Source organism: Psychrobacter sp. DWR1-2-3, from assembly GCF_049896465.1.
Classification (GTDB): domain Bacteria; phylum Pseudomonadota; class Gammaproteobacteria; order Pseudomonadales; family Moraxellaceae; genus Psychrobacter; species Psychrobacter maritimus.
Map to the genome: position 1 here is coordinate 37,500 of NZ_JAFCUJ010000001.1, position 115,343 is coordinate 152,842.

88 protein-coding genes, 2 tRNA genes, 1 other RNA gene and 1 pseudogene (1 of these 92 only partly in view) are annotated in these 115,343 nt (G+C 43.0%); 48 read left to right on the forward strand and 44 right to left on the reverse strand.

The window, feature by feature from the left end:
* The 6 genes from ACP7AA_RS00155 to ACP7AA_RS00180 all read right to left on the reverse strand — a co-directional run.
* Positions 1 to 2,485: hypothetical protein (locus tag ACP7AA_RS00155; protein ID WP_426222292.1), on the reverse strand; the 2,485-nt coding region annotated here is incomplete at its 3' end.
* A gap of 789 nt (positions 2,486 to 3,274) precedes the next feature.
* Positions 3,275 to 5,557 carry a transferrin-binding protein-like solute binding protein gene (locus ACP7AA_RS00160; protein ID WP_426222293.1) on the reverse strand — a complete coding sequence of 761 codons (2,283 nt, stop codon included), beginning with the start codon at positions 5,555 to 5,557 and terminating at the stop codon, positions 3,275 to 3,277.
* A 289-nt stretch (positions 5,558 to 5,846) separates the two neighbouring features.
* The gene (locus ACP7AA_RS00165; RefSeq protein ID WP_426222294.1) at positions 5,847 to 7,199 is read right to left on the reverse strand and encodes an OmpP1/FadL family transporter; all 1,353 of its coding nucleotides are present in this window, start codon (positions 7,197 to 7,199) and stop codon (positions 5,847 to 5,849) included.
* A gap of 481 nt (positions 7,200 to 7,680) precedes the next feature.
* A complete protein-coding gene (locus ACP7AA_RS00170) occupies positions 7,681 to 8,994 on the reverse strand; it encodes an OmpP1/FadL family transporter (RefSeq protein WP_426222295.1) in 1,314 nt (437 codons plus the stop codon).
* A gap of 395 nt (positions 8,995 to 9,389) precedes the next feature.
* Positions 9,390 to 10,790, reverse strand: coding sequence for a hypothetical protein (locus tag ACP7AA_RS00175; protein ID WP_426222296.1), 1,401 nt, complete (start codon positions 10,788 to 10,790; stop codon positions 9,390 to 9,392).
* A gap of 232 nt (positions 10,791 to 11,022) precedes the next feature.
* A complete protein-coding gene (locus ACP7AA_RS00180) occupies positions 11,023 to 11,334 on the reverse strand; it encodes a SlyX family protein (protein WP_227671066.1) in 312 nt (103 codons plus the stop codon).
* Between the two features lie 159 nt (positions 11,335 to 11,493).
* On the opposite strand from ACP7AA_RS00180, the gene ACP7AA_RS00185 reads away from it, so the two are divergent.
* The 6 genes from ACP7AA_RS00185 (at position 11,494) to ACP7AA_RS00210 (ending at position 17,900) form a co-directional block, all read left to right on the forward strand.
* The gene (locus ACP7AA_RS00185) at positions 11,494 to 13,443 is read left to right on the forward strand and encodes an ATP-binding cassette domain-containing protein (RefSeq protein WP_201564747.1); all 1,950 of its coding nucleotides are present in this window, start codon (positions 11,494 to 11,496) and stop codon (positions 13,441 to 13,443) included.
* A 549-nt stretch (positions 13,444 to 13,992) separates the two neighbouring features.
* Positions 13,993 to 14,577, forward strand: coding sequence for a ubiquinol-cytochrome c reductase iron-sulfur subunit (petA, locus tag ACP7AA_RS00190; protein WP_201564749.1), 585 nt, complete (start codon positions 13,993 to 13,995; stop codon positions 14,575 to 14,577).
* A 22-nt stretch (positions 14,578 to 14,599) separates the two neighbouring features.
* Complete coding sequence (locus ACP7AA_RS00195) at positions 14,600 to 15,805, forward strand: cytochrome b (protein WP_201564808.1); 1,206 nt, start codon at positions 14,600 to 14,602, stop codon at positions 15,803 to 15,805.
* Positions 15,805 to 16,518: a cytochrome c1 gene (locus ACP7AA_RS00200; RefSeq protein WP_201625718.1), complete on the forward strand. Its 714-nt coding sequence runs from the start codon at positions 15,805 to 15,807 to the stop codon at positions 16,516 to 16,518. The genes ACP7AA_RS00195 and ACP7AA_RS00200 overlap by 1 nt, the downstream gene beginning before the upstream one ends.
* Positions 16,519 to 16,713: 195 nt before the next feature.
* Complete coding sequence (locus tag ACP7AA_RS00205) at positions 16,714 to 17,328, forward strand: glutathione S-transferase N-terminal domain-containing protein (RefSeq protein WP_201564753.1); 615 nt, start codon at positions 16,714 to 16,716, stop codon at positions 17,326 to 17,328.
* Positions 17,329 to 17,456: 128 nt separating this feature from the next.
* Positions 17,457 to 17,900, forward strand: coding sequence for a ClpXP protease specificity-enhancing factor (locus tag ACP7AA_RS00210; protein ID WP_426222297.1), 444 nt, complete (start codon positions 17,457 to 17,459; stop codon positions 17,898 to 17,900).
* A 134-nt stretch (positions 17,901 to 18,034) separates the two neighbouring features.
* Here the strand turns inward: ACP7AA_RS00210 and dcd are convergent, their stop codons facing one another.
* The 8 genes from dcd to ACP7AA_RS00250 form a co-directional block, all read right to left on the reverse strand.
* A complete protein-coding gene (gene dcd / locus ACP7AA_RS00215) occupies positions 18,035 to 18,610 on the reverse strand; it encodes a dCTP deaminase (RefSeq protein ID WP_149489812.1) in 576 nt (191 codons plus the stop codon).
* A gap of 188 nt (positions 18,611 to 18,798) precedes the next feature.
* Positions 18,799 to 19,929: a DUF2804 domain-containing protein gene (locus tag ACP7AA_RS00220; RefSeq protein WP_426222298.1), complete on the reverse strand. Its 1,131-nt coding sequence runs from the start codon at positions 19,927 to 19,929 to the stop codon at positions 18,799 to 18,801.
* Positions 19,930 to 19,952: 23 nt separating this feature from the next.
* Entirely contained in the window at positions 19,953 to 20,378 is a 426-nt protein-coding gene (locus ACP7AA_RS00225) for a hypothetical protein (RefSeq protein ID WP_426222299.1), read from the reverse strand.
* A gap of 104 nt (positions 20,379 to 20,482) precedes the next feature.
* Entirely contained in the window at positions 20,483 to 21,703 is a 1,221-nt protein-coding gene (apbC, locus tag ACP7AA_RS00230; RefSeq protein ID WP_426222300.1) for an iron-sulfur cluster carrier protein ApbC, read from the reverse strand.
* A 247-nt stretch (positions 21,704 to 21,950) separates the two neighbouring features.
* Entirely contained in the window at positions 21,951 to 23,300 is a 1,350-nt protein-coding gene (gene mgtE, locus ACP7AA_RS00235; protein ID WP_201564769.1) for a magnesium transporter, read from the reverse strand.
* A 172-nt stretch (positions 23,301 to 23,472) separates the two neighbouring features.
* Positions 23,473 to 24,273: a 3-hydroxybutyrate dehydrogenase gene (locus tag ACP7AA_RS00240; RefSeq protein ID WP_426222301.1), complete on the reverse strand. Its 801-nt coding sequence runs from the start codon at positions 24,271 to 24,273 to the stop codon at positions 23,473 to 23,475.
* Between the two features lie 65 nt (positions 24,274 to 24,338).
* Complete coding sequence (locus ACP7AA_RS00245; RefSeq protein WP_201619466.1) at positions 24,339 to 24,968, reverse strand: CoA transferase subunit B; 630 nt, start codon at positions 24,966 to 24,968, stop codon at positions 24,339 to 24,341.
* Positions 24,969 to 25,046: 78 nt separating this feature from the next.
* Positions 25,047 to 25,760 (reverse strand): CoA transferase subunit A, encoded by a 714-nt coding sequence (locus tag ACP7AA_RS00250; RefSeq protein WP_426222302.1) that lies wholly within the window; start codon positions 25,758 to 25,760, stop codon positions 25,047 to 25,049.
* A 332-nt stretch (positions 25,761 to 26,092) separates the two neighbouring features.
* Here ACP7AA_RS00250 and ACP7AA_RS00255 point away from each other — a divergent pair, with 332 nt between their 5' ends.
* Together ACP7AA_RS00255 and metG are read left to right on the forward strand one after the other, a co-directional pair.
* Positions 26,093 to 27,508: a GntP family permease gene (locus ACP7AA_RS00255; protein ID WP_426222303.1), complete on the forward strand. Its 1,416-nt coding sequence runs from the start codon at positions 26,093 to 26,095 to the stop codon at positions 27,506 to 27,508.
* A gap of 392 nt (positions 27,509 to 27,900) precedes the next feature.
* Entirely contained in the window at positions 27,901 to 30,018 is a 2,118-nt protein-coding gene (gene metG / locus ACP7AA_RS00260) for a methionine--tRNA ligase (RefSeq protein WP_426222304.1), read from the forward strand.
* 98 nt (positions 30,019 to 30,116) lie between these two features.
* Here the strand turns inward: metG and ACP7AA_RS00265 are convergent, their stop codons facing one another.
* Entirely contained in the window at positions 30,117 to 30,494 is a 378-nt protein-coding gene (locus ACP7AA_RS00265; protein ID WP_426222305.1) for a hypothetical protein, read from the reverse strand.
* 506 nt (positions 30,495 to 31,000) lie between these two features.
* On the opposite strand from ACP7AA_RS00265, the gene ACP7AA_RS00270 reads away from it, so the two are divergent.
* From ACP7AA_RS00270 to ACP7AA_RS00285, 4 genes are all read left to right on the forward strand, one after another.
* The gene (locus tag ACP7AA_RS00270) at positions 31,001 to 32,050 is read left to right on the forward strand and encodes an ABC transporter substrate-binding protein (protein WP_201629942.1); all 1,050 of its coding nucleotides are present in this window, start codon (positions 31,001 to 31,003) and stop codon (positions 32,048 to 32,050) included.
* A 122-nt stretch (positions 32,051 to 32,172) separates the two neighbouring features.
* A complete protein-coding gene (locus ACP7AA_RS00275; RefSeq protein WP_201625707.1) occupies positions 32,173 to 33,201 on the forward strand; it encodes an ABC transporter substrate-binding protein in 1,029 nt (342 codons plus the stop codon).
* Positions 33,202 to 33,565: 364 nt separating this feature from the next.
* Positions 33,566 to 34,465: an ABC transporter permease gene (locus ACP7AA_RS00280; RefSeq protein ID WP_183620874.1), complete on the forward strand. Its 900-nt coding sequence runs from the start codon at positions 33,566 to 33,568 to the stop codon at positions 34,463 to 34,465.
* A 31-nt stretch (positions 34,466 to 34,496) separates the two neighbouring features.
* Positions 34,497 to 35,291, forward strand: a complete 795-nt coding sequence (locus ACP7AA_RS00285) for an ABC transporter ATP-binding protein (protein WP_183620875.1) — start codon at positions 34,497 to 34,499, stop codon at positions 35,289 to 35,291.
* A gap of 82 nt (positions 35,292 to 35,373) precedes the next feature.
* On the opposite strand, the gene ACP7AA_RS00290 is transcribed toward ACP7AA_RS00285, so the two are convergent.
* Positions 35,374 to 36,027, reverse strand: a complete 654-nt coding sequence (locus tag ACP7AA_RS00290) for a response regulator transcription factor (protein ID WP_426222306.1) — start codon at positions 36,025 to 36,027, stop codon at positions 35,374 to 35,376.
* Positions 36,028 to 36,132: 105 nt separating this feature from the next.
* Positions 36,133 to 38,355 carry a sensor histidine kinase gene (locus tag ACP7AA_RS00295; protein WP_426222307.1) on the reverse strand — a complete coding sequence of 741 codons (2,223 nt, stop codon included), beginning with the start codon at positions 38,353 to 38,355 and terminating at the stop codon, positions 36,133 to 36,135.
* A gap of 247 nt (positions 38,356 to 38,602) precedes the next feature.
* On the opposite strand from ACP7AA_RS00295, the gene ACP7AA_RS00300 reads away from it, so the two are divergent.
* The 8 genes from ACP7AA_RS00300 (at position 38,603) to ACP7AA_RS00335 (ending at position 47,885) form a co-directional block, all read left to right on the forward strand.
* Positions 38,603 to 39,979, forward strand: a complete 1,377-nt coding sequence (locus tag ACP7AA_RS00300; RefSeq protein WP_372829963.1) for a cytochrome c — start codon at positions 38,603 to 38,605, stop codon at positions 39,977 to 39,979.
* Positions 39,979 to 40,947 carry a c-type cytochrome gene (locus ACP7AA_RS00305; protein ID WP_265088601.1) on the forward strand — a complete coding sequence of 323 codons (969 nt, stop codon included), beginning with the start codon at positions 39,979 to 39,981 and terminating at the stop codon, positions 40,945 to 40,947. The genes ACP7AA_RS00300 and ACP7AA_RS00305 overlap by 1 nt, the downstream gene beginning before the upstream one ends.
* A 215-nt stretch (positions 40,948 to 41,162) precedes the next feature.
* Complete coding sequence (locus tag ACP7AA_RS00310) at positions 41,163 to 43,541, forward strand: FdhF/YdeP family oxidoreductase (RefSeq protein ID WP_426222308.1); 2,379 nt, start codon at positions 41,163 to 41,165, stop codon at positions 43,539 to 43,541.
* 39 nt (positions 43,542 to 43,580) lie between these two features.
* Complete coding sequence (locus ACP7AA_RS00315; protein ID WP_426222309.1) at positions 43,581 to 44,621, forward strand: formate dehydrogenase accessory sulfurtransferase FdhD; 1,041 nt, start codon at positions 43,581 to 43,583, stop codon at positions 44,619 to 44,621.
* Between the two features lie 877 nt (positions 44,622 to 45,498).
* On the forward strand, positions 45,499 to 47,145 hold the full coding sequence (locus ACP7AA_RS00320; RefSeq protein ID WP_426222626.1) for a sodium:solute symporter family protein: 1,647 nt from the start codon (positions 45,499 to 45,501) through the stop codon (positions 47,143 to 47,145).
* Positions 47,146 to 47,271: 126 nt separating this feature from the next.
* The gene (locus ACP7AA_RS00325) at positions 47,272 to 47,406 is read left to right on the forward strand and encodes a putative transporter small subunit (protein ID WP_227670443.1); all 135 of its coding nucleotides are present in this window, start codon (positions 47,272 to 47,274) and stop codon (positions 47,404 to 47,406) included.
* A 194-nt stretch (positions 47,407 to 47,600) separates the two neighbouring features.
* A tRNA-Cys gene (locus ACP7AA_RS00330) sits at positions 47,601 to 47,674 on the forward strand.
* A 124-nt stretch (positions 47,675 to 47,798) separates the two neighbouring features.
* A tRNA-Leu gene (locus tag ACP7AA_RS00335) sits at positions 47,799 to 47,885 on the forward strand.
* 420 nt (positions 47,886 to 48,305) lie between these two features.
* Here ACP7AA_RS00335 and ACP7AA_RS00340 read toward each other — a convergent pair.
* The 4 genes from ACP7AA_RS00340 to ACP7AA_RS00355 form a co-directional block, all read right to left on the reverse strand.
* A complete protein-coding gene (locus tag ACP7AA_RS00340) occupies positions 48,306 to 48,551 on the reverse strand; it encodes a hypothetical protein (RefSeq protein WP_201564792.1) in 246 nt (81 codons plus the stop codon).
* Positions 48,552 to 48,817: 266 nt separating this feature from the next.
* Positions 48,818 to 49,069, reverse strand: a complete 252-nt coding sequence (locus tag ACP7AA_RS00345; protein ID WP_426222310.1) for a hypothetical protein — start codon at positions 49,067 to 49,069, stop codon at positions 48,818 to 48,820.
* 929 nt (positions 49,070 to 49,998) lie between these two features.
* The gene (locus ACP7AA_RS00350) at positions 49,999 to 50,421 is read right to left on the reverse strand and encodes a hypothetical protein (RefSeq protein WP_426222311.1); all 423 of its coding nucleotides are present in this window, start codon (positions 50,419 to 50,421) and stop codon (positions 49,999 to 50,001) included.
* A gap of 13 nt (positions 50,422 to 50,434) precedes the next feature.
* Positions 50,435 to 50,854, reverse strand: coding sequence for a hypothetical protein (locus ACP7AA_RS00355; protein ID WP_426222312.1), 420 nt, complete (start codon positions 50,852 to 50,854; stop codon positions 50,435 to 50,437).
* A 152-nt stretch (positions 50,855 to 51,006) separates the two neighbouring features.
* On the opposite strand from ACP7AA_RS00355, the gene ACP7AA_RS00360 reads away from it, so the two are divergent.
* Positions 51,007 to 51,363 (forward strand): IS630 transposase-related protein, encoded by a 357-nt coding sequence (locus ACP7AA_RS00360; protein ID WP_426222313.1) that lies wholly within the window; start codon positions 51,007 to 51,009, stop codon positions 51,361 to 51,363.
* The gene (locus ACP7AA_RS00365) at positions 51,332 to 51,850 is read left to right on the forward strand and encodes an IS630 family transposase (RefSeq protein ID WP_426222627.1); all 519 of its coding nucleotides are present in this window, start codon (positions 51,332 to 51,334) and stop codon (positions 51,848 to 51,850) included. Before ACP7AA_RS00360 ends, ACP7AA_RS00365 begins: the two co-directional genes overlap by 32 nt.
* A 65-nt stretch (positions 51,851 to 51,915) precedes the next feature.
* Here the strand turns inward: ACP7AA_RS00365 and ACP7AA_RS00370 are convergent, their stop codons facing one another.
* The 13 genes from ACP7AA_RS00370 to ACP7AA_RS00430 form a co-directional block, all read right to left on the reverse strand.
* The gene (locus tag ACP7AA_RS00370) at positions 51,916 to 52,347 is read right to left on the reverse strand and encodes a hypothetical protein (protein WP_426222314.1); all 432 of its coding nucleotides are present in this window, start codon (positions 52,345 to 52,347) and stop codon (positions 51,916 to 51,918) included.
* Positions 52,348 to 52,399: 52 nt separating this feature from the next.
* The gene (locus ACP7AA_RS00375) at positions 52,400 to 53,461 is read right to left on the reverse strand and encodes a polymorphic toxin type 44 domain-containing protein (protein ID WP_426222315.1); all 1,062 of its coding nucleotides are present in this window, start codon (positions 53,459 to 53,461) and stop codon (positions 52,400 to 52,402) included.
* Positions 53,454 to 56,306 (reverse strand): type VI secretion system Vgr family protein, encoded by a 2,853-nt coding sequence (locus tag ACP7AA_RS00380; protein ID WP_426222316.1) that lies wholly within the window; start codon positions 56,304 to 56,306, stop codon positions 53,454 to 53,456. The genes ACP7AA_RS00375 and ACP7AA_RS00380 overlap by 8 nt, the downstream gene beginning before the upstream one ends.
* A gap of 115 nt (positions 56,307 to 56,421) precedes the next feature.
* Positions 56,422 to 57,576, reverse strand: coding sequence for a type VI secretion system protein TssA (gene tssA / locus ACP7AA_RS00385; protein WP_426222317.1), 1,155 nt, complete (start codon positions 57,574 to 57,576; stop codon positions 56,422 to 56,424).
* Positions 57,576 to 60,500 (reverse strand): type VI secretion system ATPase TssH, encoded by a 2,925-nt coding sequence (gene tssH / locus ACP7AA_RS00390; RefSeq protein WP_426222318.1) that lies wholly within the window; start codon positions 60,498 to 60,500, stop codon positions 57,576 to 57,578. Before tssH ends, tssA begins: the two co-directional genes overlap by 1 nt.
* Before the next feature lie 147 nt (positions 60,501 to 60,647).
* Entirely contained in the window at positions 60,648 to 61,673 is a 1,026-nt protein-coding gene (gene tssG / locus ACP7AA_RS00395) for a type VI secretion system baseplate subunit TssG (protein ID WP_426222319.1), read from the reverse strand.
* Positions 61,637 to 63,460 carry a type VI secretion system baseplate subunit TssF gene (gene tssF / locus ACP7AA_RS00400; RefSeq protein ID WP_426222320.1) on the reverse strand — a complete coding sequence of 608 codons (1,824 nt, stop codon included), beginning with the start codon at positions 63,458 to 63,460 and terminating at the stop codon, positions 61,637 to 61,639. The genes tssG and tssF overlap by 37 nt, the downstream gene beginning before the upstream one ends.
* Positions 63,461 to 63,537: 77 nt before the next feature.
* Positions 63,538 to 64,029: a type VI secretion system baseplate subunit TssE gene (gene tssE, locus ACP7AA_RS00405; protein ID WP_426222321.1), complete on the reverse strand. Its 492-nt coding sequence runs from the start codon at positions 64,027 to 64,029 to the stop codon at positions 63,538 to 63,540.
* A 103-nt stretch (positions 64,030 to 64,132) separates the two neighbouring features.
* Entirely contained in the window at positions 64,133 to 64,636 is a 504-nt protein-coding gene (locus ACP7AA_RS00410) for an Hcp family type VI secretion system effector (protein ID WP_025651832.1), read from the reverse strand.
* Between the two features lie 53 nt (positions 64,637 to 64,689).
* Positions 64,690 to 66,171, reverse strand: coding sequence for a type VI secretion system contractile sheath large subunit (tssC, locus tag ACP7AA_RS00415; RefSeq protein ID WP_426222322.1), 1,482 nt, complete (start codon positions 66,169 to 66,171; stop codon positions 64,690 to 64,692).
* 3 nt (positions 66,172 to 66,174) lie between these two features.
* A complete protein-coding gene (tssB, locus tag ACP7AA_RS00420) occupies positions 66,175 to 66,684 on the reverse strand; it encodes a type VI secretion system contractile sheath small subunit (RefSeq protein WP_200662664.1) in 510 nt (169 codons plus the stop codon).
* A 59-nt stretch (positions 66,685 to 66,743) separates the two neighbouring features.
* Complete coding sequence (locus tag ACP7AA_RS00425; RefSeq protein WP_426222323.1) at positions 66,744 to 67,472, reverse strand: hypothetical protein; 729 nt, start codon at positions 67,470 to 67,472, stop codon at positions 66,744 to 66,746.
* Positions 67,473 to 67,531: 59 nt separating this feature from the next.
* The gene (locus tag ACP7AA_RS00430) at positions 67,532 to 68,002 is read right to left on the reverse strand and encodes a hypothetical protein (RefSeq protein ID WP_426222324.1); all 471 of its coding nucleotides are present in this window, start codon (positions 68,000 to 68,002) and stop codon (positions 67,532 to 67,534) included.
* A 224-nt stretch (positions 68,003 to 68,226) separates the two neighbouring features.
* Here ACP7AA_RS00430 and ACP7AA_RS00435 point away from each other — a divergent pair, with 224 nt between their 5' ends.
* The 5 genes from ACP7AA_RS00435 (at position 68,227) to ACP7AA_RS00455 (ending at position 75,820) form a co-directional block, all read left to right on the forward strand.
* The gene (locus ACP7AA_RS00435) at positions 68,227 to 71,226 is read left to right on the forward strand and encodes a DUF2345 domain-containing protein (RefSeq protein WP_426222325.1); all 3,000 of its coding nucleotides are present in this window, start codon (positions 68,227 to 68,229) and stop codon (positions 71,224 to 71,226) included.
* On the forward strand, positions 71,210 to 71,752 hold the full coding sequence (locus ACP7AA_RS00440) for a hypothetical protein (protein ID WP_426222326.1): 543 nt from the start codon (positions 71,210 to 71,212) through the stop codon (positions 71,750 to 71,752). Before ACP7AA_RS00435 ends, ACP7AA_RS00440 begins: the two co-directional genes overlap by 17 nt.
* Positions 71,753 to 71,796: 44 nt before the next feature.
* On the forward strand, positions 71,797 to 74,172 hold the full coding sequence (locus ACP7AA_RS00445; RefSeq protein WP_426222327.1) for a hypothetical protein: 2,376 nt from the start codon (positions 71,797 to 71,799) through the stop codon (positions 74,170 to 74,172).
* 14 nt (positions 74,173 to 74,186) lie between these two features.
* Positions 74,187 to 74,981 (forward strand): hypothetical protein, encoded by a 795-nt coding sequence (locus ACP7AA_RS00450; RefSeq protein WP_426222328.1) that lies wholly within the window; start codon positions 74,187 to 74,189, stop codon positions 74,979 to 74,981.
* A gap of 107 nt (positions 74,982 to 75,088) precedes the next feature.
* Entirely contained in the window at positions 75,089 to 75,820 is a 732-nt protein-coding gene (locus tag ACP7AA_RS00455) for a hypothetical protein (RefSeq protein WP_426222329.1), read from the forward strand.
* A 137-nt stretch (positions 75,821 to 75,957) separates the two neighbouring features.
* Here ACP7AA_RS00455 and ssrA read toward each other — a convergent pair.
* The 4 genes from ssrA to prmB form a co-directional block, all read right to left on the reverse strand.
* Positions 75,958 to 76,316: a transfer-messenger RNA gene (ssrA, locus tag ACP7AA_RS00460) on the reverse strand.
* 85 nt (positions 76,317 to 76,401) lie between these two features.
* Positions 76,402 to 77,073, reverse strand: a complete 672-nt coding sequence (locus ACP7AA_RS00465; RefSeq protein ID WP_201619449.1) for an alpha/beta hydrolase — start codon at positions 77,071 to 77,073, stop codon at positions 76,402 to 76,404.
* A 189-nt stretch (positions 77,074 to 77,262) separates the two neighbouring features.
* On the reverse strand, positions 77,263 to 78,366 hold the full coding sequence (gene aroC, locus ACP7AA_RS00470) for a chorismate synthase (protein ID WP_426222330.1): 1,104 nt from the start codon (positions 78,364 to 78,366) through the stop codon (positions 77,263 to 77,265).
* A 72-nt stretch (positions 78,367 to 78,438) separates the two neighbouring features.
* Positions 78,439 to 79,611, reverse strand: a complete 1,173-nt coding sequence (gene prmB, locus ACP7AA_RS00475; RefSeq protein ID WP_426222331.1) for a 50S ribosomal protein L3 N(5)-glutamine methyltransferase — start codon at positions 79,609 to 79,611, stop codon at positions 78,439 to 78,441.
* A gap of 389 nt (positions 79,612 to 80,000) precedes the next feature.
* On the opposite strand from prmB, the gene ACP7AA_RS00480 reads away from it, so the two are divergent.
* Positions 80,001 to 81,437, forward strand: coding sequence for a L,D-transpeptidase family protein (locus ACP7AA_RS00480; protein ID WP_426222332.1), 1,437 nt, complete (start codon positions 80,001 to 80,003; stop codon positions 81,435 to 81,437).
* Positions 81,438 to 81,651: 214 nt separating this feature from the next.
* Here ACP7AA_RS00480 and ACP7AA_RS00485 read toward each other — a convergent pair whose 3' ends face one another.
* Positions 81,652 to 81,864, reverse strand: coding sequence for a hypothetical protein (locus ACP7AA_RS00485; RefSeq protein WP_201619445.1), 213 nt, complete (start codon positions 81,862 to 81,864; stop codon positions 81,652 to 81,654).
* Positions 81,865 to 82,219: 355 nt separating this feature from the next.
* Here ACP7AA_RS00485 and ACP7AA_RS00490 point away from each other — a divergent pair, with 355 nt between their 5' ends.
* From ACP7AA_RS00490 to ACP7AA_RS00510, 5 genes and pseudogenes are all read left to right on the forward strand, one after another.
* On the forward strand, positions 82,220 to 83,995 hold the full coding sequence (locus ACP7AA_RS00490) for a TIGR00341 family protein (protein ID WP_426222333.1): 1,776 nt from the start codon (positions 82,220 to 82,222) through the stop codon (positions 83,993 to 83,995).
* A 301-nt stretch (positions 83,996 to 84,296) separates the two neighbouring features.
* A complete protein-coding gene (gene alaS, locus ACP7AA_RS00495; RefSeq protein WP_426222334.1) occupies positions 84,297 to 86,969 on the forward strand; it encodes an alanine--tRNA ligase in 2,673 nt (890 codons plus the stop codon).
* Between the two features lie 323 nt (positions 86,970 to 87,292).
* Positions 87,293 to 88,579: an aspartate kinase gene (locus ACP7AA_RS00500; RefSeq protein ID WP_426222335.1), complete on the forward strand. Its 1,287-nt coding sequence runs from the start codon at positions 87,293 to 87,295 to the stop codon at positions 88,577 to 88,579.
* 394 nt (positions 88,580 to 88,973) lie between these two features.
* Positions 88,974 to 89,141 (forward strand): annotated as a pseudogene (csrA, locus tag ACP7AA_RS00505) (carbon storage regulator CsrA); the annotation flags it as partial.
* Between the two features lie 170 nt (positions 89,142 to 89,311).
* Positions 89,312 to 89,686, forward strand: a complete 375-nt coding sequence (locus ACP7AA_RS00510; RefSeq protein ID WP_426222336.1) for a HopJ type III effector protein — start codon at positions 89,312 to 89,314, stop codon at positions 89,684 to 89,686.
* Between the two features lie 109 nt (positions 89,687 to 89,795).
* Here the strand turns inward: ACP7AA_RS00510 and ACP7AA_RS00515 are convergent, their stop codons facing one another.
* Both ACP7AA_RS00515 and ACP7AA_RS00520 read right to left on the reverse strand, forming a co-directional pair.
* The gene (locus ACP7AA_RS00515; RefSeq protein WP_201619441.1) at positions 89,796 to 90,107 is read right to left on the reverse strand and encodes a YeaC family protein; all 312 of its coding nucleotides are present in this window, start codon (positions 90,105 to 90,107) and stop codon (positions 89,796 to 89,798) included.
* Between the two features lie 70 nt (positions 90,108 to 90,177).
* Positions 90,178 to 91,179, reverse strand: a complete 1,002-nt coding sequence (locus ACP7AA_RS00520) for an NAD(+) kinase (RefSeq protein ID WP_227670440.1) — start codon at positions 91,177 to 91,179, stop codon at positions 90,178 to 90,180.
* Between the two features lie 310 nt (positions 91,180 to 91,489).
* On the opposite strand from ACP7AA_RS00520, the gene ACP7AA_RS00525 reads away from it, so the two are divergent.
* On the forward strand, positions 91,490 to 92,212 hold the full coding sequence (locus ACP7AA_RS00525; RefSeq protein ID WP_011280732.1) for a Bax inhibitor-1/YccA family protein: 723 nt from the start codon (positions 91,490 to 91,492) through the stop codon (positions 92,210 to 92,212).
* 109 nt (positions 92,213 to 92,321) lie between these two features.
* On the opposite strand, the gene ACP7AA_RS00530 is transcribed toward ACP7AA_RS00525, so the two are convergent.
* Entirely contained in the window at positions 92,322 to 95,150 is a 2,829-nt protein-coding gene (locus tag ACP7AA_RS00530; protein WP_426222337.1) for a heavy metal translocating P-type ATPase, read from the reverse strand.
* A 771-nt stretch (positions 95,151 to 95,921) separates the two neighbouring features.
* Between ACP7AA_RS00530 and mrcB the strand changes: the two genes are divergently transcribed.
* From mrcB to purH, 6 genes are all read left to right on the forward strand, one after another.
* On the forward strand, positions 95,922 to 98,420 hold the full coding sequence (gene mrcB / locus ACP7AA_RS00535) for a penicillin-binding protein 1B (RefSeq protein ID WP_281491187.1): 2,499 nt from the start codon (positions 95,922 to 95,924) through the stop codon (positions 98,418 to 98,420).
* Between the two features lie 30 nt (positions 98,421 to 98,450).
* The gene (locus ACP7AA_RS00540; RefSeq protein ID WP_426222338.1) at positions 98,451 to 99,314 is read left to right on the forward strand and encodes a tetratricopeptide repeat protein; all 864 of its coding nucleotides are present in this window, start codon (positions 98,451 to 98,453) and stop codon (positions 99,312 to 99,314) included.
* Positions 99,315 to 99,466: 152 nt separating this feature from the next.
* Positions 99,467 to 100,393, forward strand: coding sequence for a 50S ribosomal protein L11 methyltransferase (prmA, locus tag ACP7AA_RS00545; protein WP_426222339.1), 927 nt, complete (start codon positions 99,467 to 99,469; stop codon positions 100,391 to 100,393).
* Positions 100,394 to 100,599: 206 nt separating this feature from the next.
* Positions 100,600 to 101,913 carry a DUF3426 domain-containing protein gene (locus tag ACP7AA_RS00550; protein WP_426222340.1) on the forward strand — a complete coding sequence of 438 codons (1,314 nt, stop codon included), beginning with the start codon at positions 100,600 to 100,602 and terminating at the stop codon, positions 101,911 to 101,913.
* Between the two features lie 312 nt (positions 101,914 to 102,225).
* Positions 102,226 to 102,585, forward strand: a complete 360-nt coding sequence (fis, locus tag ACP7AA_RS00555; RefSeq protein ID WP_201565963.1) for a DNA-binding transcriptional regulator Fis — start codon at positions 102,226 to 102,228, stop codon at positions 102,583 to 102,585.
* A 305-nt stretch (positions 102,586 to 102,890) separates the two neighbouring features.
* The gene (gene purH / locus ACP7AA_RS00560) at positions 102,891 to 104,471 is read left to right on the forward strand and encodes a bifunctional phosphoribosylaminoimidazolecarboxamide formyltransferase/IMP cyclohydrolase (RefSeq protein WP_426222341.1); all 1,581 of its coding nucleotides are present in this window, start codon (positions 102,891 to 102,893) and stop codon (positions 104,469 to 104,471) included.
* A gap of 154 nt (positions 104,472 to 104,625) precedes the next feature.
* Here purH and ACP7AA_RS00565 read toward each other — a convergent pair whose 3' ends face one another.
* Entirely contained in the window at positions 104,626 to 106,500 is a 1,875-nt protein-coding gene (locus tag ACP7AA_RS00565; protein WP_426222342.1) for a SurA N-terminal domain-containing protein, read from the reverse strand.
* 480 nt (positions 106,501 to 106,980) lie between these two features.
* Complete coding sequence (locus ACP7AA_RS00570; protein WP_068404475.1) at positions 106,981 to 107,253, reverse strand: HU family DNA-binding protein; 273 nt, start codon at positions 107,251 to 107,253, stop codon at positions 106,981 to 106,983.
* Positions 107,254 to 107,893: 640 nt separating this feature from the next.
* Here ACP7AA_RS00570 and ACP7AA_RS00575 point away from each other — a divergent pair.
* The 8 genes from ACP7AA_RS00575 to fdx form a co-directional block, all read left to right on the forward strand.
* Positions 107,894 to 108,541, forward strand: coding sequence for a hypothetical protein (locus tag ACP7AA_RS00575; RefSeq protein ID WP_426222343.1), 648 nt, complete (start codon positions 107,894 to 107,896; stop codon positions 108,539 to 108,541).
* A 587-nt stretch (positions 108,542 to 109,128) separates the two neighbouring features.
* Positions 109,129 to 109,641 (forward strand): Rrf2 family transcriptional regulator, encoded by a 513-nt coding sequence (locus tag ACP7AA_RS00580; protein WP_201565956.1) that lies wholly within the window; start codon positions 109,129 to 109,131, stop codon positions 109,639 to 109,641.
* The gene (locus ACP7AA_RS00585; protein WP_201565954.1) at positions 109,638 to 110,864 is read left to right on the forward strand and encodes an IscS subfamily cysteine desulfurase; all 1,227 of its coding nucleotides are present in this window, start codon (positions 109,638 to 109,640) and stop codon (positions 110,862 to 110,864) included. The genes ACP7AA_RS00580 and ACP7AA_RS00585 overlap by 4 nt, the downstream gene beginning before the upstream one ends.
* Positions 110,865 to 111,094: 230 nt before the next feature.
* A complete protein-coding gene (gene iscU, locus ACP7AA_RS00590; RefSeq protein ID WP_426222344.1) occupies positions 111,095 to 111,505 on the forward strand; it encodes a Fe-S cluster assembly scaffold IscU in 411 nt (136 codons plus the stop codon).
* 269 nt (positions 111,506 to 111,774) lie between these two features.
* Positions 111,775 to 112,095, forward strand: a complete 321-nt coding sequence (gene iscA, locus ACP7AA_RS00595; RefSeq protein WP_149489769.1) for an iron-sulfur cluster assembly protein IscA — start codon at positions 111,775 to 111,777, stop codon at positions 112,093 to 112,095.
* A 176-nt stretch (positions 112,096 to 112,271) separates the two neighbouring features.
* Positions 112,272 to 112,865 carry a Fe-S protein assembly co-chaperone HscB gene (gene hscB, locus ACP7AA_RS00600; protein ID WP_426222345.1) on the forward strand — a complete coding sequence of 198 codons (594 nt, stop codon included), beginning with the start codon at positions 112,272 to 112,274 and terminating at the stop codon, positions 112,863 to 112,865.
* A gap of 309 nt (positions 112,866 to 113,174) precedes the next feature.
* Entirely contained in the window at positions 113,175 to 115,052 is a 1,878-nt protein-coding gene (gene hscA, locus ACP7AA_RS00605; protein WP_426222346.1) for a Fe-S protein assembly chaperone HscA, read from the forward strand.
* A gap of 103 nt (positions 115,053 to 115,155) precedes the next feature.
* Positions 115,156 to 115,343, forward strand: partial view of an ISC system 2Fe-2S type ferredoxin gene (gene fdx / locus ACP7AA_RS00610; protein ID WP_201565424.1) — the 5' portion only. It continues 151 nt past the right edge of the window; the window shows 188 of its 339 coding nt (coding positions 1-188); the start codon lies at positions 115,156 to 115,158; its stop codon lies off the right edge, out of view.

Consider the following 115,343-nt stretch of genomic DNA (forward strand, 5'->3'; position numbering starts at 1 on the left):
TCTCTGCAGCGGCTAACTTATCTTGTGCGGTGATTAACTCACCTTTGGCTTTATCCGCTTCTGCTTGCGCAGTGGCCGCTTTTTGTTTCTCAAGCTCTGCTTGCGCTTTGGCGGCTGTGGCTTGCTGATTGGCTGTGTCAGCGTTGGCATTGGCCGCAGCGATTGCGGTTGCAGCGTCAGCTTTGGCTTTTACTGCTTCCGCTTTGGCTTTATCTTCTGCAGCTTTAGCGGTGGCAGCGTCAGCTTCCGCTTTAGCCGCTTCGGCTTTAGCATCAGCCGCTTGTTGATTGGCGGCAGCTACTTTCTTGTCGGCTTCAACTTTAGCGTCACCAATGGCTTTGTCGGCAGCTACTTGCGCTGCAGTGGCTGCATTTTCTGCGGCGGTTTTGGCTAACAATGCAGCCGCTTCAGCAGCTTTTGCAGTCGCTGCGGCGGCTTCTGCTGCAGCTTGAGCGGCTTCGGCGGCAGCGGCACGTGCTAAGGCGGCGGCGAGCTGATCTTCGCCATTACCCGCATTTGCTAAGGCGTCTTCTGCTTTTTTCAGGGCCTCTTGGGCTTTAACGGCATCCGCTTGGGCTTTGTCTGCAGCAGCTTGGGCGGCGGCGGCTTGGGCTTGGGCAGTGTCTTTGTCAGCATTGGCTTTGGCGGCATCCGCTTGGGCTTTGGCAGCGGCTTTTTCTGCTGCGCTTTGCTTGTCGCTCTTCGCGCCATAGGTGCCTTGAGCCTCATTACCAGCGTAAACCCCGCCTAGGTATTGAGCGTCCCCACCAAAGAATCCACCTTCAGTGCTGTAACCGGCATTGTCAGCCGCTGCGCCTGAGAATTGGTTGCCATTGATACCAGCGGTTAGACCAATCTTACCGGCGTTAGCAAAGGTTAAGTCCCCTTTCACGTTTTTAGCAACAAAGTCGGCGGTGAATATAGATTTGCCAAACTCGATGTCATTGCCAATACCCAGCTTGCGGTAAGTGGCGTCCCCTGTGTAACCTACGGTGCCCTCTTTCGGCATGTTAGCCGCTTGGGTGGCATTACCGATGACGGCGACACCATTGACGGGTAAGGTTTTGTTCAATAGAGCAACTTCAGCAGAGCCATCAATATGACCGATGCGCATGTCATCGCCAAAGTCTTTATAGGTTGAGGTGTAGGTTAAAGGCAGTGTCTGACCAATGGCGGCAACCACGATGTCTGCTTTGCCTTTATGGGCTTTAAAGCCGTTTGAGTCTGCGACTGCTGTGTCGCCTTCACCAGAGAGGGTGATTGGGACCAGTGGTAGTAAGCCTGGTGTGCCATCTGGATTCTGAGAGGCAATATCAGCACGGGCATCAACGGCAGAGCCGTCTTCATTTACGGCAAAGTCGCGGGTGGTGGTATTAAACAACCCGAGTGAGCCGGCATTAATGTTTAATGATTGAACACCCGATTTCTTCGCTTCGGCAGCGTTCTTGATGGTGGCTGCTGCTAGGGCGTCTTTGGCTGCTTGCGCGGCTTGATTGGCAGCAGCAATTTGAGCTTCTGCTGCGGCAGTCGCTGCAGCTTGCGCTTGCTGGGCAGCGGTGATTTGGGCATTGGCGGCCTCAAGGGCGGCTTTGCGACGATCCACTTCTGCTTGTAGGGCAGCGGTGTCACCACTGCCATTTGCCAATGCGTCTGCTAGGGCTTTCTCTGCAGCGGCTAACTTATCTTGTGCGGTGATTAACTCACCTTTGGCTTTATCCGCTTCTGCTTGCGCAGTGGCCGCTTTTTGTTTCTCAAGCTCTGCTTGCGCTTTGGCGGCTGTGGCAGCTTGTTCTGCTTTTACTTTAGCATCTTTAGCAGCATTTTCTGCTGCTTGCGCCAGCTCCTTGGCTTCTTCTGCTGCCTTTTTAGCCGCTATTTCTGCTTTAAGTGACTCTTCAATTTCTTTAGCTTTGGCCTCTGCTACCGTAGCACGAATATCTGCTGCCTTTGCTCTTTCGTCGGCAGCTTTCATTTTGGCTACCGCATCGGCTGCAGCTTTTTTAGCAGTATCTACTTCTTCTTTAGATGCTTTTGCAGATGCTTCAATTTTTGCTACTGCTTCGACTCTTGCAGCTTCTGCTGCTGCTTTTGCCTGTACTGCTTCTGCTCTTGCTGCATCAATTGCTGTCTTCGATGCTTCTGCTGCTTTCTCTGATTCCTCTCCAAACTTCAATTCTGCTGCTTTAAGCGCTTCTTCTGCTGCCTTGGTTTTGGCTTCTGCTACTTTAAGCGCTTCTTCTGCTACTTTGGTTTTAGCCTCAGCCGCTTTAATAGCTTTTTCAGCCTCAGTTATATTACCAGCTCCACCTCCCGTATCAGTACCTGGCAACACAGGTGTTGGTTTCGGAGTGATAGGATCATCTCCGCCACTAGTCACACATGACGCTAGAATAATAGCACTTAAGAGAACCACACTGGCTTTGAGTGGTGTATTTAGTTTTTTTGCTGCTGTTACAGCTGAGATTGAATGACAGTTAGGCGACATTCGTCTTCCTCCATGAAGAGTTTATGATATTCCGTTACTTCGAATAAGATACAACTTTAATCCAGTTGCACGCATACATAAACAAATTCACTACAGAAAGTCAATTAATATTAATGAAATAATGTTCACTGTAATATTTAGTTACCAATTAATCCTTACAAGCGAATATAATGAGCTATATAGAGAAAATATGTATCAATATACGCACAAAAGAATATAGGATACTCTTGTATTTTCATCGTTATTCAAATTAAAATAATTACGATAATCAATGATGCATTTCCATGTATTGCGTCATTTTTTAGAGAAAGTAAGATAATCATCACTTTTTTAGAGTAAATTGAGTATTTCCTATGTTTTATAAGAATAGTTAGACTAATATAAGGAAGATAATGAAGAATCAGTAGTTATATAAATCCTTTATCAATACAATATTAGAAATATTAATTAGGAAATTTTAAAATAATAAAAAATTCCCCTCATATTAATTTATATACCTTAATACATATAGAGATGTTATTGAGATTAAAGACAGGGATTGAGTCAAATAACAATTTGAAAATTAATTATAAAAATCGAACTATGTTCAATAATATTACATATTAAATAGTAGTCTTAAATTATATTGATATAAAATATACCAATTTTTGTTTTTTATTTTTGCCATTTCTACTTACTAGTTAGTTTCTTCATCATGCTTTATACAAGTTTCGTGAATACAAGAATCTAGAAAACAAAAAAAGCGCCCTAAGGCGCTTTTTTATATTTAAGTCTTTATGGTTAATTTATTTATTGCTTTTCGGCACCAAAGGTTCCTTGGAAAGTTGTACCTTCACCTGGTTGAGCACCCTTACCGCCTTGAGCTAACGCTTCTTGGTAAACCCCGCCTAAGAATTTAGCATCCTCGCCATAGAAACCACCTGCTGTATCAATATTATTTACATTACCAGCAAACGTATTGCCGCTGATATCTGCATTGATATTAATCTTATTGTCAGTAGGCATATATTTATAATCGCCATCTGCAAATGTCAATGTTCCTTCAAGTTTGCTATTAACGAAGTCAACATCGAACTTCGAGGTTCCATTAACGACTGGACCGCCACGCTTGCCCTCTTTTAAATGTAGGTTTTCCATATAAGTAGCAACACCAGCATACGCTACCATACCATCATTAATATTGTTATCAATATTGTACTTTGCCAAGTCTTTCATGTACTGCATGTCTTTAAGGTTGGTACCGTTACCTTGTACATAGACAGTAGAGACTCGAGCCAAATCACCTAAGAACGACTGATTAGGATCACCGTATACATGACCAATCTGCATTTGTGAATCAAAGTTTTTGTAAACAGATGAATATTTTAAGTCTAACTCTACAGGACCTTGAACTTTAGTAGAATCAGTATGAAGCTTAAAGCCATTACCATAATCTGAATCACTAGCTCCACTTATATTAACAAGAACCTTCTGTTTTACAGAGTCAGGCTTGGTCATATCAGCGCGCGCTAAGAACTTATCATAACTAGTAAAATTATTACCAGCACGATTGTCTACTGGGACTTTAGAGCCGTTTACATCTTGTGTCTCAGTAAAGTCTGATTTGTCATCACGTATTTCCGCATAACCAATCGCATCATCTGTAAAGGTACCCTTTTTACTACTGAGCGTATTGCTTTGGAAGCCAGTAAATTCGCTATCTACTGGATGTTCTAGATTCACTGGAGGTTTTGGAACTTCAGGCGTTGGCGTTGGCGTTGGCGTCGGCGTTGGCGTTGGCGTTGGCGTTGGCGTCGGCGTTGGCGTCGGCGTCGGCGTCGGCGTCGGCGTTGGCGTCGGCGTTGGCGTCGGCGTTGGCGTCGGCGTTGGCGTTGGCGTTGGCGTTGGCGTTGGCGTTGGCGTTGGCGTTGGCGTTGGCGTTGGCGTTGGCGTTGGCGTTGGCGTTGGCGTCGGCGTCGGCGTCGGCGTTGGCGTCGGCGTTGGCGTTGGCGTTGGCGTTGGCGTCGGCGTTGGCGTTGGCGTCGGCGTCGGCGTTGGCGTTGGCGTTGGCGTTGGCGTTGGCGTCGGCGTCGGCGTTGGCGTTGGCGTTGGCGTTGGCGTCGGCGTTGGCGTTGGCGTTGGCGTTGTTACTTGACTGGCACCATATGTGCCTTGAGCTTTTTCGCTTTCGTAGATACCACCTAGATGTTCAGCTTTACCACCGTAAAATCCACCTTCTGTTGCATAGCCTCCATTGTCTTCGGCTTTGCCTGCAAACTTATTGCCATCAATATTTGCTGTTAAGCCGATTTTACCTGCGTTAGCAAATGTAAGATCACCTTTTACGTTTTTAGCAACAAAATCTGCAGTAAATACTGACGTACCATATTCGATGTTTTTATTTGCACCCAATTCGCGGTAGGTTGCATCACCACTATAGCCAACCTTGCCATCCATTGGTAAATTTGTTACTTGAGTTGCATTGCCTATTACTACAACACCATCAACTGGCAATTTTTGCCCTAAAAGTGTTCTTGCATCTGCCTCACCATTGATATGAGCAACACGCATTACATTATCGTAGTCTTTATATACTGAAGTATATTCTAGTGGAATATCGTTACCAGCGGCTATAATCGTTGTACTGTCATCATGTGACTTAAAGCCTTGCTTAGCATCTGCATCACCGTCTCCAGATAAGTTTACTGGTACAGTCGGTAAAAGACTGGTTGCTAAGTCCGCTCTTGCCTCTATTTTTGACTTATCTGCGCTTGCTTCAAATTCACGTGTATCAGCCTTAAACATTCCACCGACATTAATACGTTGAGCTCCTGAAATACCTGCTTCAGGTTCTGTTGGAGTCGGAGTCGGCGTTGGAGTCGGCGTTGGAGTCGGCGTTGGAGTCGGCGTTGGAGTCGGCGTTGGAGTCGGCGTTATTGTTTCAAATACATCGCCAAGATTATAAGAAGGCTCATCAGTCGTATTACAGGCGGCGAGGATCATTGATGTTAAGAGTACTACACTGGCTTTTAGCGGGGTTTTGAATTTTTTAGCTGTCGATACAGCCGTGATTGAATGACGGTTAGGTGACATTCTTCTTCCTCCATGGATGATTAATTGATATTCCTTTATCTACTACTTGTACTACTAGTGTTTAGATAAGAGCTATAGATAACCAAATTTAGTTTACAAAGTCAATTCATAACAGCTGACTGCTGTTGATAAAAAATGACGCAAACGTTCATTTGTGAGAGATTAAACATTTATATGAGTATTAACTCAGTACTCAATAAGATAGATAATAGTCATTAGTGAAGCTTATCTAACTCACTAGATAAGCTTTTTAAGAAATTTATTCAAAATAATACTATCAAATGCAATTTTACTGACTTTGGTAAGAGATTTTTACGCCCGCAATATAACCATCATTGTCTTCAGCCTTACTGACGATACTACCATTAGGTAACTGTCCAGTAGCATCCCCAAACTTAAGATACTTGCCGCCGACAGATACTGCCCACTCTGGTGTGACATTGTATTTAATGCCACCACCAATACTATAAAAACCTTCAATGGTACCAAGTGAACTCACAGGGTCTCCAGCACCAGAATCATAGCCGAGAACAACTGAACCAGCCAATTTTTCATTAAATCGCTTAGCTAAACCAACATCGACCTTCCACTGATCTTTTTCGTAGGATAATAATGGTAAACCTTCTGGTACAGCTGCCTTTGAGAATACATTATATAAAGGCGGAACAATCGAAAAATCACTCCAAGGCACCCAGCGAACATCAAGCGTTCCTAATAATTGATACTTTTCACTCAAACCTGTCTGTATATTTAAGTTTACTGATTCAGGTGTTGTAACTGTCGCCTCAGTTGTCGCATTGGCTTGAATGTCATATCCAGCACTTCCTGGAATCTGAGAAAGAACAAGGTCTTTATATTTACTATCTAAAAGCGGAACTCTCTCAGCGATATCTGTTTTATGCTCAATTTCAGAACGATAAGTTAAAGCGGCATTTAGTGCTATTTCAGGTTTGCTATAAGCAAGACCTGCGACCCAGCCGTAATCAGTATCAGCATTAACGTTAGCATCATAGCCTGTCAAAGGACCATATGCCTTACCTCGTAAATGTACGTCCGCTTTTGCTTTTTGCATCACTGGACCACCAAATACCTGAAAACCGTTAGACTTATAACCAACTAAGCCGGTCCAAGTTTCGGTATGAACACTGACCTTGGTGTTTTTATTATAATCAGGGTCTAGTATTGCAGAGTTAATAATTTCATTTTTATCACCGATTCCATTGAATTTAGGTGTGATAAGCGTTTCTTCACCTACTTTTGATACGAAATTACTATCACCTTTATACTCTACTTCCGCGCCAAATGGCTCATCATAAAAGACACCAATACTTATATTGTCATTGACGTCCGTTTTGACACCATAACGCATAAAGCTATAGGTATCATCAGTAGCATTACCAGTACTCTTACCTTTAACATATTCAGCTTCAGTATTTGTTATACCAAATTTATTGCCCGCATTGTCATGAGCAGATACCTTGGTATCGATATAAGCAAAATCAACTTCTGCATAGGTTCCAGGATTAAAAAAGCCTTTGATATCTTGACCAGAACGATCAAGACCAGCGGCTTGCGTCAATGACGCAGCCGATAAAGCAAAAAGAGCGAGGGTGAGTTTAGAGATAGGGAATTTTTGAGACACTTGATATCCTCCATGAATATAATAACTGGCAAATAGCTTGGTTATGATATGTCTTATATCAGTAACTTCAGCTGATGCTGTGCAATCCTTTGCCAAACGACTTTGAGCTAAATCTTTAGAAGTAAGAATCGATGACTCGATCTTTACATTTCTTAAACATCAGACATTACAGCTATGTAAGATAACGTAACCGACTTAAGTATCATAATTAAAGTTGAGTCTTATAGCAACTCTCTTTTTGAACTTTAAGGAAATAGGCTAAAGCCGATAGAGTCTTTACTGAAAAACAAATATAAATTGGTACGACTCAAACCTATGATATCAGTACATCTTAATCAAAAAATTATGTATTAGACATATTAGTCAGAGGAATTTTTTATATTAATTTCTAAATATATAAGTATAAAAAAAGCAAAGCAGCCATATAGGCTGCTTTGCTTTTACGAACATTAGTACCTCTAATTAGAGATAGAAAACTTAATTACTCGCCTTGGTAAGACAATTTTACGCCAACGATATATCCATCATTGTCTTGGAAATCTCCGACAATTTTACCCGTAGGCAATTGACCTTTAGCATCACCGAACCATAAGTATTTGCCGCCAGCTGATACCGCCCATTCAGGGGTAACGTTGTATTTAGCGCCTAGACCAACACTATAGTAGCCATCGATAGGACCTAATGACGTTGTTACATCACCAGCCCCGCTATCCCAACCGACTGTACCACTAACCGCTAGGGCTGGAGCAATACGCTTGGCAAGACCAAGCTCTACCTGCCATTGGTCATCTTCATATTCTACTAAATCTAAACCATTGGGGCGTGCTGCGCTTGTACTAGCTGCATTATATAAAGGGGGAGTAATTACAAAATCACTCCAAGGTACCCAACGTACTTTTGCCGTAGCTAATGTTGTAGGATTGATACCGGTTTGGAAATCAAAGTTTACTGACTTAGGAGTAGTTAATTCCATAATAGTATTCTGAGTAGATGGAAGTGTACTACCACTTAATAAAGGAGCTAGAGGATAACTCTCATATATATTCATACTATGGTCAATTTCAGACCGATAGGTCAGCGCAGCTTTTAAAGCGATTTCAGGCTTACTATAAGATACACCCGCCAACCAACCATAATCCTGATCTGGGTTAATATTTGAGGTGTAACTAGTAGCGGGACCATAAGCAAGACCGCGTAATTTCACATCAGCTTGTACACGCTGAGCAACTGGACCGCCGTAAATTTGGAAATTTTTATCTGCGCCAAGCTTCATACCAAGAATAGCCGTTAGGTTCTCACTACGAACTTCAACATTAGTACCCTGCCCTGCAGTCGTTGCTTCAGCCCCTATGACTGCATTACCTAGTGATCCGCTAGGATTTTCATCATTTGCAAACTCACCTGCTGATTGGGCAGGATTAGTATTTGCAACGAAGTTGTTATCACCTTCATATTTGGCAGCAGCGCCAAATGGCTCGTCATATAAAACACCAATACTAAAAGTGTCATTGATATCAGTTTTTACACCATAACGGAAGAAATCATAAGATTCGGCGATATCACCCGTAGCATTACCACGTACATAGCTATTATCAAGAGGATTATTATTAGAGCTATCATAACCGCTAACATCAGCGTCGATATAGGTATAGACAGCTTCGGCATAAGTGCCATCTTGTAAGAATGCAGTGATATCTTGACCTGAACGATCAAGACCTGCAGCGTTAGTCATACTGGCTACAGAAAGAGTAGCTATCGCTACAGCAAGAGTTTTTAAATGAAAAGTAGCGCGCATTGTATATCTCCAAACATCCTCGTTGTTTAATCGTTGTAATAATCAACATTTAGCATTGTTACGCAAAATATATGATTATGTAAACGATGTCCTAAAATGAATAGTAATGACTTTCTGACATTAAAACAACAATTAAAACGCTTTATTTCTTGTTAATGACTGAGCGGTACAAAACATTAAATTATTTTAATAAACAATAGTTTATTTAATATACAATCATTAATTTCTAATTAACATTGCTGCCGAACTTAAATCGGTAAAAGTAGGTTTTTATTCTTAAATTAAAAGGTATTGCTTATTGTATTCTGTTTATTATAAACATAAAAAAACGACCCATTTAAGGTCGTTTTTTTATCTATATAATATAACTTATATCAATATTAGTAATTTCCAGTTTACTTAGCTTGGTAAGACAGCTTCATACCAAGGGCAAAACCGTCATTGTCTTCAAAGTTACTAACGACAGCTTTAGTTGGAATTTGACCTTCTGCATCACCGAACCATAGGTATTTACCACCAGCAGAAATAGCCCAGTTCTCGGTTAGGTTGTATTTTGCGCCAAGACCTGCACTATAGTAACCTTCGATAGGTCCTAGAGATGTCACTGGATTACCAGCACCACTATCCCAACCAACGGTACCTGTTACTGCTAATGCTGGTGTTAAACGTTTGGCTAAACCTAACTCTACTAACCATTGATCCTTATCATAGCTCACTAAAGACAAACCTTCAGGGTACTGCGCTTTACTCACTTCGGTATAAACAGGAGGTACGATTGCAAAGTCACTCCATGGTACCCAGCGTACTTTTGCTGTCGCTAAAGTCGTTGGATTGATACCTGTTTGAAAATCAAAGTTTACAGATTTTGGAGTAGTGATATCTATCTCACCAGCTTTTTCAATGCTGGCTGCAGGATAGCTTTCAAATATTGGTAAAGTATGATCAATTTCTGAGCGATAGGTTAACGCAGCTTGTAAAGCAATTTCAGGCTTACTATAAGACACACCTGCTAGCCAGCCATAATCTTGATCTGAGCTAATATGAGCGGTATAGCCAGTCGCAGCGCTATATGCCAGTCCACGTAGTTTTACATCAGCTTGTACTTGTTGAGCAACCGGACCGCCATAAACTTGGAAATTTTTATTTTCGCCAAATTTCATGCCAAGAATTGCCGTAATATTCTCAGTACGAACTTCAACGTTGGTTCCTTCGCCTTTAGTAAACTCTTCTGCATCAGCTGCTTTTTTCGCAGTAAGAACGCCTAGATAATTTGCTCGAGCTTCCTTAAGTTGTTCATCTGTCAAGTTCTTAGGGTTGCCTGGCGCAAGTTGCGCTTGTAGCGTAGGTATTACAACATTATCAATTACTGCTTCACTATATGCTGGATTTCCAGTTACGTTTTTGATAACGGCATCACGATCGCCTTGAGCAACGAAGTTGTTGTCACCACTATAATCGGCAGCAGCACCAAAAGGCTCATCATATAAAACACCAACGCTAAAGGTATCATTGATATCAGCTTTTACGCCATAACGGAAAAAGTCATACGACTCTGCGATATCATCAATTTTCTTACCTTGCTGATAAGTATTTTTATCTGGGCCAACATAAGCATTATCATGACCACTAACATCAGCATCTAGATAAGTATAAACAGTTTCGGCATAGGTACCATCTTGCAAAAACGCGGTGATATCTTGACCTGAACGATCAAGACCTGCCGCACTAGCGATACTAGCTGCAGAAAGAGCAGCCAAAGCTACCGTTAGAGTCTTTAGATTGAAATTTGCGCCCATTGTGTATCTCCAAACATCCACATTGTTTTACCGCTACACCGAACTTTGTTAGGTAGACAGTATCTAAGGTGAAGGATACTAATGTTTTTTTTACATTAAGACAACCTAAAAACACATTATTTCTCTAATATGACTCAATAGTCATCGTAAGGTGTATTTATGCAAAAACGCACATATACGCTTATCATAAACAGCCCATCAGACGGCTTATCAGTAAGAGGTGTTTTTCTACTTAATAGTGTGGCGGTCTATCTGCCACAACATCAAACGGCGCTACACCGCCCTCTCCATCTTGGCTTTCGACTTGTTTATAGATAAACTGCACCTGTCGCTGCAAGGTTTGGATATCTCTGTCTTGACGCGTAATGACCTCATCAAGCCGTTCTACGGTAACCTCAAGGTGAGACAGGTTCATCTGTAATTCAATAACCTGTGCTTGTAAATCCGCTTGGGTATCTGACAGCTTAGCTTGACTATTGGAAGGTTTGCTATCTATCGAATTCAGTTCATTCATATTTTTCTCAATACCAGATAATGTAGTCATGACCTTTGTCAAATCTCACCCATGACCATTTAAAATAACCGTTATAAAATAGTGCTTATAAATGCATTTACGCATACTACAGTTAGGTGGCAGCATGTTATACTGCTAGCAATTTTGCAACAACCCCTACCTCACTATTATATAAGCTTAAGATATTCTATGGCATTGATACATTTAAAAGATATTCACTTAGCCTTTGGCGTCGCTCCTGTTCTTGATGGCATTGATTTTGCGATTAATGCGGGCGAGCGTGTGTGTTTGATTGGCCGCAATGGCGAAGGTAAATCCACCTTATTTAAACTGATTAACGGCTCATTGCAGCCTGATAGCGGTGAGATTATCACCAATAGCAGCATGCGTGTTGCGATGCTAGAGCAAGACGTCCCTGAAACCAGCGGTCGTATCTTGGACATCGTGATGGGCGGTAGCCGCCGTACCGCTGATTTGCTCATTAACTATAATAAGCAAGTCGATATGTGTGCCAACGGCGATATGGACGCTTGCGAGCATATGGCAACCTTGCAGCATGATATCGATGCGGTACATGGCTGGGATTTAGAGCGCGATGCAACCCGTCTGATTACGACGATGGGACTCGATCCTGAAGATGACTTGTCTTCACTTTCTGGTGGTCGTAAACGCCGCGTACTACTTGCACGTGCGCTGGTTACTAAGCCTGACGTGCTATTACTCGATGAGCCAACCAACCATTTAGACGTTGAAAGTATCGAATGGTTAGAGCGTTTTTTATTAGATTGGCAAGGTTTGACTTTATTGTTTGTGACTCACGATAGAGCATTTGTGAATAAGCTTGCTACGCGTATCGTTGAGCTTGACCGTGGTCAGTTAACAAGCTATGACGTCACCCAAGGCGCCAAAGGTTATGCCCGTTATCAAGAATTAAAAGAGCAGCAGCTACTTGCTGAAGAAAAAAATAATGCTAATTTTGATAAGAAACTTGCCCAAGAAGAAGTTTGGATTCGCCAAGGTATCAAAGCGCGTCGTACCCGTAACGAAGGTCGCGTCCGTGAGCTAAAGGCCTTGCGCGAAGAGCGTAGCGGTCGCCGTGAGCAAGTCGGTAACGTCAATATCACCATGGGTGAAGGCGAGAAAAGCGGCAAGCTGGTCTGTAAAGTTAAAAACTTGCATCTGGAATATGATGGCAACGTCTTAGTCGATAACTTTAGCACCATGATTATGCGCGGCGATAAAATTGGTATCGTGGGTCCCAACGGCGCTGGTAAAACCACGCTCATTAAAGCCCTACTCGATATGTCTGACGATGAAGTGACCAAAACAGGTACAGTTGAGCTTGGCACTAATCTGAAAATTGCCTTTTTTGATCAGCTGCGTGATCAGCTAGATTTAGAAGCCAGTGTTGCGCAAAACGTCTCAGAAGGTTCAGACTTTGTCGAAGTTGGCGGGCGCAAGACGCATATCATGAGCTATTTGCAAGACTTCTTATTTGCCCCAGAACGTGCTCGTACGCCAGTCAAAGCCCTATCAGGTGGTGAGCGTAACCGTGTATTACTTGCCAAGCAGCTATTAAAGCCTGCTAACATTCTGGTACTCGATGAGCCAACCAACGATTTGGATATGGCAACCTTAGAGCTATTAGAAGAGTCGGTTAGTAGCTTTAACGGTACTATCTTGCTGATTAGCCATGACCGCTCGTTTATGGACAACGTTGTCACTTCTACTTGGGTGTTTGATACTGATGAAGACGGCAAAGGGGTGGTCAAAGAGTATGTCGGTGGCTATCAAGAATATTTGGTACAAAAAAACCGTGAAGAAGCAGCAAAGGCTAAGAATGCTAAATCGTCTAACGATAATGCCGCCAATAGCAAATCTAGCAATAAAGCTGCGGTAGCCGCAAAGCCTAATACAGCGGCCAAAAAGCTCAACTATAACGAGCAGCGTGAACTTGATAATTTACCGAAAGAAATCGCCGCGCTTGAAGCTGAGCAAACTCAGCTAGAAGAAAAGCTGGCTGACGGCTCATGGTTTACCAAAGATATTGAAGCCGCTACTGCTGCCAGTGAGCGTTTATTGGTCATCGAAGATGAGATGATGACTAAGCTTGAGCGCTGGCATACTCTTGAAAGCTAGTATTTATAGTTAGTACAAAAAATAAAGCACTACAAGCTTAATTTGAATTATGACGCCCTTACCTTTAATGGTTATGCCTTTAATAGCTATCTTATTAATAGATATCTTATTTAAAATGCACTATTAAAGGTAGGGCGATTTATAAGTATTTCATTTTAGTAAGTAGAAATAAATAGCCAACGGCTACTTACACAGTAGTGATGTGCTGAAAGTTAGTGAACATTGTCTGAATTTCAAGTATCATTCGCTATTGCTGAATATCCTTATTAATTATAAGGTCATTATTCCTATAAGCCTTGTTGCATACAGGCATCTGTTAAACATTGATAAGTAAGGTCTTTTAGACCCATTATCTGGTTTAACGTTGTAGCGTGCCCTATCAAGGTTGCTTTATTTTTAACACAATAATTTATTTTATGACCGAAATAGCTTAGAATAGCAACAATTAGCAAAATTAGGCACAGCTAACGTGGCTTGATAATTGTAATTTTTCTAAGCCACAAACCCAGTGTGGGATAATCCCATTTCATTCACCTGGAGGAAGTTTTAATGAGCCATGCCGAAGGCGTTAACGTACAACGTCGTAGAGTTCTTATTGCCTCGACTGCCGTAATTGGTGCAGCTGGGGTAGCTGCTGTGGCAACACCTTTTGTCCGCTCTTGGACCCCAAGCGCTAAAGCTGAGGCTGCTGGTGCGGCAGTGACCCAAGATATTGGTTCTATCGAAGCAGGACAAATGATTGTCGTCAAATACCGTGGTAAACCTATCTTTGTGGTCAAGCGCACTGAAGAGATGCTGACCACGCTTGAATCAGTAAAGCCACTATTATCTGACCCCGATTCTGATGCATCTTTGCAACCTGAATACTGTAAAAATCCTGAACGCTCTATCTCGCCAGAAGTATTGGTGGTAGAAGGCGTCTGTACGCATTTAGGCTGTGCACCAAACTACCGTCCTGATGTTGGCGCAGCCGATTTAGGTGGTAATGATTGGTACGGTGGATTTTTCTGCCCATGTCATGGCTCTAAATATGATTTAGCGGGTCGTGTTTATAGTGGTGTACCTGCACCGCTTAACTTACCCGTCCCAGAGTACAACGTGGATGGTACCATCTTGACGATTGGGGAGGCTTAATATGAGCATGGGTAAAAAGTTAATGCATTGGGTGGACGCGCGTTTTCCTGCGACTGAAACCTATGAATATCATATGTCAAAGTACTATGCACCAAAGAACTTTAACTTTTGGTATTTCTTTGGCGTGTTATCAATGGTGGTACTGGTCAACCAGTTAGTCACTGGTATTTGGCTGACGATGATGTACAACCCAAGTGCCGAAGGGGCATTTGCCTCTGTTGAATACATCATGCGTGATGTTAAAGGTGGCTGGCTCATCCGTTATATGCACTCGACCGGCGCATCAGCGTTCTTCGTCGTGGTATATCTGCATATGTTCCGCGCCTTGCTATACGGTTCATACCAAAAACCACGTGAGCTTATTTGGCTCATCGGTATGGGTATTTACCTAGCATTGATGGCAGAAGGTTTCTTCGGTTACCTACTTCCTTGGGGCAACATGTCATTCTGGGGCGCACAGGTTATCTTAAACCTACCTGCTGCACTGCCTGTGATTGGTGATGGTCTTGCTGAATGGGTACGTGGTGATTATATTATCTCAGGTATCACCCTAAACCGCTTCTTTGCCTTGCATGTGGTTGCGATTCCGCTCGTGCTTGTGGGCTTAGTCTTTATGCATTTAGTGGCTCTGCATCACGTTGGTTCAAACAACCCTGATGGCATCGACATTAAGAAGCTAAAAGATAAGAATGGCGTACCATTAGACGGTATTGAATTCCATCCGTACTACACTGTGCATGATATGGTGGGTATTGTTGTCTTCTTTATCTTGTTCTTTGCAGTGGTGTTCTTCTTCCCAGAAGGCGGCGGTTTCTTCCTTGAGCCACCAAACTTTGAGACAGCGAACTCGCTAAAAACACCTGCGCATATTGCGCCAGTATGGTACTACACACCTTTCTATGCCATCTTACGTGCAGTTCCTGATAAGCTTGGTGGTGTCATTGCGATGGGTGGTGCGATTGCCGTACTGTTTTTAATTCCATGGCTCGATAGATCTCCAGTACGCTCGATACGTTATAAAGGCATCTTGTCTAAGATTGCGCTTACTATCTTTGCGATTAGCTTTGTCGTACTAGGCTACTTGGGTGCAACACCTGCAACCCCAACGGCGACTATCATGTCACGTATATTCACAGTTCTATATTTCTTGTTCTTCTTATTGATGCCGTTTTACACTGCCATTGAGAAGTGTAAACAGCCACCAGAACGCGTTACCGGAGGTCACTAATGAGCACGCTAATTAAATCCCTAGCTGGTCTAGGCTTAGGCGCGGCATTAACCTTGACTGCTGGTAGCGCACTGGCAGCAGGCGGTGGCTGCGGTACTTTCACCAATGCTGACGGTGTGGTAGAACACCTAGCTTGTAGCACAGCCCCTATTGATTTTACCAATAAAGGCTCGCTACAAAACGGCGCGAAAATCTTTATGAACTACTGCGCCGGTTGTCACTCCGCACAGTACGTTCGCCACTCGCGCATTGCTAAAGATTTAGAGATACCACCTGAGCTGGTCGAGAAGTATTTGATGGTCACCACCGATCAAATCGGTGATCATATCAATGCTGAAATTGACCCTGAAGTACAAGCATCATGGTTCGGCGCGGCTCCGCCAGATTTGTCTCTTGAGACACGTCTGCGCGGTGATGACTGGGTATATACGTACCTGTTGTCATTCTATGAAGATCCAAGCCGTCCTTGGGGCGCTAATAACTTAGTGCTTGCCAACGCTGCGATGCCTCACGTCTTGCATAATATGCAAGAAGAGCTGAGTGCCGATGAGTTTGAATCTGAGGTTGGTGACTTGGTCAACTTCATGGCGTGGATGGCTGAGCCTGTTCGTCATGACCGTCAAGTGATTGGTTTCTTTGTGATTTTATTCTTATTAGTATTACTAATTCCAGTTTACTTATTGAACAAAGAGTTCTGGAAAGACGTAAAATAATTTAAGTATTAAACACTAAGACTTCATCATAAAAAAGGCATTACTTCGGTAGTGCCTTTTTTATTCTTTGAGAAGCCGTTAAACACTAAAATATTAGCTGATAGCAAGGCTGCCCCCTACTGTTTACGTACGCTACCTTGATAAACACAGCAACATTGTTTACGATAACAGGCTTTACTAACATATTAGGCTTTCATGATTGATGCGAATGACATTCCAAGTAGTCAGCTGATTTTATACGCTGATGACGGCTACGACAGTCATGTGGTGCGTCTATTACTTGAAGAAAAAAAGCTTGCCTATTATTTATCACGTTTACACTCTGAGCGTCCTGAAGATTTGACAGAGCTCAACCCCTATCATACCCTGCCTGTCTTGCAGCAGCGGGAAATTGCGCTATATGAGATTAACGTCATCTTTGAGTATCTTGAAGAGCGCTACCATGCCAATAAGCTATTGCCTGAGACGCCGCAAGAGCGCGCGCAGTTCCGCCAATTAGCATGGCGTATTCAACGCGATTGGCTGGTACTCGGTAAACGATTATTGATGCATCCAGACAGTTTCAATAAAGCCCAAGCTGCCATGGCCAAAAAACAGCTGAGCGATTCACTCATTACTTTATCACCACTGTTTGCGCATAAGCCTTACTTTATGGCAGATGAATTTGGTTGGTGTGATGTGCTCTTAGCGCCTCTACTATGGCGATTGGAAGAAATGGGCATTGAGCTACCGCGCGCTATCAGTCGTCCTCTATTTGATTATCAAAAACGGGTTTTTGAGCGTGATAGCTTTCAAAAAAGCGTGCGCTAATTAGACAATAGCAAAGTGCTACCTTAAAATAACCAATAATTAAGCATGAACAACTTTTTTATAACGAACACTCTACCGTCAATCCTTTTTTAATTATTATTTCATATCCTCAGTATAGGAAGCCAAAGATGAGCGAAGAAACCACCTCTATTACCCCAACCCGTCCTTATATGGTGCGCGCGATATATCAATGGATAGAAGACAATGCGCTCACGCCGTATCTAATGGTGGACGCCACTGCCGACAACGTACAGATTCCAAGAGAGCATGTACAAGATGGGCGTATTGTGCTCAATATCGCCAGTCGTGCGACCGGTAATATGAATATGGGAAATGACTACATTAACTTTAGTGCGCGCTTTGGTGGGGTATCACAAGAGATTTGGGTGCCGCTTACGGCGGTAATGGGCATCTATGCCAAAGAAAATTCGCAAGGGATGTTTTTTGACCCTAATGAATATGACAATTATGAACCTGAAGAGGACGCTGTGGCGAGTAGCAGCTCTAAAACGAACGTTGCGGCCCCTAAGCCCAAACGTGATAATAAAGCCGGTTTAAAAGTTTTAAAATAATTGACCTTAAAAAAATAATCGACTTTGAAACAGCTGAATTATAAAACAATAAAAAAGCCAGTCATATTAAATATGCTGGCTTTTTTATTGTCAGTCTAAAACACTTAAATTCTTAGCGCTTAAATTCTAGACGCTTAAGTTCTAGGTAAAGTCACGCCACGTTGACCTTGGTATTTACCACCGCGGTCTTTATAACTGGTTTCGCAGACGTCATCAGCATCACTTTGGAAAAATAGCATCTGTGCCACGCCTTCGCCGGCATAAATACGTGCTGGCAAATTGGTGGTATTACTAAATTCTAACGTCACGTGCCCTTCCCACTCAGGCTCAAGCGGCGTGACGTTGACGATGATACCGCAGCGTGCATAGGTTGATTTACCGAGGCAAATGGTCAATACGTCACGTGGAATGCGGAAATATTCCATCGTACGTGCCAATGCAAACGAGTTTGGCGGAATAATACATTCGTCACCGACGATATCGATAAAGCTTTTCTCATCGAAGTTTTTAGGGTCAACGACGACCGAATGCACGTTGGTAAAAACTTTAAACTCAGGGGCACAGCGCACATCATAACCATAGCTTGAGGTGCCATAACTGACCAAACGCTCGCCTGCATCATTAAAGCGTACTTGACCTGGCTCATATGGTTCAATCATGCCATGTTCTTCGGCCATTTTACGAATCCAGCGGTCAGATTTGATAGACATTGTTCTTCCTTAGCAAAAGCAAATATTTAATAGTGGTTATGATACCGTATTTCGATAGCGACGATTATACGGAATTGGCGCCTTAATTTATAGAGCCTCAACGACTTTAAAATAAAGCATGCTATTCAATATCTAATAAATGTCTTACTGATGTCTTGCTGCTGCTACTCAAACCTACGCTCACTACACTACCATTTAGCAAAATGATCTTCTGCTAAGCCCATTACCTTATCAATTTTAATGACCTCGTCTCCTAAGCGAATCTCTCCACTATATAATCCAAGCCATTGCTCAAAGATACTGGCAAGCACACCGAAGTTATCGGTCTTTTTATAGACGGTAATTGGCGTAAAGGTTAAATCAATATCAACCTTGTTCCAGCCGAGGTTTTGATGATAAATACGCCAAGTATTTTGCGCGGGTGTGTCCAAATCTTGGCGTACAAACATCACGGACGGCAGATAAACTATCTGACCATCAAGCCAGCACGCATTTTCACTGGCGCCCGTTTCATTGACGCCCATTGATAAGTTCAAGGTAAAATGTCGACCATCTGGCAAATAGCTATTAATACAGCTCCAAAACCAATTGGTCTTGTGACGCATATAGCCAAGCGTCCAATCTAGATTGGCGTTAGTGGTATCAGTAAAGTCTATTTGCTGAGCTTTAGCATCGGGAGAATTGAGAGAATCGAGGGTATGAGCAGCATCAACGTTAAATTTTGAATTTTCTTTAATGCGTAAATGCCCAGATACAGCGGTTAATGGTTCTTTTTGGGTAAACGTCCATCCGCGCCTGCCCGTTGGCGTACAGATAGCAAGTGGCTGTGATTGCCTTGCTAAGGTTGCATTGAGTGTAAGGTTTTGACTGTCTAGCACAACGTTAATCTGCGAAGGCGTAAAATCTAAATTGACGGTTAGTTTGGCATGAGTAAATGCCATTTGACCTTGATAGCAATCACCTGTCACATGCGTCTGCCGAGTCAAAGGCTGCAAGGCTTCATCAACCTCTAACTCACCAGTCTCATCATTGTAAAGATAGACAAAGGCACTGGTTGCCAGCTTAATCGTCGCCAGTGCTAGACAGATTCGATACGGCGGCTGAATAATTTGAATAAAGCAGAATTGGTTGGCTTTAAGCGCTTTACGCCAGTTGGGCAGTGCTTTTTGCGAGATAAGATGACTGTGATAGTCCAGATAATTGATGCTCTTAACTTTCGCAAATACGCCAAAGGTAGGTTGACCGTTTTGAATAAGCTGGTCAAGTTCAACTGGTCTAAAGTGATTAGCGATAGGTTGGTTATTATCATTTTGCTTCATTTTTACGGCATCCTAGCCAAAATTCATTGCGAGACTACCTGTCCTTGGTAGCTGACTGCGGTACTTATGATTCTTCTTTTTGCCTGTCCTGATGCTGCCCAAACTGCCTCTCTAATGGCTTTAATCTCTATCGTGGTCAACCCATCTGCTAGCGTTTCGGTTACATTCGCTACTGCAAAGCCATTCAATGCAAATGCATGCTTGGGAAACTTAAGCAATAAATCAGTCATGGCTTGTACTGCTTGCGAAAAATCAGCAATCACCATTCGTCGATTACTGAAACCCGCATTAACCTGATGGCGTTTACTACTGCCATCTTTATAGTAACAAACGCCAATCAGTTGATTGTTTGAGAGCTCAATCACGTATATCGGCGGGCGCAATAATTTTAAAAACTTATACTGCTTGGGAACATTGTCTAAATAACGTTGATAAATCGATAAGCTCACAATATTCCCTTTTCTAAAAATTAAAAGCATTCAAGTTTTGCATACTTAGGCTATTTTGCTATCAATAAAAGCCATTATCACTATTAAGAGCCATTATAAAACCATTAGAAAATACGCTTATCATCAACAGGCTTGGCAAATTTACTAATATTAGCTTCGATATTTTTGGCAATACTCAGATAATACGGCGCAAACTCATCATCGGCCAACACGCTCGGCTCCCCTTTATCCACTTGTGCACGAATACCGCTGGCTAATGGCAACTGCCCTAATAGCGGCACCTGATATTGCTCAGCGATAAACTCGCCACCACCCGTACCAAAGATAGCTTCGGTATGATTACAGTTGCTACAAGTATGCAGTGCCATGTTTTCAACCACGCCAAGTACCGGAATATTGGTCTTGTTAAACATCTCGATACCCTTTTGGGCATCGAGTAATGCAATATGCTGCGGCGTCGTGACAATCACCGCACCTGTGACGGGGATACGCTGTGCGAGCGTGAGTTGAATATCGCCCGTACCTGGTGGCATATCAATCACTAGGTAATCTAATTGTGGCCAGTTGGTTTGGTTATAAAGCTGCATCAGTGCACCGGTGGCTTTTGGCCCACGCCACGCGACAGGGGTGTTATCACCGTCGAGCAAGCTACCAATCGATAGCATCGCCATACCATGCGCATCAACTGGAACAAACTGCTCGTTTTCGAGTTGCGGCTTTACATCGGCGACGCCCAGCATGGTTGGCATACTAGGACCATAGATATCAGCATCGAGGACGCCAACACGGTTGCCCAGTTTTTGTAATGCCAAAGCGATATTAACGGTGGTGGTTGATTTACCAACACCGCCTTTACCAGATGCTACGACAATAATATGACGAATACGCGGATGCGCGGCCAATGAAGCTTGCGTTGGCGCTGCCTTAGTAATTGGTGGTTCGCTGTCGCTATTAGACTGTGCGTTAGGCTTAGATTGATTTGCCATGGCATCCGTGGTCTTTGGCATTTGCTTCGGTAAGGTTGAGCCTGCACCCTTACCTGGTGCCGACAGCCGCACATTCATATGAATGGTTTTGATGCCATGCGGGTGCAGCAGTTGCCCAAGCTCTTGCTGAATGGTTTCAGGGCTACTGTCCTCTGGCAGGCGTAAGTCTAAGGTAAGCTCTTCACCGCTGCGCTCCAGTCCCAGCACCATGGTGGCTATGCTAAGCGTGCCTACTTCATAGCCGAGCAGCACCTTATCTACGGCACTGTCACGTTCTGCCCGCTGCTGCGGGGTTTCGGTTTTTGGGGTCGGTTTATTTTTTTTCATAAAGTTAAACATAGCTACCGTTACTGCCTATACAAGTGGGTGGGCATGGTAAAAAACTCAATTCATACTGTGATAAACAGGCTAAATCATACTGCCCATGAGCTTCCTAGCCAAACCTTTTATCGTGACAGTGTAGCTCAATTACAAGGATAAAAAAACCACAACGCCAATAGGATGATGCTTTGTAAAATTCATCTATCCTGCCATCTATTTTCAATGATTGTTATTTCTTTATTACCTTTATTAGCTAATGAATAAATTAAATGGCTAAGAATTTTGAAGCAATAAACAAATAAATCAGCACGCCTGACGCATCACATACCGAGGTAATCAAAGGCGCACTGGCAGTAGCAGGGTCAAAACCTAACTTATTGAGCACAAACGGTAAACTCATGCCAATCACACAGCCAATCATGACCACCGACATCATACTCAGCGCCAGCACTAGCGATACAACTGCATCCCCGCGCACATAACCGATAACTGATATAGCTACCGCCATCGTCGCCCCAAGCATGAGCGCAACCAAGGCTTCACGACCGAGCAATGAAAACCAGTCACGCATGACCACATCGCCAGTGGCTAGCGCACGTACCATCAAGGTTGCGGACTGAGAACCGGCATTACCACCACTATCAACCAGTAGCGGTAAGAAAAACACCAATACCAAATTGGCGGCAATCACATCTTCAAAGTTTGAGATACTAAGCCCTGAGAGCAGATTACCAAAAACTAAAAACACTAGCCAAAACACACGCTTACGATATAAAACCCTGATACTGACGTCTTTTAATCTGCCGACCATGGTCGAGACACCACCCGACTTATGGAAGTCATCGGTGGCCTCATCGCTAGCAACGTCCATCGCATCATCGTGGGTGACGATACCGACTAACGCGCCACTGGCATCAGTAATTGGCAAGGCAATCAAGTCATAGCGCGCGACGGTTTTAGCAACGTCTTCTTGATCGTCGTTTACATCAGAAGATATGACCGAGCGCACCATAATGTCATTAATCAGCTGCTCAGGCGACGCTAAAATAAGTACTCTTAATGACACCACGCCTAGCAGTTTACGCGCATCATCAATCACATAAGCATGATAAATGGTTTCAGCATCAGGTGCTTCTAACCTAAGAGCATCCAGCGCTTCAGCAACCGTCATCTCGGCCGCTAACGTCGCATAGTCAGATGTCATCAACGCGCCAGCGGTGCGCTCTTCATAGGCAGACAGTCGGCGAATATCTTCACGTTTTGCCTGTGCAAGTGCGGGTAGCAACGCATCTCGCTGTTCCTGATTTAGGTGCTTATATAAGTCGGTGCGCTCATCAGATGGCATCTCCCCGACTATCTTTGCTAAGCTTGCGCGCGGAAACTCAAGAGCCATCGCAACCTGAATATCGACGTCTAAATAGGCAAATATCGTCGAGCGATTGGGCAAAACCTCAAGCAGTTGCCACGCAAGTTTGGGTTCAATCAGTGCCAGCACATCAGCAATATCGATAGGACGTAATGCTTGCACCTCATCAATTGCTTGCTCAAACTGCTGCTGCTCGATAGCACGGCTTAGTTTTGCAGCAAGGGTCACCGCTAAGTCTTCATTATTCATTATTTTTACTCCGTGCAGCGCGAAATTATGCAACAGGCGCTCATAAAAAAGAGCCAATATAATTGGCTCAAGTTAACATAAAATCAAATCCTAATGGATTGGTGTTTTATTAGCAAGCTAATGATTTTTAAACCAATCAAACAGCCCGCAAACCTATCCATTAACCACGCCGTTAATTCATAAACCAGCCATGACTGGCAACGATAGACTGACCAGTGAATACATTACTTGGGAATGCTGCTAAAAATAATGCCAATTGAGCAATATCATCAACAGTGGTAAATTCTTTGTCGACGGTATTAACCAGCATAATGTCATTCACCACAGATGCTTCACTGATGCCTTTTTCAGCGGCTTGTTGCGGAATTTGTTTTTCGACCAATGGTGTTTTGACAAACCCCGGGCAAATCACATGCGCGCGCACATTGTGCTCAGCGCCTTCTTTTGCCAACACACGGCACAGTCCAAGCAGTCCATGCTTAGCAGTCACATACGGTGCTTTAAATAATGACGCTTCATGAGAATGTACCGAGCCCATATAAATGACCGTACCGCCTTTGTCAGCTTTATACATATGCTGTACAGCTGCTTTAGTGGTTAAAAACGCCCCATCTAAATGAATAGCAAGCATTTTTTTCCAATCATCAAACGCCATTTTATGAATCGGGTCAATGATTTGAATACCAGCATTAGAGACAAGAATATCAATAGCACCAAAGGTATCAACTAATTGCTGCACGCCAGCGTTTACCGCGTCTTCTGATGTGACATCCATTTCAATTGCCAGTGCGCGTCCGCCAGTAGCTTCGATAGCATCGACCGTTTGCTGTGCTGATTCAAGATTAATATCAGCAATACCAACTGCAGCGCCTGCCTTAGCATAAGTCTCAGCGATATCGCGTCCAATGCCACTTGCAGCACCTGTGACCAATGCTACCTTGCCGGTCAAATCTTGTTGTAATGTGGTCGCCATATTTTATAATCCATTATTAAATAGGTTTTCTGGATGTCTGTGCTAGACATATTTATGCAACAAGCTTATTGAGTAATAGTCACTGGCGTTTTTTCTTGTAGCTCATCGAAGCTAACACCTTCTGCCAACTCAACCAATTTTAGACCATTGTCAGTGACGTCTAATACGGCAAGTTCGGTGATAATACGATCGACCACTCCTTTACCCGTTAATGGCAGCTCGCAATTGGCAAGGATTTTTGGCTCGCCATGTTTATTAACTTGCTCCATCAGCACAATCACCCGTTGCACGCCTGCGACCAAGTCCATCGCGCCGCCCATGCCTTTAACCATTTTTTTGGGAATCATCCAGTTGGCCAAATCGCCTTTTTCTGATACTTCCATCGCGCCCAATATCGCCAGATTGACATGGCCACCACGAATCATCGCAAATGACTCTGAGCTACTAAAATAACTGGCACCCGGTTCTGCGGTTACCGTTTGCTTGCCCGCATTAATCAAATCTGCATCCACGTTCTCTGCCGTTGGAAACTCGCCAATACCTAGCAAGCCGTTTTCAGACTGTAGCCAAACATCCACATCTTCAGGAATATAGTTGGCAACTAGGGTTGGTAGTCCAATACCTAAGTTGACATAATAGCCGTCTTGTAGTTCTTTTGCGGCACGCTGTGCCATCTGCTCTCTTGTCCATGCCATGGTAACTTCCTTATTTTTTACACTGCTCTATTATTAATATAATCATTTAAAAATATTTTTATCAAATCACTGAATAACTTAAGCGCTTTCAACGGCTTTAGTGGTGGTTTTTTCAATACGTTTTTCAGGATTGCTGTTTAAGACGATACGCTGCACAAAGATACCTGGTAGATGCACTTCATCAGGATCAAAGGTGCCGGTTTCTACGATTTCTTCGACTTCGACGATGGTAATTTTGCCTGCCATGGCGCAATCTGGATTAAAGTTACGCGCCGTCTTATTAAAGATTAAATTACCCGCTTTATCTGCTTTTTGCGCTTTGATTAATGCCACATCCGCACGCAATGAATGCTCAAGCACATAAGTACGGCCATCAAAATCACGCGTCTCTTTGCCTTCAGCTACTTGTGTGCCGACGCCCGTCGCCGTATAAAACGCTGGAATACCAGCACCACCTGAACGTAATTTTTCTGCCAATGTCCCTTGCGGCGTTAATTCAACTTCTAACTCACCTGCCAAGTATTGACGCTCAAACTCTTTATTTTCACCGACATAAGATGAAATCATTTTTTTAATTTGACGGGTTTGTAATAGCAAACCTAAACCAAACTCATCGACGCCGGCATTATTACTGATACAGGTCAAATCTTTGACGCCACTATCACGTAACGCTTCGATGAGCGCCTCAGGAATACCACACAGACCAAAACCGCCGATAGCAAGTGTTTGTCCATCACTTACCACACCTTTTAGCGCCTCTTCGGCACTACTATATACTTTTGAGCGACTCATGCTTATCTCCTTGCAAGTCGAGTTTTTGTTATTAACAGTCATCATCAATGATGATTTGCTTTCATTTATAGATTTATAGCAATACATTATCTATCGATATATTAGATACGGCTGTAATGCTAAGTTACCATATTATTGTGTTAGCGAGAAGAGAATAACGGTAAGAACTTACGCGCCAGCGCCGTCATTTAAGACATCCTCATTCACTATGACAGCAGTCTAGATTTATGTTTGATAAAATATTGAATACTGCATATTTTGATTAATTTTATTGACCCATGTCAATATGCCCTGCATACTCGATGCTTGAACTTTGCCAAGGAGGGCGGATCATGATGAGTACATTTGCTATTGTCATCACTTTATTACTATTGATGTTTTTTGCTTATCGCGGTTACTCAGTGCTGATTTTAGCACCGATTATGGCGATATTAGCCGTATTACTTTCAGGTGATTTTTTAAGCAGTATCCCCGCCTATACCGATGTCTTTATGGGGGCGTTAAGTGGATTCTTACTGAAGTTCTTCCCTATTTTCTTATTGGGCGCGCTATTTGGGCGTTTGATGGCAGACTCTGGCGCGGCGACAGCGATTGCCAATACCGTGGTCGAAAAGCTCGGTGCCAGTAAAGCCATTTTAGCGGTCATCTTAGTTTGCGCCATCTTAACCTATGGCGGCGTGTCGTTATTTGTGGTGGCCTTTGCCATCTATCCAATCGCCAAAGACTTGTTTAAAGCCGCTGATATTCCTAAGCGCTTGATTCCGGCAGCGATTGCCTTAGGTTCATTTACCTTTACCATGACAGCATTGCCCGGCACGCCCGCCATTCAGAATGCCATTCCGATTCCTTACTATAATACCAACGTCTTTGCCGCGCCTATCTTGGGTCTTATCGGCGGTAGCATCATGTTTATTTGTGGTTGGTTATGGTTGCAATCTCGTGCTAGAAAAGCCAATGCAGTAGGTGAAGGCTACGGTCAGCATGATGAAGAGGATGTCGGTGGCGTTGGTGCGGCAAAACCAGCATCTGAGACCCTAAGTACGCATCACACCTCGTTTACTGTTGCTATGATTCCGCTGGTGCTGGTCATCGCCCTAAACGCTTTATTAACTTATGCTATTTTCCCGTCGCTCGACTTTAGCGGCTTACAAACTCAATTTCCGGACTTAAATATCGCAGGCTCGCTTGGCTTATGGTCCATCATTATCTCATTGGTGGTTGCTTGTACCGTACTCATTGTGCTGCGTATTGGTCATTGGAACAACCTACAAAAAACCATTAACCGTGGTACTTATGATTCGATGTTGCCGATTTTTAACACCGCCTCAGAAGTGGGTTATGGTGCGGTTATCGCCTCGCTAGCAGGCTTCCTTATCATTCGTGATAGCATCTTAAACCTAAATCCTGACAATCCTTTGATTTCAGAAGCAGTGGCGATGACCACGCTGGCTGGTATTACGGGCTCATCGTCTGGTGGTTTGAGTATTGCCCTATCGACGTTGGGTGAAGATTATTTAAGAATGGCAGTGGCCGCGGGTATTGATCCAGAGCTGATGCACCGTGTTGCTGTGATGGCAGCCGGTGGTTTGGATACGCTACCTCATAGTGGTGCGGTCATCACCTTACTGGCGATTTGTGGCTTGACCCATAAGCAATCCTATCTAAACGTTGCCATGGTGACGATGGTGATTCCACTTATTGCGGTGGTCGCCGTTATCATTTTAGGGACGATGTTTGGCTCATTTTAAAAGAAAGTCGGACGTTGAAAACAGACTTTAACTCGCAAAAATTGCATCTTTTATAAACCCACTTGGCAAATTGCTTAGTGGGTTTTTTATCGCCACTTTATGACGATCCTCTTTAAAAAAATAGCTTATTGATACTTAATAAATGCATAGAAACTTATCGGCATAACAGAGCCAATGACTATGTTGGTTAATGGATTAATTACTGAGGAATGTCACAAAATTGGCTGAATTACGGTATCATAGGCACACTTTTTTAATTTTTCTCTTTTTTGTAAGTTTTTAGACGTTTTTAGCATTGATGATTTAATATTAATCATATCGCGCCTGCTCGTCATAAAGCGCTTGAGACGTTTGATAACCAACCCGTTTATATAAAAATATAGGTGATGAAAGTGCGTGAGATTCTAGTAACCAGTGCGCTGCCCTACGCCAATGGCTATATCCATTTGGGGCATCTTGTAGAGTATATTCAAACCGACATTTGGGTACGTGCGATGAAAGCACAGGGCCATCAAGTCACCTATGTCTGCGCCGATGACGCTCATGGCACCGCCATTATGCTCAAAGCTGAAGCCAATGGCGTCACGCCAGAAGAGCAAATCGCCTCGGTAAAAGCCTCACATGAAGCGGACTTTGCCAAATTTTTGATTAATTTTGATAATTATCATTCAACGCATTCAGAAGAGAATCGAGAATTCTCTGAGCTGATTTATCGCCGCCTTAATAGCGCCGGGCATATCAGCACAAAGGATGTGAAGCAGCTTTTTGACCCTGAAAAACAGCTGTTTTTAGCCGATCGTTTTGTCAAAGGAGAGTGCCCCGAATGCGGCGCGCTTGACCAATATGGCGATAATTGTGAAGTGTGCGGTACCACCTATGATGCGACCGACCTTATCAATCCGCACTCAACGTTATCCAATGCGACGCCAGTACTTAAAACTTCTAAGCATTACTTCTTTGACTTACCAGAATTTGAGCAGTTCTTAAAAGATTGGACCCGTAGCGAAAATCGCTTGCAAACGTCGGTTGCCAATAAACTGCAAGAGTGGTTTGACGCTGGCTTGACCAGCTGGGATATCTCGCGTGATGCACCCTACTTTGGTTTCCAAATTCCAGATACGCCAAGCGATGAGCCAGACAAGTACTTTTATGTGTGGCTAGATGCGCCAGTCGGCTATATGGCAAGCTTTAAAAATCTATGTGACAAGCGCGAAGGTACCGACCAAGCGCTTGATTTTGACCGTTATTGGATGCAAGAAAACGAGCATAAAACCGAGGTTTATCATTTCATCGGTAAAGACATCGTTTACTTCCATGCGCTATTTTGGCCAGCGATGCTTGCCGGTAGTGAGTTCCGTACGCCGACAGGTGTCTTTGCCCACGGTTTCTTGATGGTCAATGGCGAAAAAATGAGTAAGTCACGCGGCACCTTTATCAAAGCCGAAACTTACGCGGAGCATTTGCATCCTGAATACTTGCGTTATTATTTCGCCAGTAAGCTGTCTGACAAAGTTGAGGACATCAACCTTGATTTAGAAGACTTTATGCAAAAGGTCAACTCTGACTTGGTGGGTAAAGTGGTCAATATCGCCAGTCGTAGCGCCGGTTTTATCGTGAAGAAATACGACGGTATGCTGTCTGAGGTTTGCGTAGAGTCTGAATTATTAGAAGATATTACCAAAACCGGTGATGAGATTGCCGCCGCTTATGAAAACCGTGAGTTCTCGCGTGCGATGCGCTTAATCATGCAGTGCGCCGATAAAGCTAATGAATATATCGACGAGAAAAAACCTTGGTCGCTTGCCAAGCAAGAAGGGTCTGAGCAAGAAGTTCAAGACGTCTGCTCGGTGGCGATTAATATCTTCCGCCAATTGATGGTTTATCTGGCGCCAGTATTACCTGAGCTGACGGCCAATGCCAAAGAATTCTTAAATATTGACGATTTAAGCTTTGCTAGCCGTAATGAGTGGTTGCTTGGTCATAAAATCAATAAATTTAAACCTTTAATGCAGCGTATCGAAGAAAAAGACGTTGCGGCAATGGTTGAAGACTCAAAGGCCTCATTGGCGCAAGCAGAAGCCCCTACTACTAGCAGCGATAATAATTCAGATAATAAAACAGCGGCAGTAAACACTCAGCCAGCAGAAAAGGCTGATACTGATACCAATGCTGAACAAGCTGACTATATCGGTATCGAAGACTTTGCCAAAGTTGAGATGAAAGTGGCGCACGTCTTAGCCTGTAATTATGTCGAAGGCGCGGATAAGCTTTTACAATTTACCCTAGACGTTGGCGAAGACAAACCGCGTAATGTCTTTAGCGGTATCCGTAAGTTTTATGAGCCTGAGCAATTACTGGATAAAAAGGTAATTTGCGTCACCAATCTTGCGCCGCGTAAAATGAAATTTGGCATCTCAGAAGGGATGGTGCTATCAACGGGCAATCCAAAAACTCAGTTAACGGTAGTGACATTACCAGACAACTGCGTGATTGGCGATGTGCTGGCTTAAAAACGTTAAATTAAGTAATAATTAAAGAACAAAAAAAACGGTCGAAATAGACCGTTTTTTGTTCTTATGTGAAAAATAATAGAAAGTAAGCTTGCTGTCTATCTAGTTAAAATATCAATAATCTGCAACGTATCATTAATGACCGTCACAATTTTATTTTCTGGCGTGCGAATACGAACGTAGCGGTCATCATAACGGTCTAAAATTACCGAACGATCATAAATATTCCTATCAATCTTGCCGACTACTCTATAACCGTATTGATCAAGATCACGTTTGAATGAGGCATTAGGGCTAGCATTGCGATAAGCGTTGATATTAGGTTGGGCGTTGCTATGATGGTTATAACCTTTATTAATATAAACAGCTTTGCCCTTGGCATTTCCATTTCCATCTTTTGCCGTAGCAGGTAAGCAAATCAATGAGATAGCAGTAATGCCAGCGATGGTCAATAGTTTAAGATTAGAAGTGTTCATAATGTTACCTTAAAATATTCGTTTGAAAAATATTAAGTAGATATTAGAATGGGTTGTACATTCATCAAGTCAGCATAATAGTAATGTGAATTTTATAGTAATGTGAATTTCGGACTCACTATAATTCTCGTATAAAAACTAGCTTATGTTAATTATGAAGGGCGTTCGTAATAGATGCGTTGCTAGCTTGTAAGCTTTTTGATTGTAATTTTACCGAATAAAAAGATGCTTTCGTGGCATCTTTTTTATTGCCCAAAATTCATTGGTAACTATGTATAAAGAATCTGATAACGAAATTATTTATCCAACAAGAATTGATTTAAATCCTCCTTTATAAAGCTAATGACAAACGCGTTTTATTTTCTTATTGCCATAAGTTACATTACTGTCATAATATGGACGTAATGATCAATGGATTGATTACCTTAATGTTCGCCCGTTATCTCAGCATGCACATAACATTGACTCGGGTAACCTGCACCTTTTAACCTATGAGCCAAAATAAAATGACCTTTGCCACTACTTTACGCCTTAGCCTGTGCGGCGCTGCTATTAGCGCGGCGCTTGGATTAACCGCCTGCTCTAATAATGCTACTGACCCTGCGGCCACTGCTGATGACAGCGCAACTAACGATAAGCCTGCCAAAACCTTAGCCATCACTCAGATTGTCGAGCATCCTTCTTTAGATGAGATGCGCCGTGGCATTATTGATGAGCTGGCTGAAAATGGTTATGTAGAAGGTCAAAACCTAAAAGTTAACTTTCAAAGCGCGCAAGGTAATACTGCAACCGCAGGGCAAATTGCCAAACAGTTCGCTGGTGACAATCCAGATGCTATCGTCGCCATCTCAACACCTTCTGCGCAATCAATCGTGGCGTCGACCAAAACCGTTCCCGTTATTTATACTGCCATCTCAGACCCTGTAGCAGCGAAGCTGATTGACGAAAATGATGTGCCTATCCAAACCAACGTGACCGGTCTGTCGAGCGAATTACCCATTGAGCCACAGTTAGACAATATTCAAAAAATTGTCCCAAATGTAAAAACCATTGGTTATGTTTATAGCCCAGGTGAAGCCAACTCTGTGGTGGTCCTTAAGCAACTTGAAAAAGCGGCACCAGCACGTGGGCTTAAGATATTGGGCGTAACTGCTAACCGCCCTACCGATGTTGCAATGGCGACTCGTAGTCTTGCAGGCAAAGTAGAGGTTATTTATACCTCATTGGATAACAACGTGGTCTCGGCTTTTGAAGCCATGGCCAGTGCAGCTAACGAGCTTGATATCCCAGTCATTGCCTCAGATGAATTTAGCGTCAGACGCGGTGCGACTGCGGCACTTGGGGTTAATGATTATGACTTTGGTCGTACTACGGGCAAAATGGTTTATCGGGTATTAAATGGTGAAGCTACCAAAGATATTGCACCGCAAGTGATGAACACCTTGACGCTATATGTCAGCCCAAAACACGCCGCTGAACAAGGTACCAGCCTATCAGCAGATTTACTTAAAAACGCCATCAATGTCGATAAAGAAGCACAAAAGACCAGTAAGTAATCGCTGGCAAAACAGCAGTGAGCATTGAATAGAAAGACCGTGATTAACAAGCAGTCAGCGCTACCTTTTATTTATCTTTTATATAATGTACGGACACATTATTATTTTCAGGAGTCAGACCCATGTTGTATCAAAATCGTTTTGCAAAAGCTTTATTATGGGGCGGTGTTTGCACCGCTATCTTGACCGGCTGTAACCAACCCGCACAAGATGCCAATACCACTGACGGCGCTGCAACAGGTGGCGATGCCAAAGCTGCCATGAAAACGGTCGCTATTACCGCCATCGTTGAGCATCCAGCACTCGATGACGTACGTAAAGGCGTTATCGATGAATTAAATGATGCCGGCTTTAAAGAAGGTGAGAATTTAACCATCAACTTCCAAAGCGCCCAAGGTAATACCGCTACCGCCGGTCAGATTGCTAAGCAATTCGTCGCTGATGCACCAGACGTCATCGTTGCCATTGCAACACCATCAGCTCAGTCTGTGGCTGCCTCTACCAGCACCATTCCCATGGTATTCTCAGCAGTGACTGACCCTGTAGCAGCCAAACTGGTGCCCAAGCTTGATGGTTCTGGCACCAACGTCACGGGCGCCTCTGATGCCCTGCCTTATGCACCGCAAATCGATTTGATGCGTCAAATTATCCCAAGCTTAAAAAACGTCGGCTATGTTTATAGCCCAGGCGAAGTGAACTCAACCATCGTTTTAAAAGCATTGAAAGATAACCTAACGCCACTAGGTATCAACGTACACGAAGCGCCCGCTCAGCGTAGTAACGATATCGCAATGGCTGCCCGTAGCCTTGAGGGTAAAGTTGATATGATTTATACCTCAACCGATAATAACGTCGTTTCAGCGTATGAATCACTGTACCAAATCGCTAAAGAAAGCAAGATTCCACTAATTGCCTCTGATACCAGCTCTGTTGAGCGCGGTGCCGTTGCGGCTTTAGGGGTAAACTATTACGATTTGGGCCGCGAAACTGGTAAAATCGTTACGCGTATTTTAAACGGTGAAAAAGCCGGTGCTATCCCTGTTTATACCCCGCAATCGCTTGATTTATATGTCAGTCCAAAAAATGCGAAAGCCGAAGGCATTACTTTGCCACAAGCCGTTATCGATAAAGCAAAAGTAGTGGTAGAATAACTGCGACTTCTGGTATCGCACTGATAGACGGTAATTTTTATCAATTATTGTCTATGGGCGATACCGCTATTTATTTAGCGCAGACAAAACCCAGCTATCAGTCAGTAGGCTGGGCTTATTTTTTAAAGGCTTTAAATGAGCAGGACTTATGATTATGCGTAATAATGACAAGTCTTGTTTTACCCTAGCTGCAGATAACCCAATCTGTTAAATTCACCGCTTAGTCGTTTAGCTAAAATTCACGTATAGATTTATATATAGATTCATTTATAAATAAAATAGCGCCGCTATATAGCGCTCACTTATTCTATGAATCACTGGAGTGTTATTTGCTAAACGCTTGGTTATGACTTACTGATCTCTTATGTCTTTAATTGCTTTTTTTGGTGCGCTTGAAAGTGGTCTGATTTATGGCCTAGTGGCGCTTGGCGTCCTAATCTCATTTCGTACCCTCGACTTTCCAGATTTGACCGCTGACGGTAGCTTTCCGTTAGGTGGCGCCGTCGCTGGTATTTCTATCATTGCCGGTATCAATCCTTGGCTTGCTTGTGCCTTTGGTATGCTAGCAGGGTCAGTTGCCGGTATTGTCACCGCATGGCTACACGTCAAACTGGGCATTTTGCAGCTGCTTGCCAGTATTCTTGTGATGGTTGCCTTATATTCTGTCAATCTACGGATTATGGGTGCGCCAAACTTGCCACTATTGGGTGAAACCACGGTCTTTAGTACCTTGGTCCATGATGGCAATGGTTACTGGATGCGCTGCTTAATTATTGGTGTTGTCGTGCTACTGGCCATGTTATTTTTAAACTGGTTTTATAGTACCGAGACGGGTTTATCGATGCGTGCGACCGGCTCAAACCTACGTATGGCACAGGCGCAAGGTATCAACACCTCGTGGATGACCATCATCGGTATGGCAATCTCCAACGGTTTGATTGCTCTAGCGGGTGCGCTATTTGTGCAGACGCAAGGTGGCGCAGATATCTCGATCGGTATCGGTACGATTGTCATTGGTCTGGCAGCGGTCATCATCGGTGAGACTATTATTCCTGCCAAGCGGATTTGGCTGATTACCTTTGCTGTGGTTGTCGGTGCGGTATTGTACAAGCTGTTTATTCAGGTTGCCCTATCGAGCGATACGCTACGTAGTATTGGTTTTGGTCCGCAGGATTTAAACTTGATTACAGCGCTGCTCGTGGTATTGGCCTTGGTATTGCCCAAAGCTAAAAATAAATTTTTAAGTCGTAAAGTTCGGGCTTAATGTCAATGTGCAACCATAAGGAATAATTATTATGATGCAAGCTACAGATTTGCGGTTGACCTTTAATCCTGGAACGCCCATTGAAAACCCTGCCCTACGCGGTATCAATCTGAATATCGCTGATGGCGAGTTTGTGACTGTTATCGGTACCAATGGCGCGGGTAAATCGACCTTTTTAAATGCGGTCAGTGGCACCACGCGCGTCGATAGCGGTTCAATCTTGTTAAATGGCATCGATGTCACCAAAAAAACCGCGCACCAACGTGCTCATTGGGTGGCTCGTGTATTCCAAGACCCGATGGCGGGAACTTGTGAGGCACTAACCATCGAAGAAAACATGGCGCTTGCCTATAAGCGCGGCGGCAAACGTGGTTTAAGCTTTGCGCTAAACCAAAATAACCGTGACTTATTTCGCGAGAAACTGTCAGTATTAAAATTGGGTTTAGAGAATCGTTTAACCGACCGTATGGGCCTGTTATCCGGTGGTCAACGTCAAGCAGTTAGCTTGCTGATGGCATCATTGCAGCCATCTAAGATTCTACTGCTTGATGAGCATACGGCTGCCCTTGACCCTAAGACTGCGGCTTTCGTTTTAGAGTTGACCGATAAAATCGTCACGGATAATCAGCTCACGACGATGATGGTTACGCACTCGATGCAGCAGGCATTAGCCCATGGCACGCGTACCGTGATGCTCCATCAAGGACAAGTAGTGCTCGATGTCGCAGGCGATATTCGTAAAGGCATGAATGTGCATGACTTACTCGATATGTTTGAGCAGACTCGCGGTGAAAAAGTCGAAGATGATAGCTTGATATTAAGCTAAATCATTTAGCAAAATATTTTGAATTTAAAAAAATAAAACGCCTGTTTAATAGCAGGCGTTTTTTTTATGACTGTTTTAGTTATTAAGAATCAAGCATGACCAATTTTTGAATCAACTCACTGACATGCTGCGCTTGCATTTTTTTCATCACCTGTGAGCGATGTACCTCTACCGTACGGACCGATATATCTAAATGGTCGGCGATATTTTTATTCAGATTGCCTTGCAGTAACTCATTGGCTACCTGCTTTTCTTTATCGGTCAGCTGCGCATAGAGTTTTTTAATATTATAAAGCTGAGCACGCTTGAGTGTTAAGGCTTGTGCACGCGCAAGCGCTTCTTGTAAACGGTGACTATTAATCGGTTTTTCGAGATAATCAGCGGCACCTTGTTTGAGCATGTTAACCGCATCAGCAATCTCACCCTTGCCAGTTAACGCAATAAACCCTATCGGACTGTCATGTTTATTAAGATACGCTTGTAGTGCCTGACCGCTCATTTCTGGCATCATTAGATCACTGACCACCACTGCTGGGCGATAGATATCGACTTGCTGTAAAAATATCAGAGCACTTGACCATACTTGGGTCGGTAATCCTAAGCTGCTAATCAGAAAATCACAGGATGTACGCACGCGTTCTTCATCGTCGATGATATGAATCAGTAGAGAGTCACTACTGTTATCAACTGGCGTTTGCCATTCTGAGCGCTTATTGAGATGATGCTGAGCATTCATACGCGACCTTATGATTAAGTTAATTTACAAAGTTTATAGGCGCTTGGTTATTCATAGCTCTCTTATGCTTACTTTCTCTTTTGATTGCTTTCGCTTTTGATTGCTTTATTTCTCAGCATTATCAGCCAAATGCAGCGGCAGATAAAAAGACACTTGCGCACCTATCTTGTTTGCTGGCGTGTAAGTGTTTTCAGTGTTCATCAAGCGCACTTTACCATTTAAGTTACGCTTAAAGCGTTGCTGATAACCGTCTAACGCTTGTATGCAATTAAGCTCCTGCTGCACTTCTATATTACTAAGTCGCATCATACCGCCAAGTGACTTGCACAAGCGCTGACATATCATCAGACCCAAACCTAAACCATTGGCTTTGGTTGATTTGGTGGCGTAATGATTAGCTAGACGCTGCTGTGATTTATTATCAACTAGCTGCTTATTACCAGTTAACTGTTTATGGTCAAGCAACTGCGCCTCATCAAAACCGCCTGCATCATCGGTCATATGCAATACTATATAAGATTTTCCATTATAATCTTCTGCCTGACAACGTAACATTATCTGCGTCGCCCCTTGCTGCTCGGCGTTTACCATACTATTCATCAATAACTGGTCAAGAACTAGGCTTGGCAACTGCAACGATGGATAGTCGCTCGTTAGCCAAAAACTCATGGCTGAAGCCTTCTCACCCAATAGCAATATACACTGCTCATAAGTAGTGGCGATATCCACCCTCACTTCATCCGGCTGTGAGCGCCCTGCCCAGCTCCGAATATTACTAATAACAGCCGCGACCCGCTCGGTTTCATTGACAATTTGCTGCAGCGCAGTTTCTGTCACTTGTTTGTCAGTGGCTTGTTTATCAGTTAGCGACTTTTCTACCGCATGCAGACTATTTAAAGAGTTTTTATCCAGCCACGTCCTTTCTTGACTGTTTTGACTGTTTTGACTGCGAATCAGTAATCCTTGGGCATAATTTTGAATGGTCGCCAGCGGCTGATTGATTTCATGGGCGATTGATCCACTCATTTCACCGATGACAGCGAAGCGTTCTGATTGACGTAGCTGCTGGTCATAATCACGAATCAATCGATTTTGTAGGGTTATTTTTTGCCGCCGTCGCCATGCCAGCCAACTCATCCACGCATAATTTACTGTTGATATGAGAATAATTAAAACAATAACCGCCATCCACAATCGATGCGCCTTTACCCATTCAACCATATGCGCGCCCAGCTGCTTTTGGGCGGGATGACGGTTCATATCATAGAGGATACGCTCAGCATTACTACTCGATTCGGGTGGTAGCCAGCCCTGATTTATTCCTAACAACTCCTGCTCTGATTGACTTGTACCAAATAAATTTTGATTAATCTGTCGCACCAAAGCATTTGGCGCTTGCTCGGTCGCCGCCAATGTCCAATTGGGATATATCGGCGTTGAAGATTGACAGCTAGAAGCGGTCGCAACAGGGTGAATAAGACGGTATTGTTTCTCGCTAACTTTCCCTTGCCGCGCCATCTCTTCCATCAAGCAAAGCGGGGCTATTGCTGCATCTACGCTGCCATTCGCTAGTGCATTTAACGTGCGCTCAATAGGATAACCGACGAACTGGGTCTGATAACGGTTGGATGGCACACCATTTTGTTGTAATAAATGCGCGACCAATAGATAGCCACCAAAAGCCTCGGCATCGACGGCAGCAATTTTACGCTGCTGCAAATCTTGCAGCTGATAAATGCCGCTGTCCGCCTTTACCCAAAGTGCACTGGCCACTTCTTCCATAGCGCTAGGTTCTTTTAACGAACCACCCTGACTGAGCTTATTAAATTCATTGGCTAAGCTAACCGTTGCGGAAAACTGCTTATCAGCGGTTTTGGTGTTAAAACCTTTTTCATTAAAGTTTTTACCATTGATATCAGCAGGCGCAGTCAATTTAGTTGGCGCCGTATCCGCTTGCAAGGTCGCAAGCCAGCGCCAATGGGTGGTATTCATTTTAATCAGCTGTACTTGTGGTCCAAGCACTAAGGCAAACTGCTGCGCCTCAATTTCCTGCTGCCAATTCTCTAACGCTAGCGGCACCAAGACCACTGTGTCCTCTTGCAACTGCTCGTTAAGCTGATTGAGCCAAGGTTGCCAGCGTTCTTGCGCAACTGTTTCGCCTTGCGGCGCCAGCACGCCTAAATAATACGTCTGGGCGTTTGCCATCGACATAACCAAGCAAGCATTTAATGCCATCAGAGCCATAAAGGGTATTAACTCTTGCAACACCCTCAAGGCTATGGTTCTAAGCGCAATTTTCGATAAAAAATCAATGGTATTTATAGGCATTATTTGCGACTTAAGACGTCCAAGTTTGTAAAATTTATTAAAACCATATGATTAATGTGGTTTTCCACAATATCAGCATATTACGCCATATTCTATACTACATAGCAAGATTGTATCTTTTAATTGGCTGAGCTTAATGATTGCTATCGAATATAAAAATCAGGCATTACCAATAAGCCTCACAACATAGATAGCGACAGTAAGCGCAGTAATATTTTTACAGACTATTTTTATGGAGGGCAGGCTTATGAAAAAGTGGCCATTAATCATTATTATGGCAGCCATTGTCGGGCTGATTTTAGCGTTTATCATTGGGCAAATACTGCCTAATATGCGCACGAGTAGCAGTGACATCGAGGTCAATATCACCGACCCTGCACTTATTAAACAAGGGGAATACGTCGCGCGTACCGCTGACTGTGTTGCTTGTCATACCACGTTAGATGGCGAGACTTATGCAGGCGGCCTGCCTATGCTGACACCACTGGGTGCGATTTATTCAACCAACATTACCCCTGATAAAGAAACCGGTATTGGTCAGTATACTTTTACTGACTTTAAAAATGCCGTCAAGCATGGCGTGCGTCGTGATAATAAAGCCCTTTACCCTGCGATGCCCTATCCTTCTTATCAGCTTATGCCAGATGAAGATTTGGCCGCGATGTACGCCTTTTTTATGTCAGACGTCAAACCCGTCAAGCAAGCCAATCTAAAAAGCGAGTTACCACCGGTGGCAAACTGGCGTTGGCCCTTAGCATACTGGCAAGCAATGTTTGACCCAAAACGTGACTTTGTCGCTGAAAGTGATGATGCAGTGTTGGCTCGTGGACAATACTTAGTTGAAGGTCCTGGGCACTGCGGCTCTTGTCATACTGGCCGCGGTATTGGCTTCCAAGAAATCGCCTTAAATAATGCCGACTCAGAAGAATATTTGAGCGGTGCGGTTATCGATGGCTGGCGCGCCAAAAGTATTCGCGGTGAACATCGCGGTTTGGGTACGTGGACGGTCGCAGAACTGAATGACTTCTTTAAAACCGGTCGCACTGACACCACAGCTGCCTTTGGCGCCATGGCCGAAGTGGTCGAGCACAGCACGCAATATATGACAGACTATGATATCAACGCCATGTCATCTTATCTAAAGACCTTAACGCCCGCGCCAAATAAAGAAAAAACCTTGCCGGCGAAAAAAGACATTACCACGCAAAAACTGCTTGATGGCAACTATGATTCGCGCGGCTCAATTTTGTACGCCGAGTATTGCCAAGTTTGTCACCGTGCCGATGGTAAAGGCGTGGCGCGTATCTTCCCAGCCCTTGATGGGAATAGTGCGGTATATGCGAAAAATGCCGACTCGGTACTACAAATCACCTTGAGCGGTGGTCGCATGCCAGAAACTCCGCACGACCGCATGGCCTTTACCATGCCTGAATTCACTAACTTAAGTGATGCGGATGTGGCAGAAGTGGTCAACTATGTACGTAATAGCTGGACCAACCAAGCGCCTGAAATTGGTGTCGATGATGTGGTAAAAATGCGCGCTTTCCTCGCTAAAAAACCAAAAACCAGTACCGATATCGCCCCAGATTTAAGTATTGATGCGCAAACAAAAGGAGCAAAATAATGAAAAACTCTCCACACAACCTGCCTGCTATTGTTAGCGTTATCTCTCAGAAAATGAAAATGAGCAAACTGACCACCGCTGTTCTGACTGCCTCAGTGGTTAGTATCGCCGCTATCAGTAGTGGTTGCTCACAGCCAGAGCCTATCGAGCAAAATGCCCCTAAATATGGCTTAGTTACTGCTGATGATGCCAACGAAGATGTCGGTACCTATGTGCTGCCGCAAGATACCTCTATCTTGGATGAGCCAAACGCTGATGAAATCTTTTATGGCAAACGCTTATTAAACGAAACCAAGCGTTTACTGCCCGAGCACGTTGGCGCGCAAATGAACTGTAATAGTTGCCATATCTCGCAAGGTAAAATCCCGCTTGGCGACCCCTATATCAACAGTTATAACTTCTACCCGCGCGTGATGCCTCGTGCTGGTAAAGAAGTTGATTTAACCAAGCGTATTAATGGCTGCTTCCAGCGTTCGATGAATGGCAAACCTTTAAAACCTGAATCACCTGAAATGTTGGCAATGTTGGCCTATATGAAATGGCTATCCCAAAACACGCCGAAAGAACAAAAGGTCGATATCCAAAACGCTGGTAAAGTGGATGAATCTTTGGTTGGCAATCCTGTACGCGGTGAAAAAATCTACCAAGTACAATGCGCGACCTGTCATGGTGATAACGGCGAAGGCATGAAAGACAGTCGCGGCGATATTGTCTTCCCGCCATTATGGGGCGATGAATCCTTTAACATTGGCGCTGGGTTGGCGCGTACTTATAAAGCCGCGGCTTTTGTTAAGTACAATATGCCAATGGGCATTCAAACCAAAGGCTTATGGGGTCATGGTAACGTGCTGAGTGATCAAGACGCGATCGATGTCGCTGAATTTTTCACCCATCAACCGCGTCCTGATTTTGCTGGTAAAGTAAATGACTGGCCAAACGGTAACAAACCTAAAGATGCCCGTTATTAAATGCGCTAGCCTGACAACATATCAGTCATGCTGATTTATAAAATAGAAAAACCTCAAACGCATCATTTGCTTTGAGGTTTTTTGTTATCTATAAGTAATGAAAGTCAACATTTCTTATCAGCCATTATATAGTAGCACTTAATGTAGTAGCACTTAACATAATCACTTTTATTATAGTAGCCCTTACTTATCGCCATTCGCTTATGAGGTCTGTCATGCGCAAAATTCCTGTTTATACCCATCCTGCTGCTGGTTGGCCAGCTTTGGTTGCTTCTACTCGTAAGTTAATGGATTATAAGGCTTTTTTGCGTGGCAGCATAAGTACCTTGCATAGCAACCAGCCCAACGGCGGCTTTGACTGTCCAGGCTGTGCGTGGCCTGACCATAAGACCCATAAAGTTATCGATGTCTGTGAAAACGGTATCAAAGTCATTGCCAGTGAAACCATGAACCAACGTGCAGATGCAGCGTTCTTTGCCAGACATAGCGTGACCGAACTGCAAAGTTGGTCAGGCTATGAGCTTGAGCATAGCGGACGCTTATCAGAGCCGTTATATTATGATGCAGCGCAAGATCGTTACATCGCTATTTCTTGGCAAGCGGCTTATGAGCGTATCGCTGATGTCTTAAAAAATCTTGATTCACCAGATGAAGCCTTATTTTATACTTCAGGACGCGTGACCAACGAGCCAGCTTTTATGTTTCAGCTGTTTGTACGCTGTTTTGGCACCAATAATTTGCCAGATTGCTCAAACATGTGTCATGAGCCAACGTCAGTAATGCTTGGCAAACAATTAGGCGTCGGTAAAGCCACCGTAGTTTTAGAAGATTTTGAGCAAGCAAAGTTGATTATGCTGTTTGGGCAAAACCCTGCCACCAATCATCCACGTATGCTTGAGATGTTGGCGCACGCTCATAAACAAGGCTGCCGTATTATCTCTATCAACCCGATGCGTGAGCAGGGTTTAAGCAAGTTTAGGAATCCACAAAAACCAACCCATATGGCTGCAGGACAAAGCGATGAGATGGTCGATGAGGTCATTCAAATTCAAATCGGTGGTGATGTCGCTTTATTGACTGGTTTGGCTAAATGGCTGGTAGAAAACGATAAGATTGATAGTGAGTTTATTAGCACTCATACTTCAGGATTTGATGATTTAAAACAATGGCTGATCGCCCAATCTTGGACAGATATTGAGCTTGGCTCTGGTATTACGCAAGCAGACATCATCAACCTTGCCAAGCTCGTGGCAGACAGTCCTGCCACTATCTGTACGTGGGGCATGGGCATTACCCAACACGTACAGGGCGAAGATAATGTCGCTATGATTACCAATTTGCTGCTGCTGATGGGTATGATTGGTATCGATGGTGCAGGCGCCTCGCCGGTGCGTGGTCACTCCAATGTGCAGGGCGATCGCACTATGGGTATCCATGAGCGCCCTAAACAAAGCCTACTTGATAGCCTTGAGCGCGTGTTTAAGCGCCCTATGCCGCAAGAAGATGGACTTGATGTCATTGCTGGAGCTAAAGCATTGATGCAAGGTAAACTTAAAGCCTTTATCAGTATGGGCGGTAATTATGCCGTTGCCGCACCCGATAAGAGTGCGATTCAAACCGCCTTAACCACTACTCAGCTTAATGTTTTTGTCGCTACCAAGCTCAATGAAACCATGCTATATCCGGGTGCAAACAACTTAATCTTGCCTTGTATAGGCCGCACCGAACGCGTGATAACGGCTAAAGGCGAGCAGTTTGCAACGATTGAAGATTCTATGTGCCAGATTGTGCCCACACAAGGACGTCTAAAACCGATTAGTGATGATTTAAAGTCTGAAGCGCAAATTGTGGCTGATATGGCAACCCATGTGCTTGGGTCTGATTCGTCAATTCCATGGCAGACCATGGGTAGCGACTTCGATATCATCCGTAATTATATTGCCCGTGCTATTGACGGCTTCGAGAACTTTAATGAGCGTATCCGTGAAAGCGAGCGCGGTTTTCATTTATACCACCCAGCACGTCATCGCGTTTGGAATACCGATAGTGGCAAAGCCCAATTTGAAGTACCGCAATATCCGATTACTTATGTCGCCGCGCAAATGGCACAAACTAGCGCAGACTATCACAGCAATGGCAGGAGCGAAAATTCTAAAGATAGTGATTTTGCAGACAGTAATCTTGAAAATGGCAATGTAGAAAAAAATACTGAGCAAAAAGTATGGCAATTGACTAGCGTCCGTAGTCATGATCAATTTAATACCATGATTTTCGGGTTTAAAGACCGCTATCGCCAAACCAACCGCCGCGATGTGTTATTTATGCATCCTGATGAAATCAAGCGTTTAGGCTGGCAAAAAGGCGATAGCGTCATGGTATCGCGGCAAGACAGCAAGGATGAGCGGCGTACCTTGGGTCCTTTGATACTTACTGAGATGGACATCGCTGCCAACGCGGTGGCGACCTATTATCCTGAATGTAACGACCTTATTGACTTGGACAGTCATGCTCCTGACTCGAGGACACCTGCTTATAAGTCAGTTACTGTTGTTTTACAGCGCGTTAATGAAGGCATGTTGGCAGCTACCGCTTAATAGCGCTTGATGTCCTACAATAATGGTTAAAATAATATAATGGTCAATAAAAATAACTTAGCGACAGTAGATACTTTGGCAACAGATGCTGCTGAGGCGTCAACGCAAAAAGTACCACTATCGCGGCTGCATTTGGCACAAAAACATCGTTATTTATCTACTGAAAACTCTACTCATGCAACCAAAGAAATAGAGATTGATGATAAATCAGCAATGCTAGCAGTAGAGGCAGCCGTTGCAATTGTCATTAATGGTATCCATTATGCGATATTGATGGCAAGCCCCTATCAGCTTGAATATCTTGCCATTGGTTTTTTATATAGTGAAGGGCTGATTCATCATAGTCATGAATTACTAGATTGGGAAGTGACCCAACTGACCGATATCGCAAGTTATCAGAAATTCAGCAATGATTTAACGGATGATTCGGCTACTGCAACGACTACTTTTGAGCAGTTTTCAACGCAGCTGCAAGACTATGACGTGTATGTTGTGGAACTGGTATTAAATCAGCGCTGTCATCAGCGTATTCAAGCGCAAAAGCGGCAGCTAGCAGGACGTACAGGCTGCGGAATGTGTGGTATTACAGGACTGGCGCAAGCACTTCCTGATTTAAGCAGTTATTCAGCGCCAAACTTAGAATCAGGCGAAAAACTATCAGCATCAACTATCCCTACTCTAAATTATTTATTACAAGTACGACAAAATATTAACGCCGCACAACACACGCATCAATTAACCGGTGCGGTACATGCCGCTGCCACCATGCAAGGCGCTGACTTATATCTATTCGAGGACGTCGGACGCCATAATGCCCTCGATAAACTTATCGGTTGGCAATTACGCCACAAAGCAGAGCTGACATGCGTGGTCATGACATCGCGGCTGTCTATTGAGTTGGTGCAAAAAGCCATTCGTAGTCGCCTACCTTGGCTTGTCGGCATGTCTGCACCGACCAGCACTGCGGTACGGGTTGCTGAGCGCTATGGCTTGGGGCTGGCAGGGTTTTTACGCGACGACCGAGTTACTTACTATACCAACACCACACCAACTGTCCAAACGCTTAAAACACCAATCTAGAGCGGATTCTGCTGTTATATCTCTATAACTAAACATGCCATGTCTCACTCCGTTACTATGCACTCCTAATACCCTTCCTGTGCAAGTTTTCACTTATCCATTCGATTAAGCTTTTTTAACTCCATCTTGCTCTAACACTGATTACAGTTATTATTATAAATCTATCTATTAGTTTGCCTTAACCATCCTTGACTCAGAAGTTTGAGGGAAAATTTGAGGTTAGAGATAGAATAGGTTACCCTTACCGCACAAACATGTTACTAATATTTAACATAGCTGTAGTTTTATTTATCAATGATAAGTAAATGAGCACCACAATCCCAATAAGATTTTACTTATCATCACGACAACGGATGATAGCTCACACGCAATAAATTGAGTAAAACGCTACTCTAATTATTGCTTATCACAGCTGATATAAGCTGTCTACATTTAGCACAAGTCATACAGTTTTGGCTTAGTGCTTATCCGTAATTTTGCTATAGACGCTTACCATGTAAGCCTCGTGTAGCCTATCGCTACTATCGATGACGCCGTATTTGACCGCGTAATGGTTTATCCATTAGCAGACGCTAATTGAGAGTTGCCGCTGTTATTTTTCATACAAGATTTTAGTCGATATTTTTTATTAAATATTTTAATAGCCTGTGGCCAATGAAAAATTAATACACCCTCTAACGTTAGCATTTGGTTTTTATAACCATTTATTTTATTGCGTATTGCTCGTTGCTAATTGTACGCACGGGTAAAATTGTATGCGCGTGGCAAATAGGCTGAACGCGCGTTTTTATATTTTCGCCAGTTTGTAAGTTTTACTTTAAAGCGAACTATTATTCTATTAAAACAATTGCGAGGTATGAATTTGAAAACTGAGTCATTGTTCCAATTCTCATCGTTAACCATTCTTTTATTATTACTAGCATTTTATGGTGGCACGTATTTACTGTCTTTATTAATCAAAAAAGACAAGGAGACAACTTCAGGATTTATGGTCGCCGGTCACAGTGTAGGCTTCGGCATGGGCGCAGCCAGTATGACCGCCACATGGATTTGGGCGGCATCGTTTTATGCAGCCGCTACTTCCGGTTATAAATACGGCGTCTCAGGACCGATACATTACGGTTTTTGGGGTGCTTTGATGATTTTATTCATCTACCCTTTTGGTATGCGCTTTCGTGAACTTGCCCCAAATGGTCATACCTTAGGTGAACTCATCCACGCCCGCCACGGCTCATCAAGCCAATTAATTTTAGCCATATCCAATATTATGGGGAGCTTAATTAGCTTGATGGTCAACTTCACCGCTGCTGGTGCCTTGGTCTCCGTACTGTCACCATTGTCGTTTCAGACGGGCGTCATCATCGCAGGCGTTGGGGTGCTCAGCTATACGTTAACCTCGGGATTCCGAGCCTCTGTCTTTACCGACTTTGCCCAACTGGTCGCCTTGATGGCCATTGGTGTCATCATTATCCCAGCGGTACTATTTTCCATGGGTGGTCCGTCAGTCATGGTCAGCGGACTGTCGAATTTAACCTTTGAGCAGCAAGATTTCTTTTCCTCTGAAGCGTTCTTTCAGCAAGGTGCGCCATATTTTGTCGCCGTATTGGCTTATGCCATCGGCAATCAAACCATTACCCAGCGCCTATTTGCCATTGATAAAACCAAAATTAAAGCGACCTTTATCACTGCCACGGTCGGTTATGCCGGTATCGTCATTGGGCTTGGTATGATTGGACTCATGGCGTTAACCATAGGTATCGAGCCACTTGATGGCAATATGAATAACTTAATTCCGCAAATGGTCAGTACTTATTTGCATCCGGTCTTTATCGCATTATTCTTTATTTTAGTGATAGGTTCGCTGTCCTCAACCGCTGACTCAGACTTATCAGCGCTATCAACGATTATGATGGCGGATGTCTATGGCAAAAACCTTGCCAAGGGGCGCGTTAAACCAAAAACTATGATGCTTGTCGGTCGCGGAACCATGATTGTCGCTACGGCAGCAGGATTGATTTTTGCCAGCTTTAAGCTTGATATTTTGGTAATGCTGGTCTTCGTTGGCGCGTTATGGGGTGCTATTGTTTTCCCAGTGATTGCCAGTGTGTTCTGGAATCGCGTCACCAATGTCGCCTTTACCTCAGCGGTCATCGTTGGGCTATTATTGTTCTGCGTTGCGCGCTTTGAGCTGATACCGATTACCGGCTTCACCGCCTTATTCTTTGAGATATTGGCCAGTGTCGGTGCCGCAGTGGTTATTGGACTTATGGTCTTTGGCTTTCTAGGTCGTAAAATCGGCATGGTCGCCGCCGCTATCACGCTGGTGCTGATGTTAATCTTCGCCACTGGCTTCCTACGCCAGTACATGGTTTTACTGGCTTCACTGACCGCTTACGGCGCAAGTACCATCGTCTGTGTGATTGTTAGCCTAATGGGTGACGAGCATTTTGATTTTGACCTCATTAAACAGCGGGTTGGCGACTATGATAAAAAGCCGCCAGTACAACCGCTAGCAAAATCTTAAATAAGATTAATATTATCAAGTGATGGTTGGTCATTAACTGGCTAACCATTATTAGAAGTCATTATTAGAAGCCAGCAAAGTAAAGTGAAAATCAACAGCAACAATTACTAAATATAAGGAGTTATCATGGACAACGTCTTTATCTATGGATTATATATCCTCATTTGGCCGGCAATTACGCTGGGTGTACTGATATTGATTTGTACCGCAACCTATCGTGATATTAAAAAAGCGCAATATAATAATAAAGATATCGTTTAGCACATGATATTAGACGATGTGTTTTACAAAGCCATCACTTAGCAAAGGCTTAGTGATGGCTTCATTTGGTCTAACAATACTTCGAATAAGCGTTAATTTATGGGAAAATAACCACAACTGAGCAGATAAGTAGTATTTAATTAAAAAATGACTTGTAATTTAAATTATTTTTGCTAATATAGGCATCCTTGATTGGCTGGGTGGCAGAGTGGTCATGCAGCGGACTGCAACTCCGTTAACGCCGGTTCGATTCCGACCTCAGCCTCCAATTATTTAGGTTAAAAATATTATAAATATTAGGTTAATTTTAGCTTGCTTTATTAACATAAATGCTTATAATAGCGACCACTATCTAACAAGTAGAAAGCTTACTTTTAGATAATACAATTTTTGCCCGGGTGGTGAAATTGGTAGACACAAGGGATTTAAAATCCCTCGCTAGTAATAGCGTGCCGGTTCAAGTCCGGCTCCGGGTACCATTACATTAAAAGGCTTCCAAGCAATTGGAAGCCTTTTTCTTATGGTGTCGTTTTTTCATTGTATTAATAATCCCCTCATTTATTGCTAGCAAAAATATTCTGAGAAAACAACTGTTTTATAATATTTGTCAGCCTAGACCGGTTAATCGTTGTTTTAATTTAGTTGTAAGCTCATACTTCACACTTGCTAATAAATTGAAGCCAAAAAAATCCGACCTCATGAAGCGATCGGACTTTTAATATTTGGTGGAAATGGCAGAAACTAACTATTAATCTCAAACCATTGATATTAAAATTTTTAAAACATCAATGATATCAACCATCATTCTTTATTATTACTATTTTAAAATACCTAATTAGATTTTTCATTTGTAAGGTGATACATGACCTATGCTTTCGTAAGACGTATAGTTCTGAGAATCAAAAGCCTGCCTCGGCCTGTGTTATCGCTACTATCTTAATTGGTACTGCACACGACCAAGCCATGCCAGCTGTACAATAAAACATACCATCACTAAAAGATACTATACGGGCTGTAAAATCATTATTGGCTAAATAGGCCATAGCATCCTGATCGCAACCATCATCTACCGCACACCAGACCTCTTGATGACCCTCTTCCAACATTACACGAGTTAGTTCACTTCCTGTAATTGCTGCATCCATACCTATAGCTCCTAATCATATTTTACGATTATTAAGCCAAACAAGTGGGTATATAAAAGCTATACCTTGACCATCTCTGAGACTTTCGCATTTATGATTTTGTATTTTTAAATCAAAACGGTACAGTAGACGTGCCTAATACTATTTTTTAATACATAGTATATATCTTTATTCACAATAATGAATATAATTTATAGTCTAATTATCGATTAACCATACTATAAACTAATGTTTATTAAAATAATATTAATTAAATTAGAATTTTCCTATAACCCCACTTCTTCTTGAGTAATTTCAGCCTTTTTAATTGGTATCGCGTATTTCCATCTACCACCCTCTTTACAGAGAAAGTGACCATCCTCAAATGCCACAATATGCATTATAAAGTCACTGCTGACATTGATAATAGTCTCCATAGCATGCTCAGCACTTTTATGACTCACAGCGCACCACACTTGCTCATCACCGCGCTCTAGCATAGCTCTAGTTAAATCACTCCCTGATAGTCTATTATTCATGTCTCAACCTTTATTTCTAACAGTTAATTTCAGCTTCCAATCTTATACTTTAATAATATATTTTTATGTCTACTAATGTTCACGTATTGTATATAGCATATTGCGTTCGGTAAACTGACGTAAAGAGAACTCATAATTCTAGCTAAGAGAACAATTTCGTATTTTGATAACTATAAATCTCATGTATAGCACTATTAACCAACCCGTCATCGAGGTATTTTTTTATTGGCTTATTAATTAGCTTACTGGCAAGCTTTGAGATCTTAAGATGATTGAAGTCCTAGCAATTTTTCTGGTTGAAGTGTTAAAAAATACATACTGATCTGAAAAGCCTCGTTCTTTGATCTCCTCCAATACTTCTATTGCTTGCGGTTCTATAGGCACAATGTGCAAACACCTAGTTTCACCAATACAACCCCATCATAAGCATTGATGTCTTTTAATAGTTTAGGTAATTACTGGCTTGTGATACGGCTATGATTGATGATTCTATGTAGTTTGATTGCTTCGGCTAAATCGGTGGCTGGGTTGTGCGTGGCTAGTCCATTGAACCGCCCTAGGATTATCGGAGACTCAACATTCCGAGAAACACGTCAATCTCAAGGCGGTTTATTATTATCCATATTAACCGGTATTGGCACTGAATAAGGGTGGGCTGGAGCGCCTTGCATTCTGTTAATGCTTTCTTTGTTTAGACCAATAAGCGCCTTAATCGTCCAATTGTCTTCAATGGACTTCTGATCTGAAACACAAGGCCGTAGCGATTGTTCAAACTCTTGCTTGGTCGTCTTATAGTCTGCCCATAACGAGTCTAGTATACCGATATTGCTTTCATCTACACCGATGCCTTGAGTGGCTTCAGCTATGATTTGAGCGTAGCCTTCATGACTTTCTTCATCATGTTCAATGAAGTTAAAACTTCTTTGTTGCTACTGCCCTACTCGCGCAGCTAACCAAATAAACACGCCACTACCTACAAACCAAAAAGACATAAGAACAAAAGTAAAAAACGAACCCAAAAGCAGCTTGTTATGCTTTTGATACATCTTAAGCGCACTCTTGTCATTAATTAAAGGATACCAAGCCAATTGTGGTATTTTAAATGAACCATATTTTTTATATTTTAGGTGGTAGTTCATGTAAATACCTGCCATTGCAATAATAAAAAAATGTATGTCATAACCGTCCAATTTTTTATCGTAATATTTTTTGTCCGAATATAAAATATGAGCAATATCTTTCTTATGTCTTCTAAAATAAATAACGCATAATTGATACGTTATCATCCAAGTAATCATTCCACCTATAAAAATAGTACTACCAATGCCCATTAATAAGTCATAAGTCATCATTTTTAACCCAGCATTATCCTATCCTTGTTGCTAACCAAATAAACACGCCACTACCTACAAACCAAAAAGACATAAGAACAAAAGTAAAAAACGAACCCAAAAGTAGCTTGTTATGCTTTTGATACATCTTAAGCGCACTCTTGTCATTAATTAAAGGATACCAAGCCAATTGTAGTATTTTAAATGAACCATGTTTCTTGTATTTAAGATGATAGTTCATATAAATACCTGCCATTGCAATAATAAAAAAATGTATGTCATAACCGTCCAATTTTTTATCGTAATATTTTTTGTCCGAATATAAAATATGAGCAATATCTTTCTTATGTCTTCTAAAATAAATAACGCATAATTTATACGTTATCATCCAAGTAATCATTCCACCAATACTTACAATGATTGCAACCCATCTTAGTAAATTTTGAGTATCCATTTGGCTCCCTATTCAGAAATTAGGTCAGCTATAGTTTCTTCTCCCTTTTCACCCAAATATCCTCCTGCTGCTCTGAGCCATGCTGACCATATAGTGTATTAAATATAAAAATGTTATAAAATAAAACATCTCAACAAATATACTCATTTATCATGACTTACTCACTAGATTTCCGCAAACAAGTACTAAAAAGTATAAATGATGGTATGTCCTTTGCTGTGGCGGCTGAGTTTTATAATCTCAGCCCAACCACTATACAGAACTGGAAGAGACGTATTCATAGTAAAACAACCAGGCAAACCAAACCCTATAAAATATCCGATGATGCATTACGCAAAGACGTTGAGCGTTATCCTGATGACTATCACTATGAGAGAGCAAGACGGTTCAACTGTACTGCCCCAGCCATTTGTGAGGCGTTAAAACGCCTAGGCATCAGTCAAAAAAAAGAGCTTAGAACATCCAAAAGCGTGTCCAATAAAAAGAGCGGCGTATCAGAGAAAGCTTGATCGCTTTAAACAGCAAGGTTATCCCATTGTCTATATGGATGAGAGCGGCTTTGAGCATGAAACCATTCGCTCTCATGGTTACGCGCCGATCGGTAAGCCTTGTATTGATCGCTGCAACTGGCAAGGTAAAAAGCGAACTAATATTATTGGCGCTCTGTATAACAAGAGGTTGTTTGCGCTTGAGTACGTTGAGACAAACATCAACAGCATCGTCTTCTATCAATGGTGCAAACACAAGCTAATCTCAAGCCTTAAGACCAAATGCGTGATTGTCATGGATAATGCTCGATTTCATAAGAACAAGCGTATTCAAAAACTACTCAATAGACATGGTCATCGCATTCTATGGTTGCCGCCCTATAGCCCTGATCTGAACCCTATCGAGAAAAAATGGGCACAGGTGAAATTTCTACGCCAAGGGTGGATGGAGAATGATCTACCTAAACTGTTTCGTGATATGGGATGTATCTCTTTTATTCTGGATTAACTATAACTAGTAAAACCGACTTCTTTATAGTACTATTCTTCATATTTACATTAAACCTTGTAATTTCAATCGATCATGAGTAGTTTCTTATAACAAATATTAAAATTACTAGTTTCTATGTCAGTATAATTATCATAAACAATAATAGTGTATTTACAGAAACCATTTTCGTCCATAATAAATTTTTCACCGGCAACTTTTTTATTTTTTTCATAAGAGGCATCTACTCTAATATCTTTTTTAGATAAAAGAGAACTCATAGTGATACTATATGAAAGACTACTTTTGGGTTTGATAGCAGCAGTGTTTCTGAACATATCATCTACTTCATTCAAATTAGGATCAGATTTACTACTATCAAACTCCCCTTTAGTTACTCTAATTGCATCACTAGTATTATTGACAAATTTTATATTTGGACTGATGCCATAGGAATAAATTTTGAAAAAAAGCATTGATATTAAGAAAAAAATTAACAAATATTTTAAATGTTTCATTTTATTAATAAACCTTGTTAGATATCTATAATCAAATTTTCAATCATATCGCTCATTCAAAGCAGTAGTGCGTTGTTTTAGAAACTGGAAAACTCCCATCTGACTGCGAATTTATCTTACTTAAAATTATAGATGCTGTAATATCTTTGCTTAAGTTATGTTTTTCATAAAGTTCAATTCCAATGTTTATAGCAGTTTTATCATCAGTAGTATCACCACTTATTTCTCGCTGTACCGCATTACTTACATATTGAGCAATGTTCGAACCTGTGAGCAATTCATTTGCTGTAAACCCAACTGACCTTCCTACATAGCCATAATGAATATTTGACCATATATCTATGTAGTAGTCATATTCTTTATACTTGTGGTAATAAGTTTCAGACCAAGTATCACTTGGAGGCGGTAAGGGTCTATGAACGGCTACAGTTTTAAATTTTTTCCGTATTTTGTTTTTGTGATCCCACGATTTTTCAGTATTTACTTGTCCAATCCAAAGCTCAGCAGCAGTAATTTTTGATCTGCTTCTATGGTTTGCACCTGCTATAGGCTGTCCTGTTTTATTAGATATTTGCATGATTGATGCGTCGGCTTTATCAAAGACCCTTTTAAGTTGGTTAGAGAGTTCACCTGTTAAATGATATCTCATTCTATGTGCAACTAAAGAATTTACATTAGTTTGTATTTCTTTAACAATGTACTGTGCTACTTGAATAGCGCCATCTACATGATTACAATCAGCAATACGCACTTGCCGTTCCATCTCTTTATTTGATTCAGTCAAAGCTATTGTTGATTTAATATAAATTGAATTAGAGTTTTTACCTAGACTATCAATACCTATATTAGAAGCTTTTAGCGAGCCTTGAGCTAAACTAAAACCAGTATTAGAACTAGCTTTTGCTTGATAAGTTATAAGCATATCGTCAATGCTAACTTTGGTGTCATCGTATTGAAACCGAATAGTTTTACTTCCTAATTTTTCGATAGATCCTGTTAATGGTAATTTGGAAGTGATACCAGCATTACTAATATCAATTCGATACTGGCTCTTCGATAAGATTTGTATACTGCCACTGATATATAAATGAATATACCCTATCCTCTTAGCCATTATCCTGTCCCTCCACAACATGTATTTCGATATTTGCTGGTTCTTCGGTTATAAATTGCTCGGTATAGCCTAGATTATCTGTTTTACCTGTTATCAATTCTCCAGTCGTATTGTTATAAGCGATGTAATCTCTATTTTTTAGTAAATTGCCTTGCTTATCCTCAGCTTTGTATCTCAAATAAAACTTCTCACCTTCTATTATTTTTGCTTGTCTGAGAGCAATAGTTTTGGCAATACCCCTACCCCCACTGCCCCAATCCACCTTACTGGCCTTGTAGCCCACTTGACTTGGTGTGATAAAGGTCACATTACCACCCGATATCTCGATACCACTGCCCACCGCTTTTAGGGTTAGCGTATCAGGCGCTATAATCTCAATACTGTCTCGGCTATGGATACGCAGCACTTGCTCACTGTCGAGGCGCATCTCATTCTGGTGCGCTTGAATGGTGACATCACCATGAGCCGCGGTATGGGTTTGCGCTTTGTTTGAGTAGTAATGAATATCGCCTGCGACCAGTTGATTCATCTGGGTTTGGCTATGATGATGAGTGTTATCTGTCGCATGCGCGTGAGTATTCTTAGTACTGGTATGCTGGCTATGTTGCCCGCTTAGTATGGCAAGATGACGTTGAGAGTCGATCAGCAGATGCGCTTGTTGCCATTGTCCTGATTCGCTTAAGGTCGCATCACTGGTGTCTTTACTAAACTCGGCAAATGGGGTTTGATGTTCTGCGGTGTTATTGGCTTTGCTGCTGCCTCCTAGTCCCACTGGTCGATGAGTCTCAGTCAGCTGGGCATAAGCTTGTTGGTGTTGGTTAGCGGTTTGTATCTTACTATGACTGTCATGGCTCATGTGAGGATTTGATGAAGGATCTGACTGTCGACTGCTGATATGAATACCTGTACTACCTTGCACATTAGCGGCGGCTTTGGTCTCTAAACTGATACCTTGTCCACGCGCTTGGCCTCGGGTGTGGTCGCTATGCTGATACAGATGACCGATAGTGAGGCTGGACTGGTAGCTGGTGCTATAGAGGTTGATCTGTGGACTCTCAGGATGGGCATCAAACAACAGCTGGTTATAGCCGTTATTCAAGCTGTCTTTGTTGGCTTCTCCTGTGCGACTATAGTCAATACTTTGAGTTTTGATGCCGTCTATGGGATAGGCATGGCTTTGATTGATGAACCAAGCTGGACTGGTGGCGTCAAGGGTATCGCTGTCACTGACGATGCTATTGTGCTGAGCGTCACTATTACCTTGTCCATTATGAGTGCTACCAATGATAATGGGATGGGTGATGTCGCCACCGATGAAGTCGATGAGGACATGCTGTCCATGACGCAAGGGATGCGTTTGCCCCATGTGGTCGGCAACTAAGTGACTGGCGATGGGTATCCAGTGTGCGCTGTCGCTTCCATTACTGTCATCAGATTGCCAGTGATATCTGATATGTGCACGATGATTACGGTCATGGGTGATAGCACTGCTATTCGTATCAATAACACTGGCGCTCATTAGGCCAGTGAGGCTTGGATGCGGTTGTCCAAGTTTAGCAAGCTGTTCACCATAAGGAATATGATGATGATGCGGAAATGGCAAATAGCAAGCCGTAATTTGATGGACGTTGTTATCATCATTATCGTGGCTCGTATTAGGCTGTAAAGTAATGGGGTCAAAGGGTGACGTACCTAACCAATCGGTGGGCAAATGATTATTTATATGATGGTGAATGGAGACTAGGCTTATAGGCTCAGCCACATAAGGATTGCCCTCAATGTAATGGGCGCATGGCAGATTCAGATGACGAATACTGCCTGTTAGGCTGCCTAGATTGGCAAGCTGCTGCGCGTTCTGTTGGTAGCGGGTGGCAAGCCTATCGAGACCCGCATCATCAAAATAGGTATGACTGTGCAAAAAGCGCTGATGAGTGCTGCTTGATGAGTTAATAGGTTGCTCGCTACTGCTACTGCCTGTATAAGTATCCATCAGACGGTTATCATAGCGACATAGGTTGCTTTGTTGGGTATGCTGAGCAATACGTGGACGAATGGCAGTGATGCGATCTTTTCTATCAGCGAGATTAGCAGGGTTTTGACTTAAGATGCTTTGAATATCGTTTGTGTCTGGGCGTAAGGCTTCAGCGTCGTGTGGCAGTAAAACCAAAATATGCTTATCGCTCTCATGACGGTAGTAGCCAGTGACACCATAGAGGGCAAGGTATTGTGTTAGATAGGCGAAATCGGTTTGATTATACTGAACGCTATGCTGAATATGGTAGTTACTATCATCACTGAGGCGTTCGTCAAGCTCGATGTCCATATTATACGGGCTGATGATTTGGCTAATAAGCTCACTTAGGCTGAGATGATGGTGGCGGCGATTATGACTATTAAGACGTAATTGATTTAAGATAGGCTCGCAAATAATCCGATAGGCAGCCATACCACTGTTACTACCTACGGCAACTGCTTCAGTAATAATGCCGTGGCGAATTTGGCTTGGCAGCATAGGGTCACTAGTGTGCCAGTGTATGGCCATACTTTGCCCTAACCACTCCTTTATATCCAGTCCTACTTGTGGATGCAATAACGTGATACTAATACGGTAGCCGCAATACAGTGCAAGCTGGCGCTGCTGATAAGACTGCGCTCGTTGATCTTGATGGTAAGGACTTGGATAGGCATCAGGCGCTGGCATAAGCGCGGGTTTCTGCCAGACACTGTCTGGCAGCGGCATACCAAGCAAACTTTCGACAATATCTGCCTGTTGAATAAGACTGCTGGCAATATCAGGATGCGCACTACTAATTTGCAGATGGCGATTTTTTTGTGTCCATACCATGATAAGCCCTTCTTTATCAGTCCAAAGATGTAAAGTTTAATATCACAAGATCACACATTCCGCAGAGATTGCCAGTGGAGAAACCGCCCCATCCATCCAACCTTAATGCTCATCATCAATAGCTATCGTCAGACGATTGTCGTTTCGGTTGAATACCAACCATGTCAGAGATCATGGATAATTGATCTTCGTTTTTAATGATATGAGCCAGCCATTGATCCAACGGCATATCGGCCCAATCAATCGCTCGACCCAGCAAAAAAGTCACTGGACTGTGTGGCTCATTGGTCGCAAAATACTCTTGGATTTGAGCCAGCAATTTAAGCGCTTGCCGACGATTGCTTTGATGGTCGCGGTTACTAGGATTAAAATCAGTTAAGGTGACATTTTTTGTGCTAGCTAATGATTTATTACCGTTCGACTTCGTACTTTCATGATCATCTGTACTGTTTACAGTATCGGCTACGCCCTCTTGACTAATATTATTAGTAGTATCGGCATACTCTGGTAGCAGTGGGTGCAAATGTTGCTTCAATGCCATTAACAGATCCGTCACAGGCGCAAATACAGGTGCATCCATACCCATTAGATCATTGAGCTGATCAGTCAGTGCCTGCCACTGCTCAGTAACTTTATTGAGATTGCTCATGAGTGTTTTTTGCCAAGCTTTACTACTGTTCTTTATGGCATGGTTGTAGTCGCTTAATGTTAGTTGATTGGAGGTTTCGCTATCGGGGTTTTGCTGACGCTGCTTATCATGATCACGAGCAGTTAGGTAGTAGTTATAGTTATAGCTTTCTACCTTGGTATCAGCGAGTGATAGTTGCTTGATATCATCAGTGAGCGCTTTGACAAACCATGACAGCAACCCTGCCCTGATATCCATGCTCTCTTCTTCGCCATCTAGTGGCGGATACATGGTCAGCCAATAGTCATCGTTCAGTGTCTGCAATAGACTCAAACCTTGGCTAATACCCGCTAAATGATCGGTATGACTCAATGCATCCACATACCAAAGTGCGAGCTTCATATCTTTACTGGTATGGCTCAGCAACTCGGCACATTGGTTTTTGACAAAATCCCAGTCGGCGACTTTTAGCTCAGTGACCCAGTTTCCTTGCGCCAGTAATGGGTCATCCTCTTGACGAGCGGCCACGATAGCATCGATACGTGGATCAAAGATGAGATCTTCACCGACCCCATGATGGCTGCCATCGATTGGCGCGATAAGGGTGTCAATATTGGTTGCTAAAAAGTTATCGGTATTCATTATAGTGCCTCTTCCTTAACAGCCTTTTTACTGACCGTTTTTTTCACTGGCGGTCTTTTAACGGCAGGATTTTTAGGTGAAGCTGGTTTGCTTGGCGATTTCTCATCTTGATTTTCAGTTTCATCTTCGCTGTATTGCGCTATTTGATTGAGCGCTACAACAGCTTCAGTATCAAGACGATAGGCAAAATTGTCGTCCTTATCGACAAGTACCGTGATATTTTTTAGCACACTTTGACTGTCATCATGGGCAAGCAGTTGACCCGCCAGCTGCGGTAGCAAGGTATGACTGATGATGGCATCGGCGTTACGTGCACCAGAATCGACTTCATGACAACGTGATAAAATCAGCTCAATCACCTCAGGATCAATGACACAAGGAATATCGTAATTATCACGGATACGGCCAGTGATTTTGTCGAGCTTTAAGCGAATAATCTCTGCAAGCGCATCATCAGTCAATGGATAGTAAGGAATAACGGTTAAACGACCCAAAAATGCAGGTTTAAAGACTTTATACAAATGCGGATTGATGACCTGTTTTAAGCTGTCGCTGTCTGGTAAGCTAAAATCAGTGATGGCTGGATCGGTATTGATACACTGCTGCATAATCGCGGAGGAACCAACATTACTGGTCAATAAGATCAGCGTGTTTTTGAAATCAATCAAACGCCCCTCACTGTCTTCCATTACCCCTTTATCAAAGACCTGATAAAACAAATCGAGTACATCTGGATGGGCTTTTTCTACTTCATCGAGTAAGAGCACGCTATAGGGACGACGACGGATAGCCTCCGTCAATACGCCACCCTCACCATAGCCAACATAACCTGGAGGCGAGCCTTTTAAGGAGGCAACGCTATGTGCTTCTTGATATTCTGAAAGATTAATAGTGATAAGATTGCGCTCACCGCCATACAATACCTCTGATAACGCCAATGCGGTTTCTGTTTTACCAACACCACTTGGCCCGACGAGCAAAAAGACACCTTGCGGGCGATTGGGATCATCCAGCCTAGCTTTTGCAGTATGAATCCGCTTCACGATAGCAGCCACAGAATGATCTTGCCCAATGACACGCGCTTGCAAGGTATCAGCCAAATTCAAGATATGGTCTTTTTCATTCCCCGCCATATCGTTGAGTGGAATACCGGTCCAATCCGAGATAATTTGCTTAATAACTTGTCTGTCTAATACAGGATGGATCAGGCGATGTGTCTCTTGTATTTGTTTTAGCGACTGCTCAATGCTTTGATACTCAGCTTGTTTGTCTAACCGCTCTTTTGCACTAAGCGTATTCGTATTAAAGGCATCATCAGCCTTACCATTCAACTGCTGATTGATTGCATCGAGCTGATCATTGAGCTGACGTTGCTGCTGCCAGCGACTTGTCATGTCAGCAATGCTTTGTTTATTGGCCTGACGCTGCTCATCAAGCACAGCAATTTTTTGGCCGATTTTTTCTTTTTCGGCAATGCCGCCGATACGCTCAAGTTGTTGACTGAGGTTATTGATATGCTGCTCTAGTTGCACGCCTTTGGCTTGTAGTCTATCAAGCTGATTGGGCATGGCTGTCTTTGATAAGCTTACTCGTGCCGCTGCCGTATCTAGTACGCTGACCGCTTTATCAGGCAGTTGTCTATCACTGATATAACGTGCTGACAGCTCAACGGCTGCTTGCAGTGCATCATCATCTATCAAAATCCCAAAATGATCCTGCATCTTGACACTCAAACCACGAATCATCGCCACTGCCGTATCGATATCAGGCTCATCGACTTTGACTACCTGAAAGCGACGTGACAACGCTGCATCTTTTTCGAAGTATTTTTTGTACTCCGACCATGTCGTCGCAGCAATGGTTCTAAGCTCACCACGAGCCAGCGCAGGCTTTAATAAATTAGCCGCATCATTCTGACCTGCCTGCCCGCCAGCGCCAATCAAGGTATGCGCTTCATCGATAAACAGGATAATTGGCTGTAGCGAGGCTTGTACTTCTTCAATGACTTGCTTTAGACGGTTCTCAAATTCACCTTTGACACTCGCTCCTGCTTGCAACAAGCCCATATCAAGACAGCGTATCGTCACGTCTTTGAGCTGATCAGGGACTTGACCGGCGACTATTTTTTGCGCCAATCCCTCTACCACAGCTGTTTTACCAACGCCTGCCTCACCTGTCAAAATAGGATTGTTTTGACGACGACGAATCAAGATATCAATCAGCTGATGAATCTCAAACTCACGGCCTATCACTGGATCTATTTGATCGGCACTGGCCTTTGCGGTCAAATCGTAAGTATATTTATCTAGCGCAGGAGTTGGTATTTTGGTGGTCTGGCTTAGTTCTGATTGCGTGTCACTGTTATCAGACCTATCACTATTGGTATTGGCATTCTCACCTAGCGCCACCTTGGCTGATTGGATAGTGCCACTGCCTTCGGTACTGCCAAGACACTGACGCTCATAATCATCTTTTAGGGTAAAACGATCGATATACTGTAGCTGCTCAGGAAGGGTTTTTAATAATGGCTGATAACGCTCATACGCTAATAGCACGAGCAATATATGTCCAGAGCGGATTTCTAGAGGACTGTTATTATCACTTTTATTATATTGGCTACTGGCAAGCTCCCACGCATCTTCTAATAACGCCATCAAGCTTTGACTAAATACAGGCGTTAGACCTGTTGCCTGCCCAAAGGTATTGAGCGAATCTGTTATGTCTGCTAAGAGTGATTGCTGGCTAATCTTGTTAGCTTTGAGTATTTGAGCTACATCATTGTACGGGGTAGCAATCAGTTCGTGTAGCAGATGAACCGTATCAACTTCACGGTGCCCGTTATTGATACAAAGCCTAGCTGCCTGCTGCAAACACTGTCGGCAACTTGGACTCAAGCGGGTAATTACAGCTTTTAACTGGCTCATAAACCTTTTCCTTTGGCATTTTTAATAGACTGCATATCATTTTTGTAAAACTAATTTATGGCTCTTCACAATAGGTAAAACCTACCTATATAAAACTTAGGATTGCTGATAAATAGACAAGCGACCTATCCATTGGCAATAAAATATTTACTGAATAGGCAACGCATAACGAGTGTCATCATGATGCTTCGCCGCAGGCTGCGACACCAAAAACCCGCCCTGACCCAAACCGCCAAAACTATTTTCAGATAATGACAAAGGGGTGATATATTGCTTATCTAACTCCAATTGCATCTCAACTGCCAAGCTCACACCGCACCATTTGCGAATAAAGTCAATAATGACGTGATACATATCGCCCGCTGGTAACAGCCTTAAATAACGCTTGGCATCTAACTGGTGAAATACGATTCTAATTTTGCTATCAAACTGTACGACACGCGCGCCGCAAAATGCAGAGAGCCCAAGTGCGGCGTGCTGCCCACCGAGTGCTGTCTGCTCGCTTGCGGGTAGATCAAACCATTCAGGCACGAACTGCTCGACACTAACGGTACTATCCAAAAAATGCGACAACACATGCGACAATTGATCGGCAGTCAGACGCCCTGGTGCAATCATGCCAGCATAGGCAATCAAGCTATCGATTGCTGTGAGTTTCTTCGGCTGCCGCGCAAGCGCCCGCAAGCACAGTAGATAACTGTCCTTTTTATTATTTATCTCATACTGTAATGGCAAGTTATAAAACCAACTCGCCTGCACATATAAGTCGGTTAAACGATGATTAAACAAATCTAAAAATGCCGGTGCTGCTTTATCTTTTGCATGATTGACTCGCGATGCCAGATGATCGGTATACATCGCTGGCAAGGCCGCCAATGGACCTGTGAGTCCGATAACTGCTGGATAGACCTCTATCTGCCTACTCTTTACTTGATTCGCCTTTACTGAACTAGCACTGCCTTCCATATTTTCTTGAGCAATGAGCGCCATCGACTCAATTTCAGCTTGCGGATACGCCAGTGACAACGAGGCACGGTAGCGCACTTCAATAGGCATATGCCCCATACTGACTTCGCGCTCAATCAAACGCAGCGCTTGCAATAGCTCATAGGTTTGCGGCGCAGCGATTAGATCGGTTAAATAAGAGGACTGAGACCACTGCGTGGTTGACATCTATATATCTCCTCTTTGGTAACAGCGTCGCTTATGGAGACTTCAACAAAGCTATTTAAACTGGCGTGATAACCAAAAACATGCGCCAATAAATGGGCAAACTGGCGGATACTGACCCCAGCAAAACTCTTTTGGTTGATTTGAATATCAATCACCGTACCGCGTACAAACCCCGGTTGCGGCAAACGCTGAATACGTCGAGCTTTAATACTGGTTGCAACAGAGACAATACCTTCAACCAAGAGTTTATTAGAAGCGGATTGGGTAATATCATATAGCGACAGATACTCTTTCATCAGCTCCGCATCTTGAGCAGCCAATGATAAAAAGTTTAGACTAATCAGCGATATCAAGCGCCAACGCTCCTCGCCTGTATATTCAAACCGTGCCGTTCTGGTCGGCTGCTTTAATAACGACAAACTGCTAAAACCTGTCATCCCTTCGCTAAACAAATCGCCGCGGCTTTGACCAAACACCACTTGGGCTGGCAAGTCTCTATTGGTACACAATAAAGAAGCACTCATGCTCACCGCGCCGGATAAATCTTCACGGTTTTTTTCCACGAACATAATCTGATATTCAAAACCTTGCTTGAACTCAGCCATATCCTTATCACGTTTGATATGGTAATAACGACCGTCATCTTGCTGCTCATAATGATTGAGCGCATAAAATGGATGGTATTCACGCTGTATTAAACGATTGTCACTCTGTTTGGATTCTATAACTTTATTAACTTCATAGATTTCATGCTGAAACAATGCACGGGTATCGGGCACCAAATCATAATAGATAGAACGATGAGTGACTTGAATGGGTTTGGCGGCTGCCTTGAATAAGTTGACGACGGGTGTGCAAAATAGCTTGATGCTACTGGCACTCAGTTGCTGTAGATTTTTTAGCCGGATGGTGTTTTTTTTATCAAATTTAAAATAACAGCGAATCTCAAAACCATTGCCATCGATTTTTAAATCAGGACAAATTTTTCCAAGATTTAGACGTAAAAAATTGAACTTTTCAGGAAAATAAAAGTATTCCTTTAATAAGGCAGAGGCCGCATTACTCACTCGATGGCTTGGAAGAATTTTCTGCTCAGGGTCAAAGCCTATTATCTCGAACGGACTACCCGATACCTTGTTGACTTGCTTGCCCTGCAGATGGGTTTGTCTCACATCACACCACAGCAAATCCCAAAGGCTTGTACCTTGACTTGCATCTTCATCTACATATAAATCTAGCGAATGATTTAATAACGCTTGATAATCAAAGCTCGGATTAAGACCTTTAAATTTAATACCAATACAACCGTTAAGCAGTCCATGCTGATTGTCGTACACTTCTTGGTGAGTCTCAAAACTGACGTTATCTATCTGCAGCGGCAGTAAGGTCACATCTTGAGTTGACTGGAACTGACACGGCGTCCCGTTTATTTTTTGTGTGGCAAATGGGCTTTGTTTAGGAACTAAAACTGCCTCACTCATCGCATTGCCCTGTACGCCTAAATTAAACTGCGCAATAGAGACCGATGGAAAAGGTTTGAGGTAATCAGGATAAACCACTTCTAATAAGGATTCGGTAAAGTCAGCGTATGAATCGTCCAGCTTTTTATTGATGCGTGCACTAATCAACGAAAAAGACTGAATAAGGCGCTCAATATGTGGATCATCTACCGTATCGTGCCCCATCAATAGCCGATTGGCTATCTTGGGATATTTCTTGGCAAATTCTTTTGACTGTTTATTAAACAGGCTAAGCTCATGCTCAAAGTAAGGAAGTAAACTGTCCATGATGCCTCAGTATATTGATCACTGCCAACGACATAGATTGAGCGGTGAGAGTATTTATTGCATTAAATAAATAATGATTATTTTATTAAGTAACGCTGAGAGCTTGGCTCAAAGAACGCATCAAAACTGACCAGCTCTTGTGCTGGATAAACTTTTAGTAAAGCTTCAATAGAAAAACACAGCTGATTGACATCGACCGCGCCAATATCTAATGAGACTCGAACGTTTTTTAATCGAGTATCTTGTTGCTCAACCGTTTGAGCAATTTGACGACAGATATAATCACAATCAACAGGATTGGCACTGCTTAATCCAACGAAGTCCAATATGCCAAAGTTTAATATCGATGAGCGCACGTGTTGATAGGCTTGCAGCTTATTTGACACCACACAACGGGTATTTAATAAAGATTCCAAATCTTGGGCGACGGACGATTTCAATTCATCAATATTAAGCCTGCGAACCACGAGTTCATGCGCTAAATGCCGAGGCTGATCATCGAACAGTTGTTCAAACAAGTTTGGGCGAAAACCCACTTCTTTATTAGAGGCTTTAGCAGCGTAATTCATTGATATCATCGTCCCTAATTGAATAAATAAAAAAGAAAGGCCTAAATATAAACCTTTCTTTTCGGCAAGATATATAAATGGATAACACCTAACACTATCTCGCTTAAGCGGTATAAGTAGCAGTGTTATTGGCTAGCGACCACTTCTTAGTCACTGCGCCTTTAGCAGTACCATCGATATCCTGCTGAGTGTACGTCCACTCAACCGCCGCATACTTAATACCGACTTTTTCGATTGGCACACCTTCTGAACGTACCGTAGGCTCAACACTTGCGATAAGTGCATGCTTCAGTTTCACTTCAAGATATTTAACTCGTTTATCACCGTTGGCACGATAAAAATCAATTTGAATCTCATCAAAAGTATAGCCAGCAGAACACGCTTCCCATAGCTTAGGACTGGTCGAGTCCAAATCTTTCATAAATGTCATATCAGCATGTTCACAACGCTCAGAAGTATGACCACCAACGCTACTGGCTGTCGCTGACTTTGGCTGACGAATCAAATGATCCCAAGTATTTACTTCAAGCCAACCTTTATGCTCGCTATCACGAGACTCGCCATCAATTTTATATTTGCCACGGAACTGAATATAAATATCTTTCATATCACACACCTTGTTTGAGAAGTTTAATGTTTACGTTGGATTTTAATAAACGATCAGCTGTTGCTAGACTGCGGCAGTTGAGTAACCAGTCGCAAAGAAACAGACAATTCGTCAAGTTGAAAGTGTGGTCTCAAAAAGACCACTGACTTGTAGACACCAGGCTTACCCGGTACTTCTACAACTTGTACAGAAGCTTCGCGCAGCGGATACTGGGCTTTTGCTTCTTGAGAGGCACCGTCATCTAACAAGACGTAACGTGAAATCCAGTCATTTAAAAACGACTCAACATTACCAGGCGCTAAAAAACTACCAACCTTGTCACGCATCATGGCTTTTAAGTAATGAGCAATGCGTGAGACCGCCATAATGTACTGCAACTGAGTGGATAGCACCGCATTGGCATTGGCATCATCATTCTGATAAGTCTTGGCTTTTTGTACAGACTGCGCACCGAAAAAGGCAGCATAGTTGGTGTTTTTGCAATGCACTAACGGTATAAATCCTAAATCACTTAACTCTTTTTCACGGCGATCGGTAATGGATATCTCCGTTGGGCATTTGAGCGCCAAATCACCTTCATCGGTTTTAAAGGTATGCACAGGCAGGCCTTCAACCAACCCACCTCCTTCAACACCGCGGATGGCGGCGCACCAACGATAATCAGAGAAAGCTGACGTCAAACGTGACGCGAAAGCATAGGCCGCATTGACCCATAAATAATCACTGTGGTCTGTACCAGAAACTTCTTCAACAAAATTAAAACCTTCGACCACTGTGCCATCTTTAGGGTTATAAGGTAGACGGCCTAAGAATCTAGGAACAGTAAGCGCCACATAGCGTGCATCTTCAGACTGCCTAAAAGCACGCCAGCGTATATATTCCGCCGTTTCAAATATCTTTGATAAATCACGAGGGCGTCCAATATCTGTAAAGGACTCAAGCCCAAACATCTCAGCTGAAGCAGCTGATACAAACGGCGCATGCGCAGCAGCTGCCACATGAGACAATTGTTCAAGCAAATACATGTCAGCATTTTGGCGCGTGAACTCAAAATCACCGACAATTGCGGCATACGGTTCGCCACCGAAGCTACCAAACTCTTCTTCATATATTTTTTTAAACAGCGTACTTTGATCAAAGTCGATTGACGACTGAAAATCTTTTGTCAATTCACGCTTAGTGGTATTGAGCATGCGTATTTTTAGCATGGATTTAGAAGGTGTCTGACTGCATAAATAATGCAGACCGCGCCAACTAGACTCCAGCTTTTGGAATTCAGGCGCGTGCATGACCGTGGTCAATTGCTTCGATATCAGCGCATCAATTTGGGCAATACGGGCATCAATCGATGCTGCCAAATTATCCGATAAAGTTACTGTACCTTGCATGACTTCATTAGCAAGCTCTGCAATTTGTGACTTGGCACGGTTTTTTTCATCATCGGATTTAGCAATGTTGCTCTTACTTACGATATCTTCAAGCAAATCAAAGCTTTCTTCTATAATATCTGAACCATACTGGGCTTGAGCGCTCATACCTTATTCCCCATCGCTTAGATTTTGTTCGGCCATTTTTCTGACTTGCTCAGTATTTTTAAGTACCTCGTCCAATAAATCCTCCAACTTTTCGTTGGCTGAGATTTTATTGCGCAAATCAGCCAGTCGATCACGTGCTTGTACCAACTGCTTCAATGGCTCAATTTGCGCGGCTACTGCTTCTGGGCGAAAATCATCAATGCGATTGAATGCCAAGTCAACGGCAAACTCGCCTCCTTTATCACTCAAGTCATTACTAACCCGAAACGTCGCACGCGGTGCTAAACCTGACATCACCTCATCAAAAGTATCTAAGTCCACTTCGACAAACTTTTTATCCTTTAAGCGTGGTTGTTCAAGTACAGAGTCACCAGAGAATTCCCCTAGTACTCCCACCACAAAAGGAATCTCTTTCGTCTCTATCGAGTCGCCCACTTCAACGTCATAAGTAAGATGCACTCGGGGCGCACGTACTTTTGCAAGCTTCTTTTGTACACTGTCTTGATTGGCCATATAAGTCACCTAAGCAATTGCTATTCTGGTTTTATCACACTGGATAAAACGCACCTGTTTTAACGTAAGATCTTGAATGGATCAGCGGTACTTGATTTGCCGCTATTAGATGGCAAGCTTTTAATCGGTTGTTTAGCGGGTAGCACTTTTGGCGCAACTCGTGGCTTCTGTACTACTGTCTTTTTCTTGGCAGTTGTTTTTACTTTTTTCGGTATAGGCGCACGGTGGCGTGAATTTGATGTGCTTTTCATTTGACGCGCTTTCGGTCTTACGATGGGCGCGGGAGGTTTTGGTAAAGACTCATCATAATTAAAGTCGTATATTGAGCCGTATATCTTGCTAAGGGCATTCTGATACTCTTTTATGAAGTCTTCATCTACATCAGTCGATAAGTAATGCCCCTTGAGCTGATTTTGAGCCACCATAGCACTACTGTTGAGCAGGACTTTTTTCAAAGTCGGCGTGCTATAGCCTTTTTCAACAGCTTCACTGGCGGCATAGACAGCATTAGCATGATAACCATTGCTATAGTAAATCTGAGCCAACAGCTCCCATGCTAGGGAATCGGCAGGATTGACAGTAACTCTTTGATTCAATTCTGCAATCAGCTGATGTAGCTCCACAGATGTTTCGTCTGCATTTTTGAGTGCAGCATATCGATTGGTAATACTAGATTCCGGCTCTCTTTCTTGGATTGAAAGCTCACTATGGGCGACACTCATCGCTGAACACATAATAATAAAACCAGCTATAGCCGATTTAGTCACTTTACTGACATTACCTATCATAAGATTACTCACCGCAGACCCAATTCTTTTGATTCATTGACATACCCTAATACCCAAACCTATTCATCTGACGTATTCAGTAACGTCGTCAAATTTTCCAAAGTTGTTTTCAACTCGCTTTTATTACTACTACTTAGCGTCACATCATCTTGATAACTATCAATATTAGTCTCAGTGATTTTGACAGCAGACAACATCGCGAGCTGACGAGCTTCTAGCGACTGCGCGTCAAACTCTAAAGCTTTTGTAGCCGCTCGCAATGAGCGCGCATATTTTTGTGCTTGATAATTACTTTGTGCAATTAGCATCCATTGGGCAGCCGTTACTTGACTCTCATCATCTACTGCGATGACTTCTGGTAAATAAGACCATGATGGCGACTGAAGTTTTTTAGCAATCAGCGGCGGCGATGAAATAGGTTGTGGTGTTTTTTTGGCACCGGCACTACAACCCGTTATTAACACCCCAGTGCTCAACACAATAGACAATAAATTTATAGTAGAAAGCTTAGTAGCATAAATATTATTCATAAGCGAAATGCCATCAATAAGAACGCAAAAATAAGAAAAAACCAGCAATAAAACTGATAAATTATAACTAAAGTTCATCTTTATCATAATTATATTTGAATCGATTATACAGATACTTGACAATATTTCAATAAACTCTATAATTTTCTTAGCAAATAATTTAGCAGTGCTTACCTTTAAGTGACCGGCTGCGCAATATTTTCGCAGTTATCGGAATATCACCTATGCTCTCCAAGACTAATAACATTCATGAAGTATCCATAAATAAAGACTTAGAGGATAATATCGCTCTTAGTTTAACTACCTTCTCTTGGTCAAGTGCCATTAATGAGACATTACCCAATCAGTTACTAGCTTATAGTTACACTTTTTTAAATTCGAACGAATGTTTGTCTTTACTAAATACATCTGTTTGCTTATCCAGTGCTTTAGCCGATTTGGGTGTAACCTACCGTACAGGTCTTATTCAAGCGGTTTATTACCAACATTCTGATGGTGGCGTGCACTTTTATACGTTAGACATTGTTACACCTGATTGGCAATTGACCCAATCTATACATAGCCGCACATTCACACAGCAGTCTACGCTTAGCATTATCACTAGCATTCTTACGCATTATGATTTTGATTGGCAGGTTTCTGATGCGCTGTTGGCATCAGAGCGCTTCAACGCTTCGCTTCCGATGCGCACTCAATCTAACTTGAGTGACTGGGACTTTATAAAAGGCGTATTAACGGATATTGGAGCTTTTGCCCTATGGCAGCCGGGTGATTCGGTAGACAATCTCGGTACTTGGTATTTGGCCAGTCGTTTAGATGAGCTTGAGCAGTCAGTGATGCACTATCGTTATGCTCAGTCTTCTATTCAGTCAGGACAAGATACGATTAATACGCTACAAATGAGTGTCAAACAGCTGGGTAGCGCTACTGTTCAGGTAAAAGCTGATGGATTGGCAACAGATATTATCTATGAGGGTCAGGCAGCTGATGAATCACCGTTAGCATTAGATGACAGCACTATATTATTTGGCTCCCCCTCTCGTATTAATAGCGATGAAGCAGCAGCACAGCTTGCGGCTCAATGGGTTGCTGCTAATAATTGTCAGCGCGAAACCTACCGAGCTATGGGGGCCATGCGAGGAGTCCATACGGGTTCTTCTGTGAGTATCAGTGACTTGCCTGCGATAGGCGGTCTCTCTGCCCATTGTTTAGAAGCTCACGTGATGGGTATCGAGCCGGACAGTGATAGCGTCTCTTATAACAATCGCACTTTTATTCAAGATTGGCTACGTAAGGTTACCCAGCATCGTTTCATCAGTATTCCTGAGCATGGTTATGAGCTTTTATTTGAAACTGGCATATGGGCATCCGCAACCCTTTTACGTGCGACCACACCCTACTGCCCCTATCCCAGCAGCTTATCGTTAGTAAGCAATAGCTATATAGGTCTTACCCAAGCACGGACTGGTGACACTACCACGCCAAGCTATGAATCACACGTCACTGACAACGGTTTACAGCAAACTATCACTACCCCTGTCTGGTCAGGTATCAGCCCTCATGATGACGGTACTACCCCACCGCTACGTTCATTACAACTGTCATCGGGTGCGTCACATGGCTGGCAGTTTTCTCCAAGACTTGGACAATCGGTACTCCTTAACTATTGGTATGGTGATATAGACAGCCCTGTTATTACCCGCTCTATTTATGACGGTATTGGTATGGGCGATGTGGATGACAAAGATATCACTTGTTTGGATGCAGGGCGGTCTAATCGCCATAATTTAAAAAATGGCGCTTCACCTAGATGGCATGGCGGCGCTCTTGGTCATTCACAAATTCAAGAGGATGATAATCATAGTGGTTGGATATCCGGTATTGCGCAATACGGACTCAGCACAGATTCTGAAGTAGCATTTAGCTTTGATGATACGCCAAGCAAAGTCGGTCTGCAGTGGACGGTAAATACTGGGGGGCGCGCCAATATTGAGATGCCAACCATCACAGATCAAGCTATCTTCGCTGCTGATGAGCATGTATTAGAATTAGGCGTACTACGTCATCGCTTTAGTAATCATCAATCAACAGACTGTGGACAAGGGATTAATCTAGCAACCGACCATGGTTTGCAAATCACCGGTGATACCGGTGTACTGCTATCCACCTTTGATATCAGACATAGTCAAAGCGAGCACGAATCGGCTTGGGTCAATGATGCAGGACAACGTCAGTTAAGAATGGGCACTGAGCTGAGTGAAACTTTTAAAGAGGCAAAGCAGGCGCACTTACAATCTACCCAAGCAATGAATATCGCCAACCCATCAATAGATGCCTTTCAAACAGCGGCGCAAGTAATAGACGACACGCTAAATACTGAAATCTTAGGCGCACCTGATGTACTGCTAGTCAGTAAAGACAGTATCCTCGCATCTGCAAGCAATACGCTATGGTCTGCGAAAACCATCGTCAGACAATCAGGCGCTACGCAGTCGGATGTAGTGGCAGGCAATTATATGCTGATGGCAAATACGATTGACTCCCTCTCTGGAGCTGGTGGTCAAGCCGATCTATCAGGGTTACATATCAGCGCCAATACCAAACCTGTAGCCATACAGGCACAAGGCGGTGAGTTGCAATTGCACAGTCAGCAGTCGATGACGATTGGCAGTGAGTCAGGACAGGTGAATCTGTCAAGTCCTAAGCGGATTAAGCTGCAAACGTCAGGTGGGGCTTCAATCACAATCGATGACGGTGGAATTAAGCTTGTGTGTCCGGGGACGATTAAGGTTCTGGCGGTGAAGAAGAGTTTGATGATGGGCGGTAAAGTCAATGCGCCAATAGTAGCTTTGCCAACTTCGGGGCTGTTTAGTCGTCGTTTTGATTTTAATCAGCTATTAGAAGCAGGTCTGTTAACTGCAGGTAGAAAATATAAAGTAATAAATCATACAAAGGGAACTGAATTCTACGGCGTATTACCAGAAGATGGTAGAACGCCTAGAATATATGGTACAGAACAAGATGAGATTGAAGTTATTATGATAGGTCATGAAGATGCAGAAGAACTTCTCATGATAGAGAATATGATTGAAGATATTGTTCATGAACATGAGGAAGAATGCTGCGCTCCTGAAGAAGGTGATGAAAGTGATACAGCTGAATCTGATTCAGAAGCTAACATAAATGACGATTTAGAGGAGGATTATCATGCGTTTGGCAATTAGAGCATTTTGCAAGATTATATTATTACCTGTGCTATTTACTACTGTACTTATAGGCTATGTAAATGCTGAACCTTCACCTAAAACTCCTGTAGTCTCGAAGTCACCTACAGTTTCAAAGGTAACTCAAGATGTAGTTTTAGAGTTTTATACTACTTATGATTCTGATGCTAAGTGTGACCAAAGAAATTTTGGTTTTACGTGGCAGGATGTTAAGAACGATTTAGCTAGGTACGATATAGGTATGAATAAAATTGATTGGTTATTTGCACCTTCAATTTGTACTCAAGTAGTAAATCCAAATTATAACCATGTTGTGATTACTGAGTTTAGAGACAAAAACAGTCCGCTACATGTTTACTACATTCATCATACTAAGAAAGATAAACATATTTTATTGAAAGTTGATCGTGATGACTGGTTGCAACCAATCTCGAATGGAAAATATCAGTATTTTGGAGATATCGATAGTTTTTCTGAAGGTAAATTTGTTTTAGAGCAGTATGTTTATGCTTCTGAATTATATTAAAGAATCGTAAGAATGTTTTCTCAATACCAAGCATAGAGGTATAAATGTCCTATCCAAAACCGAAACCAGTTAAAGATATTCAATTTAACGCCGATAGAAATGGTTTTATGTGTGCTTTGTCTCGTAGAGAATCTTCATCAAACTTAATGTTAGTACACACCGATAGAAACAATATTGTTTCTCAAAGAGTAATAAATCAAATTGGTTACGTTGGATATTTTCAGTTTGGGGAAGACGCTCTTATCGATTGCGGTTACTACAACCCAAGAAAAAATAATTCAGATAAAAGTAAGAAAAATAATTGGATAGGCGGTTGGACAGGTAAGGATAATATTCGTTCTTTAGAAAACTTTAGGTCATCCCCTGAAATACAGGTCAAAACCTTTCAAGAGTGGATAAACATTCTTTGCAATCGAATACGTAATCTTAATATTAACGAATTTTATGGAAAGGTTATTAATGGTACTGAAATCACAGAGTCAGGTTGTATTGCAGGTACTCATTTAAAAGGCGCAGGTCATGTTTTAAGTTTCATTACTTCAAATGGTAAGATTAATGGTACAGATGGAAATAACGTTGGCGTAGGTGAATACATTGATCTACTTGCACTTTATGATCTTGAAACCTGCTGCAACCGCAAAATCTATATAAAAGTTGAGGAAAACGGTGAGCCTGTATCAGATGTCAATGTGAATATCGAATCTGAATACAAAGAAGGTAAATACTATTCAAAAGTAGGTAAAATCAAGAATACTTACACCTCCAATAAAGAAGGTCGGATTCCTGTCGTTATTCGTCATCCTGGCGCTGTAATTAAAGTTACTGTCAATAGCAAATCAAGTGTTATCACTCAAAAAGCAGATAAGATTCAACACTATACTATTGATATAACAGGTAGCATTAAAGCAAACGGCAAATTAGATAAACCAAGTACCCCGGAACCGCGTCCCGTACCAGACAAATCTCCTCAAGATCAACGTAATGAGCAAAATAGCGAACCACAAGCTCAACATCCTTCCTCGTCTAAAGTACCAAAAGAGGTTACCTTTAATATCACTATCGCTGAAGGTGATACTAAAAATCCAATTACCAATATGCGCTACTACCTAATCTATGAAGGCAACTCAAAAGAGCATCGCACTGACGATCAAGGTATAGAATCTAATATCACAGCTGAAGTGGGTCAAGATATAGAAATATGTGTGGCTGGTAAAGGAAAGCTGCATGCGGTATCACATTTCAAAGTTAGTAGCAGTCATGAGGGTAAAACGATAAGAGCTTTGTTACCCGTAGAGTCTTTTAACATAGCGGTAAAGGATAACCATGAAGCGTTAGTCAAAAACACAAAATTCATGATTTTTTATAGAGGTAGAAAAATAGTTAAGCAAACTAATAATCAAGGGCTCATCAATGTCAAAATGCTGGTAGGCTTTGTATATAAATTTGGTTTAACCGATGGCACATCATTAGTGACACTTCGCTGCCTCAAAGGAGCGCTTACTCAACATATTAACATTAACGAGGCAGCAAAAAACAAAGCGCAGGGAGTAATTAGCCCTACGACAACGGCCAATAAAACTCCTAGCTCACCGCCAAAACCAGTTGATAATCCGCCCACTAAACCGACTGTTACTAAACCCAAATCAAATCCTGTAAAAGAAGAGAGTCATACTGAAAAGAACGGTCGCCCTATAACGACTGTTATCACAGATAAAGCAGCAAACGATACAACTCGCTATCATATTTATCACAATGGAAAAATTAAAAGGCAGAACGCAAACGCCACTGGTTATGCTGAGTTCATTTATTATGATGAAAAAGGCAGGAAGCATAATCTAGGTAAGTCTGCTTATATTCGTACTGATAGCCTCAAAAGCGGAAACATCCCAAATGGAGGCTCTGTTTATTTAGTAGATGAAAGAAAACATAATAGCTACATTAGTCCTGATAAGAAGTTGGGTTATAAATGGCATATTCCTGCGTATATAGGTAAAAACCTTAGGGAAAGATATTATTTAAATGGTTTAACTATGGCTGGAACGCTCGGAACATTGATGAAGATGGGGTATCAAGAATATGAAGGTACTGGTTGGAGTAATCATAAGGCTGAATCTAAAGGGAGCTCATCTCATTTTAATGGCCGTGCAGGAGATTTTCGATACTTAGGTAAGAACAATGCCCATAGAAACGGCCCTGTACATACAGGTCAAAAAAATTTTAACAAACTAGAAAATGAAAGGTGGGTCAAAGTATTTAAAACCTACGGATTTCAAACATTTTATACAGGTACTTCAGCTAAAAGCGGTGTGCCCGCATTAAAAGGCACAACATTTTGGAAAAACCACCATGATCATTTACATTTGGGCAATCAAGGTTCAGCAGATAGTTTAAAATCTCGTGGCATTCTTGAAGATATTTGATAAGGACATTTAAAATGAAATATTTATCATTAGCTTTGTTTTGTATTGCATTATCAGCATGCAACGTCAATAATGAAGGCACTGCTACAGTCGATACTAATGATGCTGTAAAGAACAAGAATAATGATGATATTACAGCTAGTTCTAGCGACGACGCTATAGTCGAAACTTTAGGCAATGAAGTACTAAAGTGTCACAACGCTATACCAGATTGGCAAATAGAAGAGCTGGCACAAGTGCCCTGTTTAACGTTACCTATTTCTAGTCAAGATTTTTTGAATATAAAGAAATTTGATAATGGTATGTTTGACATTGAGGGTGATTCAAAACACTCTAAATCTCAAATTTATTATAAGCAATTACTACTTGGTCTTATTCCTTACAGTGCTAATGAAACATTTCTAATCAGTTTCAGTAATGATCAAGCCGAAGACGGCTATCCAAATCAGTCATTTCATATTACAAGTATCAAGAAAGATAACGAGAAGGATAGCCTTTACACTTTAGGAGTTTATCCTTTAGGGATCATTGATTACGAATTTCAAGATAGCGAACTCATTAAACTAGGTATCGATCCTAATGAATTTGCTGATATTGACTTCATTACACTTGGAGAAGAGAATATTAATATCGATGATACATGTATGATGAACTTTAATATTGCTAATGATTGGCACCTAACTCGCTCCTATTCATGTCAAAATAGCCAAGTTGATAAAGAAATTATTGATAGTTTTAAGAAGCAATTTGGTTTTGAGTACCGTTTAGTTAATACAGATATTGGAGTGAACTACAAACGAGTAGATTGAATCGAATTAATAGTCTAGATTCCATCTGATATAAGTTAGAAATCTCGAGCGAAGAGAAATGCATCCTATGTCATATTAAATCACCTTCAACATGAAGCTAATAGAATATGTTCAATTCCCATTCATATATAGTTATCGTATTATTAGCTATAATAGCTTCAATCAGCGCTTGCTCGCCTAATAATACATCTAATAGCAATAATCTAGAGTCAAAATTAGATATTAATACTTTTCAATCATCCGTGAAAGAGGATGTAAATGTCAGCATTCCAGATGGTATCTATTTTTCTTACAAAAGGTGTGATCTAGAAGAAAATTGTAAAGGTTTTAAACCCGAAAAAGTTGACGGAATGTATTACTTATCTAGCAATCAAGATTCAAATGAAAGTATATATTATTTGTTAGTTAAGAATAACAAATATTACATCTATAGTTTACAATTTCTGGACGAAGACTTAAGAGCAGTTGGCTCTTGGTCGCAAATGCATAAAATTGATTCAACAGATTTATCTTTCAAGATAAAATCTATTGAACAAGTTATTGGTTCAGATTATTTAGCAAGATACGACGACTCTAATTTAAATAATAAACTTGATACATCATCTAATGAATCTGGCCTACTTAAAATAGGAAGTCTAGTAGAAGGTAGTGAATTACCTACCAACGAAACTATTAGATTTATACGCACAAATGATGGCTATCAAGTCGATTGTAACAATTATATAGATGAATATGAAAAAGTAGTTGATCAATTAGTTAAACAAAATAGGGCTGTTGGTTATCACTTTTACTATGAATGTGCGAATAGAAACAGTATATTTTTTCGAATTGTAAGTTAATGAATATGGATACTGTATTATTGATGTCCATACAATGGAATACCACAACTCTATCTATCCTGACACACCCTTATATAACAATTAATCATAAGATCAAAAAAAATCCGACCACGTTAAGTGATCGGATTTTTAGTATTTGGTGGAGATGGCGGGAGTTGAACCCGCGTCCGCCAGCATTACGCTCATGAATCTACATGTTTAGTTTCTGTCTTTAGTTTTAATCCGCACCGATCCGACAGTCAGGATGGATTGGACGATTCTCTACTTTTGAACCCAAGCGATTGAGACAATCACTTGTGGCGAGCCTACATGCGGACGCTTCAACTTAGTTGACCAACTGTAGGTGATCAGCAACCAAGTAAGCAGGGTTTAAGCTGCTAGAGCGTAAGTTTCGTCGTTTGCGACTATAACAATATATGTTTGATTAACGAGAGGACATACACTCTCGACATGCATCATTGAGTTTCATCACCAGCGTCGAAGCCAGAACATCCCCAATAAGACTGACTATTATATAGGACTTACCCATAGACTTTCAACCTATAAGCAGTCCGTATTACATTAAGTTACAGCTTAAGGTGCTATGCCAAAACTTTATTCATCCATTTACCAATATTTTGAATCTGCGGCATGCAAACTTGATGCGCCATCGGATAGGTATGATAAACGACACTGTAGCCTTTCGCTGATAACAACTCCTGTGCCTGCTCACCTAAAACCACAGGAACAACAGGGTCGTGCGTACCATGCTCTATCAATATCGGCATGTCTTTATTAGCCTCACTATAATCAATATTGTCATTGGTCGCAAGATACGTAGACAGTGCCATCAATCCTGCTAAGCGCTGTGGATAGCCGAGCGCCACATGATACGCGACTGCCCCGCCCTGCGAAAATCCCGCAATCACAATATGTTCAGGTTTAACACCGCGCTCGATTTCACGAGCAATCAAGTCATGGATTTGCTGTGAGGACTCTTCAATCTGCGCGATATCGACTTTGCGCTCAAGGCTCATCTCTAATATATCATACCATGCGGGCATGACCATGCCGCCATTGACCGTTACTGGGCGATTGGGGGCATGAGGAAAGATAAAACGTACCGCCATGTCATCCGCAAGACCTAACTGTGGTACGACTGGCTCAAAGTCATGACCACTAGCCCCCAAACCATGCAGCCAAATCACTGCTTTGTCTATCTTTTTTTGTGAGGGATTATGTTCGACAATAACGGCATCTAAATAGTTACTCATGTTTTAAGTTCCTTTAACTGATAAATAAAACCAGATTTATTTGTTTGATTAAGCAAGACGTACAATATTTAAATTAGAATATATAACCTGAATCATTACAGTTTTAAGCATGCATAAAAAAACCCTCTAACGTATCTAATAGAACAGCAGTAGATGCGGCAAAGGGCAAATAAGTGTATGGCAGAAAATCTAAGTAATCGATTGGACTGGTTGCTTAATATCCGCATTTTGACCACGATGACGCAGATAATGATCAAGCAATACAATCGCTAACATCGCTTCTGCAATGGGCGTTGCTCGCACACCTACGCAAGGGTCATGACGACCTTTAGTCAGCATCTCAATCGCTTCCCCATCTGTATTGATACTCTTGCCAGCCGTGGTAATACTAGAGGTTGGCTTCAGTGCAATACTGACACGGATATCTTGTCCTGACGAGATACCGCCCAAGATACCGCCTGCATGATTAGCGGTAAAACCATCGGGGGTCATCTCATCACGTGAGCGATGCCCAAACTGCCCTGCCACCGCCATACCATCACCAACTTCAACGCCTTTAACGGCATTAATACTCATCATGGCATGGGCAATATCAGCGTCTAGGCGGTCAAATACCGGCTCACCCAGTCCGACAGGCACACCACTGGCGATAATCTCCAAACGTGCTCCGCAGCTCGTTCCTTCACGGCGCAAGCTGTCTATCAAGACTTCAAAGCGGCTGACTGCTTCTTGATCAGCACAAAAGAATGGGTTGCTATTGACAAAATCCCAGTCGATTTGACTTGGGTCTAGCACTTGACTGTATTCCGAACCAATTTGGGTAACATGCCCGCGCACTTGTACGCCTAAGCGCTGATGCAAGTATTTCTTAGCGATAGCACCTGCCGCCACACGCATGGCCGTTTCACGCGCAGATGAACGACCGCCGCCGCGATAATCGCGAAAGCCGTATTTCATACTATAGGTATAGTCGGCATGACCGGGCCGAAAAGTGTCTTTTATTTCACTATAATCTTTTGATTTTTGATTGGTGTTACGAATCAAAAGCCCAATCGATGTGCCCGTCGTTTTACCTTCAAAGACGCCAGAAATGATTTCTACTTCGTCAGATTCACGGCGCTGGGTCGAGTATTTAGACGTCCCAGGTTTACGGCGATCCAAATCTACCTGCAAATCTGCTTCACATAATTCCAAACCTGGTGGCACGCCATCGACGATAGCCATCAGGCCTGCACCATGCGACTCACCGCACGTCGTTACCGTAAAAACCTGTCCAATACTATTGCCAGCCATATTTATCCTTAAACAAATGAAGTCGATTTTTAATTGCTGATTTTTAATTATAGTGTCAATGTCAAACTTACTTTATTGATTGCTATCCAATAATTGCACATAAGCGGCAAATAACTGGCGATGGGTCATGAGCTCATCATAAGTAATAGCAAAGATACCATGACCGCCGTGAGCAAACCTTAACCAATCAAACTGAATCTCAGGATAAGCCTGTTTTAATGCCCACTCACTATCGCCCACTTCACAGACCAGCAGACCTTCAGGGCTTAGATAATCTGGCGCTTCAAACAAGATACGATGTACCAAATCCAGCCCGTCTTGACCGGCTGCAAGCGCATGCTCAGGCTCATATAAAAACTCAGGGGGCAAATCTGCCATGATAGCGGCATCGACATACGGAGGATTGGTGACAATCAACTCGTATTGATGCTCAGCCGGAATCTTAGCAAATAAGTCAGATTCAATCACATTGACTTGATGACCTAAGTCATGATGATCGACGTTGACCATCGCGACTTCCAGCGCCCCTTTATCGATATCAACGGCATCGACCAATGCATCGACAAAACGTGTGGCAAGTGCAATCGCAATACAGCCAGAACCGGTGCATAAATCTAAAATACGCTCGGGCTGTGATAGCTGTTTAATCTCTAAGCCATGATCATAAAAAGCCGGCGCTTGATTATTGATACTAACGCCTATCGGTTTTGCCAGCTCGCTTACTTCAAAGTATGGATGGAACTGCTGACGAATCAGCTCAGCGATTGGCGAGCGTGGAATTAGAACGCGCTCATCGACATAAAAAGGCAAGTCACAGAAATACGATAAATTAATCAAATAGCTTAATGGCTTACGCTCAGCGATGCGCTCTTCTAATAAACTCAATACCTGCTGCTTCTCTGATGTGGTCAGGCGGCAATCCAAAATCTGATCATTGGCAGCCCAATCTAAAGATAAAGAATGCAACACAATGGCAGAGGCTTCAGCGAACTCATCTGTCGTTCCTTGAGCGACCACCACATCATAATTGCGTAGCTGGGTGACGGCAAAACGAATAAAATCACGGATACTGACCAGCTGCTCACGCGCCTCTTCAAGCTCTGCATGCAGGTTGGCAAACTCATCGTGCTCACCGAGCATACCTGTCTCTAAATCATACTCCGGCTCATTATCCAAGCCTTGCGACTCATCATCAAAGTACTGATTTTGAAACTCTTCTGCGCTCATGGTTTGGTCTTCTGACATATCGCACCTTACTGATTTACATGCTTACTAACTACATGCGTATGGGTTAAATCGCTTTTAATTAGCAGCTGATTTATTAAATAAAAACTCGTCACCCATTATAGACGCAAACGTCATGATGCGCCAATAACTGTGTATTGTGCTGACTGGGTTTTTTACGGCAAAAAACTGCCTATCTACTTGCTTACCGACTAATATAGTTAAATTTAGCAAGTTTAGGTATTTGGGCAAATGAGATTGAGCATTAGGATAATATTTGACTATAAAGTAGAAAATTAACCATTGTAGCAATAATTAACGGCAACCCTATATCCAGCATGACTAAATTATTTCCCAACTGTAGTGAATACGTCAACAGTTGACGTTTAGCAAGCCCTAAACGAAAAAAGATGTGTCAAAAGTTTGCGAAGCATCCAAATTATGCGCATAATAGCGCCATTAGTTATAACCATAAGTATGCCAATATGATGAAAATGAAGCCTCTTATTACCGCCATCTCAATTGCTATCGTTAGTGCCAGTGTCAGCGCTGTTGCTGCACCTGCCGACACGACGCGCGCCCTACCAGTACGCAAAGCTGACTCAATGCCTAGCATCGCTAAGAAAGTAAGCTTGGATGTGCAAGAAAGCCGTAGCAGCTCAATTGATTCTCGTACTACTGTTCAGCCAACTGCTAATCAGGCGAATAAAGCCAAGCCAGCTGACCGTATGACTCAGCTGATTGACTCAAAGCAAGAAGCTGAAGCCAATTCAGCAGCGGTTAGCGCTGATAATATGACCGTAGAAGAGCTGTCTCTTAAAGATGTGCAGTCTGATAGCACTGACGATATCAGCGAAGGTCAAGCCGTTGCTGCCCCTTCTACATCGACCGCTGATAGCGCAAATGACCCTGCGATTAAGAGCATCGAAGATATCGACGGTAAAAAGCATACCACACTGAATTTATCTAATTATGCCAAACAAGTAAACGGTGCCACATGGACACCGAATATGAAAGTCAACTCGGCAATGACCATCAAAATGCAGGCGCTATTGGATTGGAACCACGCCTCTCCTGGTGCTATCGATGGCGGCTGGGGCATGAACAGTAAAAAAGCACTTATTAACTTTCAAACCATGAAAGGCTTGCCAGCAACGGGCAAAATGGACCAAAAAACGTGGGATGCTTTAAATAAAAATATCCCCGCCAATAAGCCCGTACTTGTGACTTATACCATCACTGAAGATGATGTGAATACTAACTTTGCTAACATGCCTGCAGGCTCAGAAGCCAAGTCAAAAATGAAAGGCTTATATTATCAAGACATTAAAGAGATGTTTGGTGAGCGCTTCCATATGGATGTGCGCTATTTAGATAAGCTGAATAAAAACAAGCAATATAAAGCGGGCGAAACCATTACTGTTTTGAATACCCGTGCGCCGCTTAAGCAACGTATCAACCGCGTCGTTGCCAATAAAGCCGATAAAACCTTATATGCTTATAACGATGATAAGCTGGTTGCCACTTACCCAACCACCATTGGTAGTGACGCGACGCCATCACCGCAAGGTTCGTTTAAAATCATTAACAAGGTAAAAATGCCTTGGTATAAAGCAACCGTTGGTAAGGGCACAGATAAAAAAATCCATATGCTACCACCAGGCCCAAACAGCCCTGTCGGTGTTGTATGGATGGGCTTATCTAAACCCTCATATGGTATCCATGGCTCACCAAAGCCTGAAGGTATCAGCCGTCAAGCCTCAGCAGGCTGTGTACGTCTGACTAACTGGGATGTGCTAGAGGTTTATGCCAATATCGAAAATGGCGCAACCGTTGAGCTCAAATAGTTAGCAGTTAGTGCAAATGAATAAAAAAGACCTTGATGCGTAATCAAGGTCTTTTTTTGTTTAAAGCAATACAAACTCTTTTAATACAAACTACATGACAATAAAAAACAGCCTCTTTATTAAGGGCTGTTTTTTTACTTTATACACAGTCAAAAACTAAGCATCATTTATTTTTATTATTGATAGCTTTTTGAAATCGATTGCTTTTAAGAAATTACGCTTTATAACCATCTTCTTTACCAGTGATACTACCGACTTTTTTGGTAAAGATGAGTGCGGCAGGAATAGACGCCAGGAAACCTGCTGCTACCGCTATTTGAATATGCGGAATCTCGTTAAAACCCGTGACCAATGCACCAATCATAAATACGCCGATGGTAACGGTTGCGGCTATCGAATAGATGACAGAGAATAGTGGCCAGTTCATGATATATTCCTCATTTATTGTGTGGGTATAACACCTTTATACACTAAATCCACACAAAAAGTAAGTGTTTTCTTATAGACCCGCAGCCCATTCATAGCAAGTGATTCATATTGAAAGCCATATTATAATTATTGATTTGCGCTATGCACTTTCAATAAGGAGAAAAGCAGTATATTGGCTATTTTTTGCCTGCTCAACTCCTCTGTACCTCTCATCCTTGAGTCGCAAAAAGTTCATACGCTATGATGAATTTATCATTACAATAGTGAGTTTCCTGTACTCTTACATGCATTCTGCCACTTGCATTTGCTAGTTTGCACTCTTCTATCCTTACTCATTAGCTAAGCTTGCTTCTATGACCTCATCTAATACTGACACTACTAACCGTTCACTGCCTGTCGATAAATCCCAAAACGATTTTGAATCTAAAGTCGTCAATAACATTAATGATGACATTGATGACAACATTGCTGAACCAGCAGCACAGGATGCGGCTGTTGAAAATGTTGATGCCGACAATAACAGCGATAAAGAAGTTGCTAAAGAGTCGGCAGCGGCGCAAGCACCAGAAGCGAAGATAAAGATGGAAACCGTTGCGCCTGATGTGGTGGTTGCCTCATTAGAAACTCCTGACACAGACTCTCAAGCCGTGAATGATCATACAGAGTCGGATTTTCTAAGCACCGAGGAAGATTTTTTTCAGGACGATGCCGATGCAGAAGTAAGCGTAGAAGCTGATGAAACGGATTTTAGTCAACAGCATTCAAACGATGCACAAGCTCATGAGCTGACAGATGAAGAAAGCTTCCCAGAAAACATGGAAGAAAAAGAAGCGCTCAATCAGGAACAAGTGGCTGTTCCTACGACTAAACCTCAAGCAATGAACGATGAGAAAAACATCAACAAAAATGAGCCGCCAATTAATAAAAAGCAAAACAGTACTCAAACCGCTGCTCATGTTTTAGAAGAAGATGAGGTTAGCGATGATAACCATAAGAGCGATGAAGAAGACAATGAAGAAGGCGAAGAGGTAAAAGAAAAAAAGGAAGCCAAACTTGAATCTTATAAGCAGTTTGTCGCTGAACAGTTTAGTAATAAAAAAGTAGACTATCCAGAAGTGCGCGTTAGGATTGAGGCCAATGCGCTGCCGAGCAAAATGTATTTCATCATGAATATCCTCTCGGCTATTATCGCAAGCTATGGACTGGTGACCAACTCAGCTGCGGTGGTCATTGGTGCGATGTTGGTCGCCATGATGTTGGGTCCTATCACTGGGGTGGCATTAGCGATTATCGACCATCGTATGCCGCTACTACGTAAGTCACTTATTACCGTGTTTCTAGGCATCTCTTTGGTGGTATTGGTGGGCTTTATCGTCGGCTGGTTACACAAAGACCAACCGCTAACGGCAGAGATACTATCGCGCACGCAGCCGACGTCGATGGATTTGATGATTGCCCTTGCTGGTGGTACGGCTGGTGCTTATGCCATGGTTTCTCCGCATCTGTCGGTGGCAGTGGTTGGCGTCGCGGTGGCGACAGCATTGGTGCCGCCCCTTGCTGCCAGTGGTATTTTATTTGCCAATGGCGAGCTTCAGCTTGGGTTTGGCGCACTCTTGCTGGCTATGACTAACATCCTTGCCATTCAATTTACCAATGCGCTGGTATTATGGGTTTTGGGCTTTCGCCGTTTGGTTAAAGACGATTATAAGTCCAACACCTATCTGACTTTTTTGCAGCGTAATGCGGTGACATTATTGTTATTGGGCGGATTAGGAACTTATTTGACCATTAATCTACAAACCAACGCCAAACAGCAGGTGTTTGAAAGCAGCGTCAAAGAGACGATTAATAGCTACTTTAGTGATAAAGGCAATGTGCTGACCAATACGCAGTTTGATAAAAGCGACACCAATCAAGTCGTGCGCGCGGTGATTCGCGGCGAAACAACGCCCAGCTCCTACGATGTCCGTCAAATCGAAGCGATTATCAGCCAAGATATGGCCGATAATTTCCCTGACTATCTACCGATTCGCTTGCAGCTACGCTATATGCCTGTACAGGTGATTGAGTCGCATCCACTCATTCAAGATAAGCTTGATAAAACCGATGTGACTATACTAACCAACTGATTTATTTAACCGGCAATTCATTTAACCGGCTATTTATTTAACTGACTAATTGACCCTAGTCGGTTAATGCAATAACGATAATGCGACAATCTTTCTATAAAACCTAAAGTATTTATTCAATATATAGCGATTTAATAAGAGCAGATGTTCAATGCAAGCGCCTGCTTAATAACGAAACTTAAGCCGTATTTACCCGGTGTTTGCTTATGAATCTTCAACACCCTTGGCACGTTTGTGCTAAAATCGCTTGCAAAATTATTTTACTTATTTTACTCAATACATCCGTCAGTAAGGAGCCGCTGTGAGCCAGCCATTTCGCTCAGCCGATATTCGTCAAGCTTTTATCGATTTTTTCATAAGCAAGCAGCACACCCCCGTCGCCTCGTCGAGCTTGATTCCGTACAATGACCCGACATTACTATTCACCAATGCCGGCATGAATCAGTTTAAAGAAACCTTTTTGGGCATGGAGCCGCGTGACTATACGCGTGCCGTGAGCTCACAAAAATGCGTACGTGCCGGCGGTAAACACAACGATTTGGATAATGTTGGTTATACGGCGCGCCATCATACGTTTTTTGAGATGCTGGGTAACTTCTCTTTTGGTGATTACTTTAAGCAAGCTGGTATTGCTTATATCTGGGAGTTTTTAACCTCAGATGAATGGTTGGCAATCGATAAAGACCGCTTGTATGTGACCATTTATGCAACCGATGACGAAGCCTTTGATATTTGGCATAAAGACATCGGTATCCCAAGCGAGCGTATTATTCGTATTGGTGATAATAAAGGCGCGCCTTACGCCTCTGATAACTTTTGGACGATGGGTGATACCGGTCCATGCGGTCCTTGTACCGAAGTGTTTTATGACCATGGCGCTGATATCGAAGGCGGTTTGCCGGGTACGCCTGAAGAAGATGGCGACCGTTATATTGAGATTTGGAACTGTGTCTTTATGCAGTTTAACCGTCAAAAAGACGGTACTATGCTGCCGCTACCAGCCCCAAGCGTCGATACCGGCATGGGTCTTGAGCGAATCAGTGCCATTATGCAAGGCGTCCATGGCAATTATGAGATAGATTTGTTTGTCCATCTAATGGATGCGGCGGCTGAGATTTTAGGTATTGAAAACGAGCAACAATCTTCCTTAAAAGTCATCGCCGACCATATCCGTGCCGTGGCATTTTTGATTGCTGATGGCGTCACCCCAAGTAACGAAGGTCGCGGTTATGTACTGCGCCGCGTTATTCGCCGTGCGGTGCGTCACGGTAATAAGCTTGGTGCCGATAGCGACTTCTTTTATAAAATGGTTGCGCCTTTGGTTGCTGAGATGGGTACTGCCTACCCAGAGCTAAAAGATAAGCAAAGCGTCATCGAAAACGCCATTCAAAAAGAAGAAGCCCAATTTGCTAAAACCCTAGCACAAGGTTTACGCTTACTTGCTAGTGAGCTTGAAGGCTTGCAAGATGGGGATACGCTTTCTGGCGAGGCGGCATTTAAGCTATATGATACTTACGGCTTCCCCGTTGACTTGACCGCTGATATCACGCGTGAGCGCGGTATTGTGATTGATGAAGCGGAGTTTGATGAGCACATGCAAGCACAGCGTGAACGGGCGCGTGATGCCGGCAAATTTGATGTCGATTACAGCAGCGTTATCCAAGTAGAAAACCCAACCACCTTTATCGGTTATGAGCAGCTTGAAGAAGATGGCGTGATTATTCATGCCCTTTATCAAGATGGCAATCCAGCCGAGAGCTTAGCTGAGGGCATGGAAGGCGTTGTTGTCCTTGACCGTACACCGTTTTATGCTGAAGGCGGTGGTCAGGTTGGTGAGCTGGGCGAAATCCGCACTGCAACGGGTGTTTTTGAAGTGCAAGACACCAAAAAATCTGGGCAAGCTATTATTCATTATGGCGTGGTTACCATGGGCGAGATTAACGCCCAGCAAACAGCCGATGCACAAGTATTATCGAGCATTCGTGCCGCTAGTGCCAAAAACCACTCGGCCACGCATCTATTGCATGCCGCGCTAAGACAAGTATTGGGTAATGAAGTCACACAAAAAGGCTCATTGGTTTCAAGCGAGGTATTACGTTTTGACTTCTCTTATGACAAACCTGTTAGCGCCGCTGAAATCAGCCGTATCGAACGCCTTGTCAATGAGCAAATTCAAGCCAACACCCCTGCCCGTATCGAGCACATGTCTATCGATGAAGCGATGAAGCAAGGTGCGATGGCGTTATTTGGCGAAAAATATGGTAACGACGTGCGGGTCTTAACCATGGGAACCGACAGTATTGTGGATGGTCAGCGTCAGCCATTTTCTATTGAGCTATGCGGTGGTCTGCACGTTAAACGCACTGGTGATATTGGTGTCTTAAAAATTACCAGCGAATCCGGTATTGCGGCGGGCATTCGCCGTATTGAAGCGGTCACCGGTATGAATGCCATTAAAAACATTCAGCAAAGTGAGCAACAACTCAGCGAGCTTGCCAGTCAGCTAAAAGTGAAACGTCCAGAGGTTGCACAGCGTGTGCGTACCATGGCCGATAAGCAGCGCGATTTGGAAAAACAGCTCGAACGTTTAGAGCAAAAAATCGCCAGCGCCCAAGCCGCTAATTTGCTCGATGACGTACAGACCATTGCTGGTACACCGGTGCTTATCAGTACTTTAAGCGGCGTTGATGGTAAATCCATCCGTACCCTGATGGACGATATCAAATCAAAACTTCCTGATAGCGTGATTGTATTGATTGGTGATAAAGATGAGCAATTGGCATTAGCCGCTAGTGTGGCAAAATCTGTTACCGCTAAAGTAAAAGCCGGTGATATCATTCGTCATTTGGCAGGTGAGCTGGGTGGTAAAGGTGGCGGTAAGCCTGACTATGCCCAAGGCGGCGCACCAAAAGCTGCCAACACCAGCGCGGTTATCAATGCGCTATCTGCGTGGATTGCAGAGCAGCTTGGTTAAGTATTAAGCTTAGGCTAATAGATGATTGGTTATAACGGTTATAACCAATCGCCATACATCTAATGCTTGCTAGCACTTAAAGTTATGGCGCTAATATGGTATAAAGTACCACGCTTAGATGCAGGTCAGCATATCTAGTCACTAGCTATCAATAGTAAAACAGCAGAGCGTAAAATATCAGAAAGTAAAATACAGGGCGCAGTTTTTATAATCCGGCTTTATCGTTATTAAAATGAATCTAGCACTGTCGTTGCAAACAGCGCCATGATGGATTGATGTCGATAAGTAACAGATGGCCATTGGTGAATAATAGGTAGATTTTTATGGCGTTAATAGTACAAAAATACGGCGGCACCTCGATGGGCAGTATCGACCGCATCAAAAATGTCGCCAAACGAGTCAAACGCTGGCATGACAACGGTCATCAAGTGATTGTGGTGGTGTCTGCCATGAGCGGCGAAACCAACCGTTTGATCGATTTAGCACGCCAAATCAGCAGCCAACCTGACCCACGCGAATACGACCAAATGGTCTCAACGGGCGAACAAGTCTCTATCTCTTTACTTGCGATGGCGATTAAAGAGTTGGGGGTTGGCGCCCGTTCATTCACCGGTCGCCAAGTCGCCATTAAAACCGATAGCGCCTATAATAAAGCGCGTATCGAAAGCATCGATGATAAAAACATTCGTGAGCAACTAGATGCGGGCAACGTCGTTATCGTCGCAGGCTTCCAAGGTATCGATGAAGAAGGCAACGCGACGACATTAGGTCGCGGCGGCTCTGATACGACAGGTGTTGCCATTGCCGCAGCATTGGGCGCTGATGAATGCCAAATCTATACTGATGTCGATGGCGTTTATACCACCGACCCACGCGTCACCTCAAAAGCCAAAAAACTTGAAAAGATTACCTTTGAAGAAATGCTTGAGATGGCAAGCCTTGGCTCCAAGATTTTACAGATTCGCTCAGTAGAGTTCGCTGGCAAATACGGCGTGCCACTGCGCGTATTATCTAGCTTTGATGAAAACAACGATGGTAGCTTCGACCAAGACTTTCAAGACAATGTCGGCACCCTAATTACGATAGACGAAGGAGACAACATGGAACAGGCAATCATCTCAGGTATCGCTTTTAATCGCGACGAAGCAAAAATAGTCGTGCGCGGTGTGCCTGATCACCCTGGTATCGCCTCTGCCATCCTAAGCCCTATCGGTCGCGCCAATATCGAAATCGATATGATCGTCCAAAACCTATCGACCAACGGCACCACCGACTTCACCTTTACCGTCAACCGTACTGACATGGATAAAACCATGAAAGTGCTAGAAGATGAAGTAAAAGATGAGATTGGTGCCAAAGAGATATTGGCCAATAACGAAGTGGTTAAAGTGTCATTGGTCGGTGTTGGTATGCGCTCGCATGCTGGTGTTGCAAGCCTTATGTTCCAAACCTTGGCTGAAAATAATATTAATATCCAAATGATATCGACCAGTGAAATCAAAGTGTCTGTACTTATCCAAGAGCAGCATTTAGAAAAAGCGGTCAAATCATTGCACACGGCCTTTGGGCTTGACCGTGAAGACGGTGACAGCAAAATTGCTGGGTTATAATATTTAATGGCTAGCGTTTATACATTATAAGCATGAGCACTTTAATAAAAACCAAAGCGGGTTGCATACTTATTAAGCAAATAACGATTGATTATTTTTAGCAAATTTTAATTAAATAGAGTCTTATTAGGCTCTATTTTCTTTTATTACTATTGCTAAGGTAAGTATATACCTAATAGTTTTGTGAAAACCCGTGACAGTATCTGTTATGCCCCCTATAATGGGGCTTTCATTTGGGCTAAATGAATCTACCTATCATTACCGCTATTGGCACCACCTTAAGCATTGTTTTTATGATGAATACCTTGCTTATTTAGTGCTGCGGTGATGTCCTGTAATTGAGACGCAATCTGATGAGTAATAATCTGTTGATGCGACATAAGGAGTGTGACGCATGTTAATTTTGACACGCCGCGTGGGCGAAACGCTAATGATTGGCGACGAGGTCAGTGTGACTGTCCTAGGTGTCAAGGGCAATCAAGTACGAATCGGTGTGAATGCACCTAAAGATATTGCCGTACACCGTGAAGAGATTTATCAGCGTATCCAGCATGAGCGTACGGTACAGTCGCAAATGCAACATCTTGAACAAGGCAGCTTTGCGCCTTCATTCGATGATGAAGACTATTTCAATCGCTAAATGGTTCGCTTACTATCTAACTATCAATAATTATTGGGCATAAATTAAGCACCCTATTTTTGCTTTCTAATCTGCTCTGAGGTCATGTATTTATGAGTATCCGCCAATCAGATGTATCGGCTCTACTTAATGGTTTGAATAAAAGAGCCATTGGATTCAATGATGTCATCAGCTTTATTGATGATTTTTATCGCTATGCACCAGCGCCTTTTGTGAATGGCTTGATCCATAACGCTGCAGGCGAAAACGAAGGCAGCGCCAAGATTTTTGGCTTTGCTAAGCACCATGGCTTAAATCAATTAGACACCCTACAGCTGTTCGGTGAGCATTATGCCAAGGTTCAAGCGACCCCAAAGGGTACGGACCATGCCAATATCCGCAATTTCTTACATTGGGGTTGGCAAGGGTTTTTGATGGAAAAAAATCCATTAACGCCGCGTCCAAGTGTTGATACCAGCGCGCTATAGTGATGTAGCTATGTAGTGATGCCATATTGATACATAAAAAAGCCACGCTATGATGATAGCGTGGCTTTTTTATGGGCGTGGATTTTTATCCAAAAACTTCGATGTTAATCTATTTATTGCGAAATTTGACCGGCTGCACCGCACCTTTAGGATTGGGCATATTGGGATAATGATGCTCGTGTTCGACATCACATTCAGCGCCCACAATAGAGCCATCGTCTTTTACAGGTTTATGGATATAACCGGTACGCTCGGCTGGCGGCAGATGCTCATGCTCCCAAACCATCACCGCTTGCATACAAGTTTCGCGCTGCTCAGGCGTGAGCTTACGACCATCTGGCCACTTACCTATCTCAATCGCCAAACGGAATTGATCGACCACTTCGGGGGTGACACTTGCTAATATCGTTTGTTTGTCCATCGTACCTACTCTCCACTACTATATTTTATATAAAAAGCCTTATCGGACAGACTTTTTATCATCGATGCGCTTATTCTTCTATAATATCATCATCAACATCCATACTGAATTCTTCGGCATGGACGTTCCAGTGTAATTTGGTGCGGCAGGCCTCATAAAAATCAAACCCAGGTGGATGTAACAAGGTCAGCTTATCAGGGTGCTTGCGAATGTACAGGCGTTGCTCTTGGTCAAGCGGTATACTGGGCTTGCCATCGGCGCTCACCTGCGGCTGGGTGCGATTGTCCTCATGGATACGAATACAAATCTCACTCGTCCCACTCACCACAATCGGGCGACTAGACAAAGTGTGCGGATGCATCGGCACCAAACAAATCGCATCCATACTCGGGTGAATGATAGGACCACCGCCAGAGAGTGCATAAGCCGTTGAACCCGTTGGCGTTGCGACAATAAGCCCATCACTATGCTGGCGGTAAACATCATGACCATCAATTTTCATCTGAAAATCAATCATGTGCACCGATTTACCCGCATGTAATACCACATCGTTAAGCGCCATATCTTCATGAATAATCTTGCGACCTTCACGAATCTCCATGGTGAGCAAAAACCTATGGTCTAACTGATAATCGCCCATCAATACTTGGCGTAATTTAAAGGCGGCTTCATCAGGCTTTACATCGGCCAAGAAACCAAGGCGACCACGGTTGACCCCCAATACAGGGACACGGTAGCGTGCCAGTGCTTCAGCGGCATGCAATATCGAGCCATCACCACCGACCACGATGACCAAGTCACAAATCTCGCCAATTAAACTGCGCTTGACGATTTTGACGCGCTCAATCTCAGTCAGGTTTAACGTCGGTAAATTGGCCGTTTGTACATCCATAATCAATGTTAAATTCATGTCATTGATGGTTTGGGCAATCTGCACCAAACTTTGGGTCACACTACGTTTTCCCGCGCGGCCCATCAGACCGATACGCCTAAAAGCAGGATTTTTGATAGCGTGGAACAGCTCTGATTCATGTAAGTGCGGCAATCGGGCGGACTGCGCTGAGTTTTCCATAAAACGACTCGGCATAACGTTAAAGTACAGGGCAATGATAGCGAGAAAACAGCGCTTAGACTAGCATGTTTATCAATTATCGTTGTTAACTGTCGTAATTGACCCCATATATCTTCTATCATACGCCACTTTTAGGCGTGTTTGTTTAGCTACTCACTATCGCACCCTATTTCTATATACATGGGCGAATCACCGGCGTAATAGTCGCTGAGAGCCTTGTATGCTGTCACGCAAACACAGTTGACAATAATAGCGGTTTTGCTAAAGTAGCTGGCATCTCAGTTATTTATATTTTATTAAGGACATTTTTATGGCCAATCCTATTGTCAGTCGTGCAGAGCTTGCCGTTGGCGGCGCGCCGATGACGGTTAAGGGCGTGATTCAAAAAACCAGTCTATTGCTTGGCTTATCGGCGATTACTGGTATTGGGTTTTTCTTTTATGCGTTGATGGCAGGCCTATCACAAGGTTTTATCACCATGGCGGCTTTTGGTAGTATGTTTGCCGCTTTTGGTCTTGCTATTTTCATCACTTTTAAACCACAAAAAGCCAAAACCTTTGCCGTACCTTATGCTCTATTAGAAGGTATCTTTTTAGGTGGTATCTCACTATTCTTTATGCGCATGTACCCAAGCGTGCCAGTTACTGCGATGTGTGCGACCTTTGTCACCGCAGCCGTAATGCTAGGGCTATACCGTTCAGGCTTGGTTAAAGTGACTGAAAAATTCCGCTCAATCGTCACCTCAGCATTGATTGCCATCATGCTTGTTTATGTGGCGCAGTGGGTACTGTCTTTAGCGTTCGGTTCGAGCTTACCCTTCTTATTTGAAGGTGGCGCTATCGCTATCGGCTTTAGCTTATTCGTGATTGTTATCGCCTCTTTCACCCTGTTATTAGACTTTGATAATATTGATCGCGGTGTGGCGATGGGTGTATCTGAAGACTACGAATGGTTATTTAGTATTGGTATCCTTGCAACGTTAGTATGGATGTATATCGAATTTATGCGTCTGCTAAGTTACCTACAAGACTAAGCTAAACACTGTTTAGTAGTTATTTAAATAAAAAACCGTCTTTTATAAAGGCGGTTTTTTTGTGGGTAATTTTCAGAAATTTATTTAAATGGGTTTAAGCTGGTTTAAATTAAGCACGCTTTAGACGCAGGGCATTTAATACCACAAGTAACGAGCTTAATGACATACCAATCGCCGCAAGCCAAGGCGGCACATAGCCTAAAGCCGCCGGTATCAAGACACTACTATTATAAATGAGCGCCCAACGCAAGTTTTGCTTAATAATACGCTTGGTCTTATCAGCGATACGTTTCGCCGCAGTAATAGCTTCAATCTGACCATTTAGGATAATACTGTCACTCGATACTTGCGCTAAATCTGCCGCGCCCGCAATTGAGGTTGAAACATCGGCTGCGGCCAATACTGGCGCATCATTAATACCATCGCCGACCATTAATACAACCGCGCCTTTTGCTTGCAGCGCTTGAATATGATTGACTTTATCGGTGGGTAATAGACCGTTATAAGCGGCTTTCATACCTAAGTCCTCAGCCATTATTAGCGCTTGCGGGCTTGGGTCACCTGTCAGCATGACCGGCTCAATACCAAGCTCTTTTAGCGTATCAAGCATCGATTTAGCACTATCACGCACCTTATCATTAAAGTAAAAACAGGCCAGCGCTTGCCATGCATTTGACTGACTATCCTGACAAGACAATACCACAGCCGAGCTGGCACGATGAGTAACCAAATCAATGACTAAGTCATGATTATCACTATTCGCTTTATTCAAGGCAAAATCCACATGACCAATGCGATATAGCACCCCATCAATCATCGCTTCTACGCCGCCTGCCGGATAATATTGCAAGGCTTGCGTGGCTGGGAGGTGCAATTGATAAGCTGCCGTGAGCAGAGCGTGAGCAATCGGATGGCGACTACCGACTTCGAGCGCGGCGGCAATGGCTAATAGCTTGTCCTTTTCGTCACTAGCATCCTTTATGTCTATTTTATCTGTCGTCGCAACATTAGCGGCTATTAGCTCGATATTTAATAGATTGGGCTTACCGTAAGTGAGCGTACCGGTCTTATCAAACGCCACATGGGTAATCTCAGCAAGGGTTTGCAAAGTATGCCCACGTGTGGTTAAAAAGCCATAACTCGCCAATCGATTGGTCGCTACCGTCAGCGCAATCGGTGTCGCTAATGACAGCGCACAAGGACAGGTCGCCACCAAGACTGCAACCGTCGCCCAAATCGCTTGGCTTGGGTCAACGATATACCAGCCGATAAATACCAAAGCTGACAATACTAAAATCCGCGCCACAAACCAACGTGCCAGCTTATCTGCTTGCTGGGCGAGTTTTGGTTTTTCGCTCATGGCACGGTTCATCAGCCTATCAATCAACCCTATCTGGCTGTCTTCTGGTAAAGCTGTGACCAACATCTCAAACGGCTGACTGTCGTTTTGGGCGCCGCCAACGATATAATCGCCTTGGGTTTTGATGATTAAATCACCCTCACCTGTCAGCAAGCTTTGCGAAACGGTAGCGGTTGGGCTGAGCAAGATACCATCGCTGATAATCTCTGAACCAGCCTCCACCATGATGATGTCACCCACTTGCAAGCTATGAGCGGTCACCATCTGTTTGTCTTTTTGCTTGTTATTTAGCGTATGCTGCGTTTTTGAGAGACTGGCGGGCGTATTATTGGATTGCTGCCAGTCCTGAGCAATACGCAAGGTCAACTGCTGGATATTGGCATCCATACTTTGCATAAAGTTAGGCATCGATTTTGCTACAGCGCTTGTGTCATTAACCGCTAAATCATTATTTGGGTTAGCAACTTGTTCAGTGTCATTATCAGCAAGGGTTTCATTAAGGGCATTTTGCTCTAGAAGCTGCAAGATACGCGCAGCTGCGTCTTTATCTTCGGCAATTTTTTGTACTAAAACAGGCTCGACCACCACCAAGTCATTGGCCATGGTGGCTGCTTTCAGGCGTGCATTATGCTCAATATAGCGCCCAGCCAATAAGAAGAAAATAAACATACTGACCGAATCATAGTACGTCTCCCCTTGTCCCGTGACGGTAGCGTAAAGACTGGCAAAGAACGTCACCACTAAGGCAATACTAACCGGCACATCCATATTGACTTGACGGGCACGAATCGCTGACCATGCTGAAGTAAAAAACGGCACACCCGCATAAAAGAATACCGGCGTACTCACAAATAACGACACCCAACGTAGAAAGTCACGTTGGAAAATAAGCATGTCGCTATATTCACCAAAGTAAATCGCGACCGCATACATCATCGCTTGCATCGAGCCGAGCGCCGCGATACCAAGCCGCAATAGCATCTGACTGTTATGACGTGCCAGCATAGCCTCATGGGTATCTTGCCGATAAGGCTTGGCTTCATAGCCAATCTCATTGATAACGCCCAAAATACGACTAATCGGCAGCTTATCTTCGTTCCAAATCACCCGCATACGCTGATTGGTTAAATTTACCTGACATTGACTGATGCCATCTAACTCATCTAGGCGCGACTCAATCAGCCACGTACAAGCAGCACAGCGCAGATTATTGACTGATAGCTCGGCTACCGACATACCGTCTTGGGCGTAGACAAATTGTGATTTTATCTCGTCGTGATCATAAGCTTCGAGGCGAGTCAGCTGGGTGGGCAAACTTGCCGTACGGTTAATCTCTGAGCGGTCAAGATAATATTGCTCAAGTCCCGCCTCAACGATACTTTGCGCAGCCAACTGACAGCCCATACAGCACATCTCACGCGACTGACCCAATATCTCAGCATGAAACGGCGGCTGCGGCACAGGATCACCGCAATGAAAACAGTGACCAGCAAGCGGCAGTACCAAACCCTCAGTAATCGAGTGGTCTTGATAATGACGGTTGCTGCTTGATGGCATTGATGAGGGAACACTGGACATAATCGCGCTTATTTCCTTTCAACAGGTTTACTTACAGCCGACTGGCCTTTAGTAAACTTATCATGATTAACTAGAGTCAATCCCTATGTAAAAGAGCTGCTTAGCAAGGCTGTTTTTTAACACAGCTACTTTACATAGATATTGGCATGGCTGGCATAAACAAAATACCGAACAAGAACGATAACGGCTCATTGATAGCATTGGCAGCATAGATAGCATTAATAAAAAGCATCATAAAACAAATGGTGGGAAAAGTATGATGCCACTGTTTTCAATGATATAAGTGACGTAAATGGTAAATTGCTGGTTTGGCTAGTGCTTTTAATACAGCTTATATAGTTTATCCAATTCAAAAACGATACAGTAAAACTGGGATAAGTTTTTCGAAGCCTCTGTCGGCATCGGCACAGCAAGCGAGAAAAAGTTATCCCAGCAGAATCCGCCTACCAACCTATTGCTTTTGTTTATTATTGCTTTCAGGTAATAGCAACTATATGGCATCAATAAGCTCTATTAAAAGAGTCTAAAGCTTGCGTAAAAACCTATTAACATACTATTAAGTATTAAGATAACCATTATACTATAAGCAGGTGCGCTAAGCAGCATAACCCTTAGTCGCATATAGTCGCGCCATCTCAATGTATCCAAACCCCGTATAACGAATCTCTAGCGAACGCCCGATGAATGCGCGCGTTGACGATGATAGATTGAAAAAATTGTCAATTTGCGTCATTATGAGGCAGTTTTTTATCCCAGAATGGTGTGTCATCAGTGCAAAAATCTAATTCTAAGCAACCACAGTCCTCTAAGCCTGCTATCAATACGCTACCTTCACAGCAGCGCGGCATGGTGTTTAGTAGTATTTTATTAATTGTCATTATCGCCGGTATGGTGCTGTTGGCGCTGTATTTGGTCAAACTTGATCGCACCATTACCCACAAGTTTGAGGGTAAACGCTGGGATATTCCTGCCAAGGTTTATTCGCAGCCGCTAGAGCTATATCAAGGCGCGAACGTCGATACAGACACGATGAAAAAGTGGCTTGAGCTGCTCAATTATCAAAGCAACAAGTCTTATGATCGTACGGGTACTTATCATAAATCCGGCAATACTTACTTTATCCATACGCGCGGCTTTACTTATAGCGCCAATGATGTCGATAAAGAGCAAGTCATCAAAATGACCATTGCTGGCAATAAGATTGAATCGGTACAAAGTACCCAGCCGGCCAAAACTGGCATTATTCGTCTTGAGCCGGTTAATATCGGTGGGATTTATCCAGACAGCAACGAAGATCGTATGGTGGTGTCGCTAGACCAAGTGCCGCAGCCACTGATTGACGCCCTAATCGCTACAGAAGATCGGGGATTTTATGAGCATAAAGGCGTATCGATACGTGGTATCGCCCGCGCCGTATTAAATAACTTTACCGGTGGTTCTAGGCAAGGCGGCTCAACCATCACCCAGCAGCTGATTAAAAACTTTTATCTAAATTCCGACCGTACCATGAAACGCAAAGCCAATGAAGCTTTGATGGCGGTACTACTTGAGCTGCATTATAGTAAAGATGAGATTCTGCAAACCTATTTGAACGAGATTTACTTGGGTCAAAATGGCAATCGCTCTATCAATGGTTTTGGCCTTGCCTCGCAATTTTACTTTGATAAACCACTCAAAGAGCTGCGTTTAGACCAACAAGCACTGCTGGTCGGTATGGCAAAAGGACCGAGTGTTTATAATCCGCGTCGCCATCCAAACGATTCAAAAGCGCGTCGTAATACAGTACTGAGCAATATGTTGGCGGTCGGCTCGCTCAGTCAAGAAGACTATGATAAAGCCATAGAGCAACCACTTGGTGTCGTTGATAAACCCGTTGAAGGCAAAAGCCAGTTCCCTGATTTTCTAGATATTGTTAAGCGCGAATTAAATAAAGTTTATTACTCGGATGACCTGAAAAACGAAGGTCTGATTATCATCAGTACCTTAGATCCTATTGCTCAGTTAGCAGCGGATAAAGCGGTTGAGAGAAAACTTGGTGAGCTGCGCCGTCGAGGCAGTAAGACCAAGGATTTACAAGGCGCTTTAGTCAGTGCCAACCCTGAAACGGGCGAGCTGGTGGCAGTGGTCGGTAGTGGCAGTGAATTTACGGGCTTTAACCGTGCTGTCGACGCCAAACGCCAAGTTGGTTCATTATTAAAGCCGATTATCTATATGACGGCGCTTGAAAGCGGGCGCTATAATTTGGCAAGCTCGGTTGATGATTCGCCGATTACGGTCAATCTCAGTGACGGTACTGAGTGGAATCCTAGGAACTATGACAATCGTGACCATGGTTATGTGCCATTTACCACCGCGTTGTCGCAATCTTATAATCACAGCGCGGTACGTTTAGGTATGGAGTTTGGCGTTCCTACTTTTGTTAAGCAATTGCAGCGTATGGGTATTAAAGAGAAAATCCCGCCTTATCCTTCGGCTTTATTAGGCTCGGTCAATCTTAGCCCAATGGACATGCTTGGGGTTTACCAAGTGTTTGCCACTGGTGGTTTCCGCACGCCTATCCATAGTATTCGTAGCGTGATTGATGATCGTGGGCGTATCTTGCAGCGTACGGGTTTAAATACTCAGCGCAGTATCCCGCCTGAGACCAACTTTTTGATTAATTATGCCCTGCAAGACGTGGTTAAAAACGGCACGGCTAGACGCATACAATCGCTTGGCAGCAATTTAAATCTTGCTGGTAAAACGGGTACTACTAACGATTACCGTGATGCTTGGTTTGCCGGCTACAGTGGTAACTATGTCAGTGTGGTTTGGGTCGGTCGTGATGATAATAAACCGATTGGTCTGAGCGGTGGTAGTGGCGCTTTACCAGTTTGGGTCGATTATATGAATCGTCTAAAACTGACACCTGTAGCCTTGCCAGAACCCGAAGGTATTGAATGGTTGTGGCTTGAGAACAACTCAGGCAAGCTGTCTAATGAACGCTGTGCCGATGCGCGCTACTTGCCCGTTATGTCAGCGCATCTACCAGAAGAAGCCAGTAGTTGTGCGCTAAGCTTATATCAGCAAGACCGTGCCCGCGAGCAGATACAATGGCAAAATGAGCAAGGTTCTATCAATCAGCAGCGCCGCCGTGAAGGCTTAGATATTCCTAATGGCGAAGCCGTTGATACGGATAATGACGATGGCAATGCTGATAATGCTGAGCAAGAAGGCGGGTCGAGCAATCGTGCCGATACTTGGTACGACCGCGCCGTTGAATGGTTCTAGAGTTTTTAAAACTTAAAAAAGGGTTTTAACATGGCATTATTTATACAGCAAACTGTCGCCGCTAAGCAGGCTATCACGGCCCAAGCTACTACGCAGATAAAACAGACAAAGCTTATTAATAGTATCGTTACGGTCAGCGCCCTTATCGGCATGCTGAGTTTAAGTGCCTGCCAGACGGCGCCGACGGTAATGAAAACCTCTCCTGTGCAAACGTTACCATCTGTAACGAAGCAACCGTCAACAGCGACTCAAGCACCTATTGTTAAAAACAGTACCCATGCAACCAGTCCTTATGAAAGCAATGACTATGAAGATGAGGCTTATGAATACCCTATCGAGCCTTATACGCCGCCTGAGCAGCCCACGGCAACCAACCCATTAACCGAAGCAACACCGGTTTACACACCGTCTACGCAAAGTCCGATAATCACTCAGCCTGACAGCCCTGATGCCATAATCCTCACACCTTCTCGTGAAGATTACATGATATCTGAGCCATCGATACCCTCACATAATGAGCTATTGGAGCGGGCGCGGCAGAACTCACAGCAGCGCAGTCAGCAAAGCACGACCAATAACAGTAACTTGCCCGCCTTTCGCAATCTTATGCAAGTGGGTACAGGGCAATTAAAAGCGGGCAATCTAAATGGCGCTGAAAGCAGCTTTACGCGCGCGCAGCGACTCGCGCCCAAGTCATCAGCCGTCTATTTTTATTTGGGACAAGTAGCCCTTAAGAAAAACCAACCTCGTAAAGCTGAAGCAATGGCTCGCCGTGGTCTGACGGTCTCTCAAGACAGTAGTCGCCGCCGCGCGCTGTGGCAAATTATTTTGCAATCAGGACAAGCTCAAGGCAATGCTCGCGTGATAAAAGAAGCCAAACAAGCACTGCGCTAATCACACACGCCCTCGTATTTACCATGACGACTGACTATATAAGCGCTAAAATAGGCTTATATAGTTAGTCGTTAATTTTTTATCCCGTTTAATGATTACTTTCTTACACCCCTTTCATTATCCATTTTTAATTTAACATTAAGGTTACCCTTATGGCATGGCAACAACTGCACTTACAATGTGAAAAAAATAACGTCGATCTTGCTGAGGCACTGTTATTAGAGGCAGGCGCTCTATCAATTGCTTTAGATGACGCCGGCGATCAGCCTTTATTTGAACCACTTCCTGGTGAATCACCGTTGTGGGATGAGGTCATACTCACAGGATTGTTCGATGCTACTACTGATGCGGGTAGCCGCCAAGCGATTGAGCAATTAAGTCATGAAATCGGCGCACAAGTACAAGCTAGCCGAACGTGGGTCAGCGCTGTCGATGATAAGGATTGGGAACGTGAATGGATGTCCAATTATCAGCCTATCGAATGTGCCAATAACTTATGGATTGTGCCTAATTGGCTGACACCGCCAAACCCTGAAGCCACCAATATCATTATGGATCCAGGTTTGGCTTTTGGTACCGGCTACCATGCCACTACCCGTTTATGCCTTGATTGGCTGACAGAGCAAGACCTGACCGATAAAGTCGTCATCGACTATGGCTGTGGTTCGGGCATTTTAGGGATTGCTGCGCTTTTGTTGGGCGCTCGCCAAGTTTATGCCGTTGATATTGACCCACAAGCGGTGCTGGCGACCAATCAAAATGCGGAGCGTAATCAAGTTGATAATCGCCTGCAAGCATTTTTGCCAGAAGACTTCAATAACTACTGGCAACAAAACAATATTAAACCCGTAGAAGTCATGGTTGCCAACATTTTAGCCAAGCCGCTTATTGGCTTAGCGCCTTATTTTGCCACCTTAATGGCACCAAAAAGTCGCATCGTATTGGCAGGTTTGATTGAATCCCAAACCGAGCAAGTTACCGAAGCATATCAGCCCTACTTTTCCCTTGATCCTAAGCACGCTTTTACGGCGCAAGAAGATCAACATTGGCAGCGTTTATCTGGTACATTTACAGGCTAGCAACATTTAATTACATCTGTTACGATAGAGGAGCAGTTAAATGTTGTGTATTTAACGCTGCTCTATAGTTGCCTGTGGGTTATGATGGTTAGCATATCTAAATTGACATTAGAATGATTGGCAGCGGTTGGTGAGTGGCTATACGGTATTAACATGCGGTATTAACATGCGGTATTAATACTTATACCTTTTTGGATTCTGACCCTATGACTACGCCAATAAAAACCCAGTGCCCTCATTGTCATGCTATTTTTAATATCAAGAAAACTCAATTAGACCAAAAAACAGCAAATGTCTGCTGTGAACATTGTCAGCACAGTTTTTTGGTCAATAACAACCTTATCGTCACCGCGGACACAGAACGCACGGGTGAAGATATAGTAAGTGAAGATACAACTGCCGCAGCCGCTACGCCTAATATTCCTATCAATAAGCAAAATTCTTCTGTCTTATCAAAGACAAAATCAAAGCCAAACGTCACATCAGAGCCAGCAGAAGCAGATATTCTTATTCATGATGATATGATTGAGGATGAGGTGATTCATGATGGCTTAATTTATGACGACATGGACACTGATGGTTTTGAAGATAAAGATGAACATGTAGAATATGACTCATTAGACAGCATGGATGCATGGTTGACTCAAGCCGCAGATAGCAACAATAGCAACTCTGCCGCTATTATGGGTAATCAACATGCAAAAAACACACCTACCTCATTGAATAAAAGCACGCACTCCTCTATTAATCCAATAGCAAATCCTGCTTTAGCAAGTGCCGCCTTAAAAGAGCAGCCATCAGCCGCACACGTTGCTCTGAGCTCAGCCGCAGCCAATGATATCCATGCCAATATCGACAACAATGCCGATGAATCATGGCTTGAAAAACTACTCAAAGAACAAAATAAAAGTGAAAATACGCCAAAAGACCAGACTGATTTATCAGAGCTGCTTGCCAGTATGGGTGTCTCCCTCAAAGACGAAGACCATAGCAAGGCTGCACGTTTTAAACAACAGCAGACACAAGCAAAGTTTTCACCAACGCCTGCTAGGCGGTCGATTGCCTCGTTGTTATGGACACTTGGCTGTCTGGTATTAGCGCTGCTACTATTTGCCCAGTATGTCATTTTTAATTTGGATAACTTGGTTAAAAATCCTGCTCATGCAGAGCGCTTGCAAAAAGTATGTGCTATCGCGGCTTGTAGCCTACCCAGTGCTAATTTAGCGGCTTTGAGCACAAGCGATGTTAGCCATCAATCCAGCCGTATTAAAACAGCTAGCTCATTTAGCGATATCAGCATCACTTTAAACAATCAAAGCCCGCAAGCACAATTACTTCCTCATGTAAAAGTCAGTGTCTACGGTGACAAGGCGCTTATCGGAGAATTTATCGCAGCGCCACAGGATTATTTATTGAGTACGCAGAGCCAATTAGGCGCGCAAAGTCGCAAACAGCTCTTGTTCACCGTACCGGTTGCTAATACTCAAATCAGTAAAGTGAGTGTTACTCCTGTTTATTAACAATCTCACTTATTAAAAAAACCATTAATAGCCAAATGACTTATGCAAGAATAGCCACATGATTTATGCAAAATTATCTTTTATAAAAGACAGCTCTTATTACAGAAAGCTCTTAGTAAGGGCATCGTTTATTAAAAATACGATGCTATCCAATAACATTAAAGCCAATCGCTCTAAAACAGTCTATTAAATAGAAATAAATAGCCTCAATGCTATGGTAATGCCCAATCTATTGCTGTGATAGGCGATGACTTTGTTATAATAGCGCTCAAACGCCTTATGGTTTTTCTTTACGCTCAAGGACATTATCTTATGGCACCACATGCACAGTATAATGCCAATCATTTTGACAAAAATGCTGAGAATCCTGCTGATTACTATAAAGAGGACTACCATCGCTCAATTCACGAGGTAGAGTCTTCTTTAGACAATAGCATTCATGTTCATGAACCCCTGCGGGTACATGTAGAACGCGTGGTGCGGCAGTATTTTGCGATGTTAGATGATGAGATGCCAACAGACTTATATGAGCTTATTTTAAAAGAGATAGAGCAACCGCTGTTGTCTGTGGTGCTAGAAAAGAGCCGCGGCAATCAAACCAAGTGCGCACAAATTTTGGGGCTCAATCGCGGTACGCTACGCAAAAAGCTAAAAATCTATGGTTTAATGTAGAATGGCTTAGCCTTGCTGCCTCTAATTTTGCTTAGATGACCCATACTTTTGCTTAATAGTGCTAAAACCATGGGCGCGCTGCATTTATTTTCCAGTGCTTTTTAACGGCCACTTTTAATTATCATTTTTCGCAGCCGTTTTTCAAAGCCGTTTTTCAAAGCCGTTTTTCAAAGCCACTTTTCACAGTCATTATTTATGGCAAAGCTAGAGTTTATGATCTTATCAATCACGATACACTCTGTACTACTTGCCATTATTACCTTGCCAGGCGTTTACGTCAGGCTTTTTTTTATGGAACTTTTTTTATGAGTACAACCCCACTTGCCCTACTCTCGGTCTCCGATAAATCTAACATCGTTGAATTCGCTCAAGGTCTACTAAAAGCAGGTTTTGGCTTACTATCGACCGGCGGCACTTACCGCTTACTGACAGAGCACAACGTCGCTGTGACCGAAGTATCAGACTATACCGGCTTCCCTGAAATGATGGACGGCCGTGTTAAAACCTTGCATCCTAAGATTCATGGCGGCATTTTAGGGCGCCGTGGTACCGATGACGCGGTGATGAGCGAGCACGCCATTGAACGTATTGATTTGGTCGTCGTCAACCTTTATCCGTTCGCAGAAACCATTGCACGTCCTGACGTGACCATGAATGATGCGATCGAAAATATCGATATTGGCGGTCCTACTATGGTGCGTTCAGCAGCAAAAAACCATGCTCATGTTGGTATTGTGACCGATCCTGCTGATTATACGCGCGTACTCGAAGCCTTAGGCGAAGGTACCACACTGACCCATGCCCTACGTTACGATTTAGCGGTTAAAGCCTTTGAGCATACCGCACAATACGACGGTATGATTGCAAACTTCTTGGGTAGCCGAGTTAATGAAACTCAAACGCCAGAGAATTTCTCACGTACCTTTAACGTTCAACTTGAAAAAGTACAAGACCTACGCTACGGTGAAAACCCTCATCAAAACGCTGCTTTTTATGTTGAAAATCATGCCCTAAAAAGCAAGCAAGCGTCTATTGCAACCGCGCAGCAATTGCAAGGTAAAGAGCTGTCTTATAACAATATCGCTGATACCGATGCCGCGCTTGAATGTGTTAAAGCCTTTAGTGCACCCGCTTGTGTTATCGTAAAACACGCCAATCCTTGCGGTGTGGCCGTAGATAGCGATCAAGTAGCGGCTTATCGCACTGCTTTTAGTACCGATCCTGAGTCATCTTATGGTGGTATTATCGCCTTTAACCGCCCATTGACGGTTGCTGCTGCTAAAGCCATTATTGACAATCAGTTTGTTGAAGTCATTATTGCCCCAAGTATTGAAGAGGGCGTTCTTGAAGCAACTGCGAGCAAGAAAAACGTGCGCGTCTTGGTTTGTGGTGAATTACCAACACCTGAGCAGCGTGAAAGCCAGCTTGATTATAAACGCGTCAATGGTGGTTTATTGGTGCAAGAGCAAGATTTGGGCTTAATTACTGCCAATGACTTAAAAATCGTCACTGACGTCCAGCCAACGGAAGCGCAAATTGCTGATTTGTTATTCAGCTGGAATGTCGCTAAATATGTCAAATCTAACGCCATTGTTTATGCCAAAGGTCAACGTACTATCGGTGTTGGCGCAGGTCAAATGAGCCGCGTAAATTCAGCGCGTATCGCCGCTATCAAAGCTGAGCACGCCGGTCTTGCTACCGAAGGCGCGGTAATGGCATCAGATGCCTTCTTCCCGTTCCGTGATGGTATCGATAACGCTGCTGAAGTCGGCATTGCTGCGATCATCCAACCGGGTGGCTCTATGCGTGATGACGAAACGATTGCAGCCGCAAATGAGCATGGTATCGCCATGGTATTCACTGGTATGCGTCATTTCCGCCATTAATCTGCTGTCAAGATAATGCTGTTAAGACAAAATCATTAAGAATAAATAAGAATCGTATTACATAAAAAAGCCACTATTAATAGTGGCTTTTTTACATTTAAGATTTGATAAAGCTTATTAAAACAAAGGTTTTAACAAATGCCCTATAGGTCGCTTAACGCCCTTGCGCATTGGCCATATTGGTTTTATTAATCTCAACTTTGTACACCATACGTAGATAATCTAGATAATCTTGCAGCTGATCTTGACCTAAATTATCACGAATAATGGCGGCAGTTTGTGCTCTTTGGGCATCAGATAACGGCGATTGCTGCTCTGTTTTGATGCGATCACCGACCAATAACGTCGCACCCATCTCAGTCTCGCTCGCTACTGCCACAACACCATTGGCGGCTGCTTGCTGACTAAAGGCTAAGCCGCGCTCTTTTTCGGTCAATTGCGTGGTCTGACGGTTGATTTCACCTAACGCTTGCAGCTTAACTGGTTGTTTGGCAATATCAGCAGGCGTCTTAATACCAGCGGCCAGTTTCTTCGCCTCTTTTAATGCTAGTGCCGTCGCTTTTTGTTGGCGCAATATCTGCGTAATTCTTGGCGTCGCTGCTGTCAAAGATAGCGTTTTCGTTGGACGATAGTTACTTGGTTGTACCCATACCGTGCCATTACCAACCTCAATACCTGCCGTCACTGCTTGGTCTTGAATGGTAAATTCATCAAACGCTTGCTTAATCACCGCAGGCTGCGCCAAAGCAGATTGGTTGTTTTCTTTACGATAATCTTTGATACGTTTTAATGCGACGTTTTCTTGCTGAGCGATGTCTTCAATACTAAAGCCATCTGCCGCCAAATCGTTAATCGCCGTCACTTTATCCGCATACATTTCCTGACGTTTATACTCTTTGGCTTTAGCCGTTAACTCTGCACGCATGCTGTCTAGACTTGGTATTTTGCTACCATTATCTTCGGTTATGGTAAATATCTGATAGCCAAAGCTGGTCTTTACAGGCGCGCTGACATTACCAACACTCAAGCCTTCAAGTGCTTTTTCAACCGCTGGGGCGTCATTACCAAATACTGAGGCATTAAAGCGTCCGATATCGCCACCTGTTTCTCCTGATGGATCATCAGATTCGGTCTTAGCCAGCTTAGCAAATGACTCACCTTTAGCAAGACGGGCTTTAATCTTATCAGCGCGCGCTTTGGCATCTTTACCGGTTAGCAAGATTTGGCTAATTTTACGCTCATCAACGACAGCCAGACCTTGCTTATAAGCTTCATACTGCTGCTGCACATCTTCTTTACTAACCTCATTAACTTCAATCGCTTGCGGGCTCAGTTGCAGATAAGCCAAATCAACCATGGCAGCGCTTTTTAGCTTGTCTTTATTGGCATCATAATAGGCTTGTATGTCACCCTTGCTCAACTTTACTTGTTCAGCATAGTCTTGCCAATTAAAACGATGCAGCCAAATATTGCGCGACTCTAGCTGCAGGTCAATCAATTGACTGACCGCTTGCATTGGATATACCGCTGTGCCTACGATACTGGCGTTGAGCTGGTCTAAGCTTAACTGATTGCGGAACTCTGCAAACAGCTGGTCTTTGGTCATATTGCGCTGACGTAAAAAGTTTGAAAACTGATCGTTAGAAAAGTTACCTTCCGCATCTTTAAAGATTTCTTCTTGGCGCAATAAGCGATTGATGGTGTCATCAGAAACCGTCATACCAAGCTTACCCGCCTGCTGCTCTAGTAAAGTGCGATCAATCAATCCCTTTAAGACTTGCTCGTGGAGCACATCTTCATTTAATAAACTGGCATCATCAACTTGGTCTAAAAGCTCGGTACGGCGGTTATTTACCGCAGTCTGATACTCGGACAGTCCCACGCTTACGTCACCTACCTGAGCGATTTGGTTGGGATCGACCCCGCCTCCAAAGTAGCTTTCGACACCCAATAGAGCGAGCGGCGATAGGCATAAAATCAATAAAATGCGACCTGGCCAGCTTTTTAAAAAATCGCGCAATTTATCCATAGTTATCTCTGCTTTATTAACCTATATTGATGAAAGACCATTGTAATACTATTAATAATATCAACGCTATATAAGCAGGCAATGGTAAGAAGAAGAACGTGTGCATTTTATCGTTGCAAAACAAGGCTTATTGACAAAGCTTACAGCAAGGTTTTTAAAACCCCTTGTTTAAACAACACATCTATCGCGCGCCCTATGATACGTGATTTTTAATGCAGACTCAAAATATTCACGCTACTATTCACACTAATTGACACAAACTATAGCACTAAAAAAAGCACCTAATCTCTAGGTGCTTTTTTGCTACATCACTCATGACTTAAATTGTACTTTGATTGTCCCTTAAGCCATGAGTTGCCATCATCAATTTACTGCCAACAAACGCTGCTTTCATTCGTGTATCACGTCGTCAACGAGCATCTGTGTATCATAAAATAGCTTAAATGAATGGCGTAAATAAAGCGGCTTGTTTTAAACGGCTTAGTTTAAACGCTCTTTCAAGTTTTTACCCGCTTTGAAGCTTGGTACTTTGCTTGCTGGAATGCTAAGCTCTTCACCAGTCTTAGGGTTACGGCCAGTACGAGCCTTACGGTCTTTTACGCTAAAAGTACCAAAACCAACCAATGAGATGCTATCGCCAGCTTCTAGAGCTTCGCCAACACTTTCCATTACTGCATTCAAAGCTTCGCCAGCTTGAGTTTTATTTAGACCACTTTTCTCGGCGATGCTATCAATTAATTCTGACTTATTCATAAAATTTCCTTCAAGTTTTAGGGGGTAAAAAAACGCTCACGCCAAGTATTGTATCGCTCTCAGAGTACTTAAGCAATAAAAACCACCTGACTGGCGTATAAACAGGTTTCGCTTTGTTAACGTCTTTATAGCAAGGCAGCATAAGGAGCGCAAGCGATTTTACATATTTTTGTGCACTCTACTACGTATTTGACACCCAATGTTACTCAAAACTGCTGCAATTTTTTTGCAAAATCGCTATTTTAGCTTGTGTATTTGGCTTAGGTCTTGTGTCATTTGACGTAGAAAATCAGCTTAGCCAGTTAAACACTATAGCTGGCGCATAAACAATTTAGCTTGCGCATAAACAATGTCATCAAACGCTTATTAAAGCGCTTAGTAACTGACTGCGCTGCTAAAAACCAATTTTTATCGATAAAAATAACTGCCAAGCCATACTAATACATTGTCAGTCATAAATACCAGTGTCTTTATTGACTGGCAAATTGTAAGGTAATAAATTAACAACTGACAGAAACGGGCGTTACTTTTTATTATAAAGGCGTTACTATAAGCGCAATTCTATTGTACATTTTGGGTCGACTTTGATCCTTGCCTGTTCTTTTGTCTTTCATTTACACCATAAAAACGGATTATTTACATGAAGCGTTCTACGTTGTCTCACTCTTTGCTTAATATCATATTGGTGTTTATCGAGTCGGCGCTGACCCTGCTGTTACGCTTAGACCCAGAGCTCCGTAAAGCCGCTTATCCGCTTGCCAAGCAAGAGACTGTCGTCGCGCTAAGATTGTACTTACCGCATGTGGAAGTTTTTGCTACTTTTAGTACTAAAGGCGTGTTATTGGACGACCGCTTGCCTATCGGACGTACTGAGCCTGACGTTGTTATCAATGCTTATAGCATTCAAGTGATTAATGCCATCACTACCCACGACAGCGAAACCACCGAAAAGCTACAAATGCGCGGGGAGTCGGTGCAAGTACAGTTGGTGAAGCAGTTTATTATGCAGCTGGGTCTTGGTAGTTTGATTCAAGGCGTGATTAAAAAGATTAAGGGCGGCAAAAATAAGCCCAAGCCTACCGAAGCTGAAAAGGCCGATAAGAAAGAGAGCTATAAGTTACGTATTAAAGAGCAGCAAACTCAAATTACTACTTTGACCATCAAAAACCGTGAGCTTGAAACCACGGTAAAAGAACTACAAAGCAAACAGCAGACCTTTATTATTACGAGCATAGTCGCTGCTGTTATCGCCATTGCCGCTATCATCGCTCTATTTATAATGACATAACTTTTAATAATCTCATTCGATAATGAATTAGTTTTACAACAATGCACGGCCGCTGATCGCTTATAAATACTGATATTTCATACAAATCGTTTTTTTAAGAATATAATAGCTTCACATCGACGTAGCGTTTAATAATACTTAGCATTATTAAACGCTTTTGTCATATACACGCTATTGCGCACTTTTCCTCCTCGCTACTCCTCTTTCATATTTACCTTTAATATCTGCGTCATTGTTTTTATCAATCATGGTCATAAGTTGCACTCACCATTCAACCACACTTTAATCTTGACTAAATTACTCGGGATTGATTATAATGACTCTATCGTTGCACACATCGGGTAAACCATCTGCTGTTTAATAGCGACAAGACACCACTTAGTTGATAGATGATTTCCCTTAACAGGAGTGTCAATACTATTAAGTATTAAATGCTATTAGCTATTCATAGTTCGCTGCCAATAAACCACTTATGCTTTATAAGTAATTGATGGCATAAATGATTGCGAGCAGCACACTTCTAACAATACGACATGACTAAGATCGTTGTTAAATAAATTTATCCTTAAAAGGTTTGGAGATAATATATGCGTTTGACTACTCGAGGCAGATACGCCGTGACCGCTTTACTTGACTTGGCATTGCAAACCAGCCAACAAGAGAGCGCCGTCTCTTTATCAGACATTGCTAAGCGGCAATCGATATCTATCTCTTATCTTGAACAGTTATTTTCCAAACTGCGTAAGCGTGGTTTAGTCACCAGTATTCGCGGTGCAGCAGGTGGCTATCATCTGGCCAAGCCACTTGATGAGATTGATGTGATGAGCATCATTTCTGCCGTCGATGAATCTGTGGATGCGATGCAGTGCGGCGGACGCGGCGACTGTCAAAGTGGTACAATGTGCCTAACGCATGATTTGTGGTGCGCTCTATCTAATCATGTTGAACAGTACTTGAAAAATATAACATTAGCGCAATTATTAGACATGGAACACGTGCAGTCAGTCTCAGACCGTCAGCACCTCTCTTTTCCAAAAGAAACTTCTATGAAAGACATCAATACTATTACCCTATCGACCAGCGAGGCAAACCCAGCATGAGCCAACATAACAACCTTATATACTTAGATTATGCCGCCACTACGCCAGTTGCTAAGTCAGTCGCTGCCAAGATGAGCGAATATCTGACAGTAGACGGCATCTTTGGTAACCCAGCATCACGTTCACATGGCTATGGCTGGCAAGCGGAAGAAGCGGTAGAAACGGCTCGCGGGCAAGTGGCTGAAGCGATTAATGCTGACCCACGCGAAATCGTCTTTACCTCGGGTGCGACAGAATCAGATAACTTAGCCATTAAAGGCGCAGCACACTTTTATCAGTCTCGTGGTAAGCATATTATTACCAGTAAAATTGAGCATAAAGCCGTTTTAGATACCTGCCGTGAGCTTGAACAAGAAGGCTTTGAGATTACCTATCTTGAGCCGCAGCCAAGCACTGGTTTGATTTTACCAGAGCAAGTTAAAGCAGCTTTACGCGACGATACGATTTTAGTCTCACTGATGATAGTAAATAACGAGCTTGGTACGATTACCGATGTTGCAGCGATTGGTGAAATCACTCGCGAAGCGGGCGTTATCTTCCACGTCGATGGTGCTCAGTCAGTTGGTAAAGTATTGGTCGATCTTGAAAAGATGAAAATTGACTTAATGAGCTTCTCAGGTCATAAAGCTTACGGTCCTAAAGGTATTGGCGCATTATTCGTCAGTCGTAAACCACGTGTTCGCCTAAAAGCGGAACAACATGGCGGTGGTCATGAGCGCGGTATGCGTTCAGGTACGTTGCCCACGCATCAAATCGTTGGTATCGGTGCCGCATTTGCTTTAGCCAATGAGCGCTATGCAGAAGACCATGCCCACGCGGCAAAGCTACGCCAAAAACTGTGGGACGGTCTACAAGATATCGAAGAGATTTATCTAAACGGTGATTTAGAAAACAGTGTGCCAAATATTGTTAATATCAGCTTTAACTTTGTTGAAGGCGAGTCGCTCATGATGTCACTAAAAGACTTGGCGGTATCATCAGGTTCAGCCTGTACCTCAGCCACGCTTGAGCCATCATACGTATTGCGTGCTATTGGTCGCCCAGATGAATTGGCGCATAGCTCAATCCGCTTTAGCTTTGGTCGTTATACCACTGAAGAAGACATTGATACAGTTATCAAGCAAATGCATGAAGCGGTTGATAAGCTACGCGCCCTATCACCACTTTGGGATATGTATCAAGAAGGCGTTGATTTAGACTCGGTAGAATGGTCTGAGCATTAATATTTACCAGTAAAACTTTTAATAGTTAAAACGTCTAATGGTTATCAAATATAACCATTAGCTGAACCATTAATTAGACAATCATACATTTAGTTTTTATAAATACAGTTTTATGAACGACATGTTTGACCCCAATTATCGATGAGTAGACAAGCATTTAGCGTTAGTAAGTGACTAATTCAGTTTCATCGTCTAAATGCTTACTCATCATCTAACTAGGAGAAAATCCCATGGCCTATAGTGACCAAGTTATTGATCATTACGAAAACCCACGCAACGTCGGCAATCTTGACAAAAATGCCAAAAACGTTGGTACAGGTATGGTTGGCGCGCCAGCATGTGGCGATGTGATGCGTCTACAAATCCAAGTCGATGATAACGGTATCATCGAAGATGCACGCTTTAAAACCTATGGCTGCGGTTCAGCAATTGCGTCAAGCTCACTCGTCACCGAGTGGCTAAAAGGCAAAAGCTTGGATCAAGCTGGCGAGATTAAAAATATGGACATTGCTGAAGAATTGGCATTGCCACCAGTAAAAGTGCATTGCTCTGTACTTGCAGAAGACGCCATTAAAGCCGCGATTAGCGACTATAAAGGCAAACATAGCGCTACTGCGGTAACTGAAGAAGCAACCAGCTAATTTAGAGCGTATGCGCTTATTAATGTAATGAGCGTTAGTAGCCATATTTTAGTAGCAGTGCTTTAGCAGCAATACTTTAATAGCAGTATTTTAGTAAAAGCCATGAGCAGTAACGTTAGAAGCTACTAACGCTAATAAGGTGACAATAACGCTCATGTAATTGTCACCTTTTATTTATTTTTTAACGCTTTATTCGTACTAAGCTCTACACAAAATAAGCATTTTGCGTGAATTATTATTATCGATTTTGAGAGTCAATGGGAGTTGGCATGATTGAAATGACAGAACGCGCCGCTCAGCATGTTCGAGATTTTTTGGACAATCGCGGTAAAGGTGAAGGCATTCGAGTGGGTATCCGCACAGCGGGTTGCTCAGGCTTGGCTTATGTCTTAGAGTTTGTTGACACACCTGACGAAAATGACACCCGTTATGAAAGCCTTGGCGTTAATATTTTTATTGACCCTAAAAGTTTGGTCTATTTAGATGGCTTACTGATGGATTATGAAAAAGAAGGTCTAAATGAAGGCTTTAAATTCACCAACCCCAATCAAAAAGGTGAATGTGGCTGCGGTGAATCGTTTACGGTATAAGGACTTAAACGAGAGTGCGCTAAACGATTGACACTCAAGCGATTAGCGCTTAAATACTGAGTTATTAGAAATCACTATTTAAAACAGTTATTAAAACAGCCCTCGAAACGACTATTGAAACGACCATCAAAACAGTAAAGTCCTCACAATAATAAATAGAAATGAAGGCAGACGATATGACAGACATCACCTCAGAAGCACAGTTTGATAACTTCTTTGCCCTATTTGAACAACCTGTACAATTTGCGGTCAATCAAGAGCATCTTGATCAGCAGCTGCGTCTGCTACAAAAACGCTTTCATCCGGATAACTTATCGGTAGCAAATGATAAAAATGCGGCAGATAGCGCGCAAGCTAAGCAACAATCAGAGCAGGCATCAGCGCTTATTAATCAAGCTTATCAAACGCTAAGTGTGCCCGATAGTCGTGCCAGCTATTTGTTAGATATCGCAGGTCAAGCCCAAAATTTGGAGCATTCTATTGCCGATTTAGACTTCTTAGAAGATGCCATGCAAATGCGTATTGACTTAGATGAGGCGATTGAAGCTAAAGAGCTGATAGCATTGCAGCAGCTACATCCGCAGATTACTGAGCGTTTAGCAAAACAGTCAGAGCGCTTTAGTATTGCTTATCAAAGCCAAGACTGGCAAACGGCGATTGACGCCACACAAAAGTTAAAATTCCTAGTCAAGTTAGATGCCGATGTGACCACAGGACTTGATGAAGTCGCGTCTGCTGAGCATTTAGACGATGATGACTTATACGTTTAACCTCATGCTAAGTAGCACTGTTTAACTTTACGAGTGGCAAGTTTATATGAGGGTATGGTTAAAATGACCGCTGCTATCCCGTATAATTGCAGATATTAACTACCTTTTAACTAACATTTTTACCATGGCTTTCTAAGTCCGTATGTTTTTAAACGCCTACGTTTAACTATTTTTGATTATTAATAACAATTAGATTATTAATAACAATTAGATTATTAATAGCAGTTAATAGTACAGCGGTTAAATGATAGTCGCCCATATATTGCCTTTGTTCCATTTCACTTATTCATTTTATCTTTGAGTTTTCTTATGTCTTTATTGCAAATTGCCGAACCCAATCAAAGTGCCCAACCTCACCAGCATCGTTTTGGTCTAGGAATCGATCTTGGTACCACGCGCTCACTGGTCGCTGTGGTACGCTCAGGCAAGGCGCAAGTTTTGCAAGCAGCGACAACGACAGATACTTTGTTACCGTCTGTGGTCTACTATCCAAGCACAGGTAATCCAGTGGTTGGCTATGATGCCCTTGCTCACTTAGCAGATGATCCAAAAAATACGATTATCTCGGCTAAGCGCTTTATGGGTCGTAGCCAAGCAGATATTAAATTCTCCCATCCTTATGAGTTAAGTGGCAGCAAAGATGCGATGCCTGCGTTTGTGACGGCGCAAGGGGAAGTATCTCCTGTTGAGGTTTCAGCGCGTATTTTAGCAGCGCTAGAGCAACGTGCCGCAAGTGCCTTGCCCGATGAGAGCATACAGGGTGCGGTGATTACTGTGCCAGCCTATTTCGATGAAGCACAGCGTCAAGCAACTAAAGATGCAGCACAGGCGGCAGGTATCAATGTATTACGCCTATTAAATGAGCCTACCGCTGCGGCAGTCGCCTATGGTCTCGACCAACCTACCGATGACAATACTGAAAACTACTACTTAATCTATGATTTGGGTGGTGGTACTTTTGATGTGTCTATTTTAAAGCTAAGCGATGGCGTATTTGAAGTATTGGCCACAGGCGGCAATAGTGCGCTTGGCGGTGATGATATTGACCGCTTGCTGACCAATTGGCTGATTAAGCAATTAAATATCGACCCCAAAGACGTAAGCTTGCATGACAAATCAATACTTGCGCAACAAGCTAAGAGCTATAAGCAAGCATTGACGGATGCTGAACAAGTCGATATCGACATTGTGGTCAATGAGCAATCTTATCAAGGCGTCTTAAGTCGCAAAGATTTGATAACGATTGCAGAGCCTGTCAGTCGCCGTACGTTGAGCGTCTGCGAGCAAGTACTGCGTGATGCCAAGTTATCTGCCGCTGATTTAGATGAAGTGATTTTAGTCGGTGGTTCTACGCGTATGCCTGCAGTCCAGCAAGTGGTTACAGACTTTTTTGCTAAAGAGCCGCTTTGCCGCTTGAATCCAGATGAAGTCGTCGCTTTAGGGGCGGCACAAACCGCGCACCAATTGGTCAATGGCGATAGTGATAATGGCTTGTTATTACTTGATGTGACACCTTTATCGCTTGGTCTAGAGACTATGGGCGGGTTGGTTGAAGTATTGATTCCGCGTAACACCCCTATTCCAGTCAAAAAACGCCAAGTGTTTACCACTTATCAAGATGGTCAAACCGGCATGGTCATCCATGTGGTACAAGGTGAGCGTGAGACGGTCGATAACTGCCGCTCACTTGGACGCTTTGAGCTATACGGCATTCCATCGATGAAAGCAGGCTTTGCACGTATTGAGGTGACCTTTAGTATTGATGCCAATGGACAGCTAACCGTCAGTGCGCAAGAAACCACCACTAAAACTGAAAGTAAAATCGAAATTGTGCCATCTTATGGTCTGTCTGATGAGCAAAAAGAGCAGCTATTGATTGCTGGCTTTAAGTACGCTGAAGAAGATAAAAATGCGCGCTCTTTAATTGAGACCAAAGTAGAAGCTGAACGCGAATTATTGGCACTACAATCGGCGCTTAACGAGTTTGCAGCATTAATGTCAGCTGAAGAGCAGCAGTCATTGGCGCAAACCATGCAAGACCTGCAAAGCGCGCTTAACACTAATGATTTAGCCATTATCGAAGCCAAACAAGCCAAGTTAAAGCCACACAGTGATGCCTTTGCCGCCCGCATTATGAATCAAAGTGTTAAAGCCAGTATGGCAGGCACCAGTGCCCAAGATTGGTAGCAGATACCATTAATAATATATACGCCTAAGAAACTTACCTAGCAGTTGAGCTAGGCGGACCCTTTTTTATTTTTTTAATTGATTAGCAGCGGACAAATAACTTATGCCAAAAATTACTATATTACCCCATCATGAAATTTGCCCTGAAGGTACCGAAGTCGAACTAGAAGCAGGCAGCAACTTATGCAAAGCGCTGCTAGAAAAAGGCATCAAGATTGAGCATGCTTGCGAGATGTCAAAAGCTTGTACGACTTGTCACGTGGTGGTCCGTAAAGGTTTTAATAGCTTAGA

Coding starts and splice junctions, on each gene's coding strand:
- ACP7AA_RS00160 (WP_426222293.1), bottom strand. CDS start 5,557: ATGTCACCTAACCGTCATTCAATCACGGCTGTATCGACAGCTAAAAAA.
- ACP7AA_RS00170 (WP_426222295.1), bottom strand. CDS start 8,994: ATGCGCGCTACTTTTCATTTAAAAACTCTTGCTGTAGCGATAGCTACT.
- ACP7AA_RS00175 (WP_426222296.1), bottom strand. CDS start 10,790: ATGGGCGCAAATTTCAATCTAAAGACTCTAACGGTAGCTTTGGCTGCT.
- ACP7AA_RS00180 (WP_227671066.1), bottom strand. CDS start 11,334: ATGACTACATTATCTGGTATTGAGAAAAATATGAATGAACTGAATTCG.
- ACP7AA_RS00185 (WP_201564747.1), top strand. CDS start 11,494: ATGGCATTGATACATTTAAAAGATATTCACTTAGCCTTTGGCGTCGCT.
- petA (WP_201564749.1), top strand. CDS start 13,993: ATGAGCCATGCCGAAGGCGTTAACGTACAACGTCGTAGAGTTCTTATT.
- ACP7AA_RS00195 (WP_201564808.1), top strand. CDS start 14,600: ATGCATTGGGTGGACGCGCGTTTTCCTGCGACTGAAACCTATGAATAT.
- ACP7AA_RS00200 (WP_201625718.1), top strand. CDS start 15,805: ATGAGCACGCTAATTAAATCCCTAGCTGGTCTAGGCTTAGGCGCGGCA.
- ACP7AA_RS00205 (WP_201564753.1), top strand. CDS start 16,714: ATGATTGATGCGAATGACATTCCAAGTAGTCAGCTGATTTTATACGCT.
- ACP7AA_RS00210 (WP_426222297.1), top strand. CDS start 17,457: ATGAGCGAAGAAACCACCTCTATTACCCCAACCCGTCCTTATATGGTG.
- dcd (WP_149489812.1), bottom strand. CDS start 18,610: ATGTCTATCAAATCTGACCGCTGGATTCGTAAAATGGCCGAAGAACAT.
- ACP7AA_RS00220 (WP_426222298.1), bottom strand. CDS start 19,929: ATGAAGCAAAATGATAATAACCAACCTATCGCTAATCACTTTAGACCA.
- apbC (WP_426222300.1), bottom strand. CDS start 21,703: ATGTTTAACTTTATGAAAAAAAATAAACCGACCCCAAAAACCGAAACC.
- mgtE (WP_201564769.1), bottom strand. CDS start 23,300: ATGAATAATGAAGACTTAGCGGTGACCCTTGCTGCAAAACTAAGCCGT.
- ACP7AA_RS00240 (WP_426222301.1), bottom strand. CDS start 24,273: ATGGCGACCACATTACAACAAGATTTGACCGGCAAGGTAGCATTGGTC.
- ACP7AA_RS00245 (WP_201619466.1), bottom strand. CDS start 24,968: ATGGCATGGACAAGAGAGCAGATGGCACAGCGTGCCGCAAAAGAACTA.
- ACP7AA_RS00250 (WP_426222302.1), bottom strand. CDS start 25,760: ATGAGTCGCTCAAAAGTATATAGTAGTGCCGAAGAGGCGCTAAAAGGT.
- ACP7AA_RS00255 (WP_426222303.1), top strand. CDS start 26,093: ATGATGAGTACATTTGCTATTGTCATCACTTTATTACTATTGATGTTT.
- ACP7AA_RS00265 (WP_426222305.1), bottom strand. CDS start 30,494: ATGAACACTTCTAATCTTAAACTATTGACCATCGCTGGCATTACTGCT.
- ACP7AA_RS00270 (WP_201629942.1), top strand. CDS start 31,001: ATGACCTTTGCCACTACTTTACGCCTTAGCCTGTGCGGCGCTGCTATT.
- ACP7AA_RS00275 (WP_201625707.1), top strand. CDS start 32,173: ATGTTGTATCAAAATCGTTTTGCAAAAGCTTTATTATGGGGCGGTGTT.
- ACP7AA_RS00280 (WP_183620874.1), top strand. CDS start 33,566: ATGTCTTTAATTGCTTTTTTTGGTGCGCTTGAAAGTGGTCTGATTTAT.
- ACP7AA_RS00285 (WP_183620875.1), top strand. CDS start 34,497: ATGATGCAAGCTACAGATTTGCGGTTGACCTTTAATCCTGGAACGCCC.
- ACP7AA_RS00290 (WP_426222306.1), bottom strand. CDS start 36,027: ATGAATGCTCAGCATCATCTCAATAAGCGCTCAGAATGGCAAACGCCA.
- ACP7AA_RS00295 (WP_426222307.1), bottom strand. CDS start 38,355: ATGCCTATAAATACCATTGATTTTTTATCGAAAATTGCGCTTAGAACC.
- ACP7AA_RS00300 (WP_372829963.1), top strand. CDS start 38,603: ATGAAAAAGTGGCCATTAATCATTATTATGGCAGCCATTGTCGGGCTG.
- ACP7AA_RS00305 (WP_265088601.1), top strand. CDS start 39,979: ATGAAAAACTCTCCACACAACCTGCCTGCTATTGTTAGCGTTATCTCT.
- ACP7AA_RS00310 (WP_426222308.1), top strand. CDS start 41,163: ATGCGCAAAATTCCTGTTTATACCCATCCTGCTGCTGGTTGGCCAGCT.
- ACP7AA_RS00315 (WP_426222309.1), top strand. CDS start 43,581: ATGGTCAATAAAAATAACTTAGCGACAGTAGATACTTTGGCAACAGAT.
- ACP7AA_RS00325 (WP_227670443.1), top strand. CDS start 47,272: ATGGACAACGTCTTTATCTATGGATTATATATCCTCATTTGGCCGGCA.
- ACP7AA_RS00340 (WP_201564792.1), bottom strand. CDS start 48,551: ATGGATGCAGCAATTACAGGAAGTGAACTAACTCGTGTAATGTTGGAA.
- ACP7AA_RS00345 (WP_426222310.1), bottom strand. CDS start 49,069: ATGAATAATAGACTATCAGGGAGTGATTTAACTAGAGCTATGCTAGAG.
- ACP7AA_RS00350 (WP_426222311.1), bottom strand. CDS start 50,421: ATGATGACTTATGACTTATTAATGGGCATTGGTAGTACTATTTTTATA.
- ACP7AA_RS00355 (WP_426222312.1), bottom strand. CDS start 50,854: ATGGATACTCAAAATTTACTAAGATGGGTTGCAATCATTGTAAGTATT.
- ACP7AA_RS00360 (WP_426222313.1), top strand. CDS start 51,007: ATGACTTACTCACTAGATTTCCGCAAACAAGTACTAAAAAGTATAAAT.
- ACP7AA_RS00370 (WP_426222314.1), bottom strand. CDS start 52,347: ATGAAACATTTAAAATATTTGTTAATTTTTTTCTTAATATCAATGCTT.
- ACP7AA_RS00375 (WP_426222315.1), bottom strand. CDS start 53,461: ATGGCTAAGAGGATAGGGTATATTCATTTATATATCAGTGGCAGTATA.
- ACP7AA_RS00380 (WP_426222316.1), bottom strand. CDS start 56,306: ATGGTATGGACACAAAAAAATCGCCATCTGCAAATTAGTAGTGCGCAT.
- tssA (WP_426222317.1), bottom strand. CDS start 57,576: ATGAATACCGATAACTTTTTAGCAACCAATATTGACACCCTTATCGCG.
- tssH (WP_426222318.1), bottom strand. CDS start 60,500: ATGAGCCAGTTAAAAGCTGTAATTACCCGCTTGAGTCCAAGTTGCCGA.
- tssG (WP_426222319.1), bottom strand. CDS start 61,673: ATGTCAACCACGCAGTGGTCTCAGTCCTCTTATTTAACCGATCTAATC.
- tssF (WP_426222320.1), bottom strand. CDS start 63,460: ATGGACAGTTTACTTCCTTACTTTGAGCATGAGCTTAGCCTGTTTAAT.
- tssE (WP_426222321.1), bottom strand. CDS start 64,029: ATGAATTACGCTGCTAAAGCCTCTAATAAAGAAGTGGGTTTTCGCCCA.
- ACP7AA_RS00410 (WP_025651832.1), bottom strand. CDS start 64,636: ATGAAAGATATTTATATTCAGTTCCGTGGCAAATATAAAATTGATGGC.
- tssC (WP_426222322.1), bottom strand. CDS start 66,171: ATGAGCGCTCAAGCCCAGTATGGTTCAGATATTATAGAAGAAAGCTTT.
- tssB (WP_200662664.1), bottom strand. CDS start 66,684: ATGGCCAATCAAGACAGTGTACAAAAGAAGCTTGCAAAAGTACGTGCG.
- ACP7AA_RS00425 (WP_426222323.1), bottom strand. CDS start 67,472: ATGATAGGTAATGTCAGTAAAGTGACTAAATCGGCTATAGCTGGTTTT.
- ACP7AA_RS00430 (WP_426222324.1), bottom strand. CDS start 68,002: ATGAATAATATTTATGCTACTAAGCTTTCTACTATAAATTTATTGTCT.
- ACP7AA_RS00435 (WP_426222325.1), top strand. CDS start 68,227: ATGCTCTCCAAGACTAATAACATTCATGAAGTATCCATAAATAAAGAC.
- ACP7AA_RS00440 (WP_426222326.1), top strand. CDS start 71,210: ATGCGTTTGGCAATTAGAGCATTTTGCAAGATTATATTATTACCTGTG.
- ACP7AA_RS00445 (WP_426222327.1), top strand. CDS start 71,797: ATGTCCTATCCAAAACCGAAACCAGTTAAAGATATTCAATTTAACGCC.
- ACP7AA_RS00450 (WP_426222328.1), top strand. CDS start 74,187: ATGAAATATTTATCATTAGCTTTGTTTTGTATTGCATTATCAGCATGC.
- ACP7AA_RS00455 (WP_426222329.1), top strand. CDS start 75,089: ATGTTCAATTCCCATTCATATATAGTTATCGTATTATTAGCTATAATA.
- ACP7AA_RS00465 (WP_201619449.1), bottom strand. CDS start 77,073: ATGAGTAACTATTTAGATGCCGTTATTGTCGAACATAATCCCTCACAA.
- aroC (WP_426222330.1), bottom strand. CDS start 78,366: ATGGCTGGCAATAGTATTGGACAGGTTTTTACGGTAACGACGTGCGGT.
- prmB (WP_426222331.1), bottom strand. CDS start 79,611: ATGTCAGAAGACCAAACCATGAGCGCAGAAGAGTTTCAAAATCAGTAC.
- ACP7AA_RS00480 (WP_426222332.1), top strand. CDS start 80,001: ATGTGTCAAAAGTTTGCGAAGCATCCAAATTATGCGCATAATAGCGCC.
- ACP7AA_RS00485 (WP_201619445.1), bottom strand. CDS start 81,864: ATGAACTGGCCACTATTCTCTGTCATCTATTCGATAGCCGCAACCGTT.
- ACP7AA_RS00490 (WP_426222333.1), top strand. CDS start 82,220: ATGACCTCATCTAATACTGACACTACTAACCGTTCACTGCCTGTCGAT.
- ACP7AA_RS00500 (WP_426222335.1), top strand. CDS start 87,293: ATGGCGTTAATAGTACAAAAATACGGCGGCACCTCGATGGGCAGTATC.
- ACP7AA_RS00510 (WP_426222336.1), top strand. CDS start 89,312: ATGAGTATCCGCCAATCAGATGTATCGGCTCTACTTAATGGTTTGAAT.
- ACP7AA_RS00515 (WP_201619441.1), bottom strand. CDS start 90,107: ATGGACAAACAAACGATATTAGCAAGTGTCACCCCCGAAGTGGTCGAT.
- ACP7AA_RS00520 (WP_227670440.1), bottom strand. CDS start 91,179: ATGGAAAACTCAGCGCAGTCCGCCCGATTGCCGCACTTACATGAATCA.
- ACP7AA_RS00525 (WP_011280732.1), top strand. CDS start 91,490: ATGGCCAATCCTATTGTCAGTCGTGCAGAGCTTGCCGTTGGCGGCGCG.
- ACP7AA_RS00530 (WP_426222337.1), bottom strand. CDS start 95,150: ATGTCCAGTGTTCCCTCATCAATGCCATCAAGCAGCAACCGTCATTAT.
- ACP7AA_RS00540 (WP_426222338.1), top strand. CDS start 98,451: ATGGCATTATTTATACAGCAAACTGTCGCCGCTAAGCAGGCTATCACG.
- prmA (WP_426222339.1), top strand. CDS start 99,467: ATGGCATGGCAACAACTGCACTTACAATGTGAAAAAAATAACGTCGAT.
- ACP7AA_RS00550 (WP_426222340.1), top strand. CDS start 100,600: ATGACTACGCCAATAAAAACCCAGTGCCCTCATTGTCATGCTATTTTT.
- fis (WP_201565963.1), top strand. CDS start 102,226: ATGGCACCACATGCACAGTATAATGCCAATCATTTTGACAAAAATGCT.
- purH (WP_426222341.1), top strand. CDS start 102,891: ATGAGTACAACCCCACTTGCCCTACTCTCGGTCTCCGATAAATCTAAC.
- ACP7AA_RS00565 (WP_426222342.1), bottom strand. CDS start 106,500: ATGGATAAATTGCGCGATTTTTTAAAAAGCTGGCCAGGTCGCATTTTA.
- ACP7AA_RS00570 (WP_068404475.1), bottom strand. CDS start 107,253: ATGAATAAGTCAGAATTAATTGATAGCATCGCCGAGAAAAGTGGTCTA.
- ACP7AA_RS00575 (WP_426222343.1), top strand. CDS start 107,894: ATGAAGCGTTCTACGTTGTCTCACTCTTTGCTTAATATCATATTGGTG.
- ACP7AA_RS00580 (WP_201565956.1), top strand. CDS start 109,129: ATGCGTTTGACTACTCGAGGCAGATACGCCGTGACCGCTTTACTTGAC.
- ACP7AA_RS00585 (WP_201565954.1), top strand. CDS start 109,638: ATGAGCCAACATAACAACCTTATATACTTAGATTATGCCGCCACTACG.
- iscU (WP_426222344.1), top strand. CDS start 111,095: ATGGCCTATAGTGACCAAGTTATTGATCATTACGAAAACCCACGCAAC.
- iscA (WP_149489769.1), top strand. CDS start 111,775: ATGATTGAAATGACAGAACGCGCCGCTCAGCATGTTCGAGATTTTTTG.
- hscB (WP_426222345.1), top strand. CDS start 112,272: ATGACAGACATCACCTCAGAAGCACAGTTTGATAACTTCTTTGCCCTA.
- hscA (WP_426222346.1), top strand. CDS start 113,175: ATGTCTTTATTGCAAATTGCCGAACCCAATCAAAGTGCCCAACCTCAC.